The sequence below is a fragment of the Pseudomonas parakoreensis genome, assembly GCF_021602155.1.
Taxonomy (GTDB): domain Bacteria; phylum Pseudomonadota; class Gammaproteobacteria; order Pseudomonadales; family Pseudomonadaceae; genus Aquipseudomonas; species Aquipseudomonas parakoreensis.
The window spans coordinates 56,139-171,481 of record NZ_BQHY01000010.1; the positions used below are offsets into that span (position 1 = coordinate 56,139).

Consider the following 115,343-nt stretch of genomic DNA (forward strand, 5'->3'; position numbering starts at 1 on the left):
TTGCTGGAGATGCGCAGGTTCTCGTGCATGTCTTCCGAAATCTTTACGATGCCCATATCCAAATCCGATACGAAGTGTATATGGATCGTATATTAGCCAAGCCTAACGCTGAATTGCAAATTGACTCCGCAAATCTACAAACACCATCGTGTAGGAGCTGCCGCAGGCTGCGATCTTTTGATTTTGTTTTTGAAGATCAAAAGATCGCAGCCTGCGGCAGCTCCTACAGAATGCAAGGCATCAAATCGCGGGCAAAAAAAAGCTGCCCGAAGAGGCAGCAAAAACTTTAAGAACACGCGATGTATTGGGGCCAGCATAGACGCCGGATAATGACAGGGTCATGACAGCCGCAAATTCATTGAATCGCCCCTGCCCCGTCATCAGGATGTCATCAACGACGCCGCAGAATCCTCGCAAACCGTCTTGAGCCTTCGACGGATGCTTTGCAGGGATTCCCATGAAAGAAGACGCCTCGCTGTTTGCCGCCATCGACCTGGGTTCGAATGCGTTTCGCCTGATGATCGGCCAGTCGGTTCGCAGTCGAAAAGGCTTGATGATCCAGGAAGTCAAAACCCTGCGTGAACCGGTGCGACTGGCCGAAGGTTTTGACGGTGGTGCTCTGGACGAAATGGCGCTGGACCGGGGCTGGCAGGCGCTGGCGCGGTTCGGCAAGAAACTGCGCGGGTTCGAGGCCGGCAAGGTTCGCGCAGTGGCGACCAGCGCAGTGCGCGAGGCCGACAATGCGCAGCTGTTTCTGCACAGTGCCGAACGTCATCTGGGGTTTCGCATCGATGTCATTTCCGGCCATGAAGAGGCGCAACTGGTCTATGCCGGCGTCGCCCATTCCCTGCCGGGCGCTGAAGACATGCGCTTGGTGGTCGATATCGGCGGTGGTTCCACCGAGCTGATTCTCGGCCAGGGCACACAACCGCTGCTCACCGAAAGCATCGCCATCGGCAGCGGCACCCTGGGCGCCCGCTATTTCCCTGACGGGCGCATCGCGCCCGGTGCGCTGCAGGAAGCCGAACGCGTAGCGATCCTGCAATTCGAGAAAGTCGCCCGCCGCTACCGCGCGCAGGGTTGGCAGCAGACCATTGGCTCGTCCGGCACGGCGCGGATGCTGGCGAAAGTGCTGAAGGCCAATCGCTTGAACGACTTCGGCCAGGATGGCATTACCTATGGTGGGTTGTTGCGTTTGTCGCTGTTGCTGCTGAAGGTGAAGAACGTTCAGCAGTTGAAGCTGGCAGGTTTGCAACCGCATCGCCAGAGCATTTTGCCCGGCGGATTGGTATTGATGCTGGCGGCGTTCAAGGCATTCGGGATTTCGCAGATGGCGCCGTCGGAACCGGGGCTGCGCCTGGGTGTGCTGCATGGATTGATGAGCCGGCACTGATACCCTACACACTCCAGTGTGGGAGCGGGCTTGCCCGCGAAGGCGGAGTGTCAGTCGAGAATTATTCAGCTGACACTCCGCTTTCGCGAGCAAGCTCGCTCCCACAGGGTTTGTATTCAGGCTTCAGGCCAGTTCTTTGCGCAGCTGACGGGCGGCGGCAACCATGTGCACCAGCGCCGCTTCAGTCTCCGGCCAGCCACGGGTTTTCAAGCCGCAATCCGGGTTGACCCACAACCGCTCGGCCGGAATCCGCTGCGCTGCCTTGCGCAGCAAACTGGCCATCTCCGAAGCATCGGGAACGCGTGGCGAGTGGATGTCGTAGACACCCGGGCCGATCTCGTTCGGATAGGCGAAGGCTTCGAAGGCATCGAGCAATTCCATGTCCGAACGCGAGGTTTCGATGGTGATCACGTCGGCATCCATCGCCGCGATGGACTCGATCACATCGTTGAATTCGCTGTAACACATGTGCGTGTGAATCTGGGTTTCGTCACGCACACCCGAGGCGCACAGGCGGAACACTTCGGTGGCCCAGTCCAGATAGTGCTGCCATTGCGCGCGGCGTAGCGGCAGACCTTCGCGGAAAGCGGCTTCGTCGATCTGGACGATCCTGATTCCGGCAGCTTCCAGATCCACCACTTCATCACGAATTGCCAGCGCCAGTTGCCGCGCCTGCACTTCACGGGACACGTCCTCGCGGGGGAACGACCACATCAGCATCGTCACCGGGCCGGTCAGCATGCCTTTCATGACCTTGCCGGTGAGGCCCTGAGCATAGCGGATCCAGTCCACGGTCATGGCTTGCGGACGGCTCAGATCACCGAAGATCACTGCCGGTTTCACACAACGTGAACCGTAGCTCTGCACCCAGCCAAAACGGGTGAATACATAGCCGTCGAGTTGCTCGGCGAAGTACTCGACCATGTCGTTGCGCTCGGCTTCTCCGTGCACCAGTACATCGAGGCCCAGTTGCTCCTGGATCTCCACAGCGTGACGGATTTCGCTGTACATGGCTTCGGTGTATTCGGCTTCGCTGAGCTTGCCTTGCTTGAACGACTGACGCGCCAGACGAATCGAGGCGGTCTGCGGAAACGAACCGATGGTGGTGGTCGGGAACAGCGGCAGGTCGAGGCCGGCGCGCTGCTTGGCGATGCGCTGGGTAAACGGCGACTGGCGCTGGCTGTCCTGCGCGGTAATGGCCGCCACACGGGCCTGCACCGCCGGTTTGTGAATACGTGGCGAGGCGGCGCGACTCGTCTGTACCGAGCGGCTTTGGGTCAAGGCGCGGAGCACTTTTGGTGACTCAGGCTCGTTGACGGCCTGAGCCAGCACGGCGACTTCTTCACACTTCTGCACGGCAAACGCCAGCCAGCTTTTCAGCTCGGCATCGAGCTGGTCTTCGCGGCTCAGGTCCACCGGACTGTGCAACAGCGAACAGGACGGCGCGACCCACAACCGATCACCCAATCGCTCATGCGCATGCTGCAAAGTCGCCAGCGCATGTTCCAGATCGCAGCGCCAGACGTTACGGCCATTGACCAGGCCCAGCGACAACACTTTGTAGGCCGGCAGGCGATCGAGGATGGTCGGGTACTGTTCCGCTGCACGCACCAGATCGATGTGCAGACCGTCAACCGGCAGATTGGCGGCCAGGCCGAGGTTCTCTTCCAGACCACCGAAGTAAGTGGCGAGCAGTTTCTTCAGCGGATCACGCTGGATCTGGTTATAGGCTCGCTCGAAAGCGTTCTTCCACTCCTGCGGCAAGTCGAGCACCAGAATCGGCTCGTCGATCTGCACCCATTCCACACCGAGTGCGGCGAGCCGGGCGAAGATCTGCCCGTACAGCGGCAGCAAACGATCAAGCAATTCAAGCTTGTCGAACTCGGCGCCTTTGGCCTTGCCCAGCCATAGATAAGTCAGTGGGCCGATAATCACCGGTTTGACGTTATGGCCGAGGGCACGTGCCTCTTCGACTTCTTCGAACAACTGTTCCCAACCGAGCTGGAACTGTTGATCGACACTGAATTCCGGGACCAGATAGTGGTAGTTGGTGTCGAACCACTTGGTCATTTCCTGAGCGTGCGCACCGCCGCAGCAGCTGTCGCTGACACCACGGGCCATACCGAACAGGGTTTGCAGGGTGGCTTTGCCGTCGTGCGTACGGAAACGCTCGGGGATCACCCCGAACATCAGCGAGTGAGTCAGCACCTGGTCGTACCAGGCGAAATCGCCCACCGGCAGCAGCTCGATGCCGCTGTTTTTCTGCAAGTCCCAATGGGCCTTGCGTAGTTCACGACCCACTTCACGCAGGCCGGCCTCGTTCAGTTCTCCTTTCCAGAACGCCTCTTGCGCTTTCTTCAGTTCGCGGTCGCGACCGATGCGCGGAAATCCGAGGGAATGGGCCAGTGCCATGACAAACAACTCCAATGTCTTGTTGATGGCGGCCATTGTCGGGATCAGGCATTGGTGAGACAAACTCATTTTAATCTTGATGATCACAAATTTCCCTCATGATCGAGTGCCAGCTGTTTGCCCGCTGAAAACATGTTTTGCCCTGCAGGATATTCCTGCGCGAATCAAGCAATCGAGCGCGGTCACGACGCCCTTTGAATACTCAATGACGCCTTGATGTAAACCCTCTGAAACCGCGCCGTTGCAGGCTTTGATTCTGTTCTATGGTTAGATCGAAATGGCTGTATCTGCGGCTGACTAATGGTTGCGACAGATCATGTCTGCGCCTATGTTGCACGCGAGCTTTTCCCCGCGAATGGAACGCGATCAACACCACTACAAGAGGTGAAGAAATGTCAAAGGATTCACGCCCTGCCGTACTTGGGCTGATCGGCAATACGCCGCTGGTACAAGTTACCCGCTTCGATACCGGCCTCTGCACACTGTTTCTCAAACTGGAATCACAAAACCCCGGCGGCTCGATCAAGGACCGCATCGGTCTGGCGATGATCGACGCCGCTGAACGCGACGGGCGCCTGCAACCGGGTGGCACCATCGTCGAGGCCACCGCCGGCAATACCGGCCTGGGTCTGGCGCTGGTCGGCCGGGCCAAGGGCTACCGCGTGGTGCTGGTGGTGCCGGACAAGATGTCCACCGAGAAAGTCCTGCACTTGAAAGCCATGGGCGCCGAAGTGCACATCACCCGCTCGGACGTCGGCAAGGGCCACCCCGAGTATTATCAGGACGTCGCCGCCCGCCTGGCGAAAGACATTCCCGGCGCGTTCTTCGCCGACCAGTTCAACAACCCCGCCAACCCGCTGGCACACGAGTGCAGCACCGCGCCGGAAATCTGGGCGCAGACCGAGCATGATCTGGACGCGATCGTGGTCGGCGTCGGGTCTGCCGGCACCCTGACCGGGCTGAGCCGTTTCTTCAAACGGGTACAGCCGGATCTGCAAATGGTCCTCGCCGATCCGGTGGGTTCGGTGATGGCGCAATACAGCCGCGACGGCACGATGCCGACGCCCGGTTCGTGGGCCGTGGAAGGCATCGGCGAAGACTTCATTCCGTCGATCACCGACCTCAGCAGCGTGCGCCACGCCTACTCGATCAGCGACGAAGAAAGCTTCGATCATGCCCGTCAGTTGCTCAAGGCCGAAGGCATTCTCGGGGGTTCGTCCACCGGCACCCTGCTCGCCGCCGCGCTGCGTTATTGCCGCGAACAGACCGAGCCCAAACGCGTGGTCAGCTTCGTCTGCGACACTGGCACGCGCTATCTGTCGAAGGTCTACAACGACCAGTGGATGACCGATCAGGGCCTGTTGCAGCGCAAACGCTATGGCGACCTGCGCGATCTGATCGCCCGGCGTTTCGAAGACGGCCGCGTGATCAGCGTCGGCCCCGACGACACCCTGCTGACCGCGTTCCAGCGCATGCGTCTGGCGGATGTCTCACAACTGCCGGTGCTGGTTGAAGGCAAACAACTGGTCGGCGTGATCGACGAATCCGACATCTTGCTCGCGGTGCACGAAGACGCCGCGCGCTTCAGTCAATCGGTATCCAGCGTGATGACCGACAAACTGCAAACCCTCGCACCTGGCGCCCATCTCACCGAGCTGGAAGCGGTGCTCAGTCGTGGCCTCGTGGCGATCATTGCCGACGCTTCGGGCTTCCACGGTCTGATTACCCGCACCGACATGCTCAACCAATTACGGAGATCCCTCGCATGAGTCAGCACGACGATAAATCCCAAGGCTTCGCGACCCGGGTGATCCACGCCGGGCAAGAGCCGGACCCGACCACCGGTGCGCTGATGCCGCCGATCTACGCCAACTCGACGTACCTGCAAGACAGCCCCGGCGTGCACAAGGGCTTCGACTACGGGCGCTCGCACAACCCGACGCGTTTTGCCCTGGAGCGTTGCGTGGCGGATCTGGAAGGTGGCACCCGCGCCTTCGCGTTCGCGTCCGGGCTGGCGACGATCTCCACCGTCCTCGAACTGATCGATGCCGGTTCGCACGTCATCTCCGGCAATGACCTGTACGGCGGCACGTTCCGCCTGTTCGACAAGGTGCGCCAGCGCAGTGCCGGACACCGTTTCAGCTATGTCGATCTGACTGACCTGGCGGCGTTCGAAGCGGCGCTGCAGGACGACACCCGCCTGGTGATTGTCGAGTCGCCGACCAACCCGCTGCTGAGCCTGTCGGATCTGGCCGCGATTGCGCGCATCTGCCGCGCACGCGGGATCATCAGCGTTGCCGACAACACCTTCGCCAGCCCGTACATTCAGCGCCCGCTGGAGCTGGGTTTCGACATCGTGCTGCACTCGACCACCAAGTACCTGAACGGTCACTCCGACGTGATCGGTGGTATCGCGGTAGTTGGGCAGAATGCCGAACTGGCGGACAAACTCGGCTTCCTGCAAAACGCGGTCGGCGCGATTTCCGGCCCGTTCGATGCGTTCCTGACCCTGCGCGGGGTGAAAACCCTGGCGCTGCGCATGGAACGTCACTGCAGCAACGCGCTGGAACTGGCCAAGTGGCTGGAGCAGCAACCGCAGGTCAAACGCGTCTACTACCCGGGCCTGCCGTCGCACCCGCAGCATGAGTTGGCCAAACGGCAGATGCATGGTTTTGGCGGGATGATCTCGGTGGATCTGAACAGTGATCTGGATGGCGCACGGCGCTTTCTGGAAAACGTGAAGATCTTTGCCCTGGCAGAGAGTTTGGGCGGTGTTGAAAGCCTGATCGAGCACCCGGCGATCATGACCCACGCGACCATTCCCGCTGAAACCCGCGCCAAACTGGGCATCGGCGATGGCCTGGTGCGTCTGTCGGTGGGGGTCGAAGATCTCGAAGACCTGCGCGCCGATCTGGCGTACGCGCTGACCAAAATCTGATCCCGCAACAACGACAAAGCCCGCAGCAATGCGGGCTTTGGTGTTCGAGTAGGCGGCCAGTGCTGGTCTCTGGCTTACAAGGTTTATCGGGCCTCTCACAGTACAAAAGCAACCATGGAAAAAGAGCGGTGCTTTGCTGCCTCACACGGCATAAGGGCTGGATCTCAGCGCGGAGATCTTTCTAACCGTGTACCCTTCGGAACGCGCCCCACGTCCCCTTGCTATCCGCTTGCGCATCAGTCTGCGTCTTCGCCTACACCTTTGAGGCTAGCAAATGCCATCGAGTGATGGTCAGGTGTTTTTAGACTGATTTCCTTCAAGCCCCCGTCTGCAAGGAAGTTAACCGACTATCACTTGCTCCCCCGGCCAGCCATGGCCCGTGTTTGACGATCTATACTTTTCAGCTCGCTTTCGCAGTTTCATGCAATACGTCGACACCCGTGCGCGTTACCGTGCGCCCGTGCCAATCGCCAATCTGGTCAACCCCGGGCCAACGGAATGCTGTGTGGCTGATGGGTCGTGGAGAAAATCATGAAACACACGCTTTTATCAGGCGCCATTCTTGCGGTCGCGGCGACCGTGATGTTGCCAACGGTTTGGGCTGCGCAGCCGCAGGCGATGGCCTCTGATGGTTCGGATCATGTGGGAGCCGGCGCAGTGGCGTCCGATGGTTCCGACCACGTCGGCGCTGGTGCAGTCGCCTCGGATGGCTCTGATCATGTCGGGGCTGGCGCAGTGGCTTCCGATGGTTCCGACCATGTCGGCGCCGGTGCAGTCGCCTCCGATGGCTCTGATCATGTCGGGGCTGGCGCAGTGGCGTCCGATGGTTCCGACCACGTCGGCGCCGGTGCAGTCGCCTCGGATGGCTCTGATCATGTCGGGGCTGGCGCAGTCGCCTCTGATGGCTCTGATCATGTCGGGGCTGGCGCGGTAGCCTCCGATGGCTCTGATCATGTCGGGGCTGGCGCAGTGGCTTCCGATGGTTCCGACCACGTCGGTGCTGGTGCACTGGCCTCCGACGGCACCGACAAGGTCGGCGCCAATCGGTATGCCTACTCACGCGTCGGTGTCGGTTCTGATCGCGTCGCTTCGGCGCTGATGACCGGCAGCTATTCCGACCAGTTCAACGCCCCTCAGTAATCAACGCGGGGCGACCCGTTCGGGTCGCCTCTCCCACCGCGGCACTAGCACATTTGTGCTAATCGACCACCTCGCCACCCGGCGCTATATTCCCTCGCAACCCCCCGACGTTCCCCAACATTGCCACTGTGCAGTGCGCGGGATCGTTGTGCCTGGACAACAGAACAACACCAAGGAAGAAGCACCATGAAACTGCATTCCAACCTGTGCAAAGTAGCCATTGTCGGCGCCCTGATGCTGGGCGCCAGCGGTTGCCAGACTGCCAAACCTACCGAAGCCAGCATGAAAGAACGGGCCCAGACCGTCATCGGCAAACCGGTGTCGAAAATCGACAACATCCGCAGCGACAGCACCCTCACCTACTACACCGCGTATACCCCGGCCGGCGAGTACAACTGCGAGTTGCCCAGCGGGGCGATTATCGCGGTGGCGAGCATGGGCATCATGACTCCGCCGCTGTCTTGCCTGCCCAAAGGCGCCTCACCGATCCCCGTTCAGTAATTGATTTCTCCGGTAAAGGACGACGCTCATCATGAAAACCCTGATCGCTACTCTCACCCTCACCGCCCTCGCCCTGACCGGCTGCGCCACGCCCAAACAGTGGGAAGCCACCGGCGGCAGCAAGAACGACGGCGTGGTGCAGGTTTCCTACGAACTGGGCCAGTTCGAAAGCGGCCAGACCAACGCCGCGCAAGGTCTGACTGTCGCGATGGAGCGCTGCAAGACCTGGGGTTACAAGAACGCCGAGGTGACCGGTTCCGAGAAAAACATCTGCCGCACCATGGGCCAGTTCAACTGCCTGCAAACCACCATCACTCAGGACTACCTCTGCAAGCGTTGAGTCAAACCTGCTCGGCCGGTTCGGTTTGCCGGTCGCGCAGGGCTCGCAAGGTCGCGCGCAGCTCGGCCGGGCGTACCGGTTTGGACAGGATGGCGATTTGGCGGTCGTGCAAGGCCGCCTGTATTTTCTCGATGTCATGCCCGGTGATGATCATCGCCGGCACCGCAAAACCACGCTGGCGCCGCACCTCGTCGATGCACTCGATGCCCGTGGAATGCGTACCCAGATCGTAATCGGCGACGATGATGTCGCAATCGGTGACCAGCCCCTGCCCGCTCAACTCGCCTTGCACCACGCAGCCCCAGCGCTCAAGCAGCGCCGACGTCGCCAGCAACACGTTGCGATCATCCTCCACCAGACACACCTTCAGCCCGGTCAACAGACCGGCCTGCCGCACATCGTCACGCATGGCCGGCAATTGCGGCGCCACGGCCACCGGCAAGCCATACAGGGTGACCGCCGTGCCGCGCCCAAGCTGCGAGCGCAACGCCACATCGACGCCGATCAACTGCCCCAGACGCTTGACGATCGACAACCCGAGGCCGACGCCTTCCACGTCCTTGTCACGCACCTGACGCACCCGATAAAACTCTTCAAACACTTTCGGCAGATGCTCCTCGGCAATGCCGTTGCCGCGGTCATAAATCACGATGGCCAGCCCGACACCGCGTTTGCGCACGCCGATCAGCACCGGGCGTTGCGCGCCATACTTGAAACAGTTGGAAAGCACGTTCTGCACCATGGTCGCGAGCAACGCCGGATCGCTCTGTACCCAGTATTTGCATGGACGCAGGCGCAATTCCACACCGGCCCAGCGCGCGGCTTCGGCGTTCTGGCGGACCAGATCGGCCAGCCACTCGCCCAGATTGAACACCTGCAACCTGGGCAGGACGCGCCCGTTGTCGAGGGTGTAGAGGTCAAGAATCGAACGGAACAACTGCGAGACGTTGAGCAGCGACCGGTCAATGTTGTCGACCAGTTGCCGCTCCTGCTCGCCCAGCCGCGACTCACGCAGGCACGCCGTGAACAGACCGATGGAGTGAATCGGCTGGCGCAGATCGTGGCTGGCCTGGGCGAGAAAACGCGACTTTTCCAGATTGGCTGCGACGGCTTCTTCAGAGGCCTTGCGCGTGCGCTCCAGCAGCAAGTGCGCGTAGAACGGAATCACCGTGCTGGTGAGCATCAACATCAGGACCATGTACGGTTGCGCCTGCCACACCGGTGTCAAGCGATAGACTGCCAGCAGCGCCAGCAGCGCCAACCCCGTGGCAATCGCCAGGTAGCGCGAGCCATAGCGCATGCCGTTGCCCAGGTTGACCCAGATGATCACCGCGTACAGCGGCAACGCCGCTTCACCGCCGAGCACCAGGCCGAAACAGGTGCCGGTGTAATCGTGGACCATGCCGAAAATCCGCCGCGCCGGATAATGCCCGGGCCAGCGCGCAATGGCCTGACGCAAGGCAATCGACGCCAGCAGAAACAGCGCGATGTAGACCACCACCGGCAGATAGGTAGCGAAGCGCTGACCCGGCAATACACCGAGCACGCAGATGTAAACCATGGCAATGCTGGCGATGATGATCCGCAGATTGGCCTGATCCAGCTCGGTGTTTTTTTCGAACTTCATGGGCAACGTCCTTGTGCGACAGTCGTCAGATTCAGCAGCGGTCGGCAGGCAATCTGCGCTTGCGGTGCTAAGGTGCATGCCGTAAACCACGCTGATCCAGGGAGGGTCACGTCATGACATGCCGCATCATCATAGCCGACGATCACCCGTTGTTTCGCGAGGCCATGCGGCGCACCGTGCAGCGCCTGCTGCCCGAAGCATCTATCGAGGAGGCCGGCGATCTCGACGCCGTGCTGGCCTTGCTGCCCGCCGGCAACGAGCCGGACACGCTGATTCTCGACCTGCGCTTCCCCGGCCTGACCTGCATCAGCCAACTCGCCGAGCTGCGCCGAAAACTGCCACGCACCACATTGATCGTGGTGTCGATGGTCGACGACGAGGCGTTGATCGGCGAAGTAATGGCGGCCGGCATCGACGGTTTCATCGGCAAGAACATCGCCCCGGATGAAATCGGCGAGGCGATTCTGGCGATCCGCGAAGGTGAAGTGCTGGTCAGGTTCGCCCCTTCCGGGCTGCTGCCGCTGGAGACCGGCACCGCCCTCACCCCGCGTCAGCAGGATGTGTTGCGGCTGATCGCCCAAGGCAAGACCAACAAGGAGATCGCCCGGGAACTGGATATCTCGCCGTTCACCGTGCGCATCCATGTGTCGTCGTTGTTGCGCACGCTCAATGTGCCGTCGCGGGCAGCCGCTGCGGTGAAGTATTCGGGAGGCAACGGCGCAATTTAAATGAACCCTGCGCGCTTGGGCTCACCTAACTGAAAGACCATCAGGAGGTAACCCATGCAAATTGAACCCGTCTGGATCGTACTCGCCGTCGTTCTTGTGATCGTTGAATTGTGGGCGATCAACAGGGTGCGCAAGAGCGCAGGCAAAGGCAGCAATAAAGGCGTGTGGATTATCGCCATCGTGTTCGTGCCGTTGTTTGGCCTGATTGCCTGGGCACTGGCCGGCCCGAAACACGTTACGCAGGATTGAGAAAATCCCCCTGTAGGAGCTGCCGCAGGCTGCGATCTTTTGACTTTCAAGATCAAAAGATCGCAGCCTGCGGCAGCTCCTACAGGGAATGCAGCGTTTACGGATCAACTTGTGCCATCAACTCCGGCAGCGATTCCGGACGCTTGGCATAGCGCTGCGCCAGCACTGCGCAGACCATCAATTGAATCTGATGGAACAGCATCAGCGGCAGGATCAACACGCCAATCGTGCCGCCGGCAAACAACACCTGCGCCATCGGCACGCCAGTGGCCAGACTCTTTTTCGAACCGCAGAACAAAATGGTGATGCGGTCTTCCTGGCTGAAACCGAACGCCTTGCCCAGCAAGGTCGACGCCAGCAACACCAGCGCCAGCAAGATGCAGCAAACCACCACCAGCCCCAACAGATCGACCAGCGGAATCTGATGCCAGATACCTTCGTTGACCGCCTCGCTGAACGCGCCGTACACCACCAGCAGAATCGAACCCTGATCGACAAACTTCAGCCAGTGCTTGTTGCGCCCCACCCATGCGCCGATCCAGCGCCGAGCGATCTGCCCGGCAATGAACGGCAGCAGCAATTGCACGCTGATCTTCAGAATCGCATCGACGGTCGAACCGCCGTCACCGTGCACGTTCAGCAGCAGCGCCACCAGCAACGGCGTGAGGAAGATCCCGAACAGGCTCGATGCCGCCGCACTGCAGATCGCCGCCGGAATATTGCCCCGGGCCAGCGAGGTGAAAGCAATCGCCGACTGCACGGTGGCCGGTAGCGCGCAAAGGTAGAGCATGCCCATGTAAAGCTTGTCGCCAATCAATGGCGACAGCAGCGGTTTCAGCGCCAGGCCGAGGATCGGGAACAGCACAAAGGTCAGCCCAAACACCAACAGGTGCAGGCGCCAGTGGCCGGCGCCGGCGATGATCGACTCACGCGAGAGCTTGGCGCCATGCAGGAAAAACAGCAGTGCGATGGCGATGTTGGTCAGCCAGCCGAACCCGACCGCCACCTGCCCGCTGGCCGGCAGAAAACTGGCCAGCAGCACGACGCCGATCAGGGTCAGGGTGAAGTTGTCGGGCAGGAATCTTGGTCGGGTCATGGGTCTTTCATCCGGGGGTTGCCAGTACGTGACTGCGACTCTAACGTGAGCAGAAATTACCGACTAACGCCGAAGAGCCAACAGATGCCGCCTAAAGGACATGAGAAAAGTTTCCGGCGCAGCATTCCCGGGTTGCCCAGCCTGCCCCGTCCGCTGTACGGGCGCACCGAGTCGCTGCCTAATCGCGCGCTGACCCGGCGTCACAGTCACCCGTGGGTGCAATTGTCATACGCGATTCAGGGCGTGCTTGAGGTGCAGACCAGCGCCGGGCGTTTCGTCGCGCCACCGGAGCGCGCGGTGTGGATTCCGGCGGGCGTGCCGCATCGCGTGTTCAGCTCGCCGCACACTGAAATGCGCAGCCTGTACATCGATTGCAGCGTGGCCGGCTGGGCGCTTGAGCGCTGTCATGTGCTGGGCGTCAGCGACCTGCTGCGCGAGCTGATTCGCGCCTTCAGTCGGGTGCCGGTGGAATACGACGAGAGCGGCGCCCATGGCCGGTTGGCCCAAGTGATCCTCGATCAACTGGCCGAGGCGCCGCAGATTGACCTGATGCTGCCGCTGCCTCAGGACAGCCGTCTGCGGCAGATCTATCAAAGTCTGGAGCAACATCCGGAACAGCAGACCACACTGCAGCATTGGAGCGAGAAGTTCGGCGTCACCGAAAAAACCCTCAGCCGCCTGTTTTTACGCGACACCGGCCTGACCTTCCGCGCCTGGCGTCAGCGCTTGCGTCTGTTGGGCGCACTGACCCCGCTGGAACGCGGCGAACGCGTCACCGACGTGGCTCTGGCCTGCGGTTATGACTCGACGTCGGCGTTCATCGCGGCCTTTCGCCAGCAGTTTGGTGAAACCCCGGGCGAATTTTTTCGCTGACTTTTGTCGATATTTATCGAATTAGCACATGCCAATCGGCAAAGTTCAGGGTAGAGTTTCGCCCATACGAAATGCTTCACGCATTTCGACGATAACCCTGATGACCCAACCCTTTAGCGAACCTGTCGGCGGTAACAGCATGATCGAAGTCACTGAAGTCTCCATTGCTCAATTACGCGCGGCGCTCGACGCCGGCCAGACCACCGCGGTTGAACTGGTGCAGGCCTATCTGGCCCGGATCGACGCCTACGACGGCCCGCACACCGCCACCGCACTGAATGCGGTGGTGGTGCGCAATCCTGAAGCGCTGGCCGAAGCCCAGGCGTCCGACGCGCGCCGGGCCAAGGGCGAAACCCTCGGCCCGCTCGACGGCATCCCTTACACCGCCAAGGACAGCTATCTGGTCAAGGGGCTGACCGCCGCCTCCGGCAGCCCGGCCTTCGCCGATCTGGTGGCGTATCGCGACGCCTTCACCATCGAACGCCTGCGCGGCGCCGGGGCGATCTGTCTGGGCAAGACCAACATGCCGCCGATGGCCAATGGCGGCATGCAGCGTGGCGTCTATGGCCGGGCCGAGAGCCCGTACAACGCCGCCTACCTGACCGCGCCGTTTGCCTCTGGCTCGTCCAACGGCGCCGGCACCGCCACCGCCGCGAGTTTCTCGGCCTTCGGCCTGGCGGAAGAAACCTGGTCGAGCGGTCGCGGCCCGGCGTCGAACAATGGTTTGTGCGCCTACACGCCGTCGCGCGGAGTGATTTCGGTACGCGGCAACTGGCCACTGACGCCGACCATGGACGTGGTGGTGCCATACGCACGGACCATGGCCGATCTGCTCGAAGTGCTCGACGTGGTCGTCGCGGAAGACCCCGACACCCGTGGCGACCTGTGGCGCCTGCAGCCCTGGGTGCCGATCCCGAGCGTCGCCTCGGTGCGCCCGGCGTCCTACGCCGAACTGGCAGTGAAACCCGCGGCACTGGCCGGCAAACGCCTCGGTGTGCCGAAGATGTACATCAATGCTGACCCTGAAGCCGGCACCAGCGAAGCGCCGGGCATCGGCGGCCCGACCGGGCAACGCATCAACACCCGCCCTTCGGTGATCGACCTGTGGAAACAGGCCCGCGCGGCTCTGGAGGCGGCCGGTGCCGAAGTCATCGAAGTGGATTTCCCGCTGGTCTCCAACTGCGAAGGCGAGCGTCCGGGCGCGCCGACCGTGTTCAATCGCGGCATCGTTTCCAAGGAGTTCCTGCACCACGAACTGTGGGACCTGTCAGCTTGGGCCTTCGACGACTTCCTGCGCGCCAACGGCGATCCGAAGCTCAACCGTCTGGCCGATGTCGACGGGCCGAAGATCTTCCCGCACGACCCGGGCACCCTGCCCAACCGTGAGGGCGACCTGGCCGCCGGCATGGACGAATACGTGCGCATGGCCGAGCGCGGCATTACCCCGTGGGACCAGATCCCGACTCTGCCGGACGGCCTGCGCGGCCTGGAAAAGACCCGCAAGCTCGATCTGGAAGACTGGATGGACACGCTGAAACTCGACGCGGTGCTGTTCCCGACCAACGCCGACGTCGGCCCGGCAGATGCCGATATCAATCCGGAATCGGCGGACATAGCCTGGAGCAATGGCGTCTGGGTCGCCAACGGCAACCTGGCGATCCGTCACCTCGGCGTACCAACCGTCACTGTTCCAATGGGGATCATGGCCGACATCGGTATGCCGGTCGGCCTGACCTTCGCCGGTCGCGCCTACGATGACTCGAATCTGCTGCGCCTGGCCTCGGCGTTCGAGGCGACGGGTTCGAAGCGTCAGGTGCCGCCGCGTACTCCAGCGCTGACTGCCGGCAAGTAATCAGAACGACGGGGTTGAGACCGCAAAAGGTTTCAATTCCCGTCGTCACTATTCCCCCTCCCTGATCGCGACACTTCGCTTTTCCCGAACTATTGCTCAGAAATAAGCGATTTTTCTTGCAACCAAACTCGCCGCTAGCATGGCCCTGCCTGACCCTAATTCAATAAAAGCCAGGGAGCCCGCCATGCCAATTGACAATATCAACATCGGCGAACCGTGGATGTGGAGCGCGTTTGTCGTCTTCGTCCTCGCCATGCTTGCACTGGACCTGTTCGTTTTTGGCGGACGCAAGGCACACCGCGTTTCAGTGCGGGAAGCGTCCTGTTGGGTGATCGCCTGGTGTGCGCTGGCGATGGCTTTCGCCGGATTGCTCTGGTGGTATCTGCACGGCGAGTTCGACGCCGACATTGCCCAGCGCAAGACCCTGGAATTCCTCACCGGTTATCTGATCGAGCAGTCGCTGTCGATCGACAACATGTTCGTTTTCGTGATGATCTTCAGCTACTTCGCCGTGCCACCGGAACTGCAACGCCGGGTGCTGCTGTATGGCGTGCTCGGGGCGATCGTGATGCGCGCGGCAATGATCTTCGCCGGGGTGTGGCTGGTGTCGCAGTTCGAGTGGCTGTTGTATGCCTTCGGGGTGTTCTTGATCATCACCGGGATCAAGATGCTGATGTTTGCCGAGCAACAACCTGATCTCGACAAAAACCCGCTATTGCGCTGGGTGCGCGGGCACATGCGAATCACCCAGGGCTTTCATGGCGAGCGCTTTTTCGTGCTGCAGAACGGCGTGCGCTGGGCCACGCCGATGTTTCTGGTACTGGTGCTGATCGAGGCCAGCGACCTGATGTTTGCGGTCGATAGCATCCCGGCGATCTTCGCGGTCACCACCGACCCGTTTATTGTGTTCACCTCGAACATCTTCGCGATCATGGGCCTGCGGGCGTTGTACTTCCTGCTGGCAGACATGGCCGACCGCTTTCATTTGCTCAAATACGGACTGGCGATCGTGCTGGTGTTCATCGGCGGCAAGATGACGCTGATGCCGTGGTTTCACATGCCGGTGGAATGGTCGCTGGCGGTGGTCGGTGGGGTGATTCTGGGGTCCGTGGTGTTGAGCCTGATCGTCACTCGCAAGGAAGACCAAACTCAATCCCTGTAGGCGCTGTCGCAGGCTGCGATCTTTTGATTTTGCTTTAAAAAGATCGCAGCCTGCGGCAGCGCCTACAGGGGTGTGGTTACTTGTCGGACTTGATGCTGGTCCACACCCGGGTGCGTACGCGTTCGAGTTTTTGCGGCAGGGGCTGGACGACGTAGAGGGTTTTCAGGGCTTCAGGCGTTGGCGTCAGGTTCGGGTTGGCGGTGATGTCTTTGTTCACCAGCGACATCGAGTCTTTGTTCACGTTCGGGTAGCCGAGGAAGTCGCTGATTGGCGCAATGACTTTTGGATCGAGCAAGGTGTTGAGGAATTCATGCGCCTCTTCGACATTCTTCGCGCTCTTCGGAATGGCGAAGGTATCGAACCAGATCGGCGCACCTTCCTTCGGCAAACGCCAGTCGACCACCACACCATTGCCCGCCTCTTTCGCACGGTTGCCAAACTGATAGAAGCTGCCGGAGTAACCGATGGCCACGCAGATGTCGCCATTGGCGATGTCGGTCATGTACTTGGCCGAGTTGAAGTAGGTCACGTACGGACGAATCTTCAGCATCAGGTCCTTGGCCTTCTCATAGTCGGCCGGGTTCTGGCTGTTCGGGTCGAGGCCGAGGTAATGCAGGGCCAGCGGTAGAATTTCCGACGGCGAATCGAGCATCGCCACGCCGCAGGATTTGAGCTTCTCCATGTTCTCGGGCTTGAACACCAGATCCCAGCTGTCGACCGGCGCGTTGTCGCCAAGTGCGGCCTTGACCTTGGCCGGGTTGAAACCGATCAGCACCGTGCCATACATGTAGGGCACGCCGTACTGGTTGCCGGGGTCGTTGGCGTCTAGCAGTTTGAGCAGCGCCGGATCCTGATGGCTCCAGTTCGGCAGTTTCGACTTGTCGAGTTTCTGGAACACGCCAGCCTTGATCTGGGTGTCGATGAACTGGTTCGACGGCACCACCAGGTCGTAACCGGAGTTGCCGGTGAGCAACTTGGCCTCCAGTGATTCGTTGGTGTCGAAGGTGTCCCAGGTCACTTTGATACCGGTCTTCGCGGCGAAATCCTTGGGCACCGACGGCAGAATGTAATCCGCCCAGTTGTAAACCCGCAGCTCGCGCTGTTCGGCGTGTACCGCGCTGGCCAGCAGCGTCAGCCCACAGACGGTGGCACCCAGAATGCGTTTCATCGTGACCATGGTTGTTTCCCCGGAATGCGACGTGAGATCGATGGTTTTTATGTTCTGTACACGGCAGCGGCTGTAAAAGTAGCCAAGGGCAAGCAAAGTCCAGCGTTTTATTGTGGCTTTGATTCTTGCCGACCGCGGAGCCGCGGCACAGTGGGTGATGGGCCAAAAGGGGATCGAAATGGCCAATTTGAATGACCGCACGAATGCTCAAGGTCTAAGGAGACATCATTTGTGGTGAGGGGATTTATCCCCGATGGGACGCGAAGCGGCCCCCTTTATATCTCAAAGGGGGCCGCACTCGCTGATTTCACGACTGCTTCGCAGCCGATCGGGGATAAATCCCCTCGCCACGTTGCTTCTGCGTCTGCCCCCGTGTGGCGAGGCAGTAATACAGCGGCACCGTCACCACCAGACCAAACAGCCACGACAGGTCTGCACCGTCGACCAGATTGGCGTACGGCCCGACGTACAGCGACGTATTGGCGAACGGCAGTTGCACAATGATCCCGATGAAGTAGGCAATGATCGCGTGCAGATTGAAGCGCCCGTAAATGCCGCCGTCCGCGCGGAAAATCGAGCTGATGTCATAGTTGCCGCGCTTGATCAGGTAGAAGTCGATCAGGTTGATCGACGCCCACGGCACCAGCACCAACAGCAACGCCAGAATCAGCCCGATGAACTGCGAAATGAAATCCGCCGAGGCACCCAGCGCTACCACGCAGCAAGCCGCCAGCACCACGCTCGACAACACCACGCGCACCTTGATGCTCGGCGTCCATTGACTGGCGAACGTCTGGATCGAGGTGATGATCGACAGCACCGCGCCGTACAGATTCAGCGCGTTGTGGCTGATGATGTTGAGCAGGAACAACACCATCAGAATCGGCCCCAGCCAACCGGTGGACTGCTTGACCGCTGCCATCGCCTCGGTGCCTTCCGGCGTCGCCAGAACCGCCACCGCGCCAAAGCTGAACGACAGAATCGTCCCCAGCGTCGCGCCCAGATAAGTGGCCCAGAACGGTTTGGCGATGCCGATATCCGCCGGCAGGTAACGCGAATAGTCAGACACGTACGGCGAGAAGCTGATCTGCCAGATGATTCCCAACGATACCGTTGCCAGCCAGCCCGACAGGTTGAAGCTGCCGCGCGTCAGGAAGTCCGCCGGCAAGTCGTGGGCGAAGATGTAGAGGAAGCCGGCGAGCAGCGCGCTGCCCATCACCCAGGTGCCGATGCGGTTCAGCGTGTGGATGAAGTTGTAACCGATCACGCCAATCGCCGTGGCCACCAGTGCACCGATCAGAATGCTCAACGGCGCCGGTACCGACGGCGCAATGCCGACAATCGATTTACCGGCCAGCACGATGTTGGAAATGAAGAAGCCGATGTAGATCAGCGCTGCAAAAAACACGATCAACAATGCGCCGTAACGCCCGAACTGACCGCGACTCTGGACCATTTGCGGAATGCCCATGCGCGGCCCCTGCGCCGAGGCCAGGGCGATCACCACGCCGCCGATCAGGTGCCCGAGCGCAATCGCCATTAGCCCCCAGAGCAAATCGAGATGGAACACCTGAACCACCATGGCGCCGGTGACGATGGGCAGTGGCGCAATGTTGGTGCTGAACCATAAGGTGAAAAGGTCGCGGGCCTTCCCGTGGCGTTCCGCGAGTGGGACATAGTCGACCGTGTGATTCTCGATCAACGGATCTTGCCGGGACATCTGGGACATATGCATGAACTCGAGTTTGTCTGTTCTTATCTTTGTATGAAGCCAAACCGGGGGGACTCTGGGTCGCCCCTCAGATGCAGACCATATTATGGTATTCCAAACATTTCACAAGACTGATCCGTAGTTTACGGCGCTAGCTGATCCGCCATCCTCACTGATACTGCGGCCTGCAGGCCAGCCAGAAGCCCAATAAATGCTGAGTTTCCGACGAAAGCACCACGTTTATCGGTTCAGCCGAAAAGCCCTTGCAAAGAAAAAATACTGGTATACCATCAGACCAACAAATACATAAAAATCGCGTCACAACACCCGAGGACCGTCCAATGATCGATGCTGCCATCTACAAACAAGTCATGGGCTCGTTTCCGTCCGGCGTCACTGTCATCACCACGCTGGACGATGACGGCCAGATCGTCGGCCTCACCGCCAGCGCCTTCAGCTCACTGTCGATGGACCCGGCCCTGGTGCTGTTCTGCCCCAACTACAGCTCCGACTCCTATCCTGTGCTGATCAAGAACAAGCGCTTTGCGATCCACGTCCTGTCCGGCGGCCAACAGAGCGAAGCCTACGCCTTCGCCCGTAAAGGCAAGGACAAGGCGCAGGGCATCGAGTGGACGTTGAGCGAGTTGGGCAACCCGATCCTGGCCAACGCGACGGCTATCATCGAGTGTGAGTTGTGGCGCGAATACGAAGGCGGCGACCACGCGATCATGGTCGGCGCGGTGAAGAATCTGATCGTCCCGGAGCAGCACACCGGGCCGCTGGTGTATTGCCACGGCAAGATGGGCGCCCTGCCCGTTCTGGCCTGATCGAAGAACAACTGTGGGAGCGAGCTTGCTCGCGAAAGCGTCTTGCCAGTCGCCATAGATGCTGGTTTACACCGCCTTTCGCGAGCAAGCTCGCTCCCACAGGTAGCCTTAACAATAAAAGATCCGAGGAAGCGTCATGAAATTTTCCCTGTTCATCCACATGGAACGCTGGGACGAAAGCGTCAGCCACCGCCAACTCTTCGAAGACCTGACCGAACTGACCCTGATGGCCGAGGCCGGCGGTTTCAGCACCGTGTGGATCGGCGAACACCACGCGATGGAATACACCATCTCGCCCAGTCCGATGCCGCTGCTGGCCTACCTCGCCGCCAAAACCACCACCATTCACCTCGGCGCCGGCACCATCATCGCGCCGTTCTGGCACCCGCTGCGGGTGGCCGGTGAATGCGCCTTGCTCGACGTCATCAGCAACGGACGTATGGAAGTCGGCCTGGCGCGCGGCGCCTATCAGGTCGAATTCGATCGCATGGCCGGCGGCATGCCCGCCTCCAGCGGCGGCCAGGCCCTGCGTGAAATGGTCCCGGTGGTCCGCGCCCTGTGGCAAGGCGACTACGCCCACGACGGCGACATCTGGAAATTCCCGACCTCGACCAGCGTGCCGAAGCCGATCCAGAAGCCGAACCCACCGATGTGGATCGCCGCCCGCGACCCCGACTCGCACAACTTCGCCGTGGCTAACGGCTGCAACGTGATGGTCACGCCGTTGATGAAAGGTGACGAAGAAGTCGTCGACCTGAAGAACAAATTCCAGACCGCGCTGGACAACAACCCCGACGTGCCGCGTCCGCAATTGATGGTGCTGCGTCACACCCACGTGCACTCGGCTGACGACCCAGAAGGCTGGAAAGTCGGCGCCAAGGCGATCTCACGTTTTTACCGCACGTTTGATGCGTGGTTCGGCAACAAGGAAACACCGGTCAACGGCTTCCTCGCCCCGAGCCCGGAAGAGAAGTTTGCCGGGCGGCCGGAGTTTGAACTGGAGAGCCTGCACAAGACGGCGATGATTGGTACGCCGGAAGAGATCATTCCGCGGATCAAGTATTACCAGGAACTGGGGGTGGATGAGTTCAGTTTCTGGTGTGATAACAGTCTGCCGCATGCGGAGAAGAAGAAGTCGTTGGAGTTGTTTATCAGGGATGTGGTGCCGGCGTTTCGCTGAGCTGACTTGTAAAAAACCGGGCATTAGCCCGGTTTTTTTATAGGTGTCTCCGAAACAGTTCGAATATCAAAGGAAATTTTGCAATCAACAATTCAGTATTGATAATCCGCAAAGAAAAATATCGCATATAAAAAGAACGCAAAACTTGCCAATACCGCTCGCCCGGCGGGCTCAGCACCCCTGCCCAATCCACCGGGTGCAATGGCAACCGTTGCCCCTCTTAAATAGTTATAAACACCTTGAGCAAACCATAACTGAACAGCAAGTATCGTAAAAAAACGCCCCCAACTGCCATTGAACTGAAAGTATCCATTGAGTAGTGCTGCGAGCAATAGACCCACCCCCACCCCATCACGGTATTTGAATAGCCAGTTGATTATTGATTTACTTGTAATAGGCATCGATAGTTCTTTTAACGATATGATCCCAAACGTCCTGCGCACTCGGGCTAACGTGGTTGATGGGGTCAGACGAAATCTTCGGAGGGCTTTCTAAACGTAGGCTGTCCCCATTCACCCTTTCCAATGTATGTAGCCATGCAACTCTACAACCACCTAATTGCCTACGATCATACAAAGCGCAACTTCCAATAGTCCCTACCATCCACTATCCAGTATCTTTCACGGGCAGGAATGAGAAAACTAAAATCATAGCATTCAGAAGTCCAATCCGAATAAACATATTTCTCGTGAAACCGACCATCATCCATATGCATAAATATCTTTCGATCAAAATTTATATAGAACGTTGGAAGGCGCGAACTAACAACATTGGCCAATTTATACAACTCGGAGCTCAAGCCTTTACCTGTCAGGTAGTAACTCTCAATTGCCTCAAAGACAGTTTCATCCGCCCCAACAAAGCTCTGCAAATCCAACGACGATAGTATTTTCTCTCGTGAATCATCAAGGTACTTCGGAAAATTCTCCGAAGTCAACTGCGCAAGCCCTCCCCTGTAATTTTGGCGAAACTGTTCATATTGTTCCTTCGTAATCCCCCCACTTTCCAGAGCGGCCCTGAGACTGATATCTATATCCAAAGTAAAGTTTTCTTTTTCATCCACAACCCAGAAGCATTTTTCTGAATGAACAAAAAAACAGATATTTTTTTCCCCGTCCCACAGATCGTCAAAAATCACTTCATTTACGGTCATTTATTAAACTCTTTAAAAAATTCATCCTGTGTATAAACACGAGCATTACTCGCATTACTTTCGAGCAATGTCTCCCACACTTTCGGTAACTCAAGCGAGAAACCTGGCTGTCCCGCATCCACTCTTTTGGGCGCGTCCCGATCTCTCGGGCCCACCGAGTGCTGATCTATCAATTTGTCCATAATTTGCTTATGTGTGTTGGCGTCAACGTCGAAAACTACTACAGAGCCATCAGGTCGTCGGTTCGTCAAGTAGTATGTTGCGTGATCCGCATTTCCAACACTTACGCATAGCTGCCCCTTACAACCCGGATTGATGGTAATGGTTCCATCATCATTTGCAGTGATGCGATTCTGGCTGGTCTTTGTTCCAGACCCTCCACCCTCAACCCTGAAGTAAGTCACTGTTTCTGGAGAATCGCCTTTTGTCCCGCCACCACTGTCGCCTTTTGAGCCACCGGTTCCGGCCCCTTCCTTCGTGTCGGCAGCACCGTCCTTCGTCCCTCCTTTCCCGCCTTTGCCCCCTCCAGGCAACTTGATTGTCGGCCCCATCGCGGACACGCCCATCGCGAAGCCTTCGACGGCCGCCATCGCCACTTCGTGAGTGATATCAAGTGTCTTGACCAGCGTATCGGCAATGGCCGCGACGGTATGGCCAGCGGTAATACCGGCCAACATGTTCTGGAAGCCATTGTTCTCGGTAATCAACAGATCAAAAAAATGCGCCGCTTCAGGCGATGCAGAGGCCGCCAGGTCCTTGAGTTTCTGGGTTTTAGCCTCTGCTTCCGCAACCAGACTGGAGAACGTGGCGCACTGACCAGGGTCGGCCGCACACTTTGCAACTGCCTCGATATCCTGCTTCCGGCTCAGTTCGTGGTATTCGCCATAAGCCTTGTTTGCGCAGGTAGAGTCACTTCCGCAGTTGATCATCTCCTTCGCTGCTCGCTCAAGATCTGAGTGAGACAGGAAGTTGTACTGGGTTGCGGTGGCAGCAATATTCGCTGCGATGTTCGGGTCGGTACCCGCAACCACTGCAGAAAGCACGGCGATCAACTGGGACATCGCCAACAGATTGGCTTTTGACTGGTCCGCACCCGGCATATTCGGATCGTAATTGTCAGGAAGTATCAAGCCCGCCAGGTATTGCACCATGGCTTCGTTGGCACCTCCAGCGAGTGCACCCGTCTTGAAATCGCCGCCCATTGCCATGGACTTTAAGCCGCCCACTAAAGCATGTGCGGCAATCTTGGTCGGACTGCCGTCGACCAGATTGAGGTTACCGACCTTGTTGGCAGCGATAGCGCCACCAATGTCTATAACAGCCCCGAGGATATTATTGATGAAGTTATCACTCAGGCTGCCACCCTGTAGAGCAGTCTGGGCGAGCGTTTCGGCGCTCGTCTTGAGAACTACCTGCCCGGCACTGTTCCAGTCGAACCCAAGTTCGGTCGGGTTATAACCAAGCCCCGTGCCGATACCGCCCAGCATCCCCGAGAGTACGTAGCCCTGCAGGTTTTCGCTGCTGAAGACATCCTTAAGCACTGAGCCCAGATCGCCCTTGTTACTGATGACGCTGTTAGCTGCTGTGGTTTCCACAGCAATCAACACAGCGTTCGCGAAACCAGCCGAGAACGTACCGGCGGTTGCACCAATCAAACCGGCACCCGCACCACCCGTGACCGCTGCCAACATGATTGCCAACGCCAATTGTGCGGCGACACCAAGTCCGGACGTCGAGTATTTGAAGCTCTTGTGAATTTCCTCCACACGGCGCCAATCAACATCGCCGCGCAGTTCTGCCTCTTTAAGCCACGCCAGTTTCGGATCAGCCGCGACCATCGTGTCGATGGTCTGGCTGACACTTTTCTGGTCGATCTGTTTGATATCGATCTTGAGACCATCAACCGCTTTGATTACAAGCTTTCCGTTGGCAATCAACTCGCTCTGGCGCAGGGTCTCATCGGTATTGCCTCTACCTTTGGCGGAGTTCCAGCCTGCGTTGCTATTGCTCTTGGTATGGCTCTCGTCATGGAGGTCCTTGACCCCCTCAAACGTAATGACGCCGCCACTGTCCAGAGTGAGATCGTTGCCACTTTCAAGCTTCGCTACCTGATAGCGCTGATCACCGTCACTTTTTAGCGTCAGGTTACCGCCAGCAGAAATTTCACTGCCCACATGTGTGATCTTGGTAACTTCATCGCGCTTGGTTTCGAGGCTGCCAAAGCTTCCTTTTTTCTTTTTGTCGTAAAGCGAATAGTCACTGTCCTGTTTGGCAAGGATCTGCAGATTGTCACCGGCCACCAGGTACGCTTCATCACCCGCCGTCACCCGACTGGAAATCACGCTGAGGTCTTTACCCGCATCCAACCTGACGTCGCCACCCGCCGTGATACCGGACATGACCTGGCTGACATGGTCCTCCTGCATCGTGAGCTTCTTGCTTTTGGACAGAGAGTGTTCTTCATCGGCCGCTGAAGTGAATACGATGTTGTCGGTTGCCGTCATTGCGGCATCGCGTTTGGCATCGATCTGGCTGGCGATGACGTTGATGTCACGCTTGGCGTCAGCCTTGAAGTCGCGTCCAGCGTCAATGTCGGCACCCAGTTGGGTGATGCTGCTGCTGTTGTGATTGTCGTCCTGGAACACGCTGTTTTTTACTTGTACGGACGCCACGTTGACATCGCGCCCGGCATTCAGCGTCATATCCCGACCACTTTGCATGACACCGCCGACGATGGTGATGTCCTTGGCCGCCTTGACAGTCAAGTCATTGGCCGCCTCGATCCGGGCTGCGCTGTCGGCAAAATCCCGGTGCTGGTTGCCAGGCCCATCGACGTTGTCCGCCGAAGTGATTGTCCGCTCGTTGATAACGTCGCCTTTGCGCGTGCTCAGGGTGACGTCACCGCCGGTAATAACCCCACCCGACTTATTGACGATGTTATTGGTCGCCAGAAGATCCAGCCGATTACCCGCTTCGATCAAACCGCTGTTGACCAGATCCTTGCTCGCCGTCGCCGACAGATTATTCGTTGCCTTCAACGTACCAACGTTATCCAGATTCTCACCCGCAATCAGCGTGACATCGTTACCGGCAATCAGCGCGCCGGTCGGTGCAAGCCGATTATTGGCATTAGCCAAATAAAGGACCGGCACGAGCACTTGCTCGCCGTTCACGACGACGCTTTCCATCCAGACGATATCGTGAGTCAGTGCCGCGACCTGTTCGGATGTCAGGGTGACGCCCAGCGTCAGGTTGAGCTGATTTTTGCTGGTGAGGGCATTGTCCATCAGGTACTTGAACATGCTCTCATCGGTGGTCTGGCCATCGATGAAACGCTGACCGGTACGCGCCACGACCGCTTGCTGGATGAGGCGTTGCTCATAGAGACCATCACCGAGCCGCTTGGCGCTTTTGTCCGGGTCATAACCCAGGTTGGACAACAGATAATCCGACCCCATGAATTGCTTGAGGTCCGTGAGCACAGGGTTGGTTTCGATCAGATATTTGTGCGCATTGGAGGGTCTGTTATCAGCCGGTACACCCTGCACACGATTGATCGTGAAACTCGTTGAGCGAGCAGGCAGCCCGACGGTGTTGGCATCGGCAGCGGGCGCACTGACATCGAGAGCACTGGCCCCCGTTCCGGTTTCAGGCGCCAGATGGTTTGCCGTATTCAAGTCAACGGCACTGGAGGAAACCTGAGTGCCGTTTGCCAGCTGGATGTCTCGGGGCTGGGTATCCGTCAGCGTTTGTTGACGGTTGATCGGGCTGATGGATGCGCCCCCCATGGTCCAGCTATCCGGACCGCTGGCGGTCGGCGTAGTTGTGCCTTGCCCGCTCAGACGGAACAAGCCGTTTTGCCCGGTGGGCAGGCTGAAACCTGGAAGTGCCAGCGGGTTCACCTGCTGCTGTGCCAGATCGGGTGGAAGTTGCGCATTGATATGGATCGGCGTCGAGTAAGCGCTGCCTGCGCTGGTGTCGGCCTTGGTATGCCCCGCTGTGACATAGGCGTAGAACGGACGCACTACGCTGTTACTGATGGTCTGCCCGGCATTCAGTGTGATGTTTCCAGCCGCTTGAATCACGGCGTCGTAAGCACTGCTCGAGCTTGTTACCGAAGTCGTCGGCCCGGTAATTATGCCTCCGCCCATCATTTTGATCACCGCGCTCAAGTCAGCCTCAACGGTGGGTGACGGTGTACCGCCATTTTTTGCGTTGAACGCATCGACCGCTACGATCACGCCAAAAATCTGGTCAACGTAGTTCCAGTACGTTCGCTTGGTGACGATCTCCTGCTCTTGCAGGCCGGTGTTATTGATGGTGTCGGCATTGACGACGATGTTGCCAGTAGAGGCAATCGTGCTACTGGTGTTGTTCAGCGTCGATGCATTGATCGACATGTTGCCACCACTGGTCATGCTTGCCGCTGCGCTGCTGGCGTTGACCTTGAGGCGATCAGTTTCGGCGATTTCCCATAACCCGTTGCGGCGGCTGCCACTGCGGAAGTCACAGCCGGCAATTGGAATCAGGTTGCAATCGAGTTGTGTGATGAAAACAGAGCTTTTTTCTTGTTTGGTGTATTCAAGGATCGCCCGAACGTTGTTGACAGTCAGAGCATTGATGGTCAGATCGCGCGCGCTATAAATATCCCCGGAGACGTTATCCAGCAGATTCGCTTTGCCAGTGCCAGCGTCACCGCCGATGTAGACGTTACCCAGCCCGTAGAGCTGGCCATAAGAGTTGTTGAAGTTTGCAACCTGCAGGCGCATGTCGCCGCCGCTGGTGATCAGTGCATTACTGTTGAGCAGTGATCCAGTGGTGGCGGTCAGGTTCTGACCCGCAGCGAGCGTTCCCCAGTTGTTGATTTGACCCGCATTGATGGTCATGTTGGCGGCTGACGTCAGCCGCGCACCATTGTCCAGTCGGCCACCGACATTCAGGTGCATGTCGCCACCGCTGGCGATGCTGGATTTTTCGCTATTGAGGCTCACCTGCGCGGCACTCAGGTCCAGCGTTCCGAGGCTGGAGAGGCGCCCGCCTCCCCAGTACGCACTACTCAGGCCAACATTCATGCTGCCGTCACTGGCGATCAAGCCTTCGTTGAGCCAGTTGACGCCGGTGCCGGTGAAACTGTCTGAGGCCAGCAGTTGCCCTGTCGCCGTTTGGGTCAAGCTGTTGACATTAACAGTCAGTCGCCCCGCCTGGATGACGTTGCTGTTGGTCCAGGTATCGGTGCTGATGGTCAGGCCGCCGCGGGTCACGAGGGTGCCGCCGGCGTTGATGACGTTGTTGGTGGAGATGTCGAACGTGCCGGTACCGACGTGCAACAGGCTGCCACCGGTATTAAGGAAGCTGCCGGCGTCGAGCGTCAGGTCGGTGTTGGCGGTTTCCAGTGTGCCGTTGCGGTTGTCGAACAAGCCGCCAATCTGGAAGCTGGTTTTGCCGCTGGTGCCGAGAGCACGCAACTGGCCGGTCTGGTTATCGAGGCTGGCGGCCTTGATGGTCAGGGTGCTGTCGCTTTCGATAATGCCCAGGCGGTTGTTCAGTTCACCGGTCAGATTGAGGTCGATCTGCTGGCCGGCGATCTGGCCGTCGTTGTCGCCGCTGTTGTCGAAGTTGTTGCCGGTGACGTTGATTTTACCTTTGGCGTAGAGCCCGCCGTTGCGGTTATCGAAGTTGCCGGAAGTGATGACCACGTCGCCGCTTTGCGCAGAAACCCGTCCACCGTAGTTATCGATACCACCCGGCGCGAAGAGATTCACGCGTTGAGCCTGTATCACACCGCCCTGACGATTGTTATTCAGGTCGTAGCCATTCTTCAGCACGCCTGTCAGGCGTGCTGAGAACGCACCTTTCAGGCTGGCGAGGACGCCGCCACGACTGTCGAGATTGCCAGCGTCGAGGGTCAGATCACCGGCATCGGCAATGATCCGGCCGCTCTGGTTATCGATGTCGCCACTGGTGGTCAGGGCCAGTACGCCCTTGCTTTGCAGGGTGCCCTTGGCGTTGCCAAGACTGGCCGCCTGGATCTGTACATCGCCGTTCTGGCTGTAGATCAATCCGTCGGCGCTGTTCTGGATGACGCCTGGCGTGGTGATCGTCAACAAGTCATTGGCCGCGACGGTGCCGCGATTGCGGTTGTCCAGGCCGCCGCTGCGCAGGGTCATCAGACTCTGACTGGCCAGTTGGCCGCCCTGGTTGTTGATCTGTGTGGCGCGTTGCAGCAGCAGTGCGCCACCGCTGGCAAGCTTGCCGTTGGTGTTGGTCAATGCGCCGAGCAGGTCGAGAGTCACGGCGCCATCGCTGGCCAGCGTACCACTGGTGTTATCCAGTGTGGTGCCGACAAAGCTCAGATCCTGTTTGGCGCTGACACTGCCGCCGGCGTTGCCCAGCGTCATCGCCTGCATCGTCAGGATTGCACCGCTGTAGATCGAACCACCTGCGGCGTTATTCAACAGATTACTGACTGTAAGAGTCTGTGCCTCGCCACTGGAAACCACGCCCTTGTTGCTGTTATCCAGGCTCGCGGCGTTGACGTTCAGGGCTTTCTGGCTGACCAGTGCCCCGGCGTCGCTGTTAAGCAAGTCCCCGCTCAGTGTCACATTGAGGCTACCGCTTTTGCTGGAGAGCGTGCCACTGTTGCGGTTGTCGAGGCTCTCGGCATTGACGTCCAGACCTTGCCAACCGGAGATCAGACCGTTCTGGTTGTGCAGTTGGGTACCTGTGAGACTCAGCAGGTTGCTGCTGATCAGCTTGCCGCCGCTGTTATCGAAGGCTCGGGTTTTGAGGTCGATGCTCTGGCTGCTGGAGATCTCGCCGCTGCGGTTGGTCACATCACGCAGGTGCTGAATGCTCAACTGGCCTTCAGTGGTGATCAGGCCGCCGTCGTTGTTCAGATCAGCAGTGGCCGCGCCGAAATCAATGGCGATGGCACTGCCCAGCAGCGAGCCGTTCTGGTTGTTCAGGCCGTTGCTGTTGATGGTCAGGCCGGTGGTGGCATTGATCAGGCCCAGGTTCTGGTTGTTGAGCAGGCCGTCGAGGTTAAGGTCCAGACTCGAACGGCTGGTCAGTGTGCCGCCGCTGTTGTTGAGGCTGGCCGCTTTGACGTCCAGCGCAGCCGCAGCAATCAGGCCTTTGATGTTGGTCAGCGCCTGGTCGATGCGCAGCGTCACGGCCTGATTGCTGAGCAATTTGCCGTTGCTGTTGTCGAGGCTGCGCGCCGTCACGGTGAACGTCTGCGCGCTGGAGATTTCACCGCCGGTGTTGTTGACGTCCTGGAGGTTCTTGAGCATCAGCAACGGCGCGCTGATGAAGCCGCTCTGGTTGTTCAGTTGACCGTGATTGAGGTCCAGATCCAGCGACGTGTTGCTGAACAACTGGCCGCCCTGCTGATCGAGACCGGTGACGTTCGCGGTCAGCGCAGCAACGCTGGCGATACGACCGCCGTCCTGGTTGGTCACTTGGGTCGCTTTCAATTCCAGCGTGTCGCCACTGTTCAGACGGCCGTTGTGGCTGTTATCCAGTGTAGCGGTATGCACCACCACCGGACCTTTGCCGCTGATGCTGCCATTGTCGCTGTTGTCGAGGCTGGCACTGGTGAGGTTGAGGCTGGCGTCGGTGACGATCTGACCACCACGGTTGAGCACCACGCCGCTGGTGGTCAATGTCAACGACCCGGCAACCGACAGGCTGCCGAGGTTGTTGGTCAGACTCGCCGCTGTCACGCCAAGGCTGCCTTCCGCGCTGATCAGGCCCTGACTGTTATTCAGGTCGCCGCTCAGGTCGAGTTTCAGGTTGCTCTGGCTCAGGAGTGCACCCGCAGTGCTGTCGAGGCTGCGGCCGGTCAGGCTCAGGTCGGTCTTGCCCGAGATCAGCCCCTTGGCACGGTTGAGCACTTCATCAACGGTCAGGCTCAAAGCACCTTGTGCGATCAACTTACCGCCATCGCTGTTGTCCAGACGACTGCCGACCAACGTCACGTCAGCCTGGCTGGACAGCTCGCCGCCACGGTTGTCGATGGCATCGAGCGTCAGTTGCAGCGCCTGATTCGCCCCGACGAGACCGCCGTTACGGTTGTCGAGGCTGTTGCCGGTGAGCTTCAGCCCGTCGGTTGCCACCAGTTCACCGTGTCGGTTATCGAGGGTCGCGACGTTGGCGATAACGTCGGCTTTACCGGCAATGTGCCCTTCGCTGTTGTCGACGCTGTCGGCTTTCAGATTCAGTTCATCATCAGCGATCAGCGTACCGCTCTGGTTGACCAGTTGGCCGTCCACCGTCACCCCGAGGGTGCCACGGCTGGTGATCAGGCCGCCGCTGTTGTCCAGGCGAGCGCTTTTGACATCCACGCTCTGCGCGGAAATCAGGCCCTTGACGCTGGCCAGCAGTTGTTCGATGCGCAGGGTCAGGCCCTGATTGCTGATCAATTTGCCGTTGTTGCTGTTATCGAGGTTTTGCGCGGTCAGGGTGAAGGCCTGGGCGCTGGAGATTTCACCGCCCTGGTTGTCGACGTCCTGGAGATTTTTCAGCACCAGCAACGGTGCATTGATCAGGCCATTGCGGTTGTTCAACTGGCCGTAATTGAGGTCGAGGCTCAGGGAGGTTTTGCTGAACAGTTGACCGCCCTGCTGATCGAAGCCGGTGACCGTTGCGGTCAGTGCTCTTTCGCTGGCGATCCGGCTGCCGATGCCGTTGTTCACTGCGCCGGCGTTGAGCGTAAGGATGTCACCGCTGACCAGGCTGCCGCCGGAGGCGTTGTTGAAGATGCCGGTGGTCAGCGCGGTGGCTTTTTTGCCGCTGATCAAGCCGCCCTGACTGTTATCCAGACTTTTTGAAGCAAGGATCAGCCCGCTGTCGGTGGCGATCAAACCCGTCTGATTGTTCAGGCTGCCCGTGCTGGTCAGCGTCAGCGCGCCGGCGCTCGTCAAGTGACCGCGCGTATTATCGAGACTGCCGGCGTGTACGGTCAGCGTCCCTTCGCTGCTGATCAGACCCTCGATATTGCTCAAGGCGTTGTCGAGACGAATGTCCAGATTGCCCTGCCGGGTGACGAAACTACCGCCGCTGTTATCCAGGCTCTGCCCGGTCAGCGTCGAAGTGCCAACACTGAACAGTTGTCCGAGGGTCTGATTGATGACCCGGGCCACAGTCAGGCCAAGGGTGGTTCCGGCGAGGACTTTGCCGCTGTCACTGTTGTTCAGGCTTTGACCGATGACGGTCACATCGACGGTGCTGGAGATTTCGCCACCGCGATTGTCGATCTCGCCGACCGTGAGTTTCAGCGCTTTTGTGGTACCGACCAGACCGGCCTTACGGTTGTCGAGCGACTGGCCACTGAGCAACAACGAACCTTGGGCGACCAATTCACCACCCTGGTTAACCAATTGCGTCACGTTGGCGTTCAGATCGGCTTTGCTTGAGATGCGCCCGGCGCTGTTATCGATGCGCGTCACACCGAGAATCATCGGGCCTGCCGCACTGAGCAAGCCGCCACGGTTATCCAGTTGTGTGCCGCTGTAGTTGACGGCGGCCTGACCATCGAGCAGACCTTTATCGCGATTGTCGAGTGCGCCAACGCTGAGTTGCAGGTCTTTGGTCGCGCGAACTTTACCGCCGCGGTTGTCCACGGAATCGCTGCGCAGGGTCAGGCGATCCTTGCCAACCACGCTGCCGCCACGGTTGTCGAGGCTGCCACTCTGGACATCGACCGCACCTTTGGCGCTCAGCTCACCGTTCTGGTTATCGAACAAGCCAGTGATGCGCGCGGTCAGACTGCCGTCGCTGACGAGACTGCCTTCGTGACTGTTGTCGAGGCTGGCGGCGGTGATGCTGACATTTACCCCCGAGCCCAACACACCGTTGCGGTTGTTCAGCGCGCCGATCAAATCGATGTTCAGCGCTACGTCACCCGTCACCTGGCCGTCGCTGTTGTCCAGCGTGATGGCGTTGATACGGGTGGTGCCGGCGCTGGATATCTCGCCACTGTGGTTATTCAGATCGCCGAAATCGGCGCCGAGGTTGCCGTTGCTGCTGATCACGCCCTGAGTGTTGATGACCTTGCTGGCGCTCAACTGCACCGTCGAGTTACCGAGGACGCTGCCCTTGTTCTGATTGTCCAGGGTGGTGGCTGTGAGGCGCGTGCTCTGCTGGGCGCTCAACGTACCGCCCTGGTTGTTCAGGGTTTGCGCGACGGTCGCCGTCAGGTTGCGACTGGCGATCACGCTTTTACCGCTGTTGTTGAGATTCTGCACACTCAGGCTCACGTCGCCAGCGCTGTTTCGGCTGTTGTCGGCGTTGATCCCGGCTTCAATGATGCCGTTGTTGCTCAGGGTTCCACCGGCGCTGAGGCTGATGCTGTCGCGTGCAGCGAGGTTTTGCTGGTTGCTCAGATCGCCTTGGGTTTGCACGCTCAGTGCGGTGCCGGCGTAGACCGGACCTTGGGCAGTAAGGCTGTTGGCTTTAATGTTCACGGCAGTGGCTGCCGAGGTCTGCGCCAGGGTCAACTGGCCGTTGGCATCGATCTGGATATCGCCACCACTGGCGGCCAGGTTGCCCGCCAGTTTCACCCCGACCCCGGCCTCGGTGCCGACCAGTTTGATCGCCCCGGCGTACATCCCGCCGAGTGCCGAGGAGTCAATCGCCAGTTGCGGTTTGGCGCTGCCATCATCGGCGCGGGCCGTGGCGCTCAAGGTTTGCGCGTTGACGTCGTTGCGCCCGGCGACGATGGTCAGGTTCTGCGCCTGCAGTTGCGCGTTGATCTTCGCACTGCGGGTGATGATTTCGAAACGGTCGACGTTGCTCGCGTTGAGGCCGGCGCCTTCGATGGCGACGCTGCCCTGGTCGACCTGGAAGCGATCCAGACGGCCGTTATCCAGCACCGGTTTGCCGGTGGTCAGCGTTACGCGCGGCGCGTTGATGAAGCCGCAGCCATTACAGGTGATGCCATACGGGTTGGCGACGATCACTCGCGCTGACTGCCCTGCCACTTCGGTGTAACCGCGCAACTGGCTCGGGTTGCCGCTGATGACTTCGTTGAGAATCGCTTGCGCCGAGCCACTGTTTTTCAGGTTCGGGTTGCCGATGATGTGCCCGGCCAACTGGGTGTTCGAGGTCTGCGCCGAGCCGTTGTTGAGGATGACGCCCTGCGCACCGACGTTGTAATCGTGAAACTGGTTGTGCGACAGCCCGCTGCCGTTGGGCGTGGCAATGTTGATGATCGGCACGCCATTGCCGGCCCGATCCAGCGAAGTGTTCGGGTTGGCCACGACAATGCCGTCGGCCTGCGCCCACATCGGCTGCCAGAACATGACGTTCGCCAGCAGGAACGCCAGCCCGCGTTTGGGCATGCCCAGGAACAACTCACGGTTTTTTACGGCCGCAGAAGGCTGGCCTGCAAGGAAAGCGAACTGGCGAACATCCATGTCGATGGTCTCGAAGAATTTGAATTAGATGAAAAAGTCGAGGCGGAAATAAATCGGCGCTTCACGCTCGGTCAGCACATCCGGGCGTTCGAGGGAATGGGCAAAGGTCACGCTGGCAGCCACGTGTTGACCACGGGCGAACAGTTCCAGCGAGTTGCTCGACATGCGTCCGTGCTGATCGCCGTTGTAGCGGTCGCCGCGAATCACGCCCTGGTCGTAGCCGAGGCTGGTGCCGTATTCGGCGAACACCGGGCGCAGCCATTCGGCCGTCACCGGACGGCTCCAGCGCAGGTCGTTGCGCCAGTAACCGCCGCTGTCGCCGGACAGCGACTGATCCTTGTAGCCACGGATCGACGACAGTCCACCGAGGCTGGTGCGCTGCGGACTGAACAGCACATCCTCGCTGCGTTGGCCGGTCATCAGGCTGCTGAAGCTGAAGGATTCGCCCCACACCTTGAACGGTTGCAGATAGCTCAGGGTCGCGGTGTATTTGCGGTAGCGTGCGTCGGGCTCGCCGGGGCCTGGATCGTGGCTGCCCTGCGCATCGAACGCGCCGATGCCTTCCTGCATGCCGGCGTCGAAGTTGACGAAGGCGCTGCCGATGCGGCGACCGTGGTTGAAGCCGAACTGCGCTTCGCTGATGCGGTTGCTGCTCAGCTTGAGCTTGCTGTTTTCGATGAAGTTGTTGGTGCGCAGGTAGGACAGGCCGGCACTGAGCGAGGTCTTGCTCACCGAGTCGCGATGGATCACCCGCTCGGCGCGCAGCTGATGGTTTTCGCTGTCGCCGGTCTGCTTGAAGTTGTAGCCGTTGGCGGCGATCTGCGAGCGGTAGTCGCTCTGGCTGTAGGTGTAGCTGAAGTTCCACCAGCCCCACGGCAGGTTGTAATTGAGCATGGCGTTGCTGGAGGTGTGCTGGTGGTCAGTCATTGCATCGTGACCGCCGCGCAGGCTCAACTGATCGGCCAGGCCCAGCGGGCTGTCCCAATCGAAAGTGGTGCCCCACTGCTGTTCACCGGTGCTGCGTTGGCCGTCGTTGCTGCGCGACAGTCCGGCACGCCATGGCTTCTGCGGGTTATTGGTGACCAGCACTTCACTGCCGCCGACGTTCTTGCCCGGCGCCAGCTCCATCTTGGCCTGATTGGACGGCAGGCGATTGAGCTGATCGACCATCTGCTCGATCTCGCGCAGGTTGACCAGTTCGCCGGACTTGCCGGGAAAGGCCATCGCCAGTTCGCGCTGCGAAAGCTGGCTGTTCTCGGCGCCCTTCATGCCTTCGAGTTTGCCTTCGACCACCAGCACTTTCAGGTGCCCGCCAGACAAGTCTTGCTGCGGCAGGTAGGCGCGGCTGGTGACCAAGCCTTTCTCGATGTAATGGTCGGTGATGACTTTCAGCAGCTCGTTGAGCTGGGGTACACCGAGGCACTGGTCGATGTAGGGCTTGAGCAGACGGGTTTTGTCGCTGTCGGACAGACTGTCGGCGCCCTTGAGTTCGATGTCCTTGATCGGGAAACAGCGGGTATCGGTGGGCGCTGCCGGTTGCGAAGGCTTGGCATCTTTGCCGGGCAAATCCTTGAGTTCTTCCAGGCGCCGCTGTTGCTCTTCAAGCAGGCGATTCTGGCGATCGCGGATCAGGTCGGTTTCACCGGGGGTGGGTGCAGCGAAGGTAATTTGAAGCGGAGACAGGCACAGCAAAGCCACGCACAACCTCGCCACGAGGGCGGGTGGATACATGTTCGATCCCTCGAGACGGAATGACATCAAAATAGTGGCGCGATATTAGATGGCCATCATTTTGACGTCAAACAAACATTTCGACCGTTTGTCGGGTTTGTAACAGGGATTGAACAATCGACGCGGTTGCGGTTTTCCGGGGTTAATCCCTGGTTCAGTGTGCAACGCCCAACTTCGTCGCCACGTCCTGCGGTGCCAGCAGGCGGCCATCCGCTGAACGCAATTCCAGCTTCCTGATCGGCTGCCGCTGCTGCGCGTCAACCATCACCGAACCCGCCTCCCCCGGCGCATACAGGTGTTCGCCGCCCCACTGCGACAGCGCAACGATCACCGTCTGCAAGGCCTTGCCGCGTTCGGTCAGCACGTATTCCTTATAGGCACCGCCATCGGCGGCCGGCACGGTTTGCAGGATCCCCTGCTCTACCAGGCTCTTGAGCCGAGCGCTGAGCATGTTCTTGGCGATGTCCAGATTCTTCTGAAAATCACTGAAGCGGCGGATGCCCTCCAGCGCATCGCGGATGATCAGCAGCGACCACCAGTCGCCGATCAGATCCAGCGTACGGGCGACCGGGCAGGCGTTGCCGTGCAGGCTTTTGCGCTTCACAGGGTGTTTCTCCGTCAAATCCAGCGTGTGGTTGCATCTTACAACTGTGGTCGCGGAAAAGAACCACGCCGACAGCGCAGCACCTGCATACAAGTGGCCACGGTCGATTGCGCGGATAGTGAATCCTGCTTTTACAGCCCTCCCCAACGCGTACTCAAGCAAGGAGTTTCCATGAGCACATTCACTACCGATGACGGCACACAGATCTATTTCAAGGACTGGGGCAGCGGCAAGCCCGTGCTGTTCAGCCATGGCTGGCCGCTGGATGCCGACATGTGGGAATACCAGATGGAATACCTGAGCAGTCGCGGCTACCGCACGATTGCCTTCGACCGCCGTGGTTTCGGGCGCTCCGATCAACCGTGGAACGGCTATGACTACGACACCTTTGCCGACGACATCGCGCAACTGATCAAACACCTCGACCTGCGCGACGTGACGCTGGTCGGTTTCTCCATGGGCGGCGGCGACGTCAGTCGCTACATCGCCCGCCACGGCAGCGAGCGCGTTGCCGGGCTGGTGCTGCTTGGCGCGGTGACGCCACTGTTCGGCAAGAAGGCCGATTACCCGCAGGGCGTCGACACCTCGGTGTTCGACGGGATCAAGGCCGGCCTGCTCAAGGATCGCGCGCAGTTCATCGCGGACTTCGCCGCGCCATTCTACGGCACCAATCAGGGCCAGAAAGTGTCCGATGGCGTGCTCACGCAAACCCTGAACATCGCCCTGCTCGCCTCGCTGAAAGGCACCGTGGATTGCGTCACCGCGTTTTCGCAAACCGACTTCCGCCCGGACATGGCGAAGATCGACGTGCCGACTCTGGTAATCCACGGTGACGGCGATCAGATCGTGCCGTTCGAAACCACCGGCAAACAGGCCGCCGCGCAGATCAAGGGCGCCGAGTTGAAAGTCTACGCCGGCGCGCCCCATGGTTTTGCCGTGACCCACGCCGAGGCGCTGAATGAGGATCTGCTGGCCTTCCTCAACCGCTGACGATCATCGGCGCGAGGATCGTCTGCGATGACGTGTCCGCCTGGCTCAATCCGCCATCAACGCTGCCAGTGCCAACGCGTTACCCAGCGCGGCACCACTGGCGGTGTTGTCGAAGATGCACCAGACCGCGGCGCCCTCTGCTGCCGCGACCTGCATCTGCTCTGCCAGCGCTTGCAGATAACGCTCGTTGTAGGCGCTGTGGTAGATACGTGGCGAACCGTGCAATCGCCAATAACACACACCTTGCCAGCCCTGCGCCGAACCATCGGTACTGATCCGCGACGGATCGACCATGGCCTGGGCAATCCGATACGCCTGCAGCATCGGCGCTGCCGTTACCCATGACTCATGCCGTGGCTCAAGCACCACGGCACCGGCGAAGCGTTGGCGCAACGCCACGAAAAACGCCTCTGCGCTTGTCGGTTCAAAGGCCAGCGACGGTGGCAGTTGCACCAGCAAGCATCCCAGCCGATCGGCCAGACCCTCGCACTGCCCGAGAAATTCGTCCAGCGCTTGATCACAGTCCCGCAGACGCCATTCATGAGTGATCTGCTTTGGCACTTTCACTGAAAAGCGAAAGCCCGGCGGCACCGAATCCGCCCAGCGCGCATAGGTCTGACGCCGATGCGGACGATAAAACGAGCTGTTGATTTCCACGCAGTCAAACCGCGCCGCGTAACGCTGCAGATGCGTACCCTCGGCCGGAAACTGCGGCCAATACTCGCGCCCCAGACTCCAGCCCGCGCAACCGATGAACATCAAAAAAGCACCTTCGCTGCTTCACCCATGAAAATCTCCACGGTCCTCGTTCACAGATTCAGGACACAGCGAAATACCTGTGGGAGCTGGCTTGCCAGCGAAGGCGTCGACACCTCCACAATCGCTGCACCTGACACAACGCTTTCGCGAGCAAGCTCGCTCCCACAGGGTTCTGCGGCGCTCACAGATTTGGGACACGACGAAGCGCCTGCACGATTATTTTTTGCCGGGGAGGACGCTGGCCAGTACCTGCTTGGCGGCTTGCACGATCACCCCCGCCTCGTCAGGGTCGCCCTTGAGCAAGGTCGTGGCAAACTTCTTCGCCTGTTCGAGTTTGATGTGTGGCGGCAACGGCGGCACGTTGGGGTCGGTCTTGAACTCGATCAGCACCGGTACGTCCGAGGCCAGCGCCTGCTCCCAGGCGGCAGCGACGTCCTCGTCGCGGTCGACGAAAATCCCTTTCAGGCCGATGGAAATGGCGAACAGGTGATACGGCACATCGGGAATGCTCTGCGAGGCTTCGAACTTCGGATCGCCTTCCATCACCCGCTGCTCCCAGGTGACCTGATTCAGATCCTCGTTGTTGAACACCGCGCAGATCCATTTCGGGCTGCTCCATTGGCGCCAGTATTTGGCGACGGTGATAAGCTCGGCCATGTTGTTCATCTGCATCGCGCCGTCACCCACCAGCGCAATCACCGCACGCTCGGGGTGCGCAAACTTGGCAGCGATCGCATACGGCACGGCTGCGCCCATCGAGGCCAAGCCACCGGACAGCGAACATTGCATGCCACGACGGATCTTCAGGTCACGGGCGTACCAGTTGGCGCACGAACCCGAGTCGCTGGTGATGATCGCCTGCTCCGGCAGGCGCGGTGACAGCTCGTACACCACCCGCTGCGGATTGATCGGATCGGCTTTGGCCATCGCACGCTTTTCCAGGGTTTTCTCCCAGCTGCCGCGCCAGCCTTCAATTTTCGTGCGCCACTTGTGCGAGGTTTTCTGTTCGAGCAACGGCAGCAGCGCGGCGAGGGTTTCGGCGGAGTCACCGACCAGATTGACCTCCATTGGGTAACGCAGGCTCAGCATGTCCGGCTGCAGGTCGATCTGCACGCCGCGCGCCTGACCTTCCTTGGGCAGAAATTCAGCATAGGGAAAACCCGAGCCGATCATCAACAAAGTGTCGCACTCGCTCATCATCTTGTAGCTTGGCTCGGTGCCCAGCAGGCCGATACTGCCGGTGACCCACGGCAAATCGTCCGGCAGCGCGGCCTTGCCGAGCAACGCCTTGGCCACGCCAGCACCGAGTTTTTCCGCGATGGCGATCACTTCATCCGTCGCTTGCAACGCGCCAGCGCCGACCAGAATCGCGACTTTTTCACCGCTGTTCAAAACGTCGGCGGCGCGCTGCAGATCAGCTTCGTAGGGCAGCACTTTCGGCTTGGTGTATCCGACGCCGGAATGCGCAGTGCCGTGTGCCCGCGCCGGTGGCTCGTACGCAAGATCCTGCAAATCATTGGGCAGAATGATCGCCGTCACCCGCCGCTCGCCAACCGCCGTACGCACGGCACGATCGAGCAGATGACGCACCTGCGACGGCGCCGAGGCCTGCTGCACAAAGGCCCCGGCCACGTCCTTGAACATCGAGACCAGATCCAGCTCCTGCTGGTAATGACTGCCGAGCGCCGTCCGCGCCTGCTGACCGACTATCGCCAGCACCGGCTGGTGATCCATGCGCGCGTCGTACAGACCGGTGATCAGGTGCGAAGCGCCGGGCCCCGACGTGGCGATGCACACGCCCAGTTCGCCAGTGAATTTGGCGTGGGCCGACGCCATGAACGCGGCCATTTCTTCGTGTCGGGCCTGAACGAATTCGATCTTGCCATTGGCTCGGGCGAGCGCGCCGAATACGCCATTGATGCCGTCTCCCGGATAACCAAAAATCCGCGTGACGCCCCATTGGCTGAGCCGCTCAACCAGAAAATCGCCCACTGTCGTCGTCATTTCGTTCCTCGACTGTCACCGATGCATGAAGCCTGCCCGGCGAGATATCCGCCGGGCGGTACATGGGTCTGGACAGTCGGGACGCGCGCGAAGTTTCGATTGTTTTTACCCGACGGTATTGCCAAACAGCTCCCTGCAGGAGCTGCCGAAGGCTGCGATCTTCTGATGTTGTATTTGGTGCATGCAGGAACGAGCGGCGATGACGCCTGACCCATTGACTGCAGCCCCTCTGTCGTCAAGGCTTCAGATCATCCACGAGCGGTGGGCTGCACGCGCTCATCTGCCGGGCAATCCACTCGCGAAAAAGCATGGCATTGGCGCTCTGTTCGAAGGGTCGCGGTGACAGCAGGCAATAGCTCGAACCGTCCCGCACAAAGCCGAACGGCGCGATCAACTGGCCGGACTTGAGTTCGTCCTGCACCATGAGAAACGACGCCATTCCGACGCCCAGCCCGGCCAGCGCGGCCTGAATGCACAGGTAGAAATGCTCGTAATCGACCCGACTGACACCCGATGCGTCCATGCCGGCCAGTCGCATCCAGTTGTCCCACGCCTGCGGGCGGGTCTTGCTGTGCAGCAGGCAGGCGCCACGCAAATGACCACCGTCAGGTCGACTGGACGGCACGCAGACCGGGCCGATCCACTCTTCACAAAGGGTCACGCCGTGCACGGTTTCGTCCCAATGGAAATCGTCACGCCGGATCGCCAGATCCACCCCTGAACGAGCGAAGTCGATCGGCCCGCCGGCCGTCAGCAGTTGCACCTGCAACTGTGGATGCGCGCTGTGGAAGTCGGGCAGTCGCGGGATCAGCCATTTCATGGCGATGGTCGGCTCGCAGGACACCACCAGCACGTCATCGTGGACTTCGCGTTGCAGGCGATAAACCGTGCTCTGCAACTGCTCGAACATCGGCGCGGTGACATTGAACAGCAAGCGCCCGGCATGGTTGAGAAAGATCGCGCGGTTACGCCGTTCGAACAATTCGACCCCGATCGCCTCCTCCAGCAAACGCACCTGGCGGCTGACCGCGCCGTGGGTGACGTGCAGCAGCTCGGCAGCCTTGACGAAACTCTGGGTCTGGGCGGCGGTGTTGAAGAAGCGAAAGGCAGCCAGCGGAGGCAGGTTCATATAGGCGATGATTTCTCACAGATTTTCGCGACTATAAATCGTTTTTTTTGCCAGTGACAATTCCCCATCATGGCGCCACTCGGAGCCTGCCGCATCCCTCCAAACATTTGCAAGAAAGACTGCGGACAGTGCATCTGTGAAATCAAGTAGCGCAAATGACGCGATGGAGCGTAGGCATGAATGAATTGTTTCTGGTAATCGCCATCACCGTTCTGGCGGTGATCAGCCCGGGTCCGGACTTTGCCATGGTCACTCGCAACAGCTATGCCTACGGACGGCGCAGCGGGTTATTAGCCGCGCTGGGCATCGCCTGTGGCGTGCAGGTTCACGTGTTCTACACGGTGTTCGGGGTGGCGCTGATCATCACCCAATCGCCGCTGCTGTTCTGGATGATGAAACTGCTGGGCGCCGCATACCTGGTCTATCTGGGCATCAAGTCCTTTACCAATCAATCGGTTCTGACATTTGCCGATGCGAGCGCTTCGGTGCCTCGCGCCTGGAAGGTGTTCTGCTCAGGTTTTCTGACCAATGCACTGAATCCGAAAACCATGATGTTTGTGGTGGCGGCCTACAGCCAAGTGGTGGAGCCTGGCAGTTCGCTGACGGTGAACTTTGCCTATGGCTTGTTCATGTCGGTCATTCATTGGCTGTGGTTCAGTCTGGTTGCGCTGTTTTTCTCCACTGAACGGTTACGCCGTCGCCTGCTGGAAAAACAGCGGCTCCTCGACAAGTTCATCGGGATTGCGCTGATGGGACTGGCGGCGTGTTTGATCATTCCGGGGGTTGCGCAGTCTTGAGCTAGAGCGTTTATGCTGTCGTGTCTGATATCCGTCAGGTCATTCTCGGCAAGTTCACCATGAGGCCCATTTCATGAGTAAAGCGCCCTACGCTCCGCCCAAGGTCTGGAAACACGAAGCGCCGTCCGGCGGCCATTTCGCCAGCATCAATCGCCCGATTGCCGGGCCGACACATGACAAGACATTGCCTGTCGGCAAACATCCGCTGCAGCTGTACTCCCTGGCGACCCCCAATGGCGTGAAGGTGACCATCCTTCTGGAGGAGCTGTTGGCGTTGGGGCATTCCGGGGCCGAATATGACGCATGGCTGATCCGCATCAACGAGGGCGATCAGTTCTCCAGCGGTTTTGTCGAGATCAATCCGAACTCGAAAATTCCGGCGCTGCTCGACCGCAGCGCACAGCCGCCGATTCGGGTGTTCGAGTCCGGTTCGATCCTGCTGTATCTGGCGGAAAAGTTCGGCGCCTTCCTGCCCAAAGACCCGGCTGGCCGCACGGAAACCCTGAACTGGCTGTTCTGGCAGATGGGCTCTGCGCCTTATCTGGGCGGCGGCTTCGGGCACTTCTATGCGTATGCGCCGGAGAAGCTCGAATACCCGATCAACCGCTTCACCATGGAAACCAAGCGTCAGCTCGATGTGCTCGACCGACGCCTCAAGGAAAGCCGCTACCTGGCCGGCGACAACTACACCATTGCTGACATCGCGGTCTGGCCATGGTACGGCCAACTGGTGCGCAACAATGTGTATTCAGCCGCCGAATTTCTGGCGGCCCACGAATACACCCACGTGCAGCGCTGGGCCGAAGACATTGCCCAACGCCCTGCGGTGAAGCGTGGCCAGCGCGTCAATCGCACCTGGGGTGACGAGGCGAGCCAGGTTGCCGAGCGGCATCAGGCCAGCGATCTGGATTGACGCCACAATCCCACAAAGATTTGTACTGGACAGGGGCATCCCGGTTCACAGCAACCTTTATGGGAGCGAGCTTGCTCGCGAAGGCGCCAAGTCAGTCAACACTGACATAACAGACCTACCGCTTTCGCGAGCAAGCTCGCTCCCACAGGGAATTCGGGTTGGACTTGAGGATTTGTGAATCCTCAGCAATTACAGTGAGACCACACCACCACTGTCGTCAAAGGATCTGCAATGCCTGCTGGAAAACGAGAACTGGCGCGGATCGAGCGGCGCTTGATTGCCACGCTCACCGACGCATGTGAAACCGCAAAAGCTGAAATCCAGGGCTTCACCTGGCTGACCCACACCGCTGACCTGAACGCGTTGGCGGCGACCCTGAAAGTAATCTGGGTGTTCGATACTGAGGCCAACAAAAATCTCGCCCTCACACAAGCCAAAGCGCGGATCTTCGAACTGACGGCCACCGCGCTGAGGGAGGCCGATATCGACCTGCCCGCATCAGAGCGCAACGTGTGTTTCGACTCCGAGGAGGCATGCCAACGCACGCACGGTGGCAACTGGCGTGAGCGTCTGGCGCAAAATACGCGAGGGCAACGGTGACACCCTGCTTTCGATCAGGTTGGCTATCATCGCTCGCAGCAGGCTTCTCTCAGAGACAGTGAAACCATGGAACAGTCCAGACCAGATCCAGATTCCGATTGGGTAGTGCGCAGCACACAGCCGGGGCGGATAGAACGTATCGAAGCCCGGTTTGGCGGCCATGGCTACCACCCACATCGGCACGATACTTACTCGATCGGTCGCACCCTCTCTGGCGTGCAAAGCTTTCACTACAAGGGCAGCCTGCGCCACGGCTTACCGGGTAACACCTTGCTCCTGCATCCTGATGAACTGCACGATGGCATGGCCGGGACCGAAGCGGGGTTTCGCTATCGAATGGCCTATATCGATCCGGCTTTGATTCAGCAGGTGTTGAAGGGTGAACCGCTACCCTTCATCGCCGGCGGTCTGTCCAGCGACCCGCGCCTGTATCGCGCCAGTGAAGCGTTCGTGCAGGCGATGGATTACTCGCTTGATCCGCTGGAAGAACAGGACGCCCTGTTTGATCTGGCAATGGCCCTGCGCGCCGTGGCCGGCAAACCTCGCGGGCGCAAACTGCTCGATTACCCGGCAGCCGAGCGCGCAAGGGAATTCATCATGGCTCACCTGCACCAGAGCATTACGCTGGAAATGCTGGAGCACGCCAGCGGCCGTGAAAGGTGGAGCCTCTCTCGGGACTTCAGAGTGCTGTTTGGCACCAGCCCCTATCGTTTCGTGACCCTGCGTCGCCTGGATATATTGCGCACGCTGCTGCTTGACCGATTCTCGCTGGTGGATGCCGCACTGGCTGCGGGTTTTCACGACCAAAGTCATATGACCCGGCACTTCACCCGCACATATGGGGTATCTCCGTCGCGTTGGCTGGAACGCGTCCTGGGGCAAAGGCAACTTGCAGGATCGTACAAGCATCGCCAATAACCCCTCCGCTAGGCTGACGGCTCCTGTCTGATAGAGGATTTGTCATGCCACATACCAGCAAAGTACCAGCACTGCACGCCATCAATCTGGCGCAGAAATCCGCGCTGATCGATCAGCAGTGGAGCCCCCGTGTGGTCGCCGAAATGAATGACTACCAGTTCAAAGTGGTTCGCATCGAAGGTGAATTCATCTGGCACTCCCACCCGGAAACAGATGAGGCCTTTATTGTGATCGAGGGCACGCTGCGGATCGACCTGCCCCATGGCAGCGTATACGTCGAACCGGGTGAGCTGTACGTCGTGCCGCGCGGGATCGAACATCGGACGGCAGCGGAAGGAGAAGCGCGCCTGATGATGATCGAGCCTCGGGGGGTGCGTAACACCGGGCACGAAGGTGGCGAGCGCACGGCTGACAACGACATCTGGATCTGAGCAGGAGGCGCCGTGATGCTGCGATGCGACGGCGCCATTGTTTGAGTATCTAGTCGTTGGTTTGCCGCTGATAATGCGCCATTAGCTTGTCGAGGAACTCGAACAGTTTCAAGTTCATCTGCTCATAAGCGTTGGTGCGAAGCGCCGCGGGCTGCTGAACGAAACGACAATCCAGCGCCGCCGCGAGCTCGTCAGGGGACGCGGCAATCAAACGCTCCACGACCTCCGCCGTGAACTCCATGTGGCACTGGAAGCCGTAGACCAGATCGCCGTATTCGACAATCTGACGGGGGCAGCCCTCACTGACGGCGAGGACCTTCGCCTGCGCCGTCAGCCCCGGCATGTCGTTGTGCCAATGACCGACGTCGAGCGCATCGCCGAAGTGCGCCACCTTGGCGTTGTCCTTGCCCGCCTCGGTCAAGGTGATCGGAAAATTGCCAATCTCCTTTTCCGGGCTGTGACCATGCGCAGCACCCAGCGCTTCGCCGAGCAATTGCGCCCCCAGGCAAACGCCTACCACTGCCTTGTTCGCGTTGATCGCTCTAACGATCAGGTCGCACTCGGCAGCCGCATCGAAATGCGGGCATTCCTCTTTGCTCGTCGCCGGCGATTGCGGGCCGCCCAACACCACCAGCAGGTCGATGTTTTCGACGCTCGCGGGCAAGGCCTCAAACGCATGCACGCGCGAATAACTCGCTTCATGGCCACGTTCGCGTACCCAGGTTTCATAGGCGCCGGGCGATTCGAATGCTTCGTGAACCACGAAATGAACGTTCATTGGAAATCCTTGATGAGAGGCTGGAGGAGTGATGCGCCAAAGACTATATGACACATAGTGTCATTGGCAAATCCGTTGCTGGAGCAGAGCTGTCAATTCCACGATCACTCTTACATTTCTCTCAACCGACCACGTTCGACTCGACAAAATGCACTTGTGCAGCACTGCGCCCCGATAACCAGGCAAGCACCGACGCAATCACTAACACCGCCGCGCTCAGCTCGAAGGTGGCTTTATAACCGCTCAGATCAAACGCCAGGCCACCGACGATGGCCCCTGCGGCAATTGCCAGTTGCACGATGGCCACGAGCAAGCCTCCGCCAGCTTCGGCATCCTCCGGGAGTGTTTGCGCCAGCCATGTCCACCAGCCCACGGGCGCCGCCGTGGCGACCAGCCCCCACAGGCCCAGCAGCACCGCAGTCAGCAGCGGTGATGCGCCGAAGTTGACCAGCGCCAGGGCGATGAGCGCCATCATCAGCGGGATAACCGTCAGCGTGCGGTACAGGCCGGTGCCGAGGAATCTTTCGATCACAAAGGTCCCGATGAAACCGGCAAGCCCCAGTCCCAGCAGCATCAAGGACAGGGTTGAGACGCTGACCCCGGTGACCTCCTCCAGAAAGGGCCGCAGGTAGGTGAACAGCATGAATTGCCCCATGAAAAATACGCTGACAGCGACCATCCCCAAAGCGACCGGCCATTGCTTCATCAGCCGCAGGGCGTTGCCGCTACCGGCCTGACGCTCGAGCTTGAAGGACGGCAGACTGATCAGCAGCCATATGGCCGCCAGCGCGGCGACCGGAACCACACAGAAGAACGCGCCGCGCCAGCCTACCAACGACCCGAGGAAGCTGCCCGCCGGAGCAGCGATTACGGTCGCCAGCGCGTTACCGCCGTTGACAATGGCCAGTGCCCGGGACACTTGATCCGGCTTCACCAGCCGCATCGCGGTCGCCGCCGACAACGACCAGAAACCGCCAATGGCGATGCCGATCAGGGCCCGCCCGAACATGAACGAAGGGTAGCCCGGCGCGAACGCGACCACCGTCCCCGAGACGATCATCAGCAAGGTCAGCCCCAGCAACAGCGTCTTGCGCTCGATGCGAGCAGCAACCGCTGCAATCACCAGGCTGGTCACCAGGGCGAACGCACCGGACACGGAAATCCCCTGCCCGGCCTGGCCTTCGGTGATGTGCAGTTCGGCGGCAATCGGCGTCAGCAGACTGACCGGCATGAATTCTGAAGCGACCAGAGCGAAGGCGGACAACGACATGGCCAGCACCGCGCTCCAGCCGCGCTGTTCTGTGGAAAGGGAGGTCATGGGAACTACCTGTATGGCGAGAGGCGTCCGGGCGATGGCCCCGACGAACTGTTTTCACGGTGCGAGGATCGCGTTGTCGAATCGCGTCTCTCCCGTAATGGTTTGACACATTCTCCCGGTCGATCCACCTCCGCCCTAGTGCATTCCTCTTGAATGCTTGCCTGATCCTCTGAGGTTGCGGGGTGGTGTATAGGAAACGCCTGTGCAGCGGATTAGAGTTCGATCAACAGGAGTTGTCCGACATGATCCCTACCCCGCCGCGCCACGCATCACCTTTGGCGTTGAACATTGACTCGCGCATGAGCGTGCCGGGTGACTTCGCCACGTCGATACCCGGCCTGTCGCTGTTTCGTCGCGATCAGCCGGCGCCACCGGTCGTGTGCATGATCGAGCCGAGCCTGATTCTGGTGGGCCGTGGGGAAAAGCGCTTGTGGGTCGGCGGTGAGGGTTACCGCTATGACCCATCGCGGTTTCTGGTCACTTCACTGGATCTGCCCGCCAATTCCGAAGTGATGCTCGCCAGCCCCGAACAGCCCTGTGTCGGGCTGGTGCTGAGACTGGATGTCGGCATGCTCGCCGAGATCCTCAGCAAAGGTGGCTTGCCTGCGAAGCGGCAGCCGTCGATGAACGCGGGCGCTGGCATTGGCAGCATGTCGTGCGCGCTGGAAGGCGCGCTCGAACGCCTGCTGGCATTGCTCGACGAGCCTGAAGCGATCCCGGTACTGGCGCCGCTGGTGCTGCGGGAAATCCACTATCGGCTGCTCCATACCGATCAAGGCGCGCGGCTGCGGCAGATCACGGCCGTCGATGGCCAGGGTTATCGCATTGCCAAAGCCATCGACTGGCTCAAGGTCAACTACAACGCGGCGCTGCGCATCGATGAGCTGGCGGCGCGGGTGCAGATGAGCGCGCCGACCTTTCACCACCACTTCCGCCAGCTCACCGGCATGAGCCCGCTGCAGTACCAGAAATGGCTGCGATTGAACGAGGCGCGCCGGTTGATGTGGATGGAGCGTCTGGACGTTTCGCGAGCGGCGTTTGCGGTCGGCTATGAAAGTCCCTCGCAGTTCAGCCGCGAATACGCACGCCTGTATGGCACCGCACCCAGTCGTGACATCGCGCTGCTGCGTGGCGAACCCTTCGCCGCAGAAGCGCTGGGTAACGCGGCCAGTTGAGCAAGAACACGCTTTACCGGTGAGGCGCCGCGCAGCGTTTCACCGCTTATAAAAATGCACGTCAACCGATGATCGAGCGGGTGAACCATGGAACTACGAATCAACCAGAAAACCTATCAGGTCGATGCCGACGCCGATACGCCCCTGCTGTGGGTGATCCGCGATGACCTGGGCATGACCGGCACCAAGTACGGCTGTGGATTGGCGCAGTGCGGCGCCTGCTCCGTGCTGGTGGACGGCAACGTGGTGCGCTCGTGCGTCACGCCGGTGGCCGGTGTGGTCGGTCGCGAGGTCACCACCATTGAGGCGATTGAGGCCGATGATGTCGGCAAACGGGTGGTCTCGACCTGGGTTGATCTGCAGGTCGCCCAGTGCGGCTACTGCCAGTCCGGCCAGGTAATGGCCGCCACGGCGCTGCTCAAGCAAAACCCCAAGCCGAGTGACGCGCAGATCGAGGCGGCGATGGTCAACCTGTGCCGCTGCGGCACGTACAACGCCATTCACGCCGCCGTGCATGAGCTGGCCGGCAAGGGAGACGCCTGATGAACGTGCGTATCGATCCTGCACAGCAAGCCTCAGCACTGGCGCTGCACGAACCGATCAACGTGTCGCGCAGACGTTTCCTGGCCGGCACCGCCGTCGGCGCACTGGTGCTCGGCTTCGGCCTGCCGCTGGGCACGACTCGGGTGCAAGCCGCAGTGGCGGCCGCGACTGCCGAGCGTGGCACGCAGGTGCCGGCGTTTCTGGAAATCCGCCCGGACAACCGCGTGCGCCTGCTCTGCCCGTTCATGGAAGGCGGACAAGGTACGTTCACCGCGATGGCGCAGATCGTCGGTGAAGAGCTGGATGCCGACCCCGCGACCTTCCTGGTCGAAGCCGCGCCGCCCGGCGAAGCCTATGTGGTGATGGAAAACGGCATGCGCATCACCGGCGGCAGCATGTCAGTGCGCATGAGTTACCCGGTGATGCGCCGCCTCGGCGCCCTCGCCCGCGCCATGCTGCTGCAGGCCGGTGCGCAGAAACTTGGGGTGCCGGTCAGCGAGCTGAGCACCGAACCCGGCAAAGTCATGCACGCCAAATCGGGTCGCTCGCTGGCCTACGGCGAACTGGCCGAACACGCCATGGATCTGCCGGTGCCCGATCCGGCCTCGGTGCAACTGCGTGATCCGAGCCAGTTCCGCTGGATCGGCAAACCGGTGAAGCGCGTCGATGCCTACGACAAGTCCACCGGCAAGGCGCTGTACAGCATCGATCTGAAAGTCGATGACATGCTCCACGCCGCCGTTCAACATGCGCCGCGTTTGGGCATGACCGTAGGCAACTTGCGCAACGAAGAGCAGGTCAAGGCGATGAAAGGCGTGCATTCCGTGCATCGTCTGCCGGGTGCCGTGGCCGTGGTCGCCGAGCGTTGGTGGCACGCCAAACGTGCGGTGGAAGCGATCCAGGTCGACTGGCAAGAGCCAACCGCCGACAGCAAAGTACGGCCGATGCCCGCAAACTTTTCCAGTGATGCCTGGCTCAAGCGCCTGGCTGACGACAAAGGCCCGGCCAGGGATGATGAAAATGAGGGCGACGTGGCTGCAGTTCTGGCCAGCGCCAAGACCCGGATTGACGCCACTTACCACAACCAGTACCTGAACCACGGCCAGTTGGAGCCGCCATCGGCGCTGGCCCGCTTCAATCCCGACGGTTCGCTGGAGGTCTGGTTGCCGAATCAGGCGCCGGACATGTTCCGTGCCGACATCGCCAAACGCACCGGACTCGACCCGTCGCGCATCACCTTGCATTCGCCATTGCTGGGCGGCTTCTTCGGTCGGCATTTCCTCTACGACGCCGCCAGCCCCTACCCGCAGGCGATCGAGTTATCCAAGGCGGTTGGCCGCCCGGTCAAACTGATCTGGAGCCGCGAGGAAGAGTTCCTGCGTGACGTGCTGCGTCCTGTAGCCGCGGTGAATTTCCGCGCCGCGCTGGACAACGACGGCTGGCCGCTGGCAATCGAAGCGATCAGCGCCACCGAAGGACCGACCGAGGCGCTGGCCGGCAAACAGGGTGAGAAGCTCGACCCGACGGCGCTTGAAGGCTTGTCGGGCAAGTCCTATGCAATCCCCAACAAGCGCATCGCACAGATCTACGCCAAAGGCCCGGCGATGCTCGGTTACTGGCGTTCGGTGGGCAACTCGCTCAACGACTTCTTCTATGAGTCGTTCCTTGACGAACTGGCTGACAAGGGCGGCAAGGATCCGTTCGAATTGCGCCTGCACCTGCTGCGCGACAACCAACGGCTGACCACGTTGCTGCACGCAGTGGGCGAGCTGTCGGGTGGCTGGAAGCGTGGGCCGTTTACCGCGGCGGACGGCAGCAAACGTGCGCGAGGCGTGGCGATGGCGTCGCCGTTCGGTACCCAGACGGCGGTGATCGCCGAGGTCTCCATCGAGCATGGTCAGGTCAAGGTGCACGACATCTGGCAGGCAATCGACCCCGGAAGCATCGTCAATCCGGCGATTGTCGAAGCGCAGGTCAACGGCGCGGTGGCGCTGGGCCTGTCGCAGACCCTGGTGGAGGAAGCCGTGTGGATTGATGGCAAACCGCGCGCGCGCAACTACGACCTGTATCCGATCCTGCCGCCTGCGCGGATGGCCCGGGTTCACGTGCGTGTGGTCGAGAGCGGGGAAAAAATGGGCGGTATCGGCGAACCACCACTGCCCGCCGTCGCGCCCGCCGTCGCCAATGCCGTGGCAACGCTGACCGGGCAACGGGTGCGCAGCCTGCCCATGAGCCGCCACACCTTCACTTGATCAGCGCCGGAGCGTCCATGAACAACAGCCGATTCGCAAGAACCGCAGGCTGGCTGGCAGTGCCGTGCCTGGTCGCGGCAGGCCTGCTGGCCTGGTATGTCACCCGCGAGCCTGTCTCGCGCCTTGAAAACAACCACACCGCCGTGGCCGACATCGACCCGGCGCTGGTCGCTCGTGGCGAATACGTCGCCCGGCTCAGCGATTGCGTGGCATGCCACAGCGTGCCGGGCGGTGCGCCGTTCGCTGGCGGCCTGGAAATGGCCACACCACTGGGCGCGATCCACGCGACCAACATCACCCCGGAGCCGGAAACCGGTATTGGTCGCTACAGCCTGGCGGACTTTGACCGTGCAGTACGCCACGGCGTGGCACCCGACAGCCGCCGTCTGTACCCGGCGATGCCCTACCCGTCCTACGCCAAGCTCAGTGACGACGACGTGCGAGCGCTGTACGCGTTTTTCATGAAAGGCGTGGCACCGGTCAAGCAGGCGAATATCCCGAGTGCGATTCCTTTCCCGTTGAACCTGCGCTGGCCGATTGCGTTGTGGAACGGTGTGTTTACCGAAACCGAGCCCTACGTGGCCAAACCGGCGCAGGATGCCGTGTGGAATCGCGGCGCTTATCTCGTGCAAGGCGCCGGGCACTGCGGCAGTTGCCACACGCCGCGCGGTCTGGCGTTCAACGAGAAGGCTCTGGATGAATCCGCCACGCCGTATCTCGCTGGCGCCTTGCTCGATGGCTGGTATGCGCCAAGTCTGCGTGATGATCACAACACCGGCCTGGGCCGTTGGAGCGAGCCGGAGATCGTGCAGTTCCTCAAGACCGGGCGCAACAAACACGCGGTGGTTTACGGCTCGATGACCGAGGCGTTCAACAACTCCACGCAGTTCATGAGCGATGACGATCTGACCGCGATCGCCCGCTATCTCAAGTCATTGCCGGGGGATCGTCAGCGCGACGGCCAGCCGTGGCAGTACCAAGCGGCTTCGGCGACGGAACGTCTGGACGCGCCCGGTGCTCATACCTACGTCACGCGCTGTGCTTCGTGCCACGGCCTCGACGGCAAGGGCCAGTCGGAATGGATGCCGCCGCTGGCTGGCGCCACCTCGGCACTGGCCAAGGAAAGTGCTTCGGCGATCAACATCACCCTCAACGGTTCACAGCGGGTGGTGGCGGCCGGAGTGCCGGACGCCTATCGCATGCCGGCCTTCCGTGAGCAGTTGTCGGATCAAGAGATCGCCGAAGTGCTGACCTTCATGCGCAGCAGCTGGGGCAATCAGGGCGGTGCCGTTGAAGCGCAGGCCGTCAACAAGCTGCGTGAACGTACCGATCCGGCCAGCAGCAGCCCGATCATCCTGCAAATGCGTTAGAGGAACGTTTGATGGAAAGCATCGACTTGCTGGTCCTGCGCACCGCGCGGGACTGGCTCGCCACCGGCGAGCAGGTGTTGCTCGCCACGGTGGCGCGCACATGGGGCTCTTCGCCGCGCCCGACAGGGTCGATGATGGCTTTGCGTAACGACGGGCGCGTGGTGGGCAGCGTGTCCGGCGGCTGCATTGAGGACGATCTGATCCAGCGTTACACCACCGCGCAGGGCGGCAGCGGCCTCAAGGACAGTGCACCCGAGGTGGTGCGCTACGGCGTCAGCGCCGACGAGGCGCATCGTTTCGGTTTGCCCTGTGGCGGCACGCTTGAGCTGATTCTTGAGTTCAATCCCTCATGGCAGGTGCTGGACCAACTGCTGCTGCAACTGGATGCCGGGCAACTGGTACGCCGCTGCCTGGCACTGGATGGCGGTCAGGTCACGCTGCAAACCACGGCCACCCCAGAGCAATTCAGTTTCGACGGCCAACGGATGCTCAATACCCTCGGGCCGGGGTATCGCCTGCTGATGATCGGTGCCGGCGCACTGGCCGAGTATCTGGCGACCATGGCCCTGTTCAACGGCTTCAAGGTCGCGGTGTGCGACCCGCGTGCCGAATACATCGACACCTGGGCGGTGGACGGTGTGGAGCGGATCATTGGCATGCCGGACGACGTGGTACGCGACTTCGCGGTCGATCTGCGCACCTGCATCGTCGCCTTGAGTCATGATCCGCGACTCGACGACCTGGCATTGCTCGAAGCCCTGCACAGCCCGGCGTTTTACATCGGCGCCATCGGTTCGCGGCGCAACAGTCAGCTGCGCCGCGAACGGCTGATCGAGCATTTTGGTGAGACCCGGACATCACTCGAACGGCTGCACGGGCCAATCGGCATTTACATTGGCAGCAAGACACCGGCGGAAATCGCCGTCAGCGTGATGGCCGAGATCCTGGCCGCGAAGAATGGCGCCAGCCTGCCGAAGGCGTTTTCGATTGCCAGCGCCAAGGCGCAGGAAGCCTGACTGGCGGACACATACAGCGCCTGGGTGATGACACTGATACAACCGTCACCGTGAGGCGGCTGTTCGGGTGAACTGCTGTTCCGTCACCACACTGCCCCACTGGCTGCCCTGCTCTTCCATGGTCAGTTCGAACCCGGCCGCTTCGTACAGTCGGCGCGCGGCGTCGAGGCCTTTGAAGGTCCACAGCTGAATCGCGTCAAAGCCGTGCTGATCGCAAAACTCCACCGCCGCCCTCAGCAGTTGCCGGCCGACGCCACTGCCGCGGCAACCGTCGTCGAGGATGAACCAGCGCAAATGCGCCTGATTGTTACCCAGATCCTGCCCGTCGATTGCGATGGAACCGACAATGCGCTCATCAAGCATCGCCACCCAGATCTGGTTGCAGGGCTGATCGAGACGCCCGACAAACTCCGCCGTTTCACTGGCAACACGCCGTTCGAAAATCGCGCCGAAACCGGAATGCCGCGAATAATAATCCGCATGCATTTGCGCCACGCGGCCAATCAGCCCGGGGCGATAGCCGGCGCTGATGTGCAGGTTCGGCGTGAGTGGCCGGTCAGCGCCCAGACGGATGCTTTTGAGCGCATGGGCGTAGGTTGCAAGGCCCTGCGCCACGCTCTGTTGTTGCGACGGATTGAGCGTGTTCAGTGCGTTGCTGACCTGCGCCCGGCCGTAGGCATGAATATCGTTGACGGTCTGCCGGCCCTGCGCAGTCAGCTGCAACAGCTTGACCCGGGCGTCCTCGGCGGCACGCTCCTCGATCTCCCCGGCCTTGATCAGTTTGCCGACCATGCGGCTGACACTGGATTTTTCCAGGCCAAGGCTTTGCGCCAGTTGTGCAGCGCTGACGCCGTCCCCGGCCTCGATTTCCAGCAATGCGTGCACGCCGGAGGCTGAATAGTCGGTCGCCGCCAGGGTGGCGCGCAGGAAACCGAACTCACGCACCATCGTGCGCGACGCTGTACGGATTTCTTCGATCAAGGCTGTAGGGATACTCATGACACATCACCACTGAAATTTAGTTGCACCATACAACCATATTCCCCTTTGCCGACGCAAGCAGCCGACCACGCCGGGCAAGCGTCAGCGTGCCGACATCAAAACCGCAGCAAACGTCAGACAAAAAAAGCCCCGCAACCGAATGAGGTGCGGGGCAAAGTATTGGTTGGTTGCGGCCAACCAAAGGAGCTCGGTCAGAACAGTGTGCGCGGCCGGGTCAGATGCAATCCTGGGCAGCGCGTTCAAAACTGGAAGGCAGGAAATTGGAGGCCAGCAAGTGGCGCTCGTAGATGAACACCTTGCCGCCGTTGCCGGCCTTGTAGGCTTCCAGCACGTTGTCCGCCGAGACCTTGCTTGGCACCACGATCCGGTAGCTGCGCTGGGTCTGCGAGACGGTCGGGTTCAGCGCACTGCTCTGCAGCTTGGGCACCACGCAATCGGCGTATTGCGCCGGGGTCTTGCGGGTCTGCAAGGTCAGCGTCGGGTCGTTTGGTGCGGAGGCGCAACCGGCGAGCAGCAAGGAGGCAACAGCCAGGGTCGGGGCAAAAAAAGTACGCATCGGTGTAATCCTGAAAATAAAAGTCCGGTTCATCCGGCAGCGGTTCAGCGTCACGGCGCCGCCGCTGCCCTTTTGGTTTTAAGTGTTCAGCTGGAAGCCACCAGCGCCTTGAGCGAGGCATCGAACTGCTTCAAGGCATTGAGTTGCAGATCACGTTGTTGCTGGATCTGTGCGGCAATCTCCTGCGCCGCTTTGTCGTGTACCCAGACCGACGGAATCTGTTTCTCCACCGAGCCCTCGGCCTTGCCGATGTATTGCAGGTCGGCATCGTAGAAACGCGCGATGAAATGCGCCTCGTACAGGCTGTTTTGCTGGGTCAGCAAGCGGTTGAAGGTGTCGAGTTTCACCACAATGTCCGGGTGTGCCTGAATCAGCGCATCAAGGCTGTCGTAAACCGTCACCGACGAAAAATGACGCTGCAGCGAGCTGAGCAACCAATCGATGGCCAGTTCCGGGTCGGAACTGCTGACAAAGGCTGCACGAATTCGCGAATCCAGCGCATCCTTGGCGCCGTGCAACGCCATGTCGTGGTAGCGCGACAGGTATTGCAGGTTTTCCCGGGTGTTTTCGCTGTACAGCACACCCACGGTCTGTGAATGTTGCAATGTCGCGCTGCTGCCGGCGATTGGCTGAAGATGACACGCACAGGCGTCGTCAGCGTAAGACGGTGCCGTGGCTACCATGCCGCTCATCAGCAGAGCGGTCAGTGCCAGTCGGGTCAGTGTCTTCATCGCGCAATTTCCTTGAGCTGCGTTTTCAATGAAGGCAATTTTCCGCCTATTGCTTGCAAAGCTGAACTTGCGTTTCGTGATGGTCACTATTACTTCTAGCGATAGTTACCGACGATAACGTTTGATCCATGCTCATCTCTAATGACTAAAACAACAGTGAGGACGCCGCTTTGAGAACCTTTGACCTGATCCGCGACGCGGTTTTGCCCGACTTTCGCGAGCGGGTGGCGGAATACCTGGTGCAGTACGAAAACGTGTTGCTGGACAAGGACATCACCGATGTGCAGCTCAAACGCGATACGGCCAATCAGTTGCGTGGCTATCTGCGCGGGCTGAACACCACGCGGGTGCTGGGCATGGCTTATTGGGAAGAACTGGATCGGCGGATCGTCGACACCTGGCTCGCGCCACAGTCATGACGGCGAACGCCCGGCCATGACATCAGCGTGCGGAGCCTGCCAAAACGGCCCCGAACGCTTACAATCGCCGGCCCTACCGACCTTCTGACAGGCTCCCCCGGAAATGCCGCTCGACCCACTGACGATGCTGACCATTTCGATCGCTCTCGCAGCCGCCGCCGCGCTGTATCTGGCGGTTGAGTGGCGCAGCATTCGTGAGCCTTCGCTGCTGTTCTGGAGCGCCGGTTTCGCCACCATTACCATCGGTTCCACCCTGGCCCTGCTGCGCAGTAATGGTTTTCTGCTGATCGGCATCTGGTTCGCCAACGGCTTGCTGGTGACCGCGCACTTTCTGTTTTTGCTGGGGGTGGCGCGCTTCACGCAGATCCGTCTGTCCCCGGCCTGGTACCTGATTTTCGTCAGCTGGCTGGTCATGCTGTTGTTGCCGGACGGGCCGTTGTGGTCGAAAGTCATGCTGGCCGCCAACTCGCTGCTGGTGGCCGCCTCGACGCTCAAGGCCAGTCTGCTGCTGCGCCCTCATGGCAGTTCGCTGAGCGTCGGCGCGGTGCAACTGCGCTACGTGTTGCTCGGTCACGGGCTGTTCTATGTGGCCAAGGCCCTGACCGTGATGATCCCGGGCACGCTGATCGATCTGGCGGCGTTCCGGGGTGAAATCATTCAGATTTCGCTGGTTGAAGGCGCAATGGCGATCATGCTGATCGCGCTGTCAATGACCGGCACCGAACGCTACCGGCGCGAGGAACAGATCGCCCGACTGGCCGCCCGTGATCCGCTGACCGCTCTCTACAACCGCCGCGCTCTCGATGTGCGCGCGCCGCGCTTGCTGCAGGACGTCTCCCCGGCGCATCCGGGCGCCCTGCTGCTGATCGACATCGACAACTTCAAATCGGTCAACGATCAGTACGGTCACAGCGCCGGCGACCGTTTGCTGGTGGCCTTGAGTGAAATGATCCGCGCCGAGACTTCCGATGAGACGCTCGCCGCCCGTTTGGGCGGCGACGAGTTCGTGATTTTGCTGAGCAACGCGCCCAGCGATCACGTCGTCAGACTGGGCGACGCCCTGCGGGATCAGTTTCACCGCAGCGCCGCCCAGGCATTCCCGACACCAGAGCCGGTGACGTTGAGCATCGGCGCCACCCTGTTCAACCAGCCGCCGGCCAGTCTCGCGGCATTGATCGAACAAGGCGACGCCGCGCTTTATGAATCCAAGCGCGGTGGGCGCAACCGCCTGCGCCTGACCGGAATCACCCCTTCAGGATGACCAGCCCCATGACCCGTTCCGAAACGTCCCTGCAAGACCTCGCCGCCCCCGCTGGCGTCTGCTACGGCTGCGGCGGCCGCAACCCGCATGGGCTGCACGTCAAAAGCTTCTGGCACGAGGACGGCGTGCATGTGATGGCCGAACACCTGCCGGACGACAAATACTGCGGCTGGCCGGATCTGGTGTACGGCGGGTTGCTGGCGATGCTGGTCGACTGCCATTCCAACTGGACCGCGATGGCTTACCACTACCGCGCCGAACAGCGTGCCCCGGGCAGCCTGCCGCGCATCGACTGCGTCACCGGCAACCTCGGCCTCAAGTTCATCAAACCCACACCGATGGGCGTCACCCTGACCCTGCGCGCCAGGGTCGAAGGCGATGTCGGGCGCAAAACCCGGGTGATCTGCGAGGTGTACGCCGGGGAAGTGCTGACGGCGGTGGGTGATTCGGTGTTCGTGCGGGTCGATACCGGGCAACTGGCGGACGCGGCACACGGTCGCTGACTTCCCCCGCTCCCCTGTAGGAGCTGCCGCAGGCTGCGATCTTTTGACTTTAAAGATCAACATCAAAAGATCGCAGCCTGCGGCAGCTCCTACAGGGCATGGTGCTCGAATTAACCCGCGCGCTGACCCGAAAGACTGCATGACCGATTTGCGGCCCACAGCAGCGATGGCAGACAGACGTCTAATCGCCTCGGCAATCGTAAGACTCACCTACATGTTTTTCCGCTTGTGGAGCGCACTGCCAACCCCTTATAAGAGCGGCTCTCACTCGCGAATTGAAGGATGCACCCATGAGCAATGCCTGGAACGAAGGGTATTTCACCGACGAGGGCTACACCTACTCGTATAGCCGGGAAATCAATCCGGTGTTCCAGCGTTTTTGCCTGTTGTTGCGCGGCTTTGCCACGCTGGAGAGTGCCGCTGGCTACCACTGCGAACTGGGCTTCGGCCAGGGTGTTTCGATCAACATCCATGCCGCCGCCAACCCGGGAAACTACGTCGGCACCGATTTCATGCCATCCCAGGCCGCGCATGCCATTGCATTGGCGAGCGACTGGAACAGCCAGGCGCGCCTGTATGACGACAGTTTCGAGCAACTGCTGGCCCGGGATGACCTGCCGGCCTTCGACAGTATCAGCCTGCATGGCATCTGGACCTGGGTCAGCCGCGACAATCAGCAACTGATCGTCGAATTCGCCCGCCGCCACCTCAAACCCGGCGGCCTGTTGTATGTCAGCTACAACTGTTTCCCGGGCTGGTCGCCTTCGGCGCCCTTGCGCAATCTGTTCAGTCTGCACAACCGCTTTGCCAGCCACGCCTCCACCAGCCCGGCCAAACGTATCGATGCCGCGATGCAATTTTCCGAAGCGCTGTTGGCAGCCAATCCGAAGTACGCCAGAACGGCGCCCGCTCTCGGTGCCCAGTTGCAGAGCATCAAGGGCCAGAATCGTCAGTACGTGGCCCATGAGTACTTCAATCGCGACTGGAACTGCATGTATTTCACCGACGTGGTCGACGCCATGGCGGCGGCCAAACTCGACTACGCCGCGACCGCCGTGCCGTTGGATACCGTTGCAGCGCTGAATCTGAGTGCAGAAGGCATGGACTTTTTGCAGGGGATCGAGCATCCGGTCATGCGCGAACAGGCGCGCGACTACTTCATCAATCAGAACTTCCGCCGGGATCTGTACGTGCGCGGTGCCAATCGGCTGTCTGCCGCCGAACAGCGGGATGCCCTGCTGAGAAGCCGGTTTGTCCTGTTGCAAGCCATTGAAAACATTCCTGACACGGTCACCGGTCCCGCCGGCGCGGCTTCGCTGCAAGCGGAGATTTACAGCCCGGTGCTCGCAGCGCTCGCAGCCAATGCCTATGCAGCGAAGACCCTGCAGCAGTTATCGATGGCTGTGGGCTCCGTGTCTTACGACGACCTGGTGCAGGCTGTCACCGTGCTGATCGGCATGGGCGTCGCCGCGCCATGCCAAAGCGAGGCCGCTGAAAGACAGGTGCAGGAACGTTGCGACACCCTGAACCTGCAACTGTGCAAGCGGGCGCTGTTCAACAGCGATATTCAGGTGCTGGCCAGCCCGGTCACCGGCGGTGGCGTGGCAGTCAGCCGCGTCCAGCAGTTGTTCCTGATTTCGCTCAAACAAGGCATGACTGACCCGCAAGACTGGGCGCAACTGGCATGGGCCGTCATCGGTGAACAGGGCGAAGTGCTGCTCAGGGGTGACCAGCCGCTGCTCACCGCCGAAGAAAACCTTGCCGAGATGACTGAGCAGGCCCGGGCATTTGCCCAGACACCGCTGGACATTCTCATGGCGTTGAAGATTGCCTGATCCCTCCCCCCGAACGACTGGCCGCGATCACCAGCGGCCGGTCGTCTGCATTTGCGGCCATGAATGCCGTCTCCGGACTTGACCTCCAGCACTTCCATCCCTGACTCCCCGGCGAAAAAGCAAAATTGCCATGTGTTTCCATCGTTCCTTCTGGCGTCGCACTGTTCATTGCCCGTTCCTGTCTGTCTGGAGTTTCTCGATGCCATCGCCCAAATCCCTGCCCTCTGCCCTGCTGGGCCTGGCCCTCGCCTGCCCGGTCATGGCCGAGGAACCCAAAGGCATGGAGCTGGGCCAGGTGCTGATTTCCGCTGACGAGCAAAGTGGCACCGATGCCTCCGTCGCCGAGGCCGAAGCGCGTCTGGCGCAAGTGCCCGGCGGCAGCAATGTGGTCGACATGCGTCAGCCGTTGCAGGGCCGGGTGGCGAGCAATCAGGACGTCCTGGCGTATCAGCCCGGGGTCTACGCGCAGTCGGCGGGCAACGAAGGGGTGAAAATCTCGATCCGTGGTTCGGGGATCAACCGCGCACCGGGCGCGCATGCCTCGGGGTTGTACACGATGCTCGACGGCCTGCCGCTGACCGGCCCCGGCGGCACGCCCTACGAATTGCTCGAACCGCTGTGGCTCGACCGTGTGGAGGTGCTGCGCGGCGCCAACGGCTTTGATCGCGGTGCACTGGCGCTGGGCGGCGCCGTCGATTACGTCAGCCACACCGGCTACGACGCGCCGAAACTGCAGGTGCGCTATGCCACCGGCAGCCACGGCTATCAGCAGCGTCAGATCAGTTCCGGGCAAGTGCTGGGCGACTTCGATTACTACGTGTCGCTGACCGACGCGAACGCCGACGGCTATCAGGATCACACCGCCAGCGAGAGCAAAGGCGTGATCGCCAACTTCGGCTATCGCTTCAACCCGAACCTGGAGACCCGCTTCTATTTCCGTTACCGCGAGACCGACAACGACCTCGCCGGCCGCGTGACCAAACACTCGATCGAGCACACGCCACGGGCGGCCAACCCGGCCTATGTGTCGCGCGACGACAGCCGCAAACAACCGGGCAGCACCTTCATCGGCAACAAGACCACCTACTACATCGACGATGATTCGAGCATTCAGACCGGCCTGGTCTATCACGACTACCCGATGGACCTGCGCGAAGGCCCGAACCGTCTGAAAGTGGCCTACACCGACGTCAGCGGCACGTTCGACTACAAGCGCCGCGACACCCTGTTCGGCATGGAAAGCCGCAGCACCATCGGCCTGCGCACCACCAAACATTTGCCCAACGACGGCGCCAGTGAATTCGTGCGCATCCCGTCCGGCAACACCGCCGCGTATGCGCCGGGCACGCGCATGCGCAACTTCACCTATCAGGGTTCGGACACCGTTCTGCACGTCGGCAACGACCTGGAAATCGCCGACGACCTGTGGCTGACCACCGGCCTCGCCGCCCTCTACACCCGCCGCGAAAGCGCCGTCACCTACCCGCAAAACGCCGGCAAGACCAGCATGAGCGACTGGGACTATGCGCCGCGTGTGGGCCTGCGCTATCAGGTCACGCCGGACCTGCAACTGTTCGGCAACCTCAGCCGTTCGGTGGAAGCACCGCACCCGTGGTCGCTGATCTACAGCTCGAACATTCGCTTCCCGGCCGGCAACGGCGCGGCGACCGGCACCCAGAGCGACCCGATCAAACTGCAGAACCAGACTGCGACCACCCTCGAACTCGGCGGTCGCGGCGACAGCGCGCTCGGCCAGTGGAGCCTGGCGTGGTACTACGCGCAGGTGCGCCACGAATTGCTGTCGGTATTGCCGGATGCCAACGCCGTCACCCCGTACGAACTCAACGCCAGCCCCACCGTGCACCAAGGCGTGGAAGCCAGTCTGCAAAGCACGCTGTGGTCAGCCGCCGACGGACGTAAATTGAGCCTGCGTCAGGCCTACACGTTCAGCGATTTCCACTACCGCGACGATCAGCGCTTCGGCGACAACCGCCTGCCCGGCCTGCCGATGCACTACTACCAGGGCGAACTGCGCCACGACTGGCCGCAAGGCTTCTTCGCGGCGGTCAACACGCAACTGGTGTCCAAAGTCGCGGTGGATTACGCCAACAGCTACTACGCCGATCCGTACGCACTGTTCGGTGCCACCGTCGGCTACAACGCGCCGAAAAACGACTGGCAAACCTGGCTCGACCTGCGCAACCTGACCAACAAGCACTATGCCGCCACCGTCACGCCGGGGTATGACGACAAAAGTCTGGATGCGGCGCGGTCTACGCCGGGTGAAGGGTTCGGGGTTTATGTCGGGGTGTCGTGGAGTCTGCTCTAACGGTTTGCATAATCGGCAACCCGCCGGGTTACTACTCCAACGCAGGCAAATGATTACGCAAAATATTCTCCAGCCCCGGCCGCGTATGTTTCTCCCAAGGGCAAACATCCCGCGCATCGCCTGTGTGCAGATACTCGCCGGCATCAAATGCCTGATAGATGTCAAAGGCTGGCTGGGGCATTTCTGCGTACATCGACACATCAACGATGGAGTTGATAAGTGCATTCATCACTTCATCGCCAAACTCAAAATCACGCGTGTTTGACAGGAAATCTCTGGCTACGGCGATCGCGACTTGATTAAGCAGATCGCGACGTTCGACCTGCAGCCGCTCACAAAAGGGTTGCAGATCGATGTTCAAACCTTCTTCAATCGCTTCCAGCATGACCAGATAAAGATCGGCTTCACTCAACGGCCTACTCATTTTTCCTGCTCTGTTCTTGATGGCTCGCCCGCTCACTCATAAAACTTGCCGGCCAGCAAAATGCTCGCGCAGCGCTGCCATACGTTGGCTGAAGCGACTTCCGCCGCCACCTGCCTGGAACTGTCAATCGCCCAGGCACCTGCGGCTTCGAGAAACGCATCCACAGATCCATTTTCCCAACCCAAGGCGCTCCGCCCATAGGGGGACAGCGGTTCGTTCATCGTCTGCTCACGGGCGAAATCGGCACCCAGTGCCTGAATAAACGCAATGAACGATTGCTCGTCGTTCACACGCTCCAGCAACTCATCAAGATCATCAGGCGCAGACATCGTGGCACTTTCCGTTTTGTGAATGGTTTGCCCGGGATGCTGCTATGCATCGACCAAAGGGTCAATCAGTCCGTCAAAACGGCCCCTGCGTCATCACCCGCGTCTCGATGATGTTGCGCAGCGCGTCAACCCGCTTCTGATACAGCTCAGTCAAGCAACCGACCTTGGCGCCACAGGCCTTGCGGCTTTTCAGGAAAGCCTGCTGTTCGCCGATCAGCGCGTCGCGCCCGCCCATCGGCAGCAGGCGTTTATCGAGGCTGAAGAGCTCGCCCATGGTGACGTCCAAGTCGTTCAGCGTGCGGTTGGCGCAAACGGCTTTCTCGTCTGGCGCTTCGGCCTTGGCACAGTCGAAACTGGCGGCGTGTGCTGAGTTGGCAGCGATTAGCAGCGCACAGCCGAGGGCCGCGACAGTCACCCGTGAAATTTCTCGAACTCGTGTCATGTCGTCGTATCCAACGTTGTAAGCCAATGTAGGTATGAAAATGAAAAACACTGACGACCGCAAGCCCGCAACCCCTCATAACGCGCCTCCGCTCGACGCTGCCGGCAAACCGGTGGATGTGGTTCGCCGGGATCTGCAGGACAGCGACGACGATACCAAAGCTGTGGACGAGGTGCTGACGCCGACCTCGATCCGCACCAAGGAACAGGAAGCGGAGGAACTCAAGCGCAAGACCGATGCGATCGAACGCAAGGTCGCCGACGGCAATTGACTCCCCAGCCTCAGGGCAGCGCTGACGTGATATGTCGGGCGGAAGGATTGCTTATTGCCAATCAATCCATCCGGCCCTGCGCTGGCCTTGGCCCTTTCTGCCCTTGGAAATACCTTCGTCCGCTCAACGGTTTGCAGCCCTTGAGCGGATACGTCCCGCGAGCCGTCAATCTCCCGCCCACGACCGTTCGGCGCTTTCTCTGGCAAGGCCGCAAATTCGCATCTAGGGTTGCATCGCTGGCGATATGCCAGCCACCCAGCGAATGTCGAATCGGCACTCGCCCGTAGCGGCACTGGAAAAGCAATCAGGGATGGTTTTTGTGCTTGCGGTTCTCCTGCGCTCTTGCCGAGCGCGTCACTGATCCCTGCGTTTCGTTGTGTTCTATCAAGGACAGAAAGATGAACAACGTACCGGTCAATTCTCTGCATCTGCCACTCAGGCAGGCCACACGCAACGCTCCCGAAGTCCCGCCCGGCGGGTTCGGCTGAGAACGCCGGCGCCAGCCCGGACGCGCTGACGTCTGCGCTGCGCGCACTGAAACCCGCACTCGATCAGATCCCGACGGATCAGGTAACCCGCTCGTGGAGAACAGCGCCTGCCGCTGTTCTTGCAGGTCGCGGCTGCCTGTCTGTCAGGTAAGGCGCCCCTTCTCGTCAGGGGGCGGTTTTGCAGCACCAATGAGGAAACCCTCGCTATGTCCCGTTCAACGGCCAACATCCCGCCTTACGGCGTCGCCATTCAAAGTGCGATCAAGCAAGGCGATGTGCAACACATGAAGACGCTGTTGCAACAACGCGACACCAGCAAGCCTGAAGCGCAAGACCTGAAAGACGCGTACGAAAAACTGGCCAAGGAAGTTTCCAGGCACGAAAAGTCCTGAAGCCATCAATCACATTGCAATGGAGGCAATCAACATGTCCGGATCCACTGAAAATGTCGGCCTGTTCCCGGTGAGCTATCGCATCGGCACCGGCGCTCCCGGTGCGCAGTCGCTGGCGCTGCACCTGCTGGTCTCGACACCCGATACGAAAGTCAACGGCACTGCCGCGATCACCCAGGCGACCAATCCGCCGCTCGACGTGCATTCCGACGTCTGGGGCGAGTACACCTACCTCACCGTGATGTCGCCCGGTGTCAGCAAAATCCTCGTGACTGCCCAGGGCAATCACGGCGGCCCAGGCGCCAACTCCATCGTTAATTTCAAAGTAAGACTGGTGGTCGGTACCGACTGGCGTGAAGGCGTTGCCAATTACAGTTACTTCGATGGTCAACGCTGGCATGAGGTCAACAACGCCCCGGCGCATCTGGTGGAATCGATCCCCTCACCGTTCAATCCCGGCCCGGTGATCAACCCGCACCCACCAATCCTGCCGCTGTATGCCGCACCGATTCAGAGCGCCATCGCCAGCGGTGATCTGGCACAGATGAAGAACCTGGCCAGGCTCGCCGAACAGCAACTGGAGCAACTGCCGAAATTGCGCGACGCACTGGACACCGCGAAGAAAGAGGTCAGCCGGCTGCAGAGCCACTGAGTCAGGCCACTTGATCCGCCATTCACTTAGGGAGTAGCACCATGTCGATTGGACTTTTTCACACCCGTCTCAGCATCAGCAATGCATTGCACGGCGCACCGGCTCTGACCCTTGATCTGCTGGTCGATACCGTGAACAAGCGTGTCAGCGGGATTGCCAGCGTGTTTCAGGCCACCTGGCCGACGGTCAATTTCCGGACTCAGGTCTGGGGCAGTTTTTCCGAAACCAAACTGACTGCAAACGTCGAGAACCACATCATCCTGACCCTTGACGGCGGTCCGAGCGGCCCGCTCAGCCAGATCGCCCAGACCTTCCACCTCAGAGGCATCCTGGGCGGCGACTGGGCCAGCGGTTTTGTCGATTATCGCTATGAAGAAAAGGGCCAGTGGCAGGAGGTTAAGCACGTTGCGGTGCATCCGGCACCCAGCGAGCAACCGCACCCCACGCCGCATCCGCAACCCCTGTACGCCGTGGCCGTGCAGCAGGCGCAGGCCGGCGGAGATCTGGCGCAGCTCAAATCCGTGGTGCAACAGGCCGAGCAACAAGTGGCGCATGAGGGCGCCTTGCGCAGTGCGCTTGAGCATCTGAAAGCGGAAATCACGCGTCTGGAAAAACGCTAACCGACAGGCCCCGGGCGCGATTGCACAGGATCGCGCCCGGGGCTAGTTCAACGGCGGTCAATGCCTTCGTAGCGCGCACCGGATGGTGCGCAAGGATTTCCCATGTCAGACGTGCGCCCTGCCCGTTATCTCAGCGACACCGATCTCAAACGCTACGTGCCAGTGCACGTGGTCTGGGAGATCACCCTGGCCTGCGACCTGAAATGCCTGCATTGCGGCTCCCGCGCAGGGCATCGCCGGCCTGACGAACTCAACACCCGCGAATGCCTGGACGTCATCGATTCACTGGCCGCGCTTGGCACCCGCGAGATCACCCTGATCGGCGGCGAAGCTTATTTGCGCAAGGACTGGACACAACTGATCAAGGCCATTCACGACCACGGCATGTACTGCGCAATCCAGACCGGCGGGCGCAACCTGACCCCGGCGAAGATGCAGGCGGCGGTCGATGCCGGGCTCAACGGCGTGGGCATTTCCCTCGATGGACTTGCGCCGTTGCACGATGCGGTGCGCAACGTTCCCGGCTCGTTCGACAAGGCCGTGGACACCCTGCGCCGGGCCAAAGCCGCGGGGCTGGCGGTGAGCGTCAACACCCAGATCGGCGCCGCGACCCTGCCCGACTTGCCAGCGCTGATGGACACCATCATCGAACTCGGTGCCACCCACTGGCAGATCCAGATCACCGTCGCCATGGGCAACGCGGTGGACCATCCGGAACTGCTGCTGCAACCCTATCAACTGCTCGAAGTGATGCCGCTGCTTGCGCGGCTGTATCGCGAAGGTGTCGACCGTGGCTTGCTGATGAATGTCGGCAACAACATCGGCTATTACGGCCCGTATGAACACCTGTGGCGCGGCTTCGGCGACGAGCGCGTGCACTGGACCGGTTGCGCCGCCGGCCAGACCGTTCTGGCACTGGAGGCCGACGGCACGGTCAAGGGCTGCCCGTCACTGGCCACCGTGGGTTTCTCCGGCGGCAATGTGCGCAGCATGAGCCTGCACGACATCTGGCACTACAGCGAAGGCATGCATTTTGGCCGCCTGCGCTCGGTGGATGACATGTGGGGTTATTGCCGTGGCTGTTATTACAACGACGTCTGTCGCGGCGGCTGCACCTGGACTTCGCACTCGCTGCTCGGCAAACCCGGCAACAACCCCTATTGCCATTACCGTACGCTGGAGCTGCACAAGCGCGGGCTGCGCGAGCGCATCGTCAAGGTCGAGGACGCGGCGCAGAAATCGTTTGCGGTCGGCCGCTTCGACCTGATCACCGAACGCATCGACACCGGCGAGAAAGTCGGCAGCGTCAGTGACAGCGGTCAGGTGATCAAACTGGCATGGATCAATCAGGGCCAGCAATCGCCGGAACAAGGCCGGATCGCCCCGCAACTGAGCCTGTGCCGCAGCTGCTTGCAGTACATCTATCCGCACGAGGTGATCTGTCCGCACTGCGCCGCCGATGTCGCCGCCGCCGAAGCCGAGCACCAGGCCAATCGCGCGCGGCAGCAGGTAATCATGAATACGCTGAGCGGGCTGCTGGGTATCTCGCCCAGTCACTTGAACTGATTTTCGTGCAGTAAAACAGTCTGGATCGAAGGCTGAGCAATAAAGGCGCCCATATCCTGAAATGAGCGCCTTTTTCTCTGATTGCCGAATCAAACCACGCCGACAAAGTCACTGGCTGTCAACGCGATATGCCCCACCAGATCGATCTGAATATCTGCACCCGGTCCTGAATTGACATTGCCCTCCACGTAAGTGTGATCCACGCCGCCAACGTTCACGAAGTGATACTTGAGCTGCGCTTGATTGTTGAACTCGGTACCCACGCCATTCCACTCGCCGAGGAACGTAAAGTCCTGATTGCCGGCAGAACCCGCTCCGGAAGTTCGCGCATCGATCAACGATAGATCGATGTGATCCTGGCCTTGGGTGAAGTCATTGATGACGTCCCGCGTCAACGTTGACGTGCCCGAGTCGCCCGTGGCGGAAAAAACGAACAGATCATTGCCCGCGCCGCCGGACAAGATGTCGCGATTGCCGCCCCCTTCGAGGGTGTCGTTGCCGCTGCCACCAGCGAGTGTGTCCGTGCCGCCCTGCCCGGTCAGCACGTTGTCGCCACCATCGCCGGTCAAGGTGTTGGCACCGCTACCACCGATCACGTTTTCAACATTGATCAACGTATCACTACCGGTCTGCGAACTGCTCGCCAGACCTGTCGCCAGGTTAACCGTGGCGCTGGCGGAGGTTGCTGACAGGTCATAGGTGTCGACATCGCCGCCGCCATCGTAGCTGTCGTTACCGTCGTTGACCGACGCCCGCAAGGTGTCATTGCCCAGTCCGCCGAACACGCTGTCCAGTCCTTGGCCACCCACCAGGGTGTCGCCACCGCTGCCGCCATCCAGCCAGTCGTTGCCACCCTGGCCTTGCATCAGGTTGCTGGCACCATCGCCCTGAATGTGATCGTTGCCGGAACTGCCGTTGACATTTTCGATGCTGGTCAAGGTGTCGCTACCAGTCTGGGTGCTGGTGGAGGTGCCTGCCTGCAAATCCACCGTGGCCGCCGCCGACGTGGCAGACAAATCATAAGCGTCGGTGCCGGTTCCGCCGTCGTAGTGGTCGTTGCCATCGTTGAGCGACGCCAGCATCGTGTCGTTGCCACCGCCACCGAACAACGTGTCGTTGCCGGCCAGGCCGGTGAGCTGGTTGTTGCCACTGTTGCCGGTGATGATGTTGTCCAGACTGTTGCCGGTGCCATTGATGTTGTTGGAGCCGAGCAAGGTCAGGTTCTCGACGTTGGCGCCCAGCGTATAGCTGATTGACGACGTCACCGTGTCGGTGCCCTCGTTGAGGCTTTCCTGCACCACATCGCCATTGGCGTCGACCACGTAGATGTCGTTGCCGGTATTGCCCCGCATTGTGTCGTTGCCACTGCCGCCATCCAGCAGGTCCGAGCCGAGACCGCCATTGAGTACGTCGTTGCCCGAGTAGCCCATCAGGATGTCCTGATAGTTGGTGCCGTTCAGCGTATTGCTGAAGAAGTTGGTGCCTTCGATGAAACGCCCGACGGCTTCAGTAGGATCCGACGTCAGTTGCTCCACCGTGCCACTGTTGTCGGTGTAGGTGGTCAGCACTCGCACCTGCTGTCCGAACTGTGCCGAAGTCGGAGCAAATGTCGAAGCATTGGCGCCGGAGATGTTCAGCCACGTGGCGCCTACCAGTGCCTGCCATTGATAGGAGAATCCGCTGGGGCCGGGCAAACCATCGGCATCCTGAATGGCCGAGGTGTTGGCAGTCAGCCGGTACTGCGCCGGCACTGGCCGGCTTGGTGTGGTCGGCGCCGTGGCAAATCCCGACACGGCGACATTGCCGGTCGGCAGGTGGTTGTTGATGCTCAGGTTGACCGTGCGATCGGCGAAGCGCAGCTTTTCGACACCGATAACGATGTCGGTGCCGTCGACATTCGCGGCTCCCGCGCGCAGATCCACAACCTTGAACGCAGTGATCAACTCACCACCCGGCCGGGTGTCGGTGAACTTGGTGATGCTGTAGTCGGCGAAGTTGCCGCTGAGGATCGCGGTATCGGCTGCACCATCAGCCGTGCCGGGTGCGGCATGGTTGTCACCCAGAATGAAATCCGGGCGACTGGCCTGCAGGCCGGTAAAGTGCTGGGCGTAGCCTTGGCCGGCGAGCAGGTGATTGAGGTCGGCGAGTTTGATCGAATCGCCGACGATCACATCATTGCCGCCGTTGCCTTGGGCGACATCGTCACCACTGCCGCCAATCAGCCAGTTCTCAGTCGCGTTGCCAATCAGGCCGGCCGTCGGATTGGCCGGCGCGGCGCTGTTGGGCCGACTGTCACTGAAGCGCGAACCGATCAACCCTTCAATGTCGGTCAGCAAGGCGTTGAACGGCTGGAACAGCACGCCAGTACCCGGTGCGGCGACGATGTTCTGATTATTCAGATCCGCCGCCGCATCCAGCGCGATGTTCACATCGCTGAACGCGGCAATGTCGAAGCCGACATCACCAATGGCCTCGTCGCCATCGCCCTGGCCTGGAGCACCACCGAGGCCCGGCAGAAGAATATCGTCGCCGGTACCGCCGAACTCCTGGTCACCGGTCGAGCCGCCGGAAATGATGTCGTCGCCGTCCTCACCGAACAGAATGTCCGGGCCGTCGCCGCCATAAATTTCATCATTGCCGTCGCCGCCATGCACCAGGTCAGTATCGCCACCGGCATCGATGTAATCATTACCGGCACCACCGTACAGCTCATCGATACCGGCTTCGCCGTAGAGGTGATCATTGCCATTACCGCCGATCACCACGTCGAGGGCACCGGCACTGGTGCCGGCGTAAATGGTGTCGTCGCCTTCCCCGCCATCGAGGAAGTCTTCGATATCTCCGCCGTAGATCACATCGTTACCGTCGCCACCGTAGATATGGTCGGCGCCGGCCTTGCCATCGAGAATGTCATCGCCACCCTCGCCGTAGATCGTATCGTCACCGTCGCCGGCATCCAGCCAGTCGTTGTAGTCGGTGCCGACCAGCACTTCGTGAGAGTTGTACCCCACTGCCGCCGTGCCATCGGGATTCTGGCCCTGATCCGGACGATAGTCGCGGATGTAGGTCTGCGAGGTATGCGTTTCCGGATTGCTCAAGCTCACCAGCAAGCCGTTGCCACCAATCCCGCCGACGCCACCGGTGGAATAAACGCCCATGTGGTTGGCTTCGATCAGCGTGCCGTATTTGTGTTCGCTCTTGTACGCGGTGGCACTGGCACCGGAGTCGGTGTAGCTCAATTCGACGTAGCTGTCGGCGTAGCCAAACACATCACCCGCCAAGTGCCGTGCGTCGGTGGTGCGCTCGATGATGTCCTTGAACTGCTCGGTGACCACCTGCTCGTTGAGGTTGGTCATCGCCGGCAAGCCGAGGTCGAGGCGGAACAGGTAGTAGAAACGGTCACCGTCCATCAACCGCTCCATCTGATCCTCGAAGATCGCATTGAAGGTCGTGCCCAGTTGTCCGGTGTAGACGTGTTTTTCCGCCAGACCGCCGATCCACAGATCGATGGCGTTGTAGCCGTCATAACCGGCGACATGGTTACCGTTCGGATCTGCCGCGCCGGAAAGGAAATAGGCCGCTTGCTCTGCCGTCACGCTGCCACCGGCGTAGTTAGTGGTCAGGCCGGTGGCGTCGGCATCGATGATTGCCTGCGCGTGGGCGACATCGCCGTCAAACGAATAGGCGGCAATGAAGTTCACCAGTGACTCGGGGTGAATCATGTTGTTGGCGAAGTCACTCCAACTGGTATAGGGCGTCAGCCCATCGACGATCAGATTCGTATGGTGTTGCGCGCCGGCCGGTGAAGCCCGTTCGGCAACCAGTGCATCGTGGATCTGCTGTCGCGCCTGATTCAGGGTTGGCAAGCCCAAATCACGACCGCGTGCAAGGTTGATGGTCGCCAGATCCAGCGGCTGACCAAGCAAACCCTGCTGCAATGCCGGAGTGACGAACTCGTCGATTTCGTTGCTGATCTGCCGGGTCATGCCCAGCGCGATGGCGGTTGGGCCCACTTCGGCAAAACCACCCGGATTGAGGAAAGCCTGCTCCAGTGCGTAGTGGGTGATCGCACCGGTCAGGTCGTAGCTGCCACTGGCATTTTTTTCCAGAGCATCAATGGTTTCACGCAGTTGCGAATGCCCGAAGCGGAACGCTGCCTGCCCATACTCCAGCGAAATATTGGTGTTGATGCCCGAGTCGTAGGTGACGAACTCAGGCAGGTCCGGGGTGATCAACCGGGCGTATTGGTCGATCGCCACATGCTGGTATTCCATCTCCACGGTCAGCTTGGCGGCGTAGAAGAGTTTGTCCTGATCCCAGGACACCGTGACGCCGTCAGCCAAGGTGAAGTTGCCATTGGCGTCGGTGTAAAAACCGCCATTGCCATTGCTGATCTGCACCTGCCAGTTGTGCCGTACATTGACGTCAGTCTGGCTCAGCACTTCGTTCTGCAGATTGATCAGCTGCACGTTATGGTCTTCGTGGAATACGTGATGAATCGCGGTGAGGCCGAAGTTTTCGTTCACCCGTCCGTCGCCGGCAATGTAGTGATCGCCCACCGATTGCAGCAACAGTTCGTTGGCCACTGCGTAATCGGCACTGCCCGGCGCTGCACTGATGGTGAAATCAGCGAAGTTGACGAAGCTGAACAGATTCTTCGGCCCGCCATTATCGTAATTGACGACCATGCCGTAAGGGTTGTTGGCATCGAAGGTGATGCTGGTGATGTGCGAATCCAGCGACATCAGGCGAGCCTGGTCGATATGCGCATCATCGAAGTGCGGATTCATGTCCAGCAGCAGCGCTTCACGGGTGTAAACCGCCTGCACGCCTGCTGTGTTGGGGTCGGCATCAAGCACATGGCCTTGGGCGTCGCGCACACGAAAGTTGGCGATATCGTCCCAGGTCAGGTCGTCACGACCGGTGGCCAGCACATGCGCGCGTAACTCGCTCAAGGTGGGCAGGGTCTGGTGAGTCAGTACGCCGTTAAGCGTCCAGGCCGCCTCATCACTCAAGGTCGTACCATCGAACAGGGCCGCTCCGGCGATGAATTGCCCGGGATGATTAGGGTCAGCCACCCACTGGCGCAGCAACTGCGTGACGGCGTCATTGGAGCCGTAAGTCTGATTCTGATCGATGTAGGGCGAGTCGAGGTTGACGTACTGCGCCTGCCCCTGCCCGTCCACTTCAGCCACGGAGGCGCGGTGGACTTTGATCGAGTACACCGGTTGCCCATCCGGGCCGATCGTGCCGTAGAGCGGATCGTCCGGCGCCAGCGGAATCGTGATGGTCGCGTTCTGGTTGGGTTTGTTGATGAAGTCCAGACCATGGTCGAAGAACTGCCCGAACAGGGTGAACCAGCCAGTGGTCGAGGGGTCACCCGACACGGTGTTCTGGTTACGGATGTAGTACTGGCCGGAATCCGGTGCACTGGTGTCGATTTCACCCAGGGTGCCGAGAATGCCCGGGTCAGTGACGATCGCCACGCCCGTGGCAGTGTGCTGAATATGACCATTGGCGTCGGTTGCGAAAGTGACGCCACCGCTGACGATGGTCTGGCTGATCATTCGGGGGGTGTAGTCCACCAATGACGCTGTCGGATCGCTGTACAGTGAACTACTGTCAGACAGGGGCGTGATGCCTGCAGGCACACCGGCGCCGAGGGTCAACGCCGCATTGCTCAGGTTTTGCTGGACGTAGTGACTGTAGTCCGAATGCGTCAGACGAATGAAATTCTGCCCGAAGCTGCCCCAGCTCTGGCCGTCCTGGGTCAGGTTATTGAAATGGCCGGAGACGTTGCGCAGCCCGATCGGATCGCGGGCGCCGTTGTACCAGACAGCTTCACCGGGCGGTGTATCGAGCGGATTGAAGCTGCCAAGCAAACCCAGCACATGGACGTTGCCGTCCGAGCCATCGTAGCCATACAACGGTTGGCCAGCGCTGTCGTAGCCAACGATATGGATAGTCGGAAAGGACACCTGCTGTTCAAGGAACGAAATATCGTTGGCATTGAGGGTAAAGCGCTTTAGCTGGTACATGGCAAACTCCGGATATCCGTTGGCTCGCAAGGTTTTTCAACCGACTTACCACGATCATCAGGAAATCGACGCGATGGCAAAAGATGCAAAAGTCGAATCAAAACACGAGACTTTTGTCGCCGACGAGACTGAGACTTTGGTCGAGTCAAGGTCCGTCTCCAGAGGCGCCTGGCGCTCACGCTTCAAACTGCGCACACGTCACTTGAGCCGCTCCACCCAGTTTGTAATGGCCGCTGCGCTGATCCTCGGGCTGACCATGTTGTTCGTCGGCAAACTGGTGAGTGCGCGCATAGAACGGGCGGCCGTGCAAAGTGCCGCCGAGGCTGGCGCGCATTACATGGAAGCGTTTCTGGAGCCTTACGTGCAGGAGATGAGTCGCGATAACGGCCTGTCACCCGCCAGCATCAAGGCGCTGGATCGACTGATGGAAAGCCGTTCACTGAAGCGCCACATTGTCTCGATAAAGATCTGGCGCGCCGATGGCACCGTGGTTTACAGCACGGACAAGTCCATCACCAACCGGCAGTTCCCGATGGATGAAATCGCCGATGCGCTCAAAGGCGAAGTGGTCACCGACCTCGAAGATCTGGATCAGGAAGAAAACGAGTTCGAGCGCAAACTCAACGTTCCGCTCTACGAAATTTATGCACCATTGCGCGAGTTCACTACCCGAAAAGTGATTGCCGTGGGTGAGTTCTATGAAAAGGCTGAAAGCCTGGAGCAGGAAATCAGCCGCGTGCGCCAGCAGGTCTGGCTGGTGGTCGGTACCGCCACCCTGGCGATGCTGGCGCTGCTGTTTTTCCTCGTGCGACGCGGCGACCAGATCATCCAGCGCCAACAAGTGTCACTGCAATTACGTTTGCTGGAACAAACCCGACTGCGCGTCAGCAATGCGGCACTGCATCGCAAGATCAACACCGCGACCCAAGAATTCTCCCGCATCAACGAATTGACCCTGCGTCGCATCGGCGCCGACCTTCACGATGGTCCAGCGCAATTGTTGACCCTGATTCTGATCCGCCTGGACGATCTCGCCGAGCACTGCGACACGCTCGATCAGGAATCGCTGGAAACCATCCGCGGCGCCGCTACTGATGCGCTGCGCGAAGTGCGCGATCTTTCGCGAGGTCTGGCCCTTCCGGAAATCAACGACCTGACGTTGACGCAAGAACTGCATCTGGTGGCGCAGCGGCATGAGCAGCGCACCGGCAGCAAGGTGCAGCTAAACGTCTCGCCGCTGCCCGACTCCGCACCGCTACCGGTCAAGCTGTGCCTCTACCGGTTTGTTCAGGAAACCCTCAACAATGCCTATCGCCATGCGCAAGGCAAAGACCAGGCGATCATCGCTCATCATATCGACGGAGCGTTGCTGGTTACCGTCAAGGATGGCGGGCCCGGAATGGCCGCGGATGCATTGCTGGTCGATGGCCACGGTAGAAACCGGCTGGGTCTGGCCGGTCTGCGTTATCGCGTAGAGTCGCTGGGCGGCGTGTTCAGGATCCAGTCGTCACCAGACACCGGCACCGCGGTCAGTGCACAACTCAAATACTGATCAAGAACCCCCGTGGGCATCCAGCTGTGACGGTACCGGACCGACATGCAAACGACCGACAGCCTCACGCTCCCAATGGCGCCTGAGCGCCGTGACCGCTTCAACACGGTTGCGCGCATGCAACTTCTGCATGACACAGGTCATGTAGTACTTGACGGTTTTTTCGCTGATGAAGAGCTTCGATGCCACTTCCTTATTGGTCAGGCCTTTTGAAACCTCGCGGATGATCTGCTCCTCCCTGTGCGTGAGGTCGATCTTGCGCACCTCAGCTTCATGCCGCTTGAAATTGCTCAGCAGTTTGTTGGCAAATTCTGGGGTGATAAACGTTTCGCCTCTGGCAATCGAACGGATGGCCTGCACCAGATCCGGTCCGCTGACGCCCTTCAACACATACCCACGCGCGCCGGCCTCCAGTGCCGAATAGGCGTCATCCTCAGATTCGGAGACGGTCAGCATCAGCACCTTTACCTCCGGCAGTTGCGTGGCGATGTATTTGACTGCGGCAAATACATCGCCCGGCATGTTGACGTCCATCAACATCACGTCCGGCCTCATCCGTTGTGCGATATCACGAGCGTCATCAGCACTGCCACCCTGCTCCACAACCTGCAGGTCGGTCCTTTTTCGCAGGGTATTGGCGACACCTTCACGCAGCAGAGGATGATCATCGGCAATGCCGATGCGGATGAAAGGATTCATGACGCACTCCTGAAATGGCTGAGCATTCAGACACCCAGTGATTAATAGCAGGAAACCTGCAGCGATGCCGGGTGCCGGCGGCGTCCGTGGCGGGGAAATTAGACTTAAGTCGGGCGATTTTTAACCGTCAATAAGCTTTCTTCGTAACAAGAAACTCAAAAAATCCACAACAACCTGTTGTTTTGCAAAGCGCTACTGACAGTCAAAAATATGCCGCTCGCTAAAAAGCCGGATCGCACCTTTATCCGACCAACAGTCACTCTCCTACGCTGAGCTACATGACGCTACGGCATTGGAACCTTCCCGATGAACAAGAAAAATCACTCGCGATCCGAGTTGGCCGACGTGTTTTTTCGGTTGCGCCGCACGTTTTATTCGCTGGCCGGATTCAGTGGTGTGATCAACGTGCTGATGCTCTCTCCCGCCATTTACATGCTGCAGGTCTATGACCGGGCGCTGGTCAGCAGCAACCTGACCACGCTACTGATGCTGACGATTCTGATGATCGGCCTGTATACCTTGCTGGCCATGCTGGAAGTGGTGCGTACCCGGGTGATGATCCGCGTTGGCAACCGTCTCGACATGGCCCTCAACCGCCGTGTGTTTACCGCTGCTTTCGAGCGTAACTTGCAGCGCGCCGGCGGCAATCCTGCCCAGGCACTGCAGGACCTCGCACAGGTACGTCAGTTTCTGACCGGCAATGGCTTGTTCGCGTTTTTCGATGCGCCCTGGACGCCGATTTACCTGTTTGTCGCCTATCTGATTCATCCCTTGCTGGGCATCGTCACCCTCTGTGGCTCGCTGGTATTGGTGGCGCTGACATGGCTCACCGAGATAGCCACGAAAAAGCCGTTGGGCGAAGCCAATATCGCTGCACAGATCTCGGGAACTTTCGCCAATAACAATCTGCGCAACGCTGAAGTCATTGAAGCGATGGGCATGTTGCCGGCGATCACCGGTCGCTGGTTCGACAACCATCTGCAGATTCTGCAAATGCAGACCCTGGCCTCGGATCGAGCCGCCTATATCAGTGGTCTTGGGCGGTTCGTGCGGATTACCCTGCAATCACTGATCCTCGGCACTGGCGCCTTGCTGGCTATCGAAGGCTCGATTACGCCGGGCATGATGATCGCCTGTTCGATCCTCAGCGGCCGTGCACTGGCGCCGGTGGAGCAACTGATTGGCGCCTGGAAACAATTGCTGACCAGTCGTCGTGCGTGGGGACGGCTAAAGAACCTGCTGAAGGATTTTCCACAGCGCGCCGATGCGATGAAGCTGCAAAGACCGCTGGGCATGATCTCGGTCGAGCACTTGCATGCCGGGGCTCCAGGAATGACCCAGGCGATCATTCACGGGCCCAACTTCAATCTTTCACCCGGTGAATCACTGGGCATCATCGGCCCCTCCGCCTCAGGCAAATCAACACTGGCGCGTTTGCTGGTCGGCATCTGGCCGGCGCTCAGCGGCAAGGTGCGTCTGGACGGCGCCGACGTCTACCTGTGGAACAAGCAGGAACTCGGCCCATGGATCGGCTATCTGCCCCAGGATGTGGAACTGTTCGAAGGCAGCATCGCCGACAACATCGCGCGTTTTGGTGACATCGACAGTGATGCGGTCATCATCGCTGCCAAGCGAGCAGGCGTCCACGACATGATCCTGCGCTTTGCTCACGGTTATGACACGACGCTGGATGTCGACGGCAATCCGTTGTCCGGCGGCCAGCGCCAGCGCATTGGCCTGGCTCGCGCGCTGTATGGCGAACCCTCGGTGATCGTGCTTGACGAACCCAACGCCAACCTTGACGACGCCGGGGAAAAGGCCCTGATCGAAGTACTTGAGGATCTCAAACAACGGCGCTGCACCACTGTGCTGATCAGCCACCGACCAAGCATTCTCGGTACCGTCGATAAAGTTCTGATGTTGCGTGAAGGCAGCACTCAATTGTTCGGCCCTCGTGAAGAAGTGTTCGCCGCGCTGCGCCAGACCAGCGTGCTGCCAACCGTGGGTTCGCCAACCCTGTCTGCCGTGCGCGGGAGAGAATAAATGGGCACGTTGAGTGTGGATGCGCATGGCCGGGAGCTGATGCGCGCCATGGCCGACATCGATGTCGATGATCGGCGCCCGGCGCGCTGGGGTGTACTGCTGGTGATCGTCGGTTTTGGCAGTTTCCTGCTCTGGTCGTGGCTGGCGCCGCTAGACGCCGGGATCGTTGCCAGCGCAACGGTCAAGGTCACCAGTAACCGCAAGGCCATTCAGCACCAGACTGGCGGCACCATTGAAGCCATTCTGGTGCGCGAAGGCGATAACGTCAGCAAGGATCAGGAACTGGTACGGCTGGACGCCACTCAGGCGCTCTCGGAACAAGGCGTGGTGAATGCCCAGTTCATCGCTACCAAAACCATGGAGAACCGTCTGCAAGCTGAACGCGACGGTTTGCCGGACGTCGTATTCGATCCGCTCATGCTCAAGCGCTATGCCGCCAACGAACACCTGGCGGAGGCCATCCGCTTGCAGCGTCATCTGTTCGAAACGCGGCGCGCCAGTCTGGCCGGCGAACTCGACATCCTGCGTGAATCGCTTAACTCCGCCGATGCGCAGATCAAGGGACTGCAACGCGTCTACAACGCACGCGCCTCACAGATCGGTTTTCTCAATCAGGAACTGGTTGGGGTGCGCCAACTCGCCGCCGAAGGCTACGTGCCGCGCAATCGGATGCTGGAGCTGGAGCGTAGCGGATCCGATCTGAACGCGTCCCAGGCCGACAATCTGAACAACATCGCCCGCGCCCGGGGCCAGGCCGCCGACATCAAGTTACGGATCATTCAGCGCGAGTACGACTACCGCAAGGAAGTGCAGTCGCTGTTGGCTGATGTGCAGAAAGAAAACAGCACTCTCACCGATCGCTTGCAAGCCTTGGACTATCAGGTTCGACACACCGTAATCCGTTCGCCCATCGACGGCATGGTGCAAGGGCTGGGTGTGTCGACTGTCGGCGGCGTGATTGCACCCGGTTTCAAAATCATGGAAATCGTCCCCGCCCATGAGCCGCTGCAAATCGACGCAATGATTCCGGTGCAAGCGATCGACCGCATGAACCCGGGGCTGCCGGTGACCATTTCATTTCCCGCATTCAACCATGTGCAAACGCCGAACATCCCGGGGAAGGTGCTGACCATCTCGGCTGACCGGCTGATGAGTGAGGACAACAAACAACCCTATTACCTGGCGCAGATTGAAGTTACCCAGGACGGGATGACGATGCTTGGCAGCAATCACATACGCGCGGGCATGCCCGCCTCAGTGACGATCAAGACCGGTGAGCGCAACATGCTGAGCTATCTGTTGAAACCATTGCTCGACCGCGTCAACAGCGCGTTCAAGGAGCAATGAGGTGCACCGGATCATCGGCATGACAGTGCTGTTGGTCCTGGCGCAGCCAGTGCCGGCACTGGATCTTCGCGAGTCCTGGAATCTGATGCAGTTTCAGGGCCCGACCTACCTTTCCGCCGGTCACGAAAGAGAGGCGGCCCTGGAAAACCGAGCGATCGGCAAGGCGGGACTACTGCCAAAAATCGGTATCACCGCGTTCGACAATCACATCAATGGCACGCAGAAGCAGCCTGATTTCTACGGCAACAACCACACCAACGATCTGAACTACGCCTCTCGCGGTGCCACGCTGCAACTGCGCCAACCATTATTCAACAAACAGAAAATGGCCGAGTACCGCCAGGGCCAGTACCAGGCCGAATACGGTAACGCAGTGTTCGATGGCAAGGCTCAGGACTCGGCAGTGCGCCTGGCCGGGCGCTACTTCGACGTGCTGCTGGCTCATGAAACCGCCAAGCTGGCGGCGGCCAAGCTCAACGCGCTGAATGAGCAGGTGGCGTCCACTCAACGCCGCCGCGAGCTGGGTGACGGTACCGTGACCGATGTCGATGAGGCCGTGGCCAGGCGCGACCTGGCTCAGGCTGAGCTGATCGAAGCTCAGGACAGCCTCGTCGTCGCCAGACGTCAACTGCAGGAATACATTGGCGAAGCACCCGAGCAGGTCGCCACACTGCAGGAAACCTTTCCCACCCCACCCCTGCAGCCCAACACTCTGCAGGAGTGGATCATCCGCGCGGGAACGGACAACCCTTCGATCCGTGCCCGACGCTTGAACGTTAATACTGCTGATGAAGAAGTCGCCAAGGCAAAGGCCGGTCACTGGCCGACCCTCGATCTGGTACTGGGTTACACCGCCGCCGACAGTGAAACCCTGTCCACCCAGAATCAACGCAACCGCTACACCTCGGCTGGAGTGGAGTTGAACATTCCGTTGTACAGCGGCGGTTATGTCAGCGCCCGGGCCCGGCAGAGCGTCGCCACACGGGATCAGGCAGAAGAGGATCTGAATGCAACCCGCGAGGAAATCATCTCCGGCACCACCCGGGAATTTCGCAGTGTGCAAAGTGGAGAAGCGCGAATCCACGCGCTGGAAAAAGCCGTCATGTCCAGCGAACGCTCGCTGATGTCGTCGAAGAAAGGCTTTCTCGCCGGCAGTAGCACCAACATCGATATCCTCAATGCTCAAGAGCAGATCTTCACTGCTCGCCGAGACCTGTTTGAAGCCAAGCTGCGCTACTTGCTGGCCAGGCTGCGACTCGCTGCCGACGTTGGCGCACTGGGCGACGATGATATCGAAAACGCCAACGCCTACCTGGGCCCAAGACTGACCTTCTGAATACCTCAGATCATCCGAAGCCCTTTAACCACGGGGTTCTCAGAGCGTTGCATCAGAATTTTATCTTCACATCCCAGCTTAATAATATTTTACCGATACCCCCCTCCTGCCTAGTCTGACCGCAAGCAAAACGGACAAGCCTGAAGCGATCCGAATCCACTTGCCTTGCCAGGAAGGATGTACAAATGAGCACTGAAACAATAAAAACAGACACGCTTGTCGTGGGCGCCGGACAGGCGGGGGTGGCGATGAGCGAGCACCTGAGCAAACTCGGTGTACCGCATCTGGTGCTGGAGCGCAGCCGCATTGCCGAACGCTGGCGCAGCGGGCGCTGGGACTCGTTGGTGGCCAACGGTCCGGCGTGGCACGACCGCTTTCCGGGGCTGGAATTCGATGACGTTGATCCCGATGGTTTCGCCCCCAAGGAGCGCGTCGCGGACTATTTCGAAGCCTACGCGAAGAAATTCAATGCGCCGATCCGCACCGGCGTCGAGGTCAAAAGCGTGGTGCGCAATGTCGGGCGTCCGGGCTTCACTGTCGAGACCTCCGAGGGCGTGATCGAGGCTAGCCGGGTGGTCGCGGCGACCGGTCCTTTCCAGCGTCCGGTGATCCCGCCGATTGCACCGCAAGACCCGCGTCTGTTGCAGATCCACTCCGCCGACTATCGCAACCCGCAGCAACTGCCCGACGGCGCAGTGCTGGTGGTCGGTGCCGGTTCGTCCGGCGTGCAGATCGCCGATGAACTGCAGCGTTCCGGCAAACAGGTTTACCTTTCGGTCGGCGCTCACGACCGTCCGCCGCGTGCCTATCGCAACCGCGATTTCTGTTGGTGGCTGGGGGTGCTCGGCGAGTGGGATCAGGCGGCGATGAAACCCGGTCGCGAACACGTGACCATCGCGGTCAGCGGCGCCCATGGCGGGCGCACCATCGATTTTCGTGGTCTGGCCCATCGCGGCATGACTCTGGTTGGCGTGACCGAGTCGTTCAACAACGGCGTGGTGACTTTCAAGCAGGACCTGGTCGACAACCTCAAGCGTGGCGATGACAACTACCTCGCCTTGCTGGATGCCGCCGATGCCTACATCGAACGCAACGGCCTCGACCTGCCGCAAGAACCTGAAGCGCGAGAGACCTATCCAGATCCGGAGTGCGTGAAAAATCCGCTGCTCGATCTGAATCTGGCAGAAGCCGGGATCACCTCGATCATCTGGGCCACCGGCTTCGCCGTGGATTATTCCTGGCTGCAAGTCGCGGCATTTGATGACAAGGGCAAACCGCAGCACCAGCGCGGCGTGTCCAGTGAGCCGGGGGTGTATTTCCTCGGGCTGCCATGGCAGTCGCGGCGCGGTTCGTCGTTTATCTGGGGCGTCTGGCATGACGCCAAACACGTGGCCGACCACATCGCCACCCAGCGCAAATACCTTGATTACAAAGATGCCGAGCAGCGTGAAGCCGCCCTGCATTCGACCGCCAACACGAAAGCCGCCGACACCGTCGACGCTTGATTGCCTACTTTCGCGGCGGTGCTTCTGCGCCGCTGAATACCCAGTCTGGAGCTGTACATGAGCAAGCCAACCCACACCCGCATCCGTATGTTCAACACCAAGGACACTTACCCAAACCAGACCCTGGACAACGACCTGTGCCAAGCCGTACGTGCCGGCAACACCGTGTATGTCCGGGGTCAGGTCGGCACTGATTTTGACGGCAATCTGGTGGGCCTCGGGGATCCGCGCGCGCAGGCCGAACAGGCCATGCGCAACGTCAAGCAACTGCTGGAAGAAGCCGGCAGCGACATGAGCCACATCGTCAAGACCACGACTTACCTGATCGACCCGCGCTACCGCGAGCCGGTGTACCAGGAAGTCGGCAAGTGGCTCAAAGGCGTGTTCCCGATTTCCACCGGGCTGGTGGTGTCGGCACTCGGGCAGCCGCAGTGGCTGATGGAGATTGATGTGGTGGCTGTGATTCCCGAGTAAGTCGGCAGACCGAGTCGCGGCTATCGCTGGCAAGCCAGCTCCCACAGGTTTTGAGGTGCTTACAGATTTTGTGACCAACCCAATAACTGTGGGAGCTGGCTTGCCAGCGATGAGGCCCGCAAGGACAACAAATTCCTCGAAAGGAGTTAGACCATGACCTTTTCAATCGCAGCCCGTTGCCCCGAAACCGGCCAGTTCGGTGTCGCCATCAGTTCCTCCAGCATCGCCGTCGGCGCGCGTTGCCCGTGGCTGCTGCCGGGGGTGGGTGCAGTATCGAGCCAGAACATCACCCTGCCGTCCCTCGGCCCGGAAGTCCTCGCGCTGATGGAACAAGGTCACGCGCCCGATGCGGCGCTGGACCAGGTGCTGACCCGCAACGGCTATAGCCAGTACCGGCAAATCACCGCGATCAACCACCTCGGCCAGACCGCGCATTTCAGTGGGGCGCAAACCCTCGGCGTGCACAACGCCGTGTCCGGCGAACAATGCGTGGCCGCCGGCAACATGCTCGCCGGGCGCGCGGTGATCGAAGCAATGGTCAGCGCCTTTGAAGACGGCGAAGGCCAATTGGCCGACCGCTTGCTCAAGGCCCTGCACGCCGCCCAGGCGCTCGGTGGCGAAGCCGGGCCAGTGCATTCGGCGGCCGTGATGGTGGTCGGCGAGCAGACCTGGCCGATCGTCAATCTGCGGGTCGACTGGGCCGACGAGAATCCGATCGGCGAGTTGCAAAGACTCTGGGACGCCTATCAGCCGCAGCTGCAGGACTACATCGATCGCGCGCTCGACCCGGCCAAGGCACCGGGCTATGGCGTTGCCGGAGATGATCGATGAGCAACAGCGCCGCGTTGCTCAAGACGCTGGTGGGCTTCGACACCACCAGCCGCGAATCCAATCTGCAACTGATCGAGTTCGTGCGTGATTACCTCGCTGGCTTCGACGTACCGTGCGAGCTGATCTACAACGCCGAGCGCAGCAAGGCCAATCTGTTCGCGACGATGGGCCCGGCCGGGCAACCGGGCATTGTGCTCTCGGGGCACACCGATGTGGTACCGGTCGACGGCCAGCCGTGGACCGTAGCGCCGTTCGAACTCAGCGAGCACGACGGCAAGCTGTTCGGGCGCGGCACCGCAGACATGAAGGGTTACATTGCCTGCGTGCTGGCCTTGGTGCCGGCGCTGGTGCAAGCAACACTGCGCATGCCGGTGCACATTGCCCTGTCTTACGATGAAGAAGTCGGTTGCCTCGGCGTGCGCTCGTTGCTCGCCGAACTGGAACAACGTCCAGTCAAACCTTTGCTGTGCATCATTGGTGAACCCACCGAACTGAAACCAGTGCTCGGCCACAAAGGCAAACTGGCGATGCGCTGCGACGTACACGGGCATCCGTGCCATTCGGCCTACGCGCCGCTAGGGGTCAACGCCATCGAGTATGCCGCCGAGCTGATCGGCGAACTGGGGCGCATCGGCCAACAACTGAAGGCACCCGAGCAGCACGACAGCCGTTTCGATCCGCCCTACAGCACGGTGCAGACCGGCGTGATCAGCGGCGGCAAGGCCTTGAACATCGTCCCCGCCGATTGCCGCTTCGACTTCGAAATCCGCGCCCTGCCCTCGCAGGATCCGAGCCTGGTCGCGCAGCAGTTGCAGTCCTACGCCGAGCAGCACGTGCTGCCGCGCATGCGGGCGGTCAGCGAGCACAGCGCGATTCATTTCAGTGAGCTGTCGGCTTATCCCGGCCTGGCCACCGATGCGCAGAGTCAGGCGGCGGAGCTGATCGCGGCGTTCTGCGGTTCGCGGGAATTCGGCACCGTGGCGTTCGGCACCGAGGGCGGGCTGTTCGATGCGGCGGGTATCCCAACGGTGGTCTGTGGTCCCGGCAGCATGGATCAGGGGCACAAACCGGACGAGTTTGTCAGTCGCGCGCAACTCGATGCCTGTGATGCGATGCTGCAACGGATGCTGGCTTTTATCCGCGCTTGAAACACGGCTCGACGTACGCTCAGGCGTACAGTCGAGCCAATTCCTCCCGACAGTGATCGACGAACAACTGCACCGGTTTGGTCAGTTGCACCCGGCGCAGCCAGGCGGCTGACAGGCCCGAGCCGGTCACGGTTTCCGCCAGCGGCACGCACACCACTTTCTGTCCGTCGTAGGTGTACTCGCCGAACGGCCGGGTCACCAGAATCGAAAAGCCGAAACCGCGCCCGACCATGCCGCGCACCATCTCGATCGACGGTGAGCTGAAAACGATGTGCGGGGTCAGTCCGCGCTCTTCGAAGATGCTCACGAAGTAGGTACGGCTCGGCACCACGTCGAGCAGGATCATCGGCTCCAGCACCAGATCGTGCAGCGAGACTTTCGTCTGTTGCGCAAAGCGGTGGTCGGCCGGCAGCAAGGCGTAAGGCTGCTGCGGGGGCATCAGCGAGGTGGTGTCGATGGTGCTGTCGAGGTCGTGCTCGAACAGCATCGCGACATCGATGCTGCCGGCGGTCAGCGCCTGCACCAGCTCCTGTTGCTCACCATCGCGAATGCGAATTTCCACCCCCGGCCAACGCTGCTTGAACCCGGCGATCAGGCGCGGCAGGTACAACGGCGCGACGGTTTCGAAACAGCCGATATCGATCTGCCCGGAAACCACGTCGTTGTCCGCCAGCGCGTTCTGCTCGAACTCATGCGCCACCCGCAGCAACTCCAGCGCCTTGCGATAAAACCGCGAGCCACTGGGCGTCAGCGACACGCCTTGGGCGTGATGGCGGATGAACAGCTGCACACCGAAGCTTTCTTCCAGATGCTTGATCGCGGTCGATACCGACGGCTGGGCGATATAGAGCTTGCGCGAGGCTTCGGCCACGCTGCCGCAGTCGGCGGTGGTGACGAAGTACTTGAGCTGGCGCAGGTTGTAGGCGGCCATATAAAACCTCTGCACGTGAGACAACGCTTTTGTGGTGAGGGGATTTATCTGTTGTCAGGACATTTATCTGTAGTCAGGGGGTTCTGTGGTGAGGGGATTTATCCCCGATGGGGCGCGAAGCGGCCCCTGTTTCTAAAGTCAAAAGAGGGGCCGCTTCGCAGCCCATCGGGGATAAATCCCCTCACCACAAAACTGTGTAAATCCAGAAAAGAGTGAAGCCTGAACATACCGGAGCTACGCATTACACGCGGCATATATTTTTTAAGGTCTGAAGCAACAAACTTACTAATTTATCTATCCCGGGCCTTTGCACATGATCGCTTCAACAAGAAATGCGCCGTTCGTGTCGGCGCTTATCGAAGTACGTCCACGTACTCATCCTTGCCTTGGAGTTCGTCATGTCCACCTCTGCAACAACGTCCGCCCCGCTCATTGAAAAACACACGATAGGATACGTGCCCCCCGAAGATCGCCACGGAAAGGTCAGGGATCTGTTCACGCTGTGGTTCGGCGGCAACATCGCGCCGTTGCCCATCGTCACCGGCGCGCTGGGCGTGCAGTTGTTCCACTTGAACCTGGTCTGGGGCATCGTCGCGATTCTGGTCGGTCACCTGGTCGGCGGCGTGCTGATGGCACTGCACTCGGCGCAAGGCCCGCAGATGGGCATTCCGCAGATGATCCAGAGCCGCGCGCAATTCGGCTCGCTCGGCGCGCTGCTGGTGGTGCTGATTGCCGGGGTCATGTACATCGGCTTCTTCGCCTCCAACATCGTGCTGGCCGGCAAGTCGCTGCACGGCGTGGTCGATAGCGTGCCGGTGCCGGTCGGCATCGTCATCGGCGCCCTCGGTTCGGGAATCATCGGCATCATCGGTTACCGCTTCATCCACGTGCTCAACCGCATCGGTACCTGGGTGCTGGGGATCGGCATCGTCGTCGGTTTCGGCTACATCTTCACCCATATCCAGACCGATGACTTCCTCACCCGCGGCAGCTTCAACCTCTCCGGCTGGCTCGCCACCGTGTCGCTCGCCGCGCTGTGGCAGATCGCGTTTGCCCCGTACGTGTCCGACTACTCGCGTTACTTGCCGGCGGACGTGAAAGTCTCGTCGACATTCTGGACCACCTATCTGGGTTCGGCGCTCGGCTCGAGCCTGGCGTTCATCTTCGGTGCCGTTGCCGTGCTGGCAACGCCCGTGGGCATGGACACCATGGATGCGGTCAAACTTGCCACCGGCTCGATTGGTCCGCTGATGCTGGTGCTGTTCCTGCTCAGCGTGATCAGCCACAACGCCCTCAACCTGTACGGCGCCGTGCTGTCGCTGATTACCCTGGTGCAGACCTTCGCCTACCGCTGGATTCCGACCGCCAAGAGCCGTGCGGTGATCTCGATCATCGTGCTGCTGGCCTGCTGCTTCGCCGCCGTCGGCGCCTCGAAGGACTTCATCGGGCACTTCGTCGACATGGTGCTGGTGCTGCTGGTGGTCCTGGTGCCGTGGACCGCGATCAACCTGATCGACTTCTACGCCATCCACAAGGGCCAGTACGACATCCAGTCGATCTTTCAGGTCGACGGCGGTATCTACGGACGCTACAACCCGCAAGCGTTGCTGGCCTACGCGATCGGCATCGCGGTGCAGATCCCGTTCATGAACACCCCGCTGTACGTCGGCCCGGTGTCGGCGCATATCAACGGCGCGGATCTGTCGTGGCTGGTGGGGCTGCTGGTGACCTCGCCGCTGTACTTCTGGCTGGCCAATCGTGACAGCGCCTACCGGCGGCGGATGACCGGCGGCAAACTGGCAGGCAGTCTCTGAATTTGATTCGCGGCAAAAAGAAGGCCCGCTGCTGTGCGGGCCTTCTGCGTTGTGGTGTGGTATTTGTTGAGCGTCTCCAGGTGACCACGAGAAAGGGAAAACTCATGCTGCGAATTCTGGGCAAGGCGTCATCGATCAACGTGCGCAAAGTGCTGTGGACCTGTGCCGAACTGCAGATCCCGTTCGAACGTGAGGATTGGGGCTCGGGCTTCAAATCCACCGACACGCCGGAATTTCTCGCCCTCAACCCCTGCGCCATGGTGCCGGTGATTGAGGACGGCGATTTCACGTTGTGGGAATCGAACACCATCATTCGTTATCTGGCCAACACCTATGCCGGCGCAGGCCTCTACCCCACCGCGCCGCGAACTCGCGCGCGGGTCGATCAGTGGCTCGACTGGCAGGCGTCGGAGCTGAACCGTTCGTGGTCGTATGCGTTCCTGTCGCTGGTGCGTAAGTCAGTGGATCACCAGGACCGCAGCGCGTTGGCCAACGGCGTCGAACAGTGGTCGAAGACCATGGGCATCCTCGATCAGCAATTACAGAAGACTGGCGCCTATGTCAGTGGCGAACAGTTTTCCCTTGCCGATATCCCCATTGGGCTGTCGGTCAACCGCTGGTTCGAAACGCCGCTCGCACATCCGGACTATGCCGCCGTCAGGGCGTATTACGAGCGTCTGAGCCAACGCGAAGGCTTTCGCCTGTATGGCAGGAACGGTACGCCGTGACGATCAAATCAGCAGATCTTCATAAAACGCGCCGAACGGGCGCTGCGGGTGGGCAATCTGGATTTCCAGAATCCACACACCGGCATTCGGCGCCTGGTCGAAATCACCGAGATTGCCGCCTTTGTAAATCGCGTGAGGGAAGTCGCTGACGCGGTGGCCCTTGATATCGAGATGAAGTACCCAACCCATGGCGTTGGCCTGATCGGTGGCGTAGCGGTACAACTCGACCCCGGACACGCCTTGGCGCCAGAACGCTTCGACCCGGTGGAACAGCTCCTTGGCCGCCGCCGCGCAAGCCATCATTTCCGGATCGGAACCGGTGGTGAACGTCGCCCCGGCATCGCCTTCGTGCCCCTGCCAGACCACGCCCATGTCGATGAAGAAAATGTCGTTTTCACCCAGCACCGGATCGCCATCGGAGCGTTGCTTGAAGGTCTTCAGGGTATTGGCGCCAAAGCGGATCAGCAGCGGATGCCAGATGCGGTCCATGCCCAGTCCGGCGAGGATCTGCTTGCCCTGCTCCTGGGCTGCGGATTCGCGCATGCCGGGCTTGATCACCTGGGCGATGGCATCGACGGCCTGCCAGGTCAGGTCCTGCGCATGACGCATGGTTTCCAGTACAAACCGCTCACCGACTGCTTCTTTACCGCTCAGGGCTGCACTCATTTGCTTGTTCCTCATGGCTACGCTGTATAGTTTTTTATATTGCGAAACGCCGATCAAGATACAGCCATGACACAACGTGTCAATTACTCTTCTGCACGCACCACGCCGCGCTCCTCCAGCAAACGTACAAACATGCTCAAACTGCGCGACACCGTACCCCGGCGCCACACCAGCCAAGTGGTCAAGTAGCGAAAATCCGCCGCCAGCGGCCAGACGCTGACCGTCGCGCTGCCGGGCATGCTCTGCAACATTTTGCGCGGCATCAGCGCCAACCCGGCACCGGCGCTGACGCAGGCGAGCATGCCGTGATACGACTCCATCTCGAAGATCTTGCCCGGCACAGCGGCGTCGGTACTGAACCATTTTTCGAAGTGGTGCCGGTAGGAACAGTTGGAGCGGAACGCGTAAATGTTTTCGCCATTCACATCCGCCGCACGCTGCACCGGGGCGTGATTGAGCGGTGCGATGATGACCATTTCCTCTTCGAACGCCGGCACGCCTTCCAGCGCCGGGTGCAGCACCGGGCCATCGACGAACGCCGCCGCCAAGCGCCCGGCCAGCACGCCATCGATCATCGTTCCGGACGGGCCGGTGGACAGGTCCAGATCGACCTTGGGATGCAACTGGTTGTACGCCGCGAGCAGTTCGGGAATGCGTACTGCGGCGGTGCTTTCCAGCGAACCGAGGGGGAATGCACCCTGCGGCTCTTCACCGGCGACCGTGGCCCGCGCCTCCTGCACCAGATCGAGAATGCGCCGGGCGTATTCGAGGAAACTCCAGCCAGCCGGCGACAGGCGCAGACGGCTTTTCTCGCGAATGAACAGGTCGACGCCCAGGTCCTGCTCCAGCTGTTTGATCCGCGTGGTCAGGTTCGACGGCACGCGATGTATCTGCGTCGCCGCCGCACTGATGCTGCCGTGCTCGGCAACGGCCTTGAAGATTTCCAGTTGCACCAGATCCACAGTCATTCTCCAATCGTGAAAGAATCGATCTTTATTATTCAGTTTCCAGAAAACAAACACCACCCTACTCTAGGCCCATCCACTGAACTCGCAGGAGCCAGCCATGAGCCAGATTTCCAGCCAGACCCACGCCATCTCGATCAACCCCGCCACCGGCGAACAGATCGGTCACTACGCCTTTGAATCCGCTGAGGCCCTCGACGCTGCGCTGACCCGCGCCGCATTCGGTTTCTCGAAATGGAAACGCAAGCCGCTGCAGGATCGCTCCCGCGCCCTGACCGCCCTCGCCGGCGCCCTGCGCGACAGCGCCGAAGCCATGGCAACCATGATCACCCAGGAAATGGGCAAGCCCATCGCCCAGGCCCGTGGCGAAATCGAAAAGTGCGCCAAGCTTTGCGAGTGGTACGCCGAAAACGGTCCGGCCATGCTCAGCGCCGAACCGACTCAGGTCGAGGGTGGCAAAGCGCGAATCGAGTACCGTCCGCTGGGCCCGATCCTCGCGGTGATGCCGTGGAACTTCCCGATCTGGCAAGTGCTGCGCGGCGCGGTACCGGCGCTGATCGCCGGCAATACTTACGTGCTCAAACATGCGCCGAACGTGATGGGCAGCGCCTACCTTCTGCGCGATGCCTTCAAGAGCGCCGGCTTCACGGACGGCGTGTTTGAAGTGATCAACGTCACTCCCGAAGGCGTTTCGACCGCCATCGCCGACCCGCGCATCGCCGCCGTGACCCTGACCGGCAGCGTGCGCGCCGGCATGGCCATCGGCGCTCAGGCCGGTGCCGCACTGAAAAAATGCGTGCTGGAACTGGGCGGTTCCGACCCGTTCATCGTGCTCAATGATGCTGATCTGGATGAGGCCGTGCAGGCTGCCGTCATCGGTCGCTACCAGAACTCCGGTCAGGTTTGCGCAGCGGCCAAGCGTCTGATCATTGAAGAAGGCGTGGTCGAGGCATTCACCCGCAAATTTGTCGAGGCCACGCGTCAACTGAAAGTCGGCGATCCGCTGTCCGCTGACACCTATATCGGCCCGATGGCACGTTTCGATCTGCGTGACGAACTCGACCAGCAAGTGCGCGACACCCTCGAAGAAGGCGCGACCCTGCTGCTCGGCGGTGGCAAGGCCCAAGGCCCGGGCAACTACTACGAGCCGACCGTGCTGGCCGATGTCACCGACCGCATGACCTCGTTCAAACAGGAGCTGTTCGGCCCGGTCGCATCGATCATCACCGCCCGCGATTGCGCCCACGCCGTGGCCCTGGCCAACGACAGCGACTTCGGCCTGACCGCCACGATCTACACCGCCAACGTGCAACTGGCTCAGCAACTGACCAGCGAACTGGACACCGGCGGCGTGTTCATCAACGGTTACTCCGCCAGCGACCCGCGCGTGACCTTCGGCGGCGTGAAGAAAAGCGGTTTCGGTCGCGAGCTCTCGCACTTCGGCGTGCGAGAGTTCTGCAACGCGCAGACGGTGTGGCTGGATCGAAAATAACACCGCCCCCTGTAGGAGCTTCGGCACGCTGCGATCTCTTGATTTTGATTTTCCAGATCAAAATCAAAAGATCGCAGCCTCGTTTCACTCGACAGCTCCTACAGGGTTTTACGTCGTGCGTTGATTGCGCGAGCGCAATGACCCCAGGGCTTACAGATACTTCAGCCAGGCGATATCACGGCGCCGCGATTTCAACGCGGAAAACCAATGCACCGCGGGGTACAGAGCCACCGCCAACAGCACCGACACCAGCCAGATTGCCGGCACCGAGTCGAATCCGAAATGGCTGCCCTGATTCAGTCCGAACAGCGCCAGCGCCATCAGGTAAAGCACCTTCAGCACGTACAGGTGCAGCAGATAGAAGAACATCGGCGCCGAACCGAAAACCGTCAGCCAGCGAATCCAGCGGCGCGTCTGCTGCCGTTCGAACACCCGCAATAACAGCAATCCGATGCTCACCGTCAGGGTGATGAACAGCAGCGATGGCGGGTACTTGGTGATGTTGAAAAACGCCATCAGCGTTTGCACGGTCGTGTCTTCAACCGTCCAAGGCTTTTCGCCATAAGCGTTGATCAGCCGCAGCCCGAAGAAGCCCAGCAGACCGGCGATACCGCCCAGTAACAGAGCCTGCTGACGGCTCCAGGCATCAGCCCCGCGGGCGAACCACGGGCCCAGCGCATAACCCAGACCGATCACGCCGATCCACGGCAACAGCGGATACGAAGTGCGCAAGCGCAGACTGTCCCCGACCTCGATCCAGCCCCGGTCATGCAGGATCGCCCATGGCACATGCAGTGCCGACTCCCGCGCGAAATGCACACCGTCGAGCAGGTTATGCCCGGCAATGATCGCCAGGCTCAGCGTCAGCAACAGCCAGCGCGGCAACCAGACCAGCAGCGACAGCGCGATCATGCTCAGGCCAATCGCCCAGATCACCTGCAGATAGATCACGCTCGGCGGTAACTGAAACGTCCACGCGACGTTCACCAAGGTGAATTCCAGCAGCACCAGAAACAGCCCCCGCTTGAACAGGAAGGCACTGACATCGGCCTTGCCCGCGTACTTTTCACCGAACAGCCACGCAGACAACCCGGTCAGCAACACGAACACCGGTGCGCACAGATGCGCCAAGGTGCGACTGAAAAACAACGCCGGCTCAGTGCTGGCGATATCCATCGGATCGGACACCTGACGATGCAACAGGAACGTCTCACGCACGTGATCCAGCAACATGAACAGGATCACCAGACCTCTCAAGGCATCAATGGACAGCAAGCGACCGGTCGGCGGCGGGTTGGAGCGAGCACAGGTAATCGTCATGGACATTTCGCCATCGAGTCAATGAATCAGGGGTCGCAACGGCGAGCCTCAACTTAAAAGTGCGTTACTCTATAACATAAAAAGTCGATTCCCAAGCCAATCGACATTTGCCCAATCACGTCAGGCTTCTATAGTGATCAGGCGCCCCCTGCCCTTTGCGCCAGCTGTCGAGCGTTGCCCATGACTTCAACCGAACACCTGATCATCTGCGAGCATTGCGATTGCGTGTATGAAAAAGTCGTGCTCGGCAAACACCAGAAAACCCTCTGCGTGCGTTGTGGCGGCGTGCTGCAGCGTTATAACGGCTTGACCGTCGAACAGCGGCTGGCCTTGACGTTCACCGCCGCCATGCTGTGGCTGTTCGCCAATTTCTACCCGGTGATGAGCATCAGCATGAAGGGCCTGAAGAACAGCGCGACGCTGTGGGATTCGGTGCTGGCGTTGAGTCAGGGGCCGATCACGTTCATGGCGATGGTCGCGGCGATTTCGATCATCATCGCCCCGGCCTTTCAACTGGTGCTGTTGATCTGGGTGCTGAGTTACGCACTGTCTTCACGGCGGGCACCGGGATTCAAGCTGTGCATGCGCTGGCTGGAAACCCTGCGCCCGTGGAGCATGCTCGAAGTGTGTCTGCTGGGGGCGATGGTGGCGGTGTTCAAACTCGCCGGACTGCTGGATGTATTGCCGGGCATCGGCCTGTTCGCCCTGGCGGTGCTGAGTCTGATGATGATCCGCATTGCCGGCCGCGACATTCGTGATCTGTGGGACATTTTATGAAGCGACCGGCGACCGCCAGCGAATTGAATCTGTGCCTGTGCCACAGCTGCGGGCTGGCTTGCGACATGACCGATGAACCGCACGAATGCCCGCGCTGCGATGCACCGCTGCATCGGCGCAAGACCAATTCCCTGACGCGCACCTGGGCCTATCTGTTTGCCGCGCTGGCGTTTTACGTGCCGGCCAACCTGCTGCCAGTGATGAACACGGTGATGCTCGGCAACGGTGCCGACAGCACGATCATGAGCGGCGTGCTGGAGTTCTGGGAAGGTGGCGCGTGGGACATCGCGCTGATCATTTTCATCGCCAGCATCGCGGTGCCGGGGATCAAGTTCGTTGCCCTGTCGCTGCTGCTGATCACCGTGCAGCGCAACAGCGACTGGGCGCGCCGCGAACGTTCGAAGCTGTACCGTTTCGTCGAGCTGATCGGCTACTGGTCGATGCTCGACGTGCTGGTGGTCGCCCTGGTCGCGGCGCTGGTGAAGTTCCAGGCGCTGGGCGATATCGAACCCCGCCCGGGCATCCTGTTTTTCGGCATGGTGGTGGTGTTCACCATGTTTTCCGCGATGAGCTTCGACCCGCGGCTGATCTGGGACAACGCCCCGGACGACGAACCACTCAGCGACGTACCACCTCAAGCAACACCTGCAACGGATGGCGCAGCGCCCGATCCGACTGGCGCTTGACCTGACTGCGGCAGGAATAACCGGTGGCCAGTGCTTCGCCCTGCTCCGCCGGTGCCTCGACCTGCCGCGCCCACGATTGCTCGTAGATCACCGCCGAGGTTTCACGGTTGCGCGCTTCATGGCCATAGGTGCCGGACATCCCGCAGCAACCGGTCGCCTGTGTCGCCAGTTTCAACCCGGCCCGTTCGAAGACCTGTTCCCACTGGCGAGTGGCGGCCGGCGCGTTGGTTTTCTCGGTGCAGTGCGCCAGCAGCCGGAATGACTGCGGCACGTCGCCACCAGCCTGCTCCGGCATCACCTTGAGCAACCACTCCTGCACCAGTGCAACTTCCGGGCACTCCAGCATGCCGGGCACTTTCTGGTATTCCTGGCGATAGACCAGCGTCATGGCCGGATCCAGCCCCAACAACGGCACGCCGATATCGGCCAGCTCACGCAGTTGTCGGGCATTGCGCAATGCTGCACGGTTGAACGCTGACAGGAAGCCCTGCACATGCAGCGGCTTGCCGTTGGCACTGAACGGCGCCAGATACACCTGATAGCCCAGCCGCGAAATCAGTTCCAGCAGATCCGCCAGCAGCGGCGCCTCGAAGTAACGAGTGAAGGCATCCTGCACCAAGACCACACTGCGCTCGCGCTGGGCCGGGGTCAGCGCCGACAGTGTCGAGACCGTCGCAGGCTGCACCTTCCAGCGGCGCAGCGCAGCGTGAAAATCAAAGCGGCTGAGCAACGGCACGTCGACCATGCCACCTAGACGCTCCAACTGTTGGCGCACGAATGAAGCGCCCATCAAACCGTTGTACAGCGCCGGAATCCGCGCCATGTATGGAATGCTGTACTCCAGCGAAGCAATCAGATAATCCCGCGCCGGGCGCAGATAACGGCTGTGATACAGCTCCAGAAACCGCGAACGAAACTCCGGCACATTGACCTTGACCGGGCACTGCCCCGCGCAGGATTTGCACGCCAGGCAGCCGGCCATGGCGTCATACACTTCATGGGAAAAGTCTGCACTCTGCCCACGGCTGTTGCGCCAACGGGTCCACAGGTTGCGGAAAAACGCCGGACGACGAATCGCATCAGACAGCACATCCACCCCCGCCTCGCCCTGCAAGCGCAGCCATTCGCGGATCAACGACGCGCGGCCCTTGGGCGATTGCGCACGCTCGCGGGTAGCCTTCCACGACGGGCACATGGCGTCGTCGGGATCGAAGTTGTAGCAGGCGCCGTTGCCGTTGCAATGCATGGCTGCGCCGTAGCTTTGCCAGACCTTTTCGTCGATCTGCCGGTCGAGTTCGCCGCGCAGGGTCACTTCGTCGATCTTCAACAGCTGCGCGTGGGTGTTGGCCGGCGTGGCGATCTTTCCCGGGTTGAACTGGTTGAACGGGTCGAACGCGGCTTTGAGCGCCTGCAACGCCGGGTACAGCTCACCGAAAAATGCCGGCGCGTATTCCGAGCGCAGGCCTTTGCCGTGTTCACCCCACAACAGGCCGCCGTAGCGCTGGGTCAGCGCAGCGACACCGTCGGACACCGGACGCACCAACGCCGCTTGCTGCGGATCCTTCATGTCGAGAATCGGCCGCACATGCAGCACGCCGGCATCGACATGGCCGAACATACCGTACTGCAAACCGTGGCTGTCGAGCAGTTCGCGCAGTTCAGCGATGTATTCGGCCAAGTGCTGCGGTGGCACTGCGGTGTCCTCGACAAACGGCTGCGGCCGCGCTTCGCCGGCAACGTTGCCGAGCAGGCCGACGGCGCGCTTGCGCATGCCATAGACCTTGTTCACCGCCGCCTGGCCGACCGCCAGGGTATGGCCGAGGCGTTCGACGGTGGTGTCGCTGCTCAAGTGTTCGAGGAAGGCTTCGACCCGGCGTTGCAGATCTTCAGGATCGTCACCGCAGAACTCCACCAGGTTGATCCCCAGTGTCGGCCGCTCGGCGCTTTCCGGGAAATATTCGGCGACGCCGTGCCAGACGATGTCCTGCATCGCCAGCAGCAACACCTTGGAATCCACGGTTTCAATCGACAGCGGCTTGAGCGCCATCAGCGCCCGGGCATCGCGCAACGCATCCATGAAGCCGGCGTAGCGAATGTTCACCAGCATCGTGTGTTTGGGGATCGGCAGAACGTTGAGCTTCGCCTCGACCACAAACCCCAGCGAGCCTTCGGCGCCGCACAGCACGCTGTTGAGGTTGAAACGATTGTCGGCCTCACGCAGGTGCGCCAGGTCGTAGCCGGTCAGGCAGCGGTTGAGATCAGGAAAGCGTTGCTTGATCAGCTCACCCTGCTCATCAATGATCTGCCGCGCACAACGATAGACTTCACCGACCCGGTCTTGACGGGCACACAACGCTGTCAGGTCGTCCTCCGCCAGCGCTGCACCGTGCAGGCGTTCACCGCCGCGCAGAATCATGTCGAGTTCCAGTACGTGGTCGCGGGTCTTGCCGTAGGTGCAACTGCCCTGGCCGCTGGCGTCGGTGTTGATCATGCCACCGACAGTGGCGCGGTTGGAGGTCGACAGCTCCGGGGCGAAAAACAGCCCGGCGGATTTCAGTGCGGCGTTGAGCTGATCCTTGACCACCCCGGCCTGCACCCGCACCCAGCGCTGCTCGACGTTGATTTCCAAGATGCGGTTCATGTGGCGCGACAGGTCGACGACGATGCCATCGGTCAGCGACTGACCGTTGGTGCCAGTGCCGCCGCCGCGCGGGGTGATCACCACTTGCTGATAAGCCGGCTCGGCGATCAGCCGAGCGACCCGTGCCACATCCTCGGCATCCATCGGAAACACCGCCGCTTGCGGCAGGCGCTGATAGATCGAATTGTCGGTGGCGAGCACTACGCGGCTGGCGTAATCGGCACTGATCTCACCACGAAAGCCACTGGTTTTCAGGGCTTTGAGGAACTGTTGGTAATCCGTGGTCAATGCGGTGGCGGGCGACAGCTGGGCAATCATCGGTCGGGAAATCTCGGTCAATATCGGGCCGTGTGGCGGTGAACAGTTGTGCGCAATGAATGATTGCGTCACGCTCCCGCCATCTCATGGTGCTTATGTTCATTGCTTGGCGCCGTCGGGACAAACGTAAAATCGACCCGCAATCCATGACTAAAACGAATGAATCCGCGAACCCTCACCCCTTCCATGTCGTTATTGCTGGCCTTCGAGGCCGCTGCACGCCATGAAAGCTACACCCGCGCCGCCCACGAACTGTCGCTGACGCAAAGCGCGGTCAGCCGTCAGGTGCAGATTCTGGAAAAGATGCTCGGCATGCGCCTGTTCAGCCGCGAAGGCCGGCAAGTGGTGCTCACCGATGTCGGGCGCATGTATCAGCGCGAACTGGCCGAAGCCCTCGGGCAGATCCGCAGCGCGACGTTGCAGGCCATGGCGTTCGGTTCGGGCATTCACAGTTTGCGTCTGGCGACGCTGCCAACCTTCGGCTCGAAATGGCTGCTGCCGCGACTCAAGGACTTCTACACCGCGCACCCGGGCATGACCGTGCACTTGCATTCGCGCATTGAAGCAATCGACTTCGACACCAGCGAAATCGACGCCGCGATCTGTGTCGGCGGCGGTGAATGGCCGGGGCTCAGCGCCCTGGCACTGCACACTGAGGAACTGGTGGTGATCGCCAGCGCGCAGTTGTCGCCGATCGAACGCGACGACGCCGAACAGCACATCGCGGGGCAGTTGCTGCTCAATGTCAGCAGCAATGCCCAGGCGTGGGCGGAATGGTTCGCCCATCATGGGTTGCCACACCGCAGCATGCGCATCGGCCCGAGCTTTGAAATGACCTCGCACCTGATTCAGGCGGTACGGGCGAATATCGGCGTGGGGCTGGTGCCACGGATTCTGGTGGAGGATGAATTGCTCAACGGCGAGTTGCTGCAATTGGGGGAGCCGATCACCAGCCGGCGCAGCTATTACCTGGTGTATCCACCGCGCAATGAGGCGTTACCGTCACTGAAAGCGTTCAGGGACTGGTTGGTGGATACGCTCTGACCGGAAATTAATACCAAACATAACGAAACGCCGCTCAATGAGCGGCGCTTGGTCAATCCCGGTACTGGCGTTTTAGCGGTGGCGGCGCACTCGGCCCTTTGACGAGGGGCTTGGCCAGCAGCTTGCCGTCCGGGCCATAAAAGAGGCGCCTGACGCCAGGCGGCATGGGAGTAGGCTCTTTTGCGCTCATGATGAAACCTCTTCGACAGCACTGAATTCGACCCACTGAACTTTCGAGGAATCTATCACTAATAATTCGGCGCCAAAAGGCAACGCCACGCCATCCTCACCCAGCCAGCCTGGATTCAGCATGATGAACTGCCCCTCCAATGGGCCGGAAGGCCACTCGACGGGCCAGCCGAACAATCGCCTTTCATCGGTCAAATGCAGCGTTACCAGCCTATTGTGACGCGCAAAGGTGCTGTACCACTCGCTCGGGTAAGAGTTTTTATTCGTTACATTTTTACTTCGTAACCATTTGTGCAATTTGTCATTCGAAGCCAAAGCACACGACAACAAGCCGAGCCCCATTGAAACCATAAACGCCCACAAAGCTTGGGCTTTGCCATCCCATTTCCCTACAGAAAAGCCTTTCGAGCCTACCCATAGCCCAATAGCGCCGATCCCCAACACCACCCCATGAATCACAAACGTAAAAATCAACGCCTGCACAATCTGCCCAAACGTATCAGGCCGCTTGAATGAAGTGAGCGTGTAGAAAATCCAGGTCGAGACAAATCCGGGAATCAGATACTGCAACAACGGAATAACTTCTTTGACCAGATCATCCATGATCCGTGGCTCCTTGAAAGGCATGCCCCACTGGTTACCGGGCGGCACTCAAAAGCCTAGCGCACACTGGCAAATGCCTCGTGCCGATCTGTCACAACGCGTTTCGCAAATTCACAAAGCAAAAAAGCAGAAACCGTTGCTCCGGTTTCTGCTTTTCTGGCGGCGTTTTTTGCAGCTGAGGCCGTGTTTTACAGGCAGTCACGCACCGATTTGCGCAACGACCCGGACTTGGCCCAGGGCGGTCCCTGATACAGGGAAACCCGGCTGCCGTCCTTGTACTTGATGATGTCAAGAATCTCGTCGGCGGTGACGATGCTCGGTGCCGTGATCCGGTAACCATTGGAAATCGCGGTCTGTGTGGTTTTCGGAATGTCCTGCTGCCACAACGGCAACAAGCACGCGGCATAGTCTTTAGGCGCCTTGGTGGTGGTCTTGCTGAGATTCGGCTCGCCCGGAACCAGCGATGCTGGCAATGAGCAACCCGCCAGCAATGCCAACGCCAGACTCCCGATCCATATCCGCATGGTGTTTCCCTGTTTTGAAAAAAAAGCGAATGTAACGTGTAACCGGATGTACATCCAGCGCGACGCCTCGCCCACAAGGGGGATTGGACAAATATTTACATGCATCCAGCCCGGTGGCAGACGAGCTGCGCATCATCGCTGAAAAATGCGGCTACTCTGTTTTACCGAGAATGTTCCGGAGGTGATCATGCGGCTCAATGAATACGAACACGAACTTCAACGCGACCTGCAAGCCGTTGCATCGGATCTGAGATGGTCGGCAGTCGACCTCAAGCGTATCGCCGAACAGCTGCGCAAGAGCGGCAACGAAGCGGATGCCCAAGCGGTGCTGAGGTCTTGTGAGGTGCTGCAAAGTGATGAAGAACGCTTGCAGTCCTATGCCAAGGAAGTGAAAACGCGCTCCATCAGCCGGATCAAGGTTCACTGATCCCCCTGCCCTCAATAAAAGCCCCGGTCATCACCGGGGCTCTTTCGTTACGTTTGCTTCAATTTGCAGTGTGACTTCGCGCTCGCACCGAGCGTTGTCTGTAACCCGGCAACGCAGCGGCATAGGCCAGCGCTTCCTCTCTGCTACCAAACGATGCCAGCCGGTCGCCTTGGGTACAAACCCGCCATGGACCGTTGTTCACGCTGAGTACGTCGTAGCCGTTCATGTGCATTTTGTTCAGAACAGGAATGCTCATGGGTACCTCCTTTTTGCTGACGGTGGTTTCAGCTCTGCGTTTTTACCTTACACCCTGTTGCCACGGATGTGCCGACCGGGTGTCGCGACAGTCATGTGCCAAAGCTCTGGCACTTTCCGCCGCGCTACACGCTCAAAACCTTGACGGAACCTTTGAATCCCGGCCCGGCTCGAATATTGCAGTTTTATTTCATTTATGTGACACGCTACAAACAGGTAAGAGATGAAAGTACGCGCAACCGTCATTTGCGAGCAGGATCGACACGTTCTCCTGGTCCGCAAACCCCGCTGTCGCTGGACATTGCCCGGCGGCAAGGTCGAGCCTGGGGAAACCAGAGCCGGGGCGGCGACGCGCGAGCTGCTGGAAGAAACGGCACTGGATGCCGAACACATGTTGTATCTGATGGAACTGCACAGCGGCAGCACCCAGCATCATGTCTACGAGGCTTCGGTGCTCGACCTTGAACAGTTGCGCCCGCAAAACGAGATCGTCGAATGCATCTGGCATCCGCTGGACGCCGTGCAGAATCTGCCCACCAGCGACGCGACCTTGCGCATCGTGCAGGCATTTCAACGACGCTTGTGAGGTTTCAACCGGCAAACGCCCGGCGCCCGGCGCTGATTTCCGTGCGCAATTCGCCGATGAAGTTGGAAAGATCGCGGATCGTCACCAGATGCTCCGGCGAAACCCCATTGAGCAACAACTCGACTCGCCCGGAGTCAGGCTCATAAACCTTGATCCGCAGCAGTCCCTGCTCCACTTGTGTGCATTCGCATTCAAGCGACGGAAAGCCGGACTCGACAATCCGGCAGATGTCGGCAATGGCTAACATGGGTACACGCCTCACAGGCGTTGAGTCGGTCGACCCGATGAGCATAGATGAGCCGCCAGCAACCTGCCGCCCCGGCAATTGCCAACCCGCTCACATATTTGACCCCGCCTCAGTGCGCGTCGTGGTCCCAGATCCAGTTCCAGATGCCCGGCAACTGCACCGGCTGCGAACTTTGCTGAACCGTTCGCGCCAGCGCCGCTTTCTGCAGCGCCGCGTGATCATCGTAGAACGCTTTGTCCGCCAGCCTTACGCCCGTGGCGGCGGCGCTGTCGAGGAGGATCTGCAGGTATTCGCGAGTATGTCGCGCGGTGTAACGGTTGAGATCATGAAAGGTCACCACCACCGGAATGACGCCGTCCACGGTTGGTAATTCGCCGCGGGCAATGCGCTCGCGGACCTCCGATAGCTGGCGCAGCATATTCGCCCGACGTCGGGGGCTGGCGTTGAAGCCCCAGATCTTGCCGTCGTTGGCGCTCAAATCGGTCAGCAACACATGCAGTCCGTGTTGCTGATAGGCAGCGAAGGTGCGCTTGTCATAATTCCAGAAGGGCGGACGCAGCAGGATCGGCGCAGCGCCGGTGATCGCGGCGATATCCGCGGTGCCGTTGCTCAACGACTGCTCCAGCTCTTGCGGATCAAGCGAGCGATGGTTGGTGTGCCAATGGGTGGCGGTGTGGAATCCGAGGATGTGCCCTTCGGCGTATTCGCGTCGCATGATGCCGCGCCCAATCTCACTGTTGCCGGCGCGGGGCGCGCGGGTCTGGACGAAGAACACCGCTTTGATGTCCGGTTGTACCGGGTTGTCCTTGAGGCTGTCGAGCACCGTCGCCGACGGGTTCCACAAGCTTGAAGCGCTGGGGCCGTCATCGAACGTCAGCAGAAACCGTACCGGCGCCTGGGCATTGAGCCGGGTTTCGGTCTGCGCGGTCATCTCGATCGGCGCGGCAATGCAGCCGGCCAGCCCGAACGCGATGGCCGCTGCGCAGAGAAGATTGAACGCGTATTTCATGTTTTGCCTTGCGCCTGACCGTTGCGGTCCTGTTGTCGTCCGGCAAAAAAACTCCCTCGCCCTGATCCATCCCTGTGCCCGGCTATTCGAGCCAGCGTTGGATAGGGTACACAGGCTTTGGTTCCAGCGCTCGCTCAGTCCGCCAATGCCTGTTGAAACGAGGTGTCGATGATCCCGGCAGTGGCCAGCGGCGCCGGCAAGGCCTTGACCTTGAACAGAAAGTCGGCAGTGCTTTGCAGGTCGGCGGCGGCCTGTCGATCCACCGGCCCGACGCTCATGTGCGCCTGGCGCAACCAGTGCCGCGACACCTGCTGATCGAGATTGGCCTTCTTCGCCCACAGATCCGCATATTCATCGGTGTGGCTGTCGACCCAGGCCCGCGCCCGTTTCAAACGCCCGAGAAAATCGGCAATCGCGGCACGTTTGCTGTCGATCGACGGCGCCGACGCGGCAATCGCGCTGAGGCCCGGCATCAGGTTTTTCGCGGTGAGAATCGGCCGCGCACCGGAGAACACGATTTGCTGGGAGATGTACGGTTCCCACACCGGGAACGCGTCGATGCTGCCCTGTGGCAATGCCGCTGCCGCATCAATCGGCATCAACTTGACGAAGTCGACGTAATTTTCCGGCAGACCGCCCTGCTCCAGGGCGCGCAAGGTCAGCTGCTGGCTCCAGGCGCCGGGCCAGTAGGCGACTTTTTTACCCTTCAGATCAGCAATGGTTTTTACCGGCGAATCTTTCGGCACCAGCAAGGCGATGGTGTCCGGGTTCTGCCGCGATACCCCGATCAGCTTCACCGGCGCCTGTTTGGCAGCGAGAAACAGAAAACCCGAATCACCGAGAAAGCCCAGATCCAGCGAGCCGGTCTGCAACGCCTCGACCAGTGGTGCAGCGGCCTGGAAATGTTTCCAGTCGACGCTGTACGGCGCGTCTTTCAACACGCCGGAGGCCTCGATGGAGGCGCGGATGTTGTAGTAGTTCTGATCACCGACGTGCAGGACCAACGACTCGGCGGCGTAGGAAAGCGGTGCGCTGAACAGTCCAGCAATCAGTGTGATACGCAAGAATTTGGAGAGCTTCATGGCGGGTCCTGCAATGGGATTTTCCATAGACGATAACGCTCTTGATCGGCGCTTCTTAAATTCGATTAATGCATAAGCTCAGTACACCGAATGCTCACTGTTCGCTGCGCAACAGTGCGATACCAGCGTGTTGTCCCAGCAACAGTTGAAAGCCGTCAAACCCGGCGAAAACCCCGTAAACATTGGCTGATACGCACATGGCACAGAGCCTGCAATATTCCATTCATGCAGGAAGCAGCCACTAGAAATATATTTTTGGACATAAAAACAGTGCCTTTGCCGGAGCGCCGCCATGACATCCTTCTTCCCGTTTTTCCGCCTCAAAACGCTGCTGGTTGCCAGCGCCATGGCGCTAAGCCTGCAGCCGCTGGCTCACGCCACCGAGGCGCCCGCCGAAGTTCATCTGGACTACGCCTACTACTCACCGGTCAGCCTGGTGCTCAAGCATTTCGGCTTCCTCGAAAAAGCCCTGCCGCAGACCAAAGTCAGTTGGGTACTCAGCCAGGGCAGTAACCGTTCGCTGGAGTATCTGAATAGCGGCGGCGTCGATTTCGCCTCCAGCGCCAGCCTTGCTGCAGTGCTGAGCCGCGCCAATGGCAGCCCGATCAAATCGGTGTACGTCTACAGCCGCGCCGAATGGACTGCGCTGGTGGTGCGCAAGGATTCGCCGTACCAGAGCGTCGCCGACCTCAAAGGCAAGAAAATCGCCGCCACCAAGGGCACCGATCCTTACCTGTTCACCCTGCGCAGCCTGCAACAGGCCGGGCTGAAAAAAGACGACGTGGAACTGGTGCACCTGCAACATCCGGACGGGCGCACCGCGCTGGAAAAAGGCGACGTCGACGCCTGGGCCGGACTCGATCCGCACATGGCCGCCAGTCAGGTGCAGGCCGGTTCGCGTCTGCTATACCGCAACCCGGCGTTCAACAGTTATGGCGTGGTCAGCGTCACCGAGCAGTACGCCAAGGAGCATCCGCACACCATCGACACGGTGATCAAAGCCTACGAGCAGGCGCGCGAATGGGCGCTGAAAAATCCTGAGGAGTTTGCCGCGTTGCTGGCCAAAGAGTCCGGCCTGCCGCTGGACGTGGCCAAACTGCAGTTGTCGCGCACCGACTTGAGCAGCCCGCAACTGACCGCCAACGACGTGCAGGCGTCCAAGGCGGCGGCACCGATTCTGGTGTCCGAGGAACTGGTGCGGCGTGGGGTGAATGTCGATCAAGTCATCGATCAGTTGCTCGACAGTGGTGTGCAGCAAGCCATCGCCCGCCAGTAACCGACCAGACTCACAGCCCATCCGCGTCCGCTGCGGATTCGCTGTGAGCGGAGCCCACGTATGACCACTCGCAGTAATGAACTGCCCGCTCCTCCTCGGCGCTTGTCGAGGCCGCGAGCGTCATCCCTCAACCCGACATGGCGACGGCGCCTGAAAGGTCTGGCCCTGCCGCTGCTGATCGTAGTCGTCCTGGAGTTCATCGTGCGTCTCGGCTGGCTGCCGTCCTACCAAATGCCGGCCCCCAGCGAGATCGCCCTGACCCTCACCGACCTCGCCGAAGGCGCGCTGTGGAGACACATCGGCGCCAGCCTGATCCGCGTGTTGCTCGGGTTTGCAATTGGCGCCAGCCTGGCACTGGTGTTCGCCGCCTGGGTCGGCCTCAGTCGTGAGGCCGAGGCGTATCTGGAACCGACGTTCGCCGCGCTGCGTTCGATTCCGAGTCTGGCCTGGGTGCCGCTGTTGCTGCTGTGGCTGGGCATCGCTGAAACCTCGAAAATCGTGTTGATCGCCATCGGCGCGTTCTTTCCGGTGTACGTCAACGTGGTCGCGGCGATTCGCAACATCGATCGCAAACTGGTCGAGGTCGGGCGCATCTATGGCTTCAGCCGCCTGCAACTGGTACGGCGGATTCTGTTGCCGGCCGCCCTGCCCGGCCTGTTCACCGGGCTGCGCAGCGGCATGAGTCTGGCGTGGATGTTTCTGGTGGCCGCCGAGCTGATCGCCGCGACCAAAGGCCTCGGTTATCTGCTCAGCGACGGCCGCGAGACCTCGCGACCGGACATCGTGCTGGCAGCGATCATCGTGCTCGCCGTGCTTGGCAAACTCAGCGATGGTGTGCTCGCGCTGCTGGAGCGTCGCTGGCTGGTCTGGCGCGACACGTTCACCGGTCAGGCGGCGCAGGATTGATTGGCCAGAGCCAACTAAGCTGAAAGCGTGCAACCGGAGATTCAGCGCATGTGCGGAAGACTCTCGCAGTACCGTGGCATTCACGACTTTGTCGCGGTGCTGAGCATTCCCGATGCGCTGATCAATCACGTCGGCGACGCTGCGCTGGAGCGCTACAACGCGGCGCCGACCACGTCTCTTGCCATTCTTCATCAATATGATCAACGCCTGTATGCCGACAACCTGCGCTGGGGCTGGCGTCCGCACTGGGCCAGGGACCGCGCGGCGCCGATCAACGCCCGTGTGGAAAAAGTCGCCCATGGCCCCTTCTTCCGGGCGATCTGGCGTCATCGGTTGATCGTGCCGGTCGACAACTGGTTCGAATGGGTCGACGGCCCGGATAATACCCGACAGCCGTGGCTGATCCGGCGTGCCGATCACGGGCCGGTGTTCTGTGCGGCCATCGGCCAGTTTCCGACACCCGGCAACGACGCCCGGGACGACGATGGTTTCGTGATCATCACCGCCGACAGTGTCGGCGGCCTGCTCGATATCCATGATCGCCGACCGGTGGTTTTTCGCCCGGAGCTGGCTGCCGAGTGGCTCGACCCGGCAACACCGGCGGAACGTGCCGAGCAGATGCTGCTGTTCGAAGGTGAAGCCAGCGAGGCATTTGCCTGGCACAAAGTCGGCAAAGCGGTCGGCAATTCGCGCAATCAGGACGCCGGGCTGATTGAAGAAGTGGCTTAAAGATCCGTGATCTCACGCGTTTACCCTGTAGGAGCTGCCGCAGGCTGCGATCTTTTGATTTTTAATTTTTTAAAAGCAAGATCAAAAGATCGCAGCCTGCGGCAGCTCCTACAGGTGATTACAGGTGACACTCGATCTTTACAGCTGGTGTTTCATCGCTGAAACAGCTTCAAAAAAACAGTCGTTTGAGCGATTTAACCGCTTGTCTGACATTTCAACCGTCATACATACATTTAGATGCACTACGGATAGCATGCGCGCCGCATTTCCAATTGGCATACCAGTTGACCAAAGAGTCAACAAACCAGGAATCCCCTACAACTTTTACCAAGCCTTGCAGAGAACTAAGTTGCGCGACGATTTTGCAATCAAACAGGCCAACGGCCTGGAGTGTATTTATCTGTCCATGACAGAACGCTTTCAACTCGACTGTTTTATCGGCCACTACATCAAGACCCGAAACCTGCGTTCAGTGCCGGACATCGAACGTATTCTGCGCACCACGCTCGAAGGCTATCCCGGCCACCCACCGGTGATGGTCAATGAGCTCAATGCGTGGATCGACAAGACGCTGGGCTATCGGGCGTCACATCCGGACTTCCCGCACCTGGAAGACCTGTGAAACAACAAAAAGCCCCGCTGCTGCGGGGCTTTTTGCATGGGGCTGTCAGAATTTCACGTCGGGCCCGGTGAGTTCCTTGTCATCGTCGTGCTTCCACGTCTGTTCCTTGCGTTTCTCGCGCTCGATTTCCTCTTCGCTCGGTTCGTCCACTTCGTCGTCTACTGCCTGGTTTTCATCCGGACGCTTCTGCTCGGTCGTCATGTGAACTTCGCCTCGTCGACAATAATCATCCAATAAGCGTAGAACAGTTTTTCCCCGTCAACTTACAACCACCAGCGCAACAAAAAGAAAAACGCCATGCTTAAAAGCATGCTGAGCAACGTATTGCGGGTGTACAGCACCAAGCCGATCGCAACCAGCGAACTCAGCAAATACGGATTATCCCACTGCACATTCAACTGTTTGTCCGGCATGAACACGATTGGTCCGCAGATCGCCGTCAACATTCCCGGTACGGCAAACCCGAGAAACTGCCGCGCGTTGCTGCTCAAACGCAATGGCAGGCGCGGTTCGAGAAACACGTAGCGGTTGAGGAACACCAGAATCCCCATGCCGACAATCACTGCCCAGACCATCATGTGCGCCCCCGATACAACTTGTTGCAGACAAATCCTGCGGTCATCCCGGCCAGCCCCGACAGCACCAGTGCCGAGCCCCATTGCCAATAGCTGAACAGCACCGAGCAGAACAGCGACACCGCCACGCAAACCACGGTCGGCACGTTACGCACCACCGGGGTGATCAATGCGATGAAAGTGGCGGCAATCGAGAAGTCCAGGCCCAGATGCTCAAGCCCCGGAATACTGCTGCCCAGGACGATGCCGGCCAGGGTGAACAGGTTCCATGCGATGTAGAACGTCAGACCGACGCCCAAGGCATACCAGCGATTGAACTGCTGGCGGTCATGCTGGCTGGTCAGGGCAAACAGTTCATCGGTGAGCAAAAAGCCCAGACCGATGCGCCAGCGCCCGGGCAGCGGCGAGATCACCGAGCGCATGCTCATTCCGTACAACAGGTGCTGCGAGGTCAGCAGCAGTGTGGTCAGCAGAATCGAGAAAATCCCGGCACCGCCCTTGAGCATGCCGATCGCCACCAGTTGCGCAGCGCCCGCGAACACAATGCTCGACAGGCCCTGCCCCTGCAGCGGAGTGAGATTGGCTTCGATCGCCATGGAGCCGGCGAGCAGCCCCCACGGCGCCGTCGCCAACGATAACGGCATGATCGCCGCAGCGCCGCGAAGAAACGCACGGCGCGGCATAAGTGAGTCAGACATAACGCTCTTCAACCGAGGAAACGGTCGCAGACTCTGCCAGCAAATGCCCCTTCGTGGCTTGAACAATCTTGCGCACTTGCGCTGAATCACCGCGCCCGGGCGCCGCTGTCGGCGTACCATGGAGGCCTTCACAACCGTGTCAGGGAGACGACATGCTGTACCGAATCGCAGCCGACGGGCTGGTGCTGTTCCATCTGTCATTCATTCTGTTCGTGCTGTTCGGCGGGCTGCTGGTGCTCAAATGGCCACGCCTGATGTGGCTGCATCTGCCGGCGGCGGCGTGGGGCGTGGCAGTCGAGGTGTTGCACCTGACCTGTCCGCTGACCTACTGGGAAAACCTGATGCGCCACGCCGCCGGGCAGACCGAATACGCCGGCGGCTTCATCGAGCACTACGTGTGGCCGATCATCTACCCCGCAGGTCTGACGCCACAGATCCAGTTGGCACTGGGCAGCGTGGTGCTGGTGATCAACCTGCTGGTCTACGGGCGTCTGGCCCGTGCGTGGAAACTGCGCCGCGCCAGCCGCATCCCGTTTTAACGCGCGGCGGGTTTCAAGGCTTGCAGCCAGGCCGGATCCAGGCGCTTCTGGTCGACCTCCAGACCCAGCGCCTGCATCCGCTCCTGGTGCGCTGCGACCTCCCGCTGCAACTGCGCGTGATCGCTGGAGTTACCGTCCAGTTCGTGCATCTGGGTCAAACCCAGATGATAGAAACGCAGCACCTTCATCGCCGTCGGATCGTTTTGTTCAACGGCCGCTGTCACCTGATGCATCACGTTGGTCACACTCATCAGGCTGCGCTTGAGCCGCCAGCTATAGACCGCCGGGGCCATCCACGGCTGCTGCCAGAACTGCCCGCGCATCAGCGCCGCCGTCAACAGAAACGCGACGAACACTCCGCCGACATTGAAACGCAGATTATCGCCGCCGGGTTCACCGAACAGCGCCACCGCCGCCGTCGAAAGCGCCATCGCCAACACCAGGAACAGCACGGCAATGATCAGCGTGCTGCGACGGGTCTGCTGGCGAAACGTTGCTGGGTCCATCGGCTGGATCTCGAACATCAGGCATGACTTCCTTGAACGATAAAAAGGGCAACGGAAAAAACTCGTTGCGCATTATCGCCTCTGCGCACGATTTAGCTATGCTGGGGGCCCTTTTCATCTTTTCAGCGTCCAACGGGGACATGGCGGTACAGCGCAGATCGTGCCATCTTCATTCATGGATACACACTATTCGGATGCCATTTGCCTGCCATTGGAATGACATCGTTTTAAGGATCATTGCATGACCCAACGACACGTAATCAACGCCTCGGTCAGCCCGAAAGGCAGCCTGGAAACCCTTTCTCAACGTGAAGTGCAGCAACTGAGCGAAGCCGGATCCGGCAGCACCTACACCCTCTTCCGCCAGTGCGCCCTGGCCATCCTCAACACCGGCGCGCATGTTGACAACGCCAAGACCATCCTCGAAGCCTACAAGGACTTCGAAATCCGCATTCACCAGCAGGATCGCGGTGTGCGCCTCGAACTGCTGAACGCCCCGGCCGACGCGTTCGTCGACGGCGAAATGATCGCCAGCACCCGCGAGATGCTGTTCAGCGCCCTGCGTGACATCGTCTACACCGAAAACGAACTCGACAGCCAACGCATCGACCTCAGCACCTCACAAGGCATCAGCGACTACGTGTTTCACCTGCTGCGCAACGCGCGTACCTTGCGCCCGGGTGTCGAGCCGAAAATCGTCGTGTGCTGGGGCGGTCACTCGATCAACACCGAGGAATACAAATACACCAAGAAAGTCGGCCACGAACTGGGCCTGCGCAGCCTCGACATCTGCACCGGTTGCGGCCCCGGTGTAATGAAAGGCCCGATGAAGGGCGCGACCATCGCCCACGCCAAACAGCGCATCCACGGTGGGCGCTACCTTGGCCTGACCGAGCCGGGCATCATCGCCGCCGAAGCGCCGAACCCGATCGTCAATGAGCTGGTGATCCTGCCGGACATCGAAAAACGTCTGGAAGCGTTCGTGCGTGTCGGCCACGGCATTATCATCTTCCCGGGCGGCGCCGGCACCGCCGAAGAGTTCCTGTACCTGCTGGGCATCCTGATGCACCCGGACAATCAGGGCCTGCCGTTCCCGGTGATTCTGACCGGGCCGAAACATGCCGCGCCGTACCTGGAACAACTCGATGCCTTCGTCACCGCCACCCTGGGCGATGCGGCCAAACAGCACTACGAGATCATCATCGACGACCCGGCCGAAGTCGCCCGGCAGATGACGGCCGGCCTCAAAGCGGTGAAACAGTTCCGCCGCGAGCGCAACGACGCGTTCCACTTCAACTGGCTGCTGAAGATCGACGAAAGCTTCCAGCGTCCATTCGATCCGACCCACGAGAACATGGCCAACCTCAAGCTGCACCGCGACCAGCCGCCCCACGAACTGGCCGCCAACCTGCGCCGCGCGTTCTCCGGGATCGTTGCCGGCAACGTCAAGGACAAGGGCATCCGCTTGATCGAGGAACACGGGCCGTACCAGATCCGTGGCGACGCAGCGATCATGCAACCGCTCGATGCGCTGCTCAAAGCCTTCGTCGCCCAGCACCGGATGAAACTGCCGGGCGGCGCGGCGTATGTGCCGTGCTATCGCGTGGTGGCGTAACTCTTCCGGCCCCAATGTGGCAGCGGACCTGCCCGCGAAAGCGGTGTGTCAGGCAACATGGATGTTGACTGGCACGGCGTCTTCGCGAGCAAGCTCGCTCCCACAGGATCTGTTGTGTGGCGCACAGATCTTTCCAGGCAGAGTCCCCCGGGGGAGCGAGCTTGCTCGCGAAAGACCAGCATCACCTTATCCCGCCAATCGCGCCGCCAATGCCTTGGCCTGCAACGCCACATCCGTCACTGCCGTGCTTTCCCACCACATTCCGCGTAGCGGTGGGCCCATGCCGAACAAACGGCTGGCGACTTGCCCCTCGGCGTCCAGCACCGCGCCGTCCACCGCTGCCGTAATCCCCAACGCCAACGGCCCCGGACGCACCAGCCCACGCGCCAGCAACTGCTGCGGCAACGGTCGCGCCACGCGCCGCCAGTCATACTCGATGCCACTGGAATTGATCAGCGCTGCGCCGTGTACCACGCGAGTCTCAGACTCACCGCGTGGCCGAATGCGAATGCTGACACCCTGCTGCGTACTCGGCTCAAGCCCCTTGAACGACGCTGCCTGAATCCGCAACCGTCCCTCGTTGTGCAAGCGTTCAACCAACGCCGCACTCAGCGGTGGCGAACGATGATGATGACTCTGCCACCATGGCCGCACATGGCGTACGAATTGTCTTCGCTGCACGTCAGTCGCCTGACTCCACAGCCGGCCGATGTGCGCTCGCACGGTGTCCAGCGGCGCCTGCCAGTCGATGCCTTGGGCAATGGCGTCAAGGCAATGCCTGCGCAGTTCGTGCAGCAACTGTCGCGGCGTGCGAATGCCCGGATCTTGCGCAAGGAAATCCACCCACGCCGGCGGTTGCCGACGTACATGGGGCAACAGTCCATGGCGGGAAAACACGTCGATCGGCCCGCGATGCCCGGCCTGCTCCAGAGAGACGACCGCATCGACCATGGTCAGCCCGGAGCCGATGATCAGCACGGTTGACTGCGGATCGAGCTGGCGCATGGCCGCGACGTCCCATGGATCAAGCGCAGCGGCATTCAGGCCGCTGGAATCCTTCTGCGGCGTGCGCGCGGCGGGGAACATGCCCGTGGCGAGCACAGCAAAGGCGCCGTTCAGGTGCTGCCCATCGTTCAAGGTCAGTTGCACCGAATCAGCATCGGTTTGCAGATCGACGACTTCGGCGCGAACGTGCTCGACGGTCGAACCGTGTCGCGCACCAACGACTCGCGCCTCGGCCAGGCGCTGCTGCACATACACGCCAAACAGCCCGCGCGGCGGGAACAGTTCACTGATCGGCACGTTCTGCTCGGCGGACTCCGGCCAGCCGCCGGCGGCAATGTGCGCAGTCAGCCATTGGGTCAAGTCATCAGGGTTGTCCGGGTCGACACTCATGCGCGCCGCATTGCCGTTGAGCGTGTGGCCCAATTCGACGGCGCTGTAGGCTTCGCCACGGCCGAGTTCGGCGCGCGGTTCGATGATCAGGATCCGCCGCTGGCCGGGCAGTCGCAGCAATTGCACGGCCAGCATCGTGCCGCTGAGGCCACCGCCGATGATCAGGATGTCTGCACGCTGACTCATTCAAATCACCACATTGCGCACAAAGCGCACCGCCACCGGCCCGTCATTGCGATAGCCGTGCGGCTGGTTGCTGGCAAACATGAAAAACTCGCCAGTCGCAATGGTATTGGTCACTTCACCCACCGTTAACGTCAGGCAACCTTCGAACACATAGATCTGCTCACTCCAGCCATCGGCGTCCGGTTGCGACGGGTAGACCTCGCCCGGTTGCAGACACCATTCCCATTGTTCGACTTCACGGGTGGCGATGGCCTTGGACAGCAGCACCGCTTTGCTCCCGGGAATCACCCCAGCCCACGCCACTTCGTTGATGCGACTGGTATCGCGTGCGTCTGGGGCCTGGATCAGGTCGCTGAAGGCTACATCGAGCGCTTCGGCGACGCGGTCGAGGGTGGTCAGGCTGACATTCTTTTCCCCGGCCTCGATCGCCACCAGCATGCGCCGACTGACGCCGGACTTTTCGGCCAGCGCGGTCTGGCTCATGTCAGCAGCGTGGCGCAGGCGCCGAACATTGTGGCTGACGTGTTGCAGGACGGACGCCCGTTGGCTGGAATCTTTGTGCACTATATTGCTCACTCGGTGGGGTTGGGCAGTATACTGCGCAACGTTGGGCGCATTGTGCGTCCTGCCTTTTATAGTGCGCAAGGTCATGACGTCAGTGAACAGCTCCCCCACCCCTCTTCGCTTCTCCCGCTTCAGCAAGGCCGAGTGCGTGCTGGTGCTGATCACCATGGTCTGGGGCGGTACATTTCTGCTGGTGCAACACGCCATGACCGTCAGTGGCCCGATGTTCTTCGTCGGCCTGCGCTTTGCCGCTGCGGCCGCCATTGTCGCGCTGTTTTCCTGGCGCCACTTGCGCAACCTGACCCTGTTCGAACTCAAGGCCGGGACCTTCATCGGCGTGGCGATCATGCTCGGTTACGGCCTGCAAACCGTTGGCCTGCAAACGATCCCGAGCAGCCAGTCGGCATTCATCACCGCGTTGTACGTGCCCTTCGTGCCATTGCTGCAATGGCTGGTGCTGGGCCGTCGGCCGGGGCTGATGCCGAGCATTGGCATCATGCTGGCGTTTACCGGGTTGATGCTGCTGTCCGGGCCGTCCGGGGCTGCGCTGAATTTCAGCCCCGGCGAAATCGCCACGCTGATCAGCGCCATCGCGATTGCCGCCGAGATCATTCTGATCAGCACCTATGCCGGTCAGGTCGATGTACGCCGGGTGACCGTGGTGCAACTGGCGGCGACCTCGGCGCTGTCGTTTCTGCTGGTGGTGCCGACCGGTGAGGCACTTCCGGATTTTTCCTGGACGCTGCTGGTGACCGCACTGGGACTTGGCGCGGCGAGTGCGGCAATTCAGGTGGCGATGAACTGGGCGCAGAAAAGCGTTTCGCCGACCCGGGCAACGTTGATCTATGCCGGTGAGCCGGTGTGGGCCGGGATCGTCGGGCGGATCGCCGGGGAGCGCTTGCCGGCGATTGCCTTGGTGGGTGCAGGGTTGATTGTCGCGGCGGTGATTGTCAGTGAGTTGAAGACCAAGGGTAAGGTTGACGTCGAAGTAGATGGTGCCTTGGAGAATGACAGCGGCAATTGAGCGCGAAGATCAAAAGATCGCAGCCTGCGGCAGCTCCTACAGGGACATGCATTCCAATGTAGGAGCTGCCGCAGGCTGCGATCTTTTCGCCCCTGAAACAAAGCCAAACCAATTTTTTCAGACTACTTTGTAGGATTCTGAGACATCCTGGCGTTTGGTAATCAGGGAGCTGGCACGTATGATGCTTCACAAACTTCCGCAGATTAGAAGCCTATGTCCCTGATAGTTCTACTGCTTCTGCCATTCATTGGCAGCTGTCTGGCAGCGGTGCTGCCACACAATGCGCGTAATACCGAATCCCTGTTGGCAGGTCTGGTCGCTCTGATCGGCACCGTGCAGGTCGCGCTGTTGTACCCGCAAATCGCCCACGGCGGCGTGATCCGTGAAGAATTCATGTGGCTGCCCAGCCTCGGTTTGAACTTCGTCCTGCGTATGGACGGTTTCGCCTGGCTGTTCTCGCTGCTGGTGCTGGGCATCGGCGCCCTCGTCTCTTTATATGCGCGTTATTACATGTCGCCGGACGACCCGGTGCCACGCTTCTTCGCCTTCTTCCTGGCGTTCATGGGCGCCATGCTCGGCCTGGTGATTTCCGGCAACCTGATCCAGATCGTGTTCTTCTGGGAGCTGACCAGCCTCTTCTCGTTCCTGCTGATCGGCTACTGGCACCACCGCTCCGATGCCCGGCGTGGCGCCTATATGGCGCTGATGGTCACCGGCGCCGGGGGACTATGCCTGCTGGCGGGGGTCATGATCCTCGGCCATGTCGTCGGCAGCTATGACCTGGACAAGGTCCTGGCCGCCGGCGATCAGATTCGCGCACATGCCCTCTACCCCATCCTGCTTCCCCTCATCCTTATCGGCGCCCTCAGCAAAAGCGCTCAGTTCCCTTTCCACTTCTGGCTGCCGCACGCCATGGCGGCGCCCACTCCGGTTTCGGCTTATCTGCACTCGGCGACCATGGTCAAAGCCGGGGTATTTCTGCTCGCACGCCTGTGGCCGTCGCTGTCCGGCAGTGAAGAATGGTTCTACATCGTCAGCGGCGCCGGCGCGTGTACGCTGTTGCTCGGCGCGTATTGCGCGATGTTCCAGAACGATCTCAAGGGCCTGCTGGCCTACTCGACCATCAGCCATCTGGGCCTGATCACCTTGCTGCTGGGCCTGAACAGCCCGCTGGCGGCAGTCGCGGCGGTGTTCCACATCCTCAACCACGCGACCTTCAAGGCCTCGCTGTTCATGGCCGCCGGGATCATCGACCACGAGAGCGGCACCCGAGACATCCGCAAGCTCAGCGGCCTGATCAAACTCATTCCGTTCACCGCGACCCTGGCGATGGTTGCCAGCGCGTCGATGGCCGGCGTACCGCTGCTCAACGGCTTCCTGTCGAAAGAAATGTTCTTCGCCGAAACCGTGTTCATCAACGCCACCGCGTGGGTCGAAGCGGCGTTGCCGATTGTCGCGACCATCGCCGGTACCTTCAGCGTCGCCTACTCGCTGCGCTTTACCGTCGACGTGTTCTTCGGCCCGACGGCCACCGACCTGCCGCACACCCCGCACGAACCACCGCGCTGGATGCGTGCGCCGGTCGAGCTGCTGGTGTTCACCTGCCTGATCGTCGGGATTTTCCCGGCGCAAGTGGTTGGCCCGCTGCTCGCGGCCGCCGCACTGCCGGTAGTGGGTGGAACGCTGCCCGAGTACAGCCTGGCCATCTGGCACGGTCTGAATGCGCCGATGATCATGAGCCTGATCGCCATGTCCGGCGGCATCGTGGTTTATCTGCTGCTGCGCAATCAGCTCAAGCGTGGCCGCTTCAAATACCCGCCGCTGGTAGGTCGCTTCAACGGCAAGCGGCTGTTCGAGCGCAGTCTGGTGCTGATGATGCGCATGGCCCGCCGGGTAGAACGTCGACTCGGCACCCGCCGCCTGCAGATGCAACTGTTCCTGATGGTATTGGCGGCAGTGCTCGCCGGCCTGATCCCGATGCTGCACAGCCAGCTGAGCTGGGGCGACCGGCCGAAGATTCCGGGCTCCATCGTGTTCGTCACCCTGTGGCTGCTGGCGATTGCCTGCGCCCTCGGCGCCGCATGGCAAGCCAAGTATCACCGTCTCGCCGCCCTGACCATGGTCAGCGTCTGCGGGCTGATGACCTGCGTGACCTTCGTCTGGTTCTCGGCGCCGGATCTGGCCCTGACGCAACTGGCGGTGGAAGTGGTGACCACGGTGCTGATCCTGCTCGGCCTGCGCTGGTTGCCGCGACGCATCGAAGAAGTCTCGCCACTGCCGTCGAGCCTGCGCAAGGCCCGGGTGCGGCGCCTGCGCGACTTGCTGTTGTCGATTGCGGTCGGCGCTGGCATGGCGCTGCTGTCCTACGCGATGCTGACGCGGCAGACGCCCAACGACATTTCCTCGTTCTACCTCAGCCGGGCCATGCCCGAGGGCGGTGGCAGCAACGTGGTCAACGTAATGCTGGTGGACTTCCGTGGCTTCGATACCCTGGGTGAAATCACCGTGCTGGTGGC

At 60.4% G+C, this 115,343-nt stretch carries 100 protein-coding genes (2 of these 100 cut by a window edge); 58 read left to right on the plus strand and 42 right to left on the minus strand.

Features of this window, described 5'->3' with window-relative positions:
• Positions 1–56, minus strand: partial view of a ParD-like family protein gene (locus L6D63_RS16965; RefSeq protein ID WP_003225727.1) — the beginning only. 172 nt of this gene lie to the left of the window's left edge; only the first 56 of its 228 coding nucleotides appear in the window; the start codon lies at positions 54–56; its stop codon lies off the left edge, out of view.
• A gap of 184 nt (positions 57–240) precedes the next feature.
• On the minus strand, positions 241–459 hold the full coding sequence (locus tag L6D63_RS16970; protein WP_131670249.1) for a hypothetical protein: 219 nt from the start codon (positions 457–459) through the stop codon (positions 241–243).
• Between L6D63_RS16970 and L6D63_RS16975 the strand changes: the two genes are divergently transcribed.
• Positions 458–1,393, plus strand: coding sequence for a Ppx/GppA family phosphatase (locus tag L6D63_RS16975; RefSeq protein WP_131670248.1), 936 nt, complete (start codon positions 458–460; stop codon positions 1,391–1,393). The genes L6D63_RS16970 and L6D63_RS16975 overlap by 2 nt on opposite strands.
• Before the next feature lie 123 nt (positions 1,394–1,516).
• On the opposite strand, the gene metE is transcribed toward L6D63_RS16975, so the two are convergent.
• Positions 1,517–3,805, minus strand: a complete 2,289-nt coding sequence (gene metE / locus L6D63_RS16980; RefSeq protein WP_131670518.1) for a 5-methyltetrahydropteroyltriglutamate--homocysteine S-methyltransferase — start codon at positions 3,803–3,805, stop codon at positions 1,517–1,519.
• A gap of 392 nt (positions 3,806–4,197) precedes the next feature.
• On the opposite strand from metE, the gene L6D63_RS16985 reads away from it, so the two are divergent.
• The 5 genes from L6D63_RS16985 (at position 4,198) to yecR (ending at position 8,724) form a co-directional block, all read left to right on the plus strand.
• Positions 4,198–5,574, plus strand: coding sequence for a pyridoxal-phosphate dependent enzyme (locus L6D63_RS16985; protein WP_121185011.1), 1,377 nt, complete (start codon positions 4,198–4,200; stop codon positions 5,572–5,574).
• On the plus strand, positions 5,571–6,743 hold the full coding sequence (locus L6D63_RS16990) for a cystathionine gamma-synthase (protein WP_095666813.1): 1,173 nt from the start codon (positions 5,571–5,573) through the stop codon (positions 6,741–6,743). Before L6D63_RS16985 ends, L6D63_RS16990 begins: the two co-directional genes overlap by 4 nt.
• 531 nt (positions 6,744–7,274) lie before the next feature.
• Positions 7,275–7,883, plus strand: a complete 609-nt coding sequence (locus L6D63_RS16995) for a hypothetical protein (protein WP_236170359.1) — start codon at positions 7,275–7,277, stop codon at positions 7,881–7,883.
• Between the two features lie 186 nt (positions 7,884–8,069).
• Positions 8,070–8,384: a hypothetical protein gene (locus tag L6D63_RS17000; protein ID WP_121185009.1), complete on the plus strand. Its 315-nt coding sequence runs from the start codon at positions 8,070–8,072 to the stop codon at positions 8,382–8,384.
• A 31-nt stretch (positions 8,385–8,415) separates the two neighbouring features.
• Positions 8,416–8,724, plus strand: a complete 309-nt coding sequence (yecR, locus tag L6D63_RS17005; protein WP_095666814.1) for a YecR family lipoprotein — start codon at positions 8,416–8,418, stop codon at positions 8,722–8,724.
• Between the two features lies 1 nt (position 8,725).
• Here the strand turns inward: yecR and L6D63_RS17010 are convergent, their stop codons facing one another.
• Entirely contained in the window at positions 8,726–10,351 is a 1,626-nt protein-coding gene (locus L6D63_RS17010; protein WP_131670247.1) for an ATP-binding response regulator, read from the minus strand.
• Positions 10,352–10,464: 113 nt separating this feature from the next.
• Between L6D63_RS17010 and L6D63_RS17015 the strand changes: the two genes are divergently transcribed.
• The gene (locus tag L6D63_RS17015) at positions 10,465–11,079 is read left to right on the plus strand and encodes a LuxR C-terminal-related transcriptional regulator (protein WP_131670246.1); all 615 of its coding nucleotides are present in this window, start codon (positions 10,465–10,467) and stop codon (positions 11,077–11,079) included.
• A gap of 54 nt (positions 11,080–11,133) precedes the next feature.
• Positions 11,134–11,328, plus strand: a complete 195-nt coding sequence (locus L6D63_RS17020; RefSeq protein WP_027613057.1) for a PLD nuclease N-terminal domain-containing protein — start codon at positions 11,134–11,136, stop codon at positions 11,326–11,328.
• Between the two features lie 97 nt (positions 11,329–11,425).
• Here L6D63_RS17020 and L6D63_RS17025 read toward each other — a convergent pair whose 3' ends face one another.
• Positions 11,426–12,424 (minus strand): bile acid:sodium symporter family protein, encoded by a 999-nt coding sequence (locus L6D63_RS17025; protein WP_131670245.1) that lies wholly within the window; start codon positions 12,422–12,424, stop codon positions 11,426–11,428.
• A gap of 84 nt (positions 12,425–12,508) precedes the next feature.
• Here L6D63_RS17025 and L6D63_RS17030 point away from each other — a divergent pair, with 84 nt between their 5' ends.
• The 3 genes from L6D63_RS17030 to L6D63_RS17040 all read left to right on the plus strand — a co-directional run bounded on the left by L6D63_RS17030 (position 12,509) and on the right by L6D63_RS17040 (position 16,311).
• Positions 12,509–13,297 (plus strand): AraC family transcriptional regulator, encoded by a 789-nt coding sequence (locus tag L6D63_RS17030; protein WP_131670244.1) that lies wholly within the window; start codon positions 12,509–12,511, stop codon positions 13,295–13,297.
• Between the two features lie 139 nt (positions 13,298–13,436).
• Complete coding sequence (locus L6D63_RS17035; protein ID WP_236170365.1) at positions 13,437–15,149, plus strand: amidase; 1,713 nt, start codon at positions 13,437–13,439, stop codon at positions 15,147–15,149.
• Positions 15,150–15,333: 184 nt separating this feature from the next.
• On the plus strand, positions 15,334–16,311 hold the full coding sequence (locus tag L6D63_RS17040; RefSeq protein WP_236170360.1) for a TerC family protein: 978 nt from the start codon (positions 15,334–15,336) through the stop codon (positions 16,309–16,311).
• Between the two features lie 76 nt (positions 16,312–16,387).
• On the opposite strand, the gene L6D63_RS17045 is transcribed toward L6D63_RS17040, so the two are convergent.
• Together L6D63_RS17045 and L6D63_RS17050 are read right to left on the minus strand one after the other, a co-directional pair.
• Positions 16,388–17,488, minus strand: coding sequence for a polyamine ABC transporter substrate-binding protein (locus L6D63_RS17045; RefSeq protein WP_131670242.1), 1,101 nt, complete (start codon positions 17,486–17,488; stop codon positions 16,388–16,390).
• A gap of 298 nt (positions 17,489–17,786) precedes the next feature.
• Positions 17,787–19,208: a purine-cytosine permease family protein gene (locus L6D63_RS17050; protein WP_131670241.1), complete on the minus strand. Its 1,422-nt coding sequence runs from the start codon at positions 19,206–19,208 to the stop codon at positions 17,787–17,789.
• A gap of 323 nt (positions 19,209–19,531) precedes the next feature.
• Here L6D63_RS17050 and L6D63_RS17055 point away from each other — a divergent pair, with 323 nt between their 5' ends.
• Entirely contained in the window at positions 19,532–20,017 is a 486-nt protein-coding gene (locus L6D63_RS17055) for a flavin reductase family protein (RefSeq protein ID WP_003225754.1), read from the plus strand.
• A 136-nt stretch (positions 20,018–20,153) separates the two neighbouring features.
• Positions 20,154–21,197 (plus strand): LLM class flavin-dependent oxidoreductase, encoded by a 1,044-nt coding sequence (locus L6D63_RS17060; RefSeq protein ID WP_131670240.1) that lies wholly within the window; start codon positions 20,154–20,156, stop codon positions 21,195–21,197.
• Positions 21,198–21,289: 92 nt separating this feature from the next.
• Here L6D63_RS17060 and L6D63_RS17065 read toward each other — a convergent pair whose 3' ends face one another.
• The 5 genes from L6D63_RS17065 to L6D63_RS17085 all read right to left on the minus strand — a co-directional run bounded on the left by L6D63_RS17065 (position 21,290) and on the right by L6D63_RS17085 (position 36,102).
• The gene (locus tag L6D63_RS17065) at positions 21,290–21,598 is read right to left on the minus strand and encodes a hypothetical protein (RefSeq protein ID WP_131670239.1); all 309 of its coding nucleotides are present in this window, start codon (positions 21,596–21,598) and stop codon (positions 21,290–21,292) included.
• Between the two features lie 167 nt (positions 21,599–21,765).
• Positions 21,766–22,350 (minus strand): hypothetical protein, encoded by a 585-nt coding sequence (locus L6D63_RS17070; protein ID WP_131670238.1) that lies wholly within the window; start codon positions 22,348–22,350, stop codon positions 21,766–21,768.
• Positions 22,347–33,767 (minus strand): two-partner secretion domain-containing protein, encoded by an 11,421-nt coding sequence (locus tag L6D63_RS17075; RefSeq protein ID WP_131670237.1) that lies wholly within the window; start codon positions 33,765–33,767, stop codon positions 22,347–22,349. Before L6D63_RS17075 ends, L6D63_RS17070 begins: the two co-directional genes overlap by 4 nt.
• A 24-nt stretch (positions 33,768–33,791) precedes the next feature.
• Positions 33,792–35,498, minus strand: a complete 1,707-nt coding sequence (locus L6D63_RS17080; RefSeq protein ID WP_131670236.1) for a ShlB/FhaC/HecB family hemolysin secretion/activation protein — start codon at positions 35,496–35,498, stop codon at positions 33,792–33,794.
• Positions 35,499–35,652: 154 nt separating this feature from the next.
• The gene (locus L6D63_RS17085) at positions 35,653–36,102 is read right to left on the minus strand and encodes a winged helix-turn-helix transcriptional regulator (RefSeq protein ID WP_047294843.1); all 450 of its coding nucleotides are present in this window, start codon (positions 36,100–36,102) and stop codon (positions 35,653–35,655) included.
• Between the two features lie 171 nt (positions 36,103–36,273).
• On the opposite strand from L6D63_RS17085, the gene L6D63_RS17090 reads away from it, so the two are divergent.
• Complete coding sequence (locus L6D63_RS17090; protein WP_131670235.1) at positions 36,274–37,092, plus strand: alpha/beta fold hydrolase; 819 nt, start codon at positions 36,274–36,276, stop codon at positions 37,090–37,092.
• 45 nt (positions 37,093–37,137) lie between these two features.
• Here the strand turns inward: L6D63_RS17090 and L6D63_RS17095 are convergent, their stop codons facing one another.
• From L6D63_RS17095 to L6D63_RS17105, 3 genes are all read right to left on the minus strand, one after another.
• The gene (locus L6D63_RS17095) at positions 37,138–37,851 is read right to left on the minus strand and encodes a DUF72 domain-containing protein (RefSeq protein WP_131670234.1); all 714 of its coding nucleotides are present in this window, start codon (positions 37,849–37,851) and stop codon (positions 37,138–37,140) included.
• Positions 37,852–38,067: 216 nt separating this feature from the next.
• A complete protein-coding gene (locus tag L6D63_RS17100) occupies positions 38,068–39,855 on the minus strand; it encodes a thiamine pyrophosphate-requiring protein (RefSeq protein WP_131670233.1) in 1,788 nt (595 codons plus the stop codon).
• A gap of 235 nt (positions 39,856–40,090) precedes the next feature.
• On the minus strand, positions 40,091–40,984 hold the full coding sequence (locus tag L6D63_RS17105) for a LysR substrate-binding domain-containing protein (RefSeq protein WP_131670232.1): 894 nt from the start codon (positions 40,982–40,984) through the stop codon (positions 40,091–40,093).
• Positions 40,985–41,160: 176 nt separating this feature from the next.
• Between L6D63_RS17105 and L6D63_RS17110 the strand changes: the two genes are divergently transcribed.
• The 5 genes from L6D63_RS17110 (at position 41,161) to L6D63_RS17130 (ending at position 44,643) form a co-directional block, all read left to right on the plus strand.
• Positions 41,161–41,781 carry a LysE family translocator gene (locus L6D63_RS17110; RefSeq protein WP_131670231.1) on the plus strand — a complete coding sequence of 207 codons (621 nt, stop codon included), beginning with the start codon at positions 41,161–41,163 and terminating at the stop codon, positions 41,779–41,781.
• A 73-nt stretch (positions 41,782–41,854) separates the two neighbouring features.
• On the plus strand, positions 41,855–42,694 hold the full coding sequence (gene yghU / locus L6D63_RS17115; RefSeq protein WP_121184980.1) for a glutathione-dependent disulfide-bond oxidoreductase: 840 nt from the start codon (positions 41,855–41,857) through the stop codon (positions 42,692–42,694).
• Positions 42,695–42,925: 231 nt separating this feature from the next.
• Positions 42,926–43,294, plus strand: coding sequence for a hypothetical protein (locus tag L6D63_RS17120; protein ID WP_095666830.1), 369 nt, complete (start codon positions 42,926–42,928; stop codon positions 43,292–43,294).
• A 66-nt stretch (positions 43,295–43,360) separates the two neighbouring features.
• A complete protein-coding gene (locus L6D63_RS17125; protein WP_131670230.1) occupies positions 43,361–44,212 on the plus strand; it encodes an AraC family transcriptional regulator in 852 nt (283 codons plus the stop codon).
• Between the two features lie 44 nt (positions 44,213–44,256).
• A complete protein-coding gene (locus L6D63_RS17130) occupies positions 44,257–44,643 on the plus strand; it encodes a cupin domain-containing protein (protein WP_121184976.1) in 387 nt (128 codons plus the stop codon).
• A 49-nt stretch (positions 44,644–44,692) separates the two neighbouring features.
• Here L6D63_RS17130 and L6D63_RS17135 read toward each other — a convergent pair whose 3' ends face one another.
• Together L6D63_RS17135 and L6D63_RS17140 are read right to left on the minus strand one after the other, a co-directional pair.
• Entirely contained in the window at positions 44,693–45,421 is a 729-nt protein-coding gene (locus L6D63_RS17135; RefSeq protein WP_131670229.1) for a type 1 glutamine amidotransferase, read from the minus strand.
• A 121-nt stretch (positions 45,422–45,542) separates the two neighbouring features.
• Positions 45,543–46,739, minus strand: coding sequence for an MFS transporter (locus tag L6D63_RS17140; RefSeq protein ID WP_131670228.1), 1,197 nt, complete (start codon positions 46,737–46,739; stop codon positions 45,543–45,545).
• 242 nt (positions 46,740–46,981) lie between these two features.
• Here L6D63_RS17140 and L6D63_RS17145 point away from each other — a divergent pair, with 242 nt between their 5' ends.
• The 5 genes from L6D63_RS17145 to L6D63_RS17165 all read left to right on the plus strand — a co-directional run bounded on the left by L6D63_RS17145 (position 46,982) and on the right by L6D63_RS17165 (position 53,095).
• Complete coding sequence (locus tag L6D63_RS17145; RefSeq protein ID WP_131670227.1) at positions 46,982–47,914, plus strand: AraC family transcriptional regulator; 933 nt, start codon at positions 46,982–46,984, stop codon at positions 47,912–47,914.
• An 87-nt stretch (positions 47,915–48,001) separates the two neighbouring features.
• On the plus strand, positions 48,002–48,457 hold the full coding sequence (locus tag L6D63_RS17150; protein ID WP_027613020.1) for a (2Fe-2S)-binding protein: 456 nt from the start codon (positions 48,002–48,004) through the stop codon (positions 48,455–48,457).
• Positions 48,457–50,709 (plus strand): xanthine dehydrogenase family protein molybdopterin-binding subunit, encoded by a 2,253-nt coding sequence (locus L6D63_RS17155; protein WP_131670226.1) that lies wholly within the window; start codon positions 48,457–48,459, stop codon positions 50,707–50,709. Before L6D63_RS17150 ends, L6D63_RS17155 begins: the two co-directional genes overlap by 1 nt.
• A 17-nt stretch (positions 50,710–50,726) precedes the next feature.
• The gene (locus L6D63_RS17160) at positions 50,727–52,079 is read left to right on the plus strand and encodes a c-type cytochrome (protein WP_131670225.1); all 1,353 of its coding nucleotides are present in this window, start codon (positions 50,727–50,729) and stop codon (positions 52,077–52,079) included.
• An 11-nt stretch (positions 52,080–52,090) separates the two neighbouring features.
• Positions 52,091–53,095, plus strand: a complete 1,005-nt coding sequence (locus L6D63_RS17165) for an XdhC family protein (RefSeq protein ID WP_095666838.1) — start codon at positions 52,091–52,093, stop codon at positions 53,093–53,095.
• Positions 53,096–53,140: 45 nt separating this feature from the next.
• Here the strand turns inward: L6D63_RS17165 and L6D63_RS17170 are convergent, their stop codons facing one another.
• The 3 genes from L6D63_RS17170 to L6D63_RS17180 form a co-directional block, all read right to left on the minus strand.
• Positions 53,141–54,094: a bifunctional helix-turn-helix transcriptional regulator/GNAT family N-acetyltransferase gene (locus tag L6D63_RS17170; RefSeq protein ID WP_131670224.1), complete on the minus strand. Its 954-nt coding sequence runs from the start codon at positions 54,092–54,094 to the stop codon at positions 53,141–53,143.
• 217 nt (positions 54,095–54,311) lie between these two features.
• Positions 54,312–54,653, minus strand: a complete 342-nt coding sequence (locus L6D63_RS17175) for a hypothetical protein (RefSeq protein WP_041062700.1) — start codon at positions 54,651–54,653, stop codon at positions 54,312–54,314.
• Positions 54,654–54,739: 86 nt separating this feature from the next.
• Positions 54,740–55,384 (minus strand): ATPase, encoded by a 645-nt coding sequence (locus L6D63_RS17180; RefSeq protein ID WP_131670223.1) that lies wholly within the window; start codon positions 55,382–55,384, stop codon positions 54,740–54,742.
• A 170-nt stretch (positions 55,385–55,554) separates the two neighbouring features.
• Between L6D63_RS17180 and L6D63_RS17185 the strand changes: the two genes are divergently transcribed.
• The 5 genes from L6D63_RS17185 to L6D63_RS17205 all read left to right on the plus strand — a co-directional run bounded on the left by L6D63_RS17185 (position 55,555) and on the right by L6D63_RS17205 (position 61,731).
• Positions 55,555–55,803, plus strand: coding sequence for a hypothetical protein (locus L6D63_RS17185; protein WP_131670222.1), 249 nt, complete (start codon positions 55,555–55,557; stop codon positions 55,801–55,803).
• Positions 55,804–55,906: 103 nt separating this feature from the next.
• Entirely contained in the window at positions 55,907–57,064 is a 1,158-nt protein-coding gene (locus L6D63_RS17190; RefSeq protein WP_047294881.1) for a GGDEF domain-containing protein, read from the plus strand.
• A gap of 8 nt (positions 57,065–57,072) precedes the next feature.
• A complete protein-coding gene (locus L6D63_RS17195; RefSeq protein ID WP_131670221.1) occupies positions 57,073–57,567 on the plus strand; it encodes a PaaI family thioesterase in 495 nt (164 codons plus the stop codon).
• 290 nt (positions 57,568–57,857) lie between these two features.
• The gene (locus L6D63_RS17200) at positions 57,858–59,402 is read left to right on the plus strand and encodes a methyltransferase regulatory domain-containing protein (protein WP_131670220.1); all 1,545 of its coding nucleotides are present in this window, start codon (positions 57,858–57,860) and stop codon (positions 59,400–59,402) included.
• A 199-nt stretch (positions 59,403–59,601) separates the two neighbouring features.
• Positions 59,602–61,731 (plus strand): TonB-dependent receptor family protein, encoded by a 2,130-nt coding sequence (locus L6D63_RS17205; protein WP_131670219.1) that lies wholly within the window; start codon positions 59,602–59,604, stop codon positions 61,729–61,731.
• A 31-nt stretch (positions 61,732–61,762) separates the two neighbouring features.
• Here L6D63_RS17205 and L6D63_RS17210 read toward each other — a convergent pair whose 3' ends face one another.
• From L6D63_RS17210 to L6D63_RS17220, 3 genes are all read right to left on the minus strand, one after another.
• Positions 61,763–62,143, minus strand: a complete 381-nt coding sequence (locus tag L6D63_RS17210) for a hypothetical protein (protein WP_236170361.1) — start codon at positions 62,141–62,143, stop codon at positions 61,763–61,765.
• Between the two features lie 44 nt (positions 62,144–62,187).
• Positions 62,188–62,484, minus strand: a complete 297-nt coding sequence (locus L6D63_RS17215) for a DUF7660 family protein (RefSeq protein WP_131670218.1) — start codon at positions 62,482–62,484, stop codon at positions 62,188–62,190.
• Between the two features lie 73 nt (positions 62,485–62,557).
• On the minus strand, positions 62,558–62,926 hold the full coding sequence (locus L6D63_RS17220; RefSeq protein ID WP_131670217.1) for a lysozyme inhibitor LprI family protein: 369 nt from the start codon (positions 62,924–62,926) through the stop codon (positions 62,558–62,560).
• A gap of 40 nt (positions 62,927–62,966) precedes the next feature.
• Here L6D63_RS17220 and L6D63_RS17225 point away from each other — a divergent pair, with 40 nt between their 5' ends.
• From L6D63_RS17225 to L6D63_RS17245, 5 genes are all read left to right on the plus strand, one after another.
• Positions 62,967–63,197, plus strand: a complete 231-nt coding sequence (locus L6D63_RS17225) for a hypothetical protein (protein ID WP_027613005.1) — start codon at positions 62,967–62,969, stop codon at positions 63,195–63,197.
• Positions 63,198–63,891: 694 nt separating this feature from the next.
• Positions 63,892–64,077, plus strand: coding sequence for a DUF1843 domain-containing protein (locus L6D63_RS17230; protein ID WP_095666847.1), 186 nt, complete (start codon positions 63,892–63,894; stop codon positions 64,075–64,077).
• A gap of 34 nt (positions 64,078–64,111) precedes the next feature.
• Positions 64,112–64,729, plus strand: a complete 618-nt coding sequence (locus tag L6D63_RS17235; protein WP_131670216.1) for a DUF1842 domain-containing protein — start codon at positions 64,112–64,114, stop codon at positions 64,727–64,729.
• A gap of 41 nt (positions 64,730–64,770) precedes the next feature.
• Complete coding sequence (locus L6D63_RS17240; protein ID WP_131670215.1) at positions 64,771–65,349, plus strand: DUF1842 domain-containing protein; 579 nt, start codon at positions 64,771–64,773, stop codon at positions 65,347–65,349.
• A 102-nt stretch (positions 65,350–65,451) separates the two neighbouring features.
• A complete protein-coding gene (locus L6D63_RS17245) occupies positions 65,452–66,915 on the plus strand; it encodes a GDL motif peptide-associated radical SAM/SPASM maturase (protein WP_131670214.1) in 1,464 nt (487 codons plus the stop codon).
• 89 nt (positions 66,916–67,004) lie between these two features.
• Here the strand turns inward: L6D63_RS17245 and L6D63_RS17250 are convergent, their stop codons facing one another.
• Positions 67,005–72,953, minus strand: a complete 5,949-nt coding sequence (locus tag L6D63_RS17250; protein ID WP_131670213.1) for a peroxidase family protein — start codon at positions 72,951–72,953, stop codon at positions 67,005–67,007.
• A gap of 73 nt (positions 72,954–73,026) precedes the next feature.
• Here L6D63_RS17250 and L6D63_RS17255 point away from each other — a divergent pair, with 73 nt between their 5' ends.
• Positions 73,027–74,505 carry a sensor histidine kinase gene (locus tag L6D63_RS17255; RefSeq protein WP_047295113.1) on the plus strand — a complete coding sequence of 493 codons (1,479 nt, stop codon included), beginning with the start codon at positions 73,027–73,029 and terminating at the stop codon, positions 74,503–74,505.
• Here the strand turns inward: L6D63_RS17255 and L6D63_RS17260 are convergent, their stop codons facing one another.
• Positions 74,506–75,204: a response regulator gene (locus tag L6D63_RS17260; RefSeq protein WP_131670212.1), complete on the minus strand. Its 699-nt coding sequence runs from the start codon at positions 75,202–75,204 to the stop codon at positions 74,506–74,508.
• Between the two features lie 306 nt (positions 75,205–75,510).
• Here L6D63_RS17260 and L6D63_RS17265 point away from each other — a divergent pair, with 306 nt between their 5' ends.
• From L6D63_RS17265 to argE, 7 genes are all read left to right on the plus strand, one after another.
• Positions 75,511–77,247 (plus strand): type I secretion system permease/ATPase, encoded by a 1,737-nt coding sequence (locus L6D63_RS17265; RefSeq protein WP_095666852.1) that lies wholly within the window; start codon positions 75,511–75,513, stop codon positions 77,245–77,247.
• Positions 77,248–78,594, plus strand: coding sequence for an HlyD family type I secretion periplasmic adaptor subunit (locus L6D63_RS17270; RefSeq protein ID WP_052510567.1), 1,347 nt, complete (start codon positions 77,248–77,250; stop codon positions 78,592–78,594).
• A gap of 19 nt (positions 78,595–78,613) precedes the next feature.
• On the plus strand, positions 78,614–79,930 hold the full coding sequence (locus L6D63_RS17275) for a TolC family outer membrane protein (protein WP_131670211.1): 1,317 nt from the start codon (positions 78,614–78,616) through the stop codon (positions 79,928–79,930).
• 185 nt (positions 79,931–80,115) lie between these two features.
• Entirely contained in the window at positions 80,116–81,435 is a 1,320-nt protein-coding gene (locus L6D63_RS17280; protein ID WP_047294907.1) for a flavin-containing monooxygenase, read from the plus strand.
• 57 nt (positions 81,436–81,492) lie between these two features.
• The gene (locus L6D63_RS17285) at positions 81,493–81,909 is read left to right on the plus strand and encodes a RidA family protein (RefSeq protein ID WP_003225869.1); all 417 of its coding nucleotides are present in this window, start codon (positions 81,493–81,495) and stop codon (positions 81,907–81,909) included.
• Positions 81,910–82,062: 153 nt separating this feature from the next.
• Entirely contained in the window at positions 82,063–82,740 is a 678-nt protein-coding gene (locus tag L6D63_RS17290; RefSeq protein ID WP_047294908.1) for a DUF1028 domain-containing protein, read from the plus strand.
• Positions 82,737–83,888, plus strand: coding sequence for an acetylornithine deacetylase (gene argE / locus L6D63_RS17295; protein ID WP_121184944.1), 1,152 nt, complete (start codon positions 82,737–82,739; stop codon positions 83,886–83,888). The genes L6D63_RS17290 and argE overlap by 4 nt, the downstream gene beginning before the upstream one ends.
• Before the next feature lie 19 nt (positions 83,889–83,907).
• Here argE and L6D63_RS17300 read toward each other — a convergent pair whose 3' ends face one another.
• Positions 83,908–84,819, minus strand: coding sequence for a LysR family transcriptional regulator (locus L6D63_RS17300; RefSeq protein WP_121184942.1), 912 nt, complete (start codon positions 84,817–84,819; stop codon positions 83,908–83,910).
• Positions 84,820–85,217: 398 nt separating this feature from the next.
• On the opposite strand from L6D63_RS17300, the gene L6D63_RS17305 reads away from it, so the two are divergent.
• Both L6D63_RS17305 and L6D63_RS17310 read left to right on the plus strand, forming a co-directional pair.
• Positions 85,218–86,633 (plus strand): purine-cytosine permease family protein, encoded by a 1,416-nt coding sequence (locus L6D63_RS17305; RefSeq protein ID WP_047294914.1) that lies wholly within the window; start codon positions 85,218–85,220, stop codon positions 86,631–86,633.
• Positions 86,634–86,737: 104 nt separating this feature from the next.
• Positions 86,738–87,361: a glutathione S-transferase family protein gene (locus L6D63_RS17310; RefSeq protein WP_047294916.1), complete on the plus strand. Its 624-nt coding sequence runs from the start codon at positions 86,738–86,740 to the stop codon at positions 87,359–87,361.
• Positions 87,362–87,364: 3 nt separating this feature from the next.
• Here L6D63_RS17310 and L6D63_RS17315 read toward each other — a convergent pair whose 3' ends face one another.
• Both L6D63_RS17315 and ptrR read right to left on the minus strand, forming a co-directional pair.
• Complete coding sequence (locus L6D63_RS17315) at positions 87,365–88,027, minus strand: M24 family metallopeptidase (protein WP_095666857.1); 663 nt, start codon at positions 88,025–88,027, stop codon at positions 87,365–87,367.
• Positions 88,028–88,110: 83 nt separating this feature from the next.
• Positions 88,111–88,989, minus strand: a complete 879-nt coding sequence (gene ptrR, locus L6D63_RS17320) for a putrescine utilization regulator PtrR (RefSeq protein ID WP_047295115.1) — start codon at positions 88,987–88,989, stop codon at positions 88,111–88,113.
• Between the two features lie 103 nt (positions 88,990–89,092).
• On the opposite strand from ptrR, the gene L6D63_RS17325 reads away from it, so the two are divergent.
• The gene (locus L6D63_RS17325; protein WP_131670209.1) at positions 89,093–90,484 is read left to right on the plus strand and encodes an aldehyde dehydrogenase family protein; all 1,392 of its coding nucleotides are present in this window, start codon (positions 89,093–89,095) and stop codon (positions 90,482–90,484) included.
• Between the two features lie 150 nt (positions 90,485–90,634).
• Here L6D63_RS17325 and L6D63_RS17330 read toward each other — a convergent pair whose 3' ends face one another.
• The gene (locus L6D63_RS17330) at positions 90,635–91,804 is read right to left on the minus strand and encodes an acetyltransferase domain-containing protein (RefSeq protein ID WP_131670208.1); all 1,170 of its coding nucleotides are present in this window, start codon (positions 91,802–91,804) and stop codon (positions 90,635–90,637) included.
• Positions 91,805–91,984: 180 nt separating this feature from the next.
• Between L6D63_RS17330 and L6D63_RS17335 the strand changes: the two genes are divergently transcribed.
• Positions 91,985–92,581 (plus strand): paraquat-inducible protein A, encoded by a 597-nt coding sequence (locus L6D63_RS17335; protein ID WP_041062800.1) that lies wholly within the window; start codon positions 91,985–91,987, stop codon positions 92,579–92,581.
• On the plus strand, positions 92,578–93,267 hold the full coding sequence (locus tag L6D63_RS17340; RefSeq protein ID WP_047294924.1) for a paraquat-inducible protein A: 690 nt from the start codon (positions 92,578–92,580) through the stop codon (positions 93,265–93,267). Before L6D63_RS17335 ends, L6D63_RS17340 begins: the two co-directional genes overlap by 4 nt.
• Here L6D63_RS17340 and ydiJ read toward each other — a convergent pair.
• Positions 93,200–96,226, minus strand: coding sequence for a D-2-hydroxyglutarate dehydrogenase YdiJ (ydiJ, locus tag L6D63_RS17345; RefSeq protein ID WP_131670516.1), 3,027 nt, complete (start codon positions 96,224–96,226; stop codon positions 93,200–93,202). The genes L6D63_RS17340 and ydiJ overlap by 68 nt on opposite strands.
• 159 nt (positions 96,227–96,385) lie before the next feature.
• On the opposite strand from ydiJ, the gene L6D63_RS17350 reads away from it, so the two are divergent.
• The gene (locus L6D63_RS17350) at positions 96,386–97,270 is read left to right on the plus strand and encodes a LysR substrate-binding domain-containing protein (RefSeq protein ID WP_131670207.1); all 885 of its coding nucleotides are present in this window, start codon (positions 96,386–96,388) and stop codon (positions 97,268–97,270) included.
• Between the two features lie 186 nt (positions 97,271–97,456).
• Here the strand turns inward: L6D63_RS17350 and L6D63_RS17355 are convergent, their stop codons facing one another.
• On the minus strand, positions 97,457–98,062 hold the full coding sequence (locus L6D63_RS17355; RefSeq protein WP_131670206.1) for a DUF6338 family protein: 606 nt from the start codon (positions 98,060–98,062) through the stop codon (positions 97,457–97,459).
• Between the two features lie 188 nt (positions 98,063–98,250).
• On the minus strand, positions 98,251–98,586 hold the full coding sequence (locus L6D63_RS17360) for a hypothetical protein (RefSeq protein WP_041062809.1): 336 nt from the start codon (positions 98,584–98,586) through the stop codon (positions 98,251–98,253).
• Positions 98,587–98,773: 187 nt separating this feature from the next.
• Here L6D63_RS17360 and L6D63_RS17365 point away from each other — a divergent pair, with 187 nt between their 5' ends.
• Entirely contained in the window at positions 98,774–99,013 is a 240-nt protein-coding gene (locus tag L6D63_RS17365; RefSeq protein ID WP_041062819.1) for a hypothetical protein, read from the plus strand.
• A gap of 58 nt (positions 99,014–99,071) precedes the next feature.
• Here L6D63_RS17365 and L6D63_RS17370 read toward each other — a convergent pair whose 3' ends face one another.
• Entirely contained in the window at positions 99,072–99,269 is a 198-nt protein-coding gene (locus L6D63_RS17370; RefSeq protein WP_080963287.1) for a DUF2188 domain-containing protein, read from the minus strand.
• A gap of 222 nt (positions 99,270–99,491) precedes the next feature.
• Between L6D63_RS17370 and L6D63_RS17375 the strand changes: the two genes are divergently transcribed.
• Positions 99,492–99,854 (plus strand): NUDIX hydrolase, encoded by a 363-nt coding sequence (locus L6D63_RS17375; protein WP_131670205.1) that lies wholly within the window; start codon positions 99,492–99,494, stop codon positions 99,852–99,854.
• Between the two features lie 4 nt (positions 99,855–99,858).
• Here L6D63_RS17375 and L6D63_RS17380 read toward each other — a convergent pair whose 3' ends face one another.
• From L6D63_RS17380 to L6D63_RS17390, 3 genes are all read right to left on the minus strand, one after another.
• A complete protein-coding gene (locus tag L6D63_RS17380) occupies positions 99,859–100,101 on the minus strand; it encodes a DUF1652 domain-containing protein (RefSeq protein WP_041062828.1) in 243 nt (80 codons plus the stop codon).
• A gap of 109 nt (positions 100,102–100,210) precedes the next feature.
• A complete protein-coding gene (locus tag L6D63_RS17385; RefSeq protein ID WP_131670204.1) occupies positions 100,211–101,110 on the minus strand; it encodes a polysaccharide deacetylase family protein in 900 nt (299 codons plus the stop codon).
• A 134-nt stretch (positions 101,111–101,244) separates the two neighbouring features.
• Complete coding sequence (locus tag L6D63_RS17390; RefSeq protein ID WP_131670203.1) at positions 101,245–102,192, minus strand: ABC transporter substrate-binding protein; 948 nt, start codon at positions 102,190–102,192, stop codon at positions 101,245–101,247.
• Positions 102,193–102,484: 292 nt separating this feature from the next.
• Here L6D63_RS17390 and L6D63_RS17395 point away from each other — a divergent pair, with 292 nt between their 5' ends.
• The 4 genes from L6D63_RS17395 to L6D63_RS17410 all read left to right on the plus strand — a co-directional run bounded on the left by L6D63_RS17395 (position 102,485) and on the right by L6D63_RS17410 (position 105,725).
• Positions 102,485–103,468: an aliphatic sulfonate ABC transporter substrate-binding protein gene (locus L6D63_RS17395; RefSeq protein ID WP_131670202.1), complete on the plus strand. Its 984-nt coding sequence runs from the start codon at positions 102,485–102,487 to the stop codon at positions 103,466–103,468.
• Positions 103,469–103,528: 60 nt separating this feature from the next.
• A complete protein-coding gene (locus L6D63_RS17400; protein ID WP_131670201.1) occupies positions 103,529–104,374 on the plus strand; it encodes an ABC transporter permease in 846 nt (281 codons plus the stop codon).
• Positions 104,375–104,422: 48 nt separating this feature from the next.
• Entirely contained in the window at positions 104,423–105,103 is a 681-nt protein-coding gene (locus L6D63_RS17405; RefSeq protein WP_236170362.1) for an SOS response-associated peptidase, read from the plus strand.
• A gap of 349 nt (positions 105,104–105,452) precedes the next feature.
• On the plus strand, positions 105,453–105,725 hold the full coding sequence (locus L6D63_RS17410) for a hypothetical protein (protein ID WP_047294946.1): 273 nt from the start codon (positions 105,453–105,455) through the stop codon (positions 105,723–105,725).
• Positions 105,726–105,770: 45 nt separating this feature from the next.
• Here L6D63_RS17410 and L6D63_RS17415 read toward each other — a convergent pair whose 3' ends face one another.
• The 3 genes from L6D63_RS17415 to L6D63_RS17425 all read right to left on the minus strand — a co-directional run bounded on the left by L6D63_RS17415 (position 105,771) and on the right by L6D63_RS17425 (position 106,998).
• Complete coding sequence (locus L6D63_RS17415; protein ID WP_174376867.1) at positions 105,771–105,926, minus strand: hypothetical protein; 156 nt, start codon at positions 105,924–105,926, stop codon at positions 105,771–105,773.
• A gap of 62 nt (positions 105,927–105,988) precedes the next feature.
• The gene (locus tag L6D63_RS17420; RefSeq protein WP_177327894.1) at positions 105,989–106,300 is read right to left on the minus strand and encodes an AzlD domain-containing protein; all 312 of its coding nucleotides are present in this window, start codon (positions 106,298–106,300) and stop codon (positions 105,989–105,991) included.
• Positions 106,300–106,998: an AzlC family ABC transporter permease gene (locus tag L6D63_RS17425; protein WP_027612977.1), complete on the minus strand. Its 699-nt coding sequence runs from the start codon at positions 106,996–106,998 to the stop codon at positions 106,300–106,302. Before L6D63_RS17425 ends, L6D63_RS17420 begins: the two co-directional genes overlap by 1 nt.
• Positions 106,999–107,150: 152 nt before the next feature.
• On the opposite strand from L6D63_RS17425, the gene L6D63_RS17430 reads away from it, so the two are divergent.
• The gene (locus L6D63_RS17430; RefSeq protein ID WP_095666869.1) at positions 107,151–107,537 is read left to right on the plus strand and encodes a DUF2784 domain-containing protein; all 387 of its coding nucleotides are present in this window, start codon (positions 107,151–107,153) and stop codon (positions 107,535–107,537) included.
• On the opposite strand, the gene L6D63_RS17435 is transcribed toward L6D63_RS17430, so the two are convergent.
• Positions 107,534–108,061, minus strand: coding sequence for a DUF3087 domain-containing protein (locus L6D63_RS17435; RefSeq protein WP_047294951.1), 528 nt, complete (start codon positions 108,059–108,061; stop codon positions 107,534–107,536). The two genes, L6D63_RS17430 and L6D63_RS17435, sit on opposite strands and share 4 nt — an antisense overlap.
• Before the next feature lie 223 nt (positions 108,062–108,284).
• Between L6D63_RS17435 and ppnN the strand changes: the two genes are divergently transcribed.
• On the plus strand, positions 108,285–109,658 hold the full coding sequence (gene ppnN, locus L6D63_RS17440; protein WP_041062856.1) for a nucleotide 5'-monophosphate nucleosidase PpnN: 1,374 nt from the start codon (positions 108,285–108,287) through the stop codon (positions 109,656–109,658).
• 186 nt (positions 109,659–109,844) lie between these two features.
• Here ppnN and L6D63_RS17450 read toward each other — a convergent pair whose 3' ends face one another.
• Both L6D63_RS17450 and L6D63_RS17455 read right to left on the minus strand, forming a co-directional pair.
• The gene (locus L6D63_RS17450) at positions 109,845–111,239 is read right to left on the minus strand and encodes an FAD/NAD(P)-binding protein (RefSeq protein WP_131670199.1); all 1,395 of its coding nucleotides are present in this window, start codon (positions 111,237–111,239) and stop codon (positions 109,845–109,847) included.
• The gene (locus L6D63_RS17455) at positions 111,240–111,803 is read right to left on the minus strand and encodes a helix-turn-helix domain-containing protein (RefSeq protein ID WP_047294957.1); all 564 of its coding nucleotides are present in this window, start codon (positions 111,801–111,803) and stop codon (positions 111,240–111,242) included. It lies immediately after the preceding gene.
• Between the two features lie 85 nt (positions 111,804–111,888).
• Between L6D63_RS17455 and L6D63_RS17460 the strand changes: the two genes are divergently transcribed.
• Both L6D63_RS17460 and L6D63_RS17465 read left to right on the plus strand, forming a co-directional pair.
• On the plus strand, positions 111,889–112,827 hold the full coding sequence (locus tag L6D63_RS17460) for a DMT family transporter (protein ID WP_047294959.1): 939 nt from the start codon (positions 111,889–111,891) through the stop codon (positions 112,825–112,827).
• 213 nt (positions 112,828–113,040) lie between these two features.
• Positions 113,041–115,343, plus strand: the 5' portion of a protein-coding gene (locus tag L6D63_RS17465) for a monovalent cation/H+ antiporter subunit A (RefSeq protein WP_047294961.1). Its footprint extends 616 nt past the window's final position; 2,303 of the gene's 2,919 nt are visible here — the first part of the coding sequence; the start codon lies at positions 113,041–113,043; the stop codon falls past the right edge of the window.

What these genes read in the sequence shown, in the direction of transcription:
- L6D63_RS17400 (WP_131670201.1), top strand. Translation starts at nt 103,529, where the DNA reads ATGACCACTCGCAGTAATGAACTGCCCGCTCCTCCTCGGCGCTTGTCG.
- L6D63_RS17000 (WP_121185009.1), top strand. Translation starts at nt 8,070, where the DNA reads ATGAAACTGCATTCCAACCTGTGCAAAGTAGCCATTGTCGGCGCCCTG.
- L6D63_RS17395 (WP_131670202.1), top strand. Translation starts at nt 102,485, where the DNA reads ATGACATCCTTCTTCCCGTTTTTCCGCCTCAAAACGCTGCTGGTTGCC.
- L6D63_RS17350 (WP_131670207.1), top strand. Translation starts at nt 96,386, where the DNA reads ATGAATCCGCGAACCCTCACCCCTTCCATGTCGTTATTGCTGGCCTTC.
- L6D63_RS17175 (WP_041062700.1), bottom strand. Translation starts at nt 54,653, where the DNA reads ATGCGTACTTTTTTTGCCCCGACCCTGGCTGTTGCCTCCTTGCTGCTC.
- L6D63_RS17360 (WP_041062809.1), bottom strand. Translation starts at nt 98,586, where the DNA reads ATGCGGATATGGATCGGGAGTCTGGCGTTGGCATTGCTGGCGGGTTGC.
- L6D63_RS16975 (WP_131670248.1), top strand. Translation starts at nt 458, where the DNA reads ATGAAAGAAGACGCCTCGCTGTTTGCCGCCATCGACCTGGGTTCGAAT.
- L6D63_RS17025 (WP_131670245.1), bottom strand. Translation starts at nt 12,424, where the DNA reads ATGACCCGACCAAGATTCCTGCCCGACAACTTCACCCTGACCCTGATC.
- L6D63_RS17020 (WP_027613057.1), top strand. Translation starts at nt 11,134, where the DNA reads ATGCAAATTGAACCCGTCTGGATCGTACTCGCCGTCGTTCTTGTGATC.
- L6D63_RS17450 (WP_131670199.1), bottom strand. Translation starts at nt 111,239, where the DNA reads ATGAGTCAGCGTGCAGACATCCTGATCATCGGCGGTGGCCTCAGCGGC.
- L6D63_RS17035 (WP_236170365.1), top strand. Translation starts at nt 13,437, where the DNA reads ATGATCGAAGTCACTGAAGTCTCCATTGCTCAATTACGCGCGGCGCTC.
- L6D63_RS17280 (WP_047294907.1), top strand. Translation starts at nt 80,116, where the DNA reads ATGAGCACTGAAACAATAAAAACAGACACGCTTGTCGTGGGCGCCGGA.
- L6D63_RS17310 (WP_047294916.1), top strand. Translation starts at nt 86,738, where the DNA reads ATGCTGCGAATTCTGGGCAAGGCGTCATCGATCAACGTGCGCAAAGTG.
- L6D63_RS17125 (WP_131670230.1), top strand. Translation starts at nt 43,361, where the DNA reads ATGGAACAGTCCAGACCAGATCCAGATTCCGATTGGGTAGTGCGCAGC.
- L6D63_RS17030 (WP_131670244.1), top strand. Translation starts at nt 12,509, where the DNA reads ATGCCGCCTAAAGGACATGAGAAAAGTTTCCGGCGCAGCATTCCCGGG.
- L6D63_RS17140 (WP_131670228.1), bottom strand. Translation starts at nt 46,739, where the DNA reads ATGACCTCCCTTTCCACAGAACAGCGCGGCTGGAGCGCGGTGCTGGCC.
- L6D63_RS17255 (WP_047295113.1), top strand. Translation starts at nt 73,027, where the DNA reads ATGGCAAAAGATGCAAAAGTCGAATCAAAACACGAGACTTTTGTCGCC.
- L6D63_RS17325 (WP_131670209.1), top strand. Translation starts at nt 89,093, where the DNA reads ATGAGCCAGATTTCCAGCCAGACCCACGCCATCTCGATCAACCCCGCC.
- L6D63_RS17415 (WP_174376867.1), bottom strand. Translation starts at nt 105,926, where the DNA reads ATGACGACCGAGCAGAAGCGTCCGGATGAAAACCAGGCAGTAGACGAC.
- argE (WP_121184944.1), top strand. Translation starts at nt 82,737, where the DNA reads ATGAGCAACAGCGCCGCGTTGCTCAAGACGCTGGTGGGCTTCGACACC.
- L6D63_RS17170 (WP_131670224.1), bottom strand. Translation starts at nt 54,094, where the DNA reads ATGAGTATCCCTACAGCCTTGATCGAAGAAATCCGTACAGCGTCGCGC.
- ppnN (WP_041062856.1), top strand. Translation starts at nt 108,285, where the DNA reads ATGACCCAACGACACGTAATCAACGCCTCGGTCAGCCCGAAAGGCAGC.
- L6D63_RS17430 (WP_095666869.1), top strand. Translation starts at nt 107,151, where the DNA reads ATGCTGTACCGAATCGCAGCCGACGGGCTGGTGCTGTTCCATCTGTCA.
- L6D63_RS17300 (WP_121184942.1), bottom strand. Translation starts at nt 84,819, where the DNA reads ATGGCCGCCTACAACCTGCGCCAGCTCAAGTACTTCGTCACCACCGCC.
- L6D63_RS17070 (WP_131670238.1), bottom strand. Translation starts at nt 22,350, where the DNA reads ATGACCGTAAATGAAGTGATTTTTGACGATCTGTGGGACGGGGAAAAA.
- L6D63_RS16985 (WP_121185011.1), top strand. Translation starts at nt 4,198, where the DNA reads ATGTCAAAGGATTCACGCCCTGCCGTACTTGGGCTGATCGGCAATACG.
- L6D63_RS17200 (WP_131670220.1), top strand. Translation starts at nt 57,858, where the DNA reads ATGAGCAATGCCTGGAACGAAGGGTATTTCACCGACGAGGGCTACACC.
- L6D63_RS16995 (WP_236170359.1), top strand. Translation starts at nt 7,275, where the DNA reads ATGAAACACACGCTTTTATCAGGCGCCATTCTTGCGGTCGCGGCGACC.
- L6D63_RS17220 (WP_131670217.1), bottom strand. Translation starts at nt 62,926, where the DNA reads ATGACACGAGTTCGAGAAATTTCACGGGTGACTGTCGCGGCCCTCGGC.
- L6D63_RS17315 (WP_095666857.1), bottom strand. Translation starts at nt 88,027, where the DNA reads ATGAGTGCAGCCCTGAGCGGTAAAGAAGCAGTCGGTGAGCGGTTTGTA.
- L6D63_RS17265 (WP_095666852.1), top strand. Translation starts at nt 75,511, where the DNA reads ATGAACAAGAAAAATCACTCGCGATCCGAGTTGGCCGACGTGTTTTTT.
- L6D63_RS17180 (WP_131670223.1), bottom strand. Translation starts at nt 55,384, where the DNA reads ATGAAGACACTGACCCGACTGGCACTGACCGCTCTGCTGATGAGCGGC.
- L6D63_RS17050 (WP_131670241.1), bottom strand. Translation starts at nt 19,208, where the DNA reads ATGTCCCAGATGTCCCGGCAAGATCCGTTGATCGAGAATCACACGGTC.
- L6D63_RS17235 (WP_131670216.1), top strand. Translation starts at nt 64,112, where the DNA reads ATGTCCGGATCCACTGAAAATGTCGGCCTGTTCCCGGTGAGCTATCGC.
- L6D63_RS17100 (WP_131670233.1), bottom strand. Translation starts at nt 39,855, where the DNA reads ATGACGACGACAGTGGGCGATTTTCTGGTTGAGCGGCTCAGCCAATGG.
- L6D63_RS17075 (WP_131670237.1), bottom strand. Translation starts at nt 33,767, where the DNA reads ATGGATGTTCGCCAGTTCGCTTTCCTTGCAGGCCAGCCTTCTGCGGCC.
- L6D63_RS17190 (WP_047294881.1), top strand. Translation starts at nt 55,907, where the DNA reads ATGCCGCTCGACCCACTGACGATGCTGACCATTTCGATCGCTCTCGCA.
- L6D63_RS17405 (WP_236170362.1), top strand. Translation starts at nt 104,423, where the DNA reads ATGTGCGGAAGACTCTCGCAGTACCGTGGCATTCACGACTTTGTCGCG.
- L6D63_RS17435 (WP_047294951.1), bottom strand. Translation starts at nt 108,061, where the DNA reads ATGTTCGAGATCCAGCCGATGGACCCAGCAACGTTTCGCCAGCAGACC.
- L6D63_RS17240 (WP_131670215.1), top strand. Translation starts at nt 64,771, where the DNA reads ATGTCGATTGGACTTTTTCACACCCGTCTCAGCATCAGCAATGCATTG.
- L6D63_RS17205 (WP_131670219.1), top strand. Translation starts at nt 59,602, where the DNA reads ATGCCATCGCCCAAATCCCTGCCCTCTGCCCTGCTGGGCCTGGCCCTC.
- L6D63_RS17130 (WP_121184976.1), top strand. Translation starts at nt 44,257, where the DNA reads ATGCCACATACCAGCAAAGTACCAGCACTGCACGCCATCAATCTGGCG.
- L6D63_RS17095 (WP_131670234.1), bottom strand. Translation starts at nt 37,851, where the DNA reads ATGTTCATCGGTTGCGCGGGCTGGAGTCTGGGGCGCGAGTATTGGCCG.
- L6D63_RS17195 (WP_131670221.1), top strand. Translation starts at nt 57,073, where the DNA reads ATGACCCGTTCCGAAACGTCCCTGCAAGACCTCGCCGCCCCCGCTGGC.
- L6D63_RS17150 (WP_027613020.1), top strand. Translation starts at nt 48,002, where the DNA reads ATGGAACTACGAATCAACCAGAAAACCTATCAGGTCGATGCCGACGCC.
- L6D63_RS17380 (WP_041062828.1), bottom strand. Translation starts at nt 100,101, where the DNA reads ATGTTAGCCATTGCCGACATCTGCCGGATTGTCGAGTCCGGCTTTCCG.
- L6D63_RS17375 (WP_131670205.1), top strand. Translation starts at nt 99,492, where the DNA reads ATGAAAGTACGCGCAACCGTCATTTGCGAGCAGGATCGACACGTTCTC.
- L6D63_RS17110 (WP_131670231.1), top strand. Translation starts at nt 41,161, where the DNA reads ATGAATGAATTGTTTCTGGTAATCGCCATCACCGTTCTGGCGGTGATC.
- L6D63_RS17015 (WP_131670246.1), top strand. Translation starts at nt 10,465, where the DNA reads ATGACATGCCGCATCATCATAGCCGACGATCACCCGTTGTTTCGCGAG.
- L6D63_RS17355 (WP_131670206.1), bottom strand. Translation starts at nt 98,062, where the DNA reads ATGGATGATCTGGTCAAAGAAGTTATTCCGTTGTTGCAGTATCTGATT.
- yecR (WP_095666814.1), top strand. Translation starts at nt 8,416, where the DNA reads ATGAAAACCCTGATCGCTACTCTCACCCTCACCGCCCTCGCCCTGACC.
- L6D63_RS17045 (WP_131670242.1), bottom strand. Translation starts at nt 17,488, where the DNA reads ATGGTCACGATGAAACGCATTCTGGGTGCCACCGTCTGTGGGCTGACG.
- metE (WP_131670518.1), bottom strand. Translation starts at nt 3,805, where the DNA reads ATGGCACTGGCCCATTCCCTCGGATTTCCGCGCATCGGTCGCGACCGC.
- L6D63_RS17230 (WP_095666847.1), top strand. Translation starts at nt 63,892, where the DNA reads ATGTCCCGTTCAACGGCCAACATCCCGCCTTACGGCGTCGCCATTCAA.
- L6D63_RS17010 (WP_131670247.1), bottom strand. Translation starts at nt 10,351, where the DNA reads ATGAAGTTCGAAAAAAACACCGAGCTGGATCAGGCCAATCTGCGGATC.
- L6D63_RS17250 (WP_131670213.1), bottom strand. Translation starts at nt 72,953, where the DNA reads ATGTACCAGCTAAAGCGCTTTACCCTCAATGCCAACGATATTTCGTTC.
- L6D63_RS17080 (WP_131670236.1), bottom strand. Translation starts at nt 35,498, where the DNA reads ATGTATCCACCCGCCCTCGTGGCGAGGTTGTGCGTGGCTTTGCTGTGC.
- L6D63_RS17285 (WP_003225869.1), top strand. Translation starts at nt 81,493, where the DNA reads ATGAGCAAGCCAACCCACACCCGCATCCGTATGTTCAACACCAAGGAC.
- L6D63_RS17135 (WP_131670229.1), bottom strand. Translation starts at nt 45,421, where the DNA reads ATGAACGTTCATTTCGTGGTTCACGAAGCATTCGAATCGCCCGGCGCC.
- L6D63_RS17145 (WP_131670227.1), top strand. Translation starts at nt 46,982, where the DNA reads ATGATCCCTACCCCGCCGCGCCACGCATCACCTTTGGCGTTGAACATT.
- L6D63_RS17420 (WP_177327894.1), bottom strand. Translation starts at nt 106,300, where the DNA reads ATGGTCTGGGCAGTGATTGTCGGCATGGGGATTCTGGTGTTCCTCAAC.
- L6D63_RS17040 (WP_236170360.1), top strand. Translation starts at nt 15,334, where the DNA reads ATGCCAATTGACAATATCAACATCGGCGAACCGTGGATGTGGAGCGCG.
- L6D63_RS17055 (WP_003225754.1), top strand. Translation starts at nt 19,532, where the DNA reads ATGATCGATGCTGCCATCTACAAACAAGTCATGGGCTCGTTTCCGTCC.
- L6D63_RS17340 (WP_047294924.1), top strand. Translation starts at nt 92,578, where the DNA reads ATGAAGCGACCGGCGACCGCCAGCGAATTGAATCTGTGCCTGTGCCAC.
- L6D63_RS17425 (WP_027612977.1), bottom strand. Translation starts at nt 106,998, where the DNA reads ATGTCTGACTCACTTATGCCGCGCCGTGCGTTTCTTCGCGGCGCTGCG.
- L6D63_RS17260 (WP_131670212.1), bottom strand. Translation starts at nt 75,204, where the DNA reads ATGAATCCTTTCATCCGCATCGGCATTGCCGATGATCATCCTCTGCTG.
- L6D63_RS17275 (WP_131670211.1), top strand. Translation starts at nt 78,614, where the DNA reads ATGACAGTGCTGTTGGTCCTGGCGCAGCCAGTGCCGGCACTGGATCTT.
- L6D63_RS17305 (WP_047294914.1), top strand. Translation starts at nt 85,218, where the DNA reads ATGTCCACCTCTGCAACAACGTCCGCCCCGCTCATTGAAAAACACACG.
- L6D63_RS17290 (WP_047294908.1), top strand. Translation starts at nt 82,063, where the DNA reads ATGACCTTTTCAATCGCAGCCCGTTGCCCCGAAACCGGCCAGTTCGGT.
- L6D63_RS17105 (WP_131670232.1), bottom strand. Translation starts at nt 40,984, where the DNA reads ATGAACCTGCCTCCGCTGGCTGCCTTTCGCTTCTTCAACACCGCCGCC.
- L6D63_RS17225 (WP_027613005.1), top strand. Translation starts at nt 62,967, where the DNA reads ATGAAAAACACTGACGACCGCAAGCCCGCAACCCCTCATAACGCGCCT.
- L6D63_RS17365 (WP_041062819.1), top strand. Translation starts at nt 98,774, where the DNA reads ATGCGGCTCAATGAATACGAACACGAACTTCAACGCGACCTGCAAGCC.
- yghU (WP_121184980.1), top strand. Translation starts at nt 41,855, where the DNA reads ATGAGTAAAGCGCCCTACGCTCCGCCCAAGGTCTGGAAACACGAAGCG.
- L6D63_RS17335 (WP_041062800.1), top strand. Translation starts at nt 91,985, where the DNA reads ATGACTTCAACCGAACACCTGATCATCTGCGAGCATTGCGATTGCGTG.
- L6D63_RS16990 (WP_095666813.1), top strand. Translation starts at nt 5,571, where the DNA reads ATGAGTCAGCACGACGATAAATCCCAAGGCTTCGCGACCCGGGTGATC.
- L6D63_RS17460 (WP_047294959.1), top strand. Translation starts at nt 111,889, where the DNA reads ATGACGTCAGTGAACAGCTCCCCCACCCCTCTTCGCTTCTCCCGCTTC.
- ydiJ (WP_131670516.1), bottom strand. Translation starts at nt 96,226, where the DNA reads ATGATTGCCCAGCTGTCGCCCGCCACCGCATTGACCACGGATTACCAA.
- L6D63_RS17120 (WP_095666830.1), top strand. Translation starts at nt 42,926, where the DNA reads ATGCCTGCTGGAAAACGAGAACTGGCGCGGATCGAGCGGCGCTTGATT.
- L6D63_RS17245 (WP_131670214.1), top strand. Translation starts at nt 65,452, where the DNA reads ATGTCAGACGTGCGCCCTGCCCGTTATCTCAGCGACACCGATCTCAAA.
- L6D63_RS17060 (WP_131670240.1), top strand. Translation starts at nt 20,154, where the DNA reads ATGAAATTTTCCCTGTTCATCCACATGGAACGCTGGGACGAAAGCGTC.
- L6D63_RS17160 (WP_131670225.1), top strand. Translation starts at nt 50,727, where the DNA reads ATGAACAACAGCCGATTCGCAAGAACCGCAGGCTGGCTGGCAGTGCCG.
- L6D63_RS17090 (WP_131670235.1), top strand. Translation starts at nt 36,274, where the DNA reads ATGAGCACATTCACTACCGATGACGGCACACAGATCTATTTCAAGGAC.
- L6D63_RS16970 (WP_131670249.1), bottom strand. Translation starts at nt 459, where the DNA reads ATGGGAATCCCTGCAAAGCATCCGTCGAAGGCTCAAGACGGTTTGCGA.
- L6D63_RS17065 (WP_131670239.1), bottom strand. Translation starts at nt 21,598, where the DNA reads ATGCCTATTACAAGTAAATCAATAATCAACTGGCTATTCAAATACCGT.
- L6D63_RS17390 (WP_131670203.1), bottom strand. Translation starts at nt 102,192, where the DNA reads ATGAAGCTCTCCAAATTCTTGCGTATCACACTGATTGCTGGACTGTTC.
- L6D63_RS17155 (WP_131670226.1), top strand. Translation starts at nt 48,457, where the DNA reads ATGAACGTGCGTATCGATCCTGCACAGCAAGCCTCAGCACTGGCGCTG.
- L6D63_RS17385 (WP_131670204.1), bottom strand. Translation starts at nt 101,110, where the DNA reads ATGAAATACGCGTTCAATCTTCTCTGCGCAGCGGCCATCGCGTTCGGG.
- L6D63_RS17270 (WP_052510567.1), top strand. Translation starts at nt 77,248, where the DNA reads ATGGGCACGTTGAGTGTGGATGCGCATGGCCGGGAGCTGATGCGCGCC.
- L6D63_RS17370 (WP_080963287.1), bottom strand. Translation starts at nt 99,269, where the DNA reads ATGAGCATTCCTGTTCTGAACAAAATGCACATGAACGGCTACGACGTA.
- L6D63_RS17165 (WP_095666838.1), top strand. Translation starts at nt 52,091, where the DNA reads ATGGAAAGCATCGACTTGCTGGTCCTGCGCACCGCGCGGGACTGGCTC.
- L6D63_RS17330 (WP_131670208.1), bottom strand. Translation starts at nt 91,804, where the DNA reads ATGACGATTACCTGTGCTCGCTCCAACCCGCCGCCGACCGGTCGCTTG.
- L6D63_RS17215 (WP_131670218.1), bottom strand. Translation starts at nt 62,484, where the DNA reads ATGTCTGCGCCTGATGATCTTGATGAGTTGCTGGAGCGTGTGAACGAC.